Raw genomic sequence first — 115,343 nt, forward strand, 5'->3', positions numbered from 1 at the left:
TTTCGGCTCGTCAAGCTCTTTTCCGGTTATTTTGGCGATTACACCTGATTTCCTTCCTTTTTACTTGACTTTTTTTTCGTTGTTTGTGATATTGAGTATCAGCTACTGCTTTTACTCTCTATCTCTTATTTTTGTGACGAGGTTAATAGTGATTTAAGCTTTCAAACTATTCTTTTTTCTAGGTTCGGTGTTTACCTTCCGGTCGTGGTTCGGTGAACCGCTTTCCTTTTGGCGCTTTTCAAGAATAGCCTAATAACCAGGGTGATGCGAGTAGAGGGAACCGAATCTTTTTGTAGTAATTTTTCTACTTTCTTATTTATCGTAAGTATGGTATAATCCACAGATTTTGTTTGTATAGCCGTCAATACTCCTCCCATAAAGAAATCCCCAGAAGGGTGATAATCTGTTCCCATCCCAAGACAGAAGCTCTAATTTCTATATTTGTTATGGCAATGACCCGTGTTAGGACACAAAGGGTAAGACATCCTCGATCGCCAGAACGTAAGGAATCGAACTGATCGAGCTGTTTACGAATTCGACTACGCGAGCGGATAAGCGGATAAACAGAGAGTGTCCAAAAACTGACAAGAACTGCAAAAGCTTGTGGCGCGGGTATCCCACCCGATCGCCCAATTAAATTTAAATATCTAACACATCAATATAATGGTGGCGATTATCATTGTATTTAATTGAGCGAGTCCGATCGCCCAAACGAGGAGAACTCGCACCACAAATCTGTATCGGTGGGTGGGAAGAACAGTGTTTCAACTTAGATTGACTCACCAGGAGACTTCTGAGGCGATCGGGATGACGCGGATTACGGTGAGGTGGCTGATGTGTGGCTGGGAGGAAGAGCGAATTATCGATCGCACTCACCCTCAATATTGTATATAACATTAGATTTGTCTGGAAAAGGGATGACAGTGAAGTGTTTCTGAGTCATCAGCTAACTGAGCAATAATTCTAGGGCTTGCGCTTAAAGCCATTTAACTAACTAAGGCAAAACTCTAATTCCACCCCGACAAACTATTTCCCCGGTATTCAAAATTAACTCCTCAATTTCAACTTCTGGTCCGAAATCAATTTTAAAACTATCTACAATATGCTTAGTGGATGATTGTGAAAATTCGATTTCTGGATTCTCTAACATCAATTCGTGACTGCTCAACATCCGCAAACCAGTCCGCAATACAAAGGGGATTTGCCTACCTTCAGGGTGCAAAATAACAGCAGAAAGCGTTAACAAACCTGCATCAATTGCTATTTGCGAATTTTGTAGTAATGTTAGAGGCTGTTCCCGATCGCCTAGCGGCAGTATTGGTATCAAAAAATCGCTCAAAGCATTAGCAAGTAAAGGTGCTTTCAGCGACGCATTTAAATCGGATTGAATTAGCCGTAAAACGCCGAATACGGGAAAGGATTCTAAAAGGCGCAGTGGTTGACCTTTGATAACTTGACCGAGGTTAACGCGGATGCCAGCACCCTCTAGGGCGATGGAGGTTAGATGCAGTCCCTGATAGACAGCACCGCGAGCTGTTACGGTTACTTTGGGGATCGCACCACTGAAGATTTGTCGATCGCTCCCCTCAATTTTCACGCTCAACTCTGACACCTGCTGAACTTGCGATCGCAGCCACAACTGCACCGCCGGAGACAGCACTGCACTGGCGATTCGGCTGCCTTGACTCCTTGATGGTATCCCCGAACCCTGCGGCTGACCGACATTAGCACCTCCCAGTTCGCCACTAGGGCCAGATCCATTGTCAAATTCCCAAGAATTGCGATCGACTGTCATAAAAGATTTCAGAATTGGAACTTTAATATTCAAACACAAAAATTACACCATCTGGGCTGCTTGAGCTGCGGGGATTCTCGCTGATTCCCCATCGCCGAAAGTAGGGAAAATTGTCCCCGCTAGCTCCCTGGTTGCCAGCGTTGTCATGTATGGAAGCTCAGACTACCGCAAATTTAACTATAAACCTAGTATTTGTTTTAGTGTTAGTTTATAATTGTCTCGTCTAACCCCGCACCTTTGTAACCAGCAGTCGAGCGAAGGTGCAGGAATTGCGATCGAGAGTGAAAACCCAGAGTTTTCATACAATCTCCAGGGTTATTGCATCGGGACAATCTGCTGATGTGCCAACCTTTGTACGGTTTCGCCAACAGTATAATTTGTTCAAAATCAGGAAATAAAGTTTACAAAATTTCCGATTTGCGATGTCAGATTTACAACGTCAGATAGCGCCTAACACATACCACAGACACCTATTGCTTAATTGGTCGGGGCTAAATGTATCGAAAGCATCCAAAATAAAACTATTCCTGTAACGTAACATTTATACATAGTTTGTCTAAATCGTGTCAAGATTTAGCTGGACTGCAATCCAAGCAACAACTTTACGAAGCTGTCGGCCCAGGAGTCCATAAACCCCCAAGAAATTTAGGGGTATTGGAAGAAAAAGATTCACCAACTTTTAAATCCAAAGTCACACCAGTGTTGATGAGACACCGTTAATCAATTCAACCTGTCGTATTTCCCCCCCCCCAACTCTTGAGTTGGGCGTTTCCAAACTCCCGTCATGTCAGATGAAAGGCTACAAAAAATCCTCGCCCAGTGGGGCATCGCCTCTCGCCGTCAAGCTGAACAAATGATGATCGCTGGACGAGTGCGAGTCAATGGTCAGGTCGTGAATTTAGGACAAAAAGCTAATCCAGATATCGATCTGATCGAAGTCGATGGAGTGCCGGTCAAGGCGACAGAACGACCAGCGTCAGTCTATCTGTTACTTCACAAACCCCCTGGGGTAGTTTCGACTTGCAGCGACCCCAGGGCGCGATCGAAAGTTCTGGACTTGCTGCCTCCCAAACTACGTTCAGGTCAAGGCATCCACCCGGTAGGACGCTTAGATGCAGATTCTACGGGCGCACTGCTACTCACTAATGATGGTAAGCTGACATTTTGTTTGACTCATCCGCGTCATTCGATATCCAAAACTTATCAGGTTTGGGTGCAGGGGCATCCTCCCGAACCGATACTGGAAGCGTGGCGTCAGGGGATCGTCTTGGCCGGCAGAAAGACTATGCCAGCTCAAGTTGAAGTCTTAGAGCGCACTCGCAACGAAACCATGTTGTCCGTTATTTTATCAGAAGGGAGAAATCGACAAATTCGGCGAACCGCCGAGCAGTTAGGATATCCTGTGCTGGGCCTGCACCGCACAGCCATTGGCTCGATTCAATTGCAGCCACCTTCGGAGCCAATATTGCCAGTAGGCTGCTTCCGACCTCTTACAAATTCTGAAATTATTTTTTTATGGAGTCTAGTCAACCTAACCTCAACCAATGTGCCAGTCAACATCAGGAAGCACAGCCTATGACAAAGAATTTATTTTTTTTACTTTTCAAAACCCCTAAAAAAAAGCTGCCTTCCCAAGAGGCAGAACGCGCCCAAAAGCTAGCAGAAATTGGCGCAAAACTCCGCCAGTTCCGGGAAAAAGAGTCGATTTGCTTGGACAAAGTAGCTGTGGTGACGATGATTCGGCGGGATCTGCTACAGGCGATCGAGGATGGTCAACTAGATCGACTGCCCGAACCAGTCTATACTCAAGGTTTGATCAAGCGGTACGCGGAGGTCATGGGTTTGGACGGGGCTGAGTTTGCGGACTGTTTCCCGATCGAACCAGCACCTCGATCGGTACCCAAGTTATCCTGGCAAGAATGGCCTCAGTTGCGGCCGATGCACTTGTACCTGTTTTACACATTTCTAATTATATTTTCGGTCAATAGCTTGTCTCAATTGATGGGGGGTTCCTTCACAGGAAGAAACGAGCTGGTCAAAGAAAAACTCGCACTCCAAGAACAACAAGCCCGTTTAGCAGCCGAGTCCGATCGCGTCGCCAAAAAGCAGAAAGTGGATACTTACACAACTCTACAAGCTGGCACAAAAAAGGGAAATTTAAATAAATCTGGCGATAAACCAGTAATGGTTAGCGTCACTTTCAAGGAAGAATCGTGGTTGCAAATTGAAATCGATGGCAAAACCGAGTTTGAGGGAACTTTGCCTTCTGGGACTCAGCGAACTTGGCAAGCTAAAGACAAATTAGTGGTGGTGGCTGGCAATGCCGGCGGGGTACTAATTGCCTTTAATAACGGACAAGCCGAGCAACTCGGAGACCCTGGAGTTGTCAAAGAAGTTGTTTTCAAAGCTGACGAACTCAAGCCTTCAGAAAAAGCCAAAAATGAAGGCTAGTTGGTAATTGGTAATGGGTAATAGTTAGTTGTTACTTGTTAGTAGTTAATATTTTTTCTCATAACAAATAACAAATAACAAATTACCCATTTTTAATTTCTCTTAGGGGAACGCCCGCAGATGTAAGTCATGGTTTTGAGTCGATCGCGCACTTCCCAATTCAAAGCTTCTGCCCGATATCGCCACCCCCAATTTCCCTCTGCTTTCCCTGGAAAATTCATCCTGGCATCTGTACCCAAACCCAACAAGTCTTGAAACGGAACAACTGCCAAATTAGCAATCGATCCCCAAGCCATGCGGATTAAAGACCAATGAATCCCTTGGGGATCGAGGCAGCCCAAATAACGATAAACATCTTCTCTTTCGTAGTGTTGAAGTTGATTGAACCATCCGACAGTCGTATCGTTGTCGTGAGTGCCGGTGTAGACTACACAGTTGCGTTCGTAGTTAAAAGGCAAAAAAGGTTCATCGGGACCTGAGTTAAAAGCGAACTGCAAAATCTTCATTCCCGGAAACTCAAATCGATCGCGCAAAGCTTCCACTTCAGGAGTAATTAACCCTAAATCCTCAGCGATAATTGGCAGGTTGCCAAACTTCTCGTTAATTACCTCAAACAAAGCGGTTCCCGGCGCTTGAATCCACTCTCCCTCGATCGCATTTTTTTTGCCACGCTTAACAGCCCAGTATGCCTCAAATCCTCTAAAGTGGTCTATTCGAGTCACGTCTACATAATCAAAAATCGCTTCAAAACGCTGCACCCACCACTGGAAATTATTTGCTTGCAACTCCTCCCAATTGTAGACAGGGTTGCCCCACAATTGACCTGTACTGCTGAAGTAATCAGGGGGAACTCCCGCCATTAAAGCTGGTTCTCCCGTGGGTTCATCCAAGCAGAATGTTTCGGGATGAGACCACACATCTGCGCTATCGTGAGCTACATAAATTGGAATGTCACCAATAATTTTAATGTCCCGCAGGTTAGCATAACGTTTCAACTCCGTCCACTGGCGAAAAAACTCAAACTGGACGTATTTGTAGTAATAAATTTCAGCATTTAGCTGCTGCCGCCACTTGTCTAGCGCATCGGGTTTTCGATGAGCAATATCTGGTTCCCAATTGTTCCAGCTAACACCACCAAAGGATTCTTTGAGAGCCATAAACAAGGCATAATCTTCCAGCCATATCGCTTTGCTTTCACAAAAAGCCGAAAATTCTCTTTGCTGAACCGGCGATGCTTTCGTCTTAAAATTTTCGGAGGCTTTTTTGAGCAATGGCAATTTCAGAGCCACTGCGCGCTCGAACTCTACATAGTCGAGGGGAAATTCCGGCCAATTAGCCAAGTCTTCATCTGTTACCAATTGCTCGTCTCGCAATATTTCCGGGCTGATCAGCATCGGATTTCCTGCCATTGCTGAATAGCACGAATAAGGAGAATTGCCGTATCCTGTGGGGCCCAGTGGCAATATTTGCCAGTATTGCTGGTCGCTTTCTACTAAAAAGTCAATAAAGCGATAGGCTTCTATTCCCATGTCGCCTACGCCGAATCGACTGGGAAAGGATGTGGGGTGGACTAGAATACCGCTAGATCTGGGAAAAAGCATAATCTATCTCAAGATATAGGAGTTCAACGTTGACAATTTTACCGATCTTCCCTACAGGTTAAACTTCGGAGTTTTTCGGGTTTTTTTCAGTGCAATTACTTTTGTGATTGTCTCATATTTTGGTTGGAGTGTGTTTGACCAATAGTTTGATTTTCCTTAAGCGATCGCAGCCGATAGATTCATTTTCCGAGTTCATCAATGCTCTCTGGGTTTTTGAGAAATGATTCTAACTTTTCCCAAGAATTTTACAGTAAATAAACATGAATTAGCCGACTGTTTTTGTATCTTAAGAAACAGTCGGCTCGGAAAGTAGCTGTAAATAAGCTAAGTTTAAGTTTGCTTGTTCAACAATTTCTGAACTTGTGTCAGAGCAATAGCGCCGATGTTGTATACGGCCCAGCCGCCCGCCAACAAAACGGGCATCAATACTATTAGTATCCGCAGGTCAAAATCCATTGTTTCTCCTCCTAAAGTTTTTTCACAAATTCTGTTGACTCTCCCCAGTTAAGCTCACGCCGGGATGCTTAAGACTGGGCGGCCTTAATATCCCTATTGCTGGGGTTTCCGGGCGCAATCCTGTTGCCAAACATGGCGGTCTGCTATCCTAGTGTGGCCACTAGCTCCTCGGTCGTAACTTTCCCCCTGTCGGGGGGTAGGTTTTAATGTCTTGTACTGACAAGTCCTTGGAGACCTCTGCGTAAAAGCAAGTCTTGAACAGGCCGGATACCTATTCCACAATCATGATGACAGAGGTGTATTTGACTAGGCAAAAACACTGGGTTAACATGATTCGGCACGATCGGTAAATCAAGGCAGGATTTATCCTGCAACTACCTTCGATCCCTCGACTCAAGTCAAGCAGGTTTTCCGGCTATTCTTTATAATCTATTTTTATCTTATTGTGTCACCATTCTTCAGACTAAACAAGCTAATCTTTGCCACTGAAAGTTCGATCGCCCCCGCCATCTGGCCATCTCGCCCGGTGGGCGTGAGTCGAAATGGTCGATCGCCTCGCACAGCAGGACATCCCAGGATCAGGCCATAATTTGTCTAGCAATCCCTTCCACCACCGCAGTTAGGGGATCGTTGGGGTAATGCAAAGCAAAAACTCCCTTACTCGCCAGCAGCATCATTTTGTCGCTGTGGGGCAGAACTCCTACCACTGGGATCTTGTATATCGTCTCTACTTGCTGCTTCAAATCATCAAAGTCCAGGGATTCCGGGGCTTTATTGATAGTCATCAAGATCTTTGGCACTTCTAATTGCCTCGCTACATCTACCGTCACAGCCGTTCCTTGAAAGTCTTGCTGATCGGGACGCAGGATCAGCAGCAGAATATCGGAAATTGTAATACTGAGCAGAGTTTCTTCGTTGAGGCCAGGGTGAGTGTCGATAAATAGGTAATCTAAATCCAGAACCTCGATCAGCTCTTCAAAACCGTCCGTCAGCAATCCTACGTCGTAGCCTTCGCGCAAAACTCGTGCGATTTCTCCTGCTTTAATGCTCGAAGGGATCAGGTAGAGTTCGCCCTTATTTGCTAATTGGGGCAATAGGGAAGTTACTTTGCAGGCTGTATCGGCGATCGGACATCGGCCCCATAGGTAATCATTCAGACAGCGATCCATATTGTTTTCAGTGAAACCGAACAATACATGAATCCCAGGGGATTGAATATCGGTGTCTACAATAGCCACCCGATTTCCTTTGCTAGCGATGATAGATGCCAGGTTTGCTGTCGTGTTCGATTTGCCAGTTCCACCCCGGTAGGAGTGGACAGAGATGGTTTTGGACATGGTTTAGTTTGGAGTGTGAGATGAGGAAGCAAATTACTACTTTCACATCCTCCGCTACCATTCGACCCTTTGACAAGCTATTAACAGTCGATCGTCAGTTTATTGAGATACTGTTCTGGAGATGTCTAGTCCTGATTGGTGGGATTTTTGAGCCTGTTTTTTGCGGATTTGCGCTGTCGCATTTGTCTGGCTTTGGCTTGCAAATCGCTCAACTCCCCATCAGCTTGAGTTTCCATCGCCCCGTCAAGCAGTTTTTCCTCAACAGTCACAGGGGTTTGGGATGCCTGAGCTGACAAATTGCTCAAGTCCCCATCGGTTGGAGTTTCCATCGCCCGGTCAAGCAGTTTTTCCTCAACAGGCACAGGGGTTTGGGATGCCTGTTCAGCTTCACTCAGTACCCCGCGCTGCTTGTGTTTTTGAGCTTTTTGCTTTAACTGAGCTAAGTAATCCTTGGGCTGATTTTCAGCGTTTTGAGGTGTTGCCGAAACAGGAATTATTTTGGGTATTTCTGCAGGTCCAGAAGGAGCTTGAGCAGAGAGTTCTTTTTTGCTCCCTCTAAGTCGATCTTTTTTTTGCTGCAATTCTTTAAAGAACTGCGATTGCGTAATTTCTGCTACTTGCTCATCTTTTTGGGCTTGGTCTATTTCAATTTTGAAAACTTGTTTGACGCGATCGGTAATTGCTTTCCCGTAACCTGATTTATTAAATCTGTCGGCTAATACAATACTGCCACCAGTGACAACTAAAGCTAAGGCAGGTGTTGCCATCGGCACCCACCCTCCTAACCAAAAAATCCCCAAGCTGGTGATGCAACATACTCCCAGCATTGCCACAAAGGTGAGTATCAAGCGCGTAGGGTGAGTTATTCGCCAAGCCAAGGTTCCTCCCAAAATCGACCATCCTGAAATCCACAGGATTTCTACCCATTCGGGCCAAAACCAAAATAAAGGTCGATCGTCTAAAACCGCACTCAAAATTTGGCTAACGACTTGTGCGTGAGTAACTATCCCCGGCATGAATTGGTTTTTATCTTTTCCCGCACTGTAAGGAGTATAAAAAAAGTCTTTAACAGTTTCCGTGGTGTAACCGATGAGAACTATTTTATCTTTAACCAAGTTCGGGTTGACTTTACCTTCCAAGACATCTGTTAATTTGACTTGGTTTGCTACTTTACTTCTCGACCTATAGTTAATTAATATTTGATATCCTCTGAGATCTACATTTTTATATTCTCCGTCATTGGGTTCCAATTTTTTAAACTGCTTTTGACCAAGCCATAAAGATTGGTCTTTCGCGAGTTTGGGGTAAATTTTTTGCGCTTGCAGGTAGCGCAATACTAGCTGGAGATTAAAGGAAAATAAAACTTGGGAATTGTCGTTACAAAGGTGTTTTTCGGTAGGATAGTTAGTTTCTATAGCCGGGGGTTTCATAAATAATAAAGCCCTGCGGACTATGCCACCGGGATCTACTCCAAAATCTGCAAATCCAATCCGCTCTTTTGGCATTCCGGGGGGAGGCGGAGTACCGGGACTATCGACAGTACCATCGGTGACTAAACAAACTCCGATCGTGCGATCGCTTCTGCGCAAAAATTTAGCTAACTCGTCCCGCCCCTCTCCTTGGGGTACATCTCGCAGGACATCTAAACCGATGACTCGTGGCTGTAGTTTGTCTAGTTTTTGTAAGATTTCAGTTATTTTGCGATCGGATATGGGCCACTGTTTCAGCCTCTGAATGTCTGATTCGGTAATTCCGACAATTAACAAGCGCGAGTCTGGACTTTCGTCAGGACGCCACCTCACCATTTGGTCATAAGCCGCTAACTCTACTGATTCGAGTATTCCAAGCTGTCTAGCCCCAATTAAGGACAAGGTTACGGCTGCGCTAGCTATTAGTACAGACCTCGCAAATGTTACCGAAGGTTTATAAAACTTACTCAATGGGGTTGTTACCGATCGAATTTGGTTAAATATATTACTCATGGTCCCTGGATAAAGGTTTGAGTCGTTTGTGGAGCAGCAGTTTGTAGGCGCTGGCCTTAACCCTCGACTGTTTCTATCTTAGAACAGTCCGAAGATTCCGCAACTTGGTCAAAAATTTTTTACCGTTTTTAGCTTTCAGTCTCCGTAATAATCCTTACGACTTGGACAACTCGATGTTTGGGCTGTTGAGAATACACTTGCCGATCGCATTAATTAATGCTATGGATATGTCAAGGTTAAAAATGTGTATCTACAGCGAGTCTAGTTGCTCGAAAAAATTTCTCGGAAACAGACAATTTCTGTGTTTGCAATATTATACTCAAAGGTACAAAAAATGAAACGTTTTTTACATCTTGCTACGGTTTCGGTGGCTTTATCTGCGATCGCAGCCACTATCCCCACAATACCTACACCAGTGCGAGCCCAATCTCAACCAATTCTTCTGAGCCAGAGTCTTAACTTCCAGCCTCCCGACGTCACAGCCCCAGCCAACCGACAAGGGGGGACACATCGTGGTAATGGTGAATGTCCGGCTGGCTTATCCATTACTCCTTTAGTACCCATTAGCAATATTGGTTTAACACTCACAGATTCGCCTACATTTTTTGTGTATGTCCCTCAAACTGATGCCCAAATAGAATTCACATTGCTCACAGAAAAGGAAGACGAATTAGTCTACGAAAAAAGCTTCAAAGTTGACAAGCCAGGGATTGTCGGGGTCAATGTTCCACCCGGAGCCAAAGACAAATCTGTGCAAGTAGGTAAGCGTTATGTCTGGTCATTTTCCATGATTTGTGATAATCAAGATCGATCGGCGGATTTAGTAGTAAAAGGCTGGGTAGAACGAGTAGAAAAAGAAGCCAATGTCCAGAACAGTTTAAAAAAAACAGACCCGATGACAAGAGTGAACTTTTACGCCCAAAATGGGATTTGGTATGAGACTGTCACAACTCTAGCCGAACTGCGCCGTCAGAAACCAGGAGATTCTGTTTTGATCGCAGAGTGGAATAAATTGTTGCACTCCCAAGGACTTGATTCCGTAGCCACTCAACCCTTGGTTGAATCTCTTTAATTTTTTCTGGATTGTGTCAATATTGAGATGGTTGTAGTGTTAATCAGAAGTTTCAACTCCTGGTTAACCCTACAAAAATGTCATACCACATTTCAACAATTGAGTCAAAGCAATGAAAGGTTTTCTGCATCTTACTACTGTTTATACTAAGTATCTGGCTCTAGGGACGATCTCAGCTATTATTTCTAGTCTACCAGCACCATTGCTAGCTGAGTCTACCCCTATGCAACTGAGCCAGAATATTAATTTCCAGCCCCCAGATGTGGAAGCTCCCAACAATCGCCAAGGTGGAACCCATCGAGGGGATGCGTGTCAAAAAGAATTATCGATTATTCCCTTAGTCCCAGACAGCAATTTTGGTTTAACCCTAGCAGCCTCGCCAACATTTTTAGCTTACGTTTCTGGGGGTGGTACTGAAGTGGAGTTTACTTTGCAAACAGAAGATGAAAAAGCAACGGAAATTTACAAAACTACCTTCAAAGTTGACAAGCCAGGGATTGTTCAGGTGACTATTCCGACTACTGATAATCCTCAGAAAACTCTTCAGGTAGGTCAGCGATATCAGTGGTTCTTTGCGGTGATTTGCAACTCACAAGATAGAGCGGGAGATTATTTTGTCAACGGTTCTGTGCAGCGGATTGAACCTCAGCCAAGACTGAAAACCGATTTAGCAACTCCCGACCCGATCGCTAGAGTGAGCATTTACGCTAATAATGGGATTTGGTACGAAACAGTAGCTAATCTCGCCCAATTGCGGCGTCAGGCTCCTGATGATGCCAAGCTGACAGCAGAGTGGACTAAATTATTGCAGTCTCAAAAACTAGATGCAGTGATGAATCAACCCCTAGTTCAATCTTTCTAATAATCACTCCTGAAAAAATACAACTGACAGCTTACTAATGAATAATCAGTTTCCCACAATTCTAGCTCTGGATTTTGACGGCGTGATTTGCGACGGATTAATCGAATATTTTCAAACAGCTTGGCGCACCTACTGTCAAATCTGGAAGCCCGCTCAAACAGCCCCAGATCCCGATTTAGCTTCCAGTTTTTATAGAGTGCGTCCAGCCATTGAAACTGGGTGGGAAATGCCCCTGCTGATTCGCGCGCTGCTGACTGGAATTACGGAACAGCAAATATTGCTAGATTGGCCAAACATTGTACCACACTTGATGTCAGAAAATAATTTAAAAGCTGCATCAGTTGGGGCTATTTTAGATGGATTGCGGGATAATTGGATTGCCGAAGATTTGCCGGGATGGCTTTCTTTGCACCGTTTTTATCCAGGAGTAGCCGAAAGTTTATGCAGATGGCAGGAGACTGCGGTAAAAGTGGCAATAGTTACGACAAAGGAAGGTCGCTTTGTGAGAGAACTTTTGCAGTTAGCCGGTGTACAACTACCGTCGGAATTAATTTATGGCAAGGAATATAACAAGCCAAAACATCAAATTTTGCGGGAATTTTTGGCAGCATCTGGCGAAAATACTACTATTTGGTTTGTGGAAGACAGGTTGAAAACTTTGCTCTCGGTGAAACAGCAGCCTGATTTATCAGATGTCAAGTTATTTTTAGCTGATTGGGGTTACAATACTTTGGCTGAACGGGAATCAGTAGCTGAAAATCCACCAGTTCAATTGTTGTCTCTATCCCAGTTTGCGGCAGATTTCTCCCATTGGCTCCCGGAGGAAACATGATGTTATGTAGTAATGAGTAAAAAAACACAAGTAACAAACAACCAACCACAACAAACAAGAAACAAGAAATAACCAAAAACCAACAACAAATAACAAATAACAAATAACCAATAACCAATAACCAATAACCAATAACCAATAACAAATGTTAGATTTAACAAAAGCAGCAAAAGCAATGCAGGGAATGAGCCAACATTTAACCGTGGAGGCTCTGGCGGCTCGCCAGCGTTTAGAAGTTGCTCAGAATTTGTTACAAAAAGCCGCAGCGAGACAGGAAGAATTGGTACAATTACAAGAGAGTTGGCGCGATCGCACTTTATTTAATTCTGCCACACCGATCGAGTCCTTGTCCGATCGCACTTATATCCCAACTCCTCCCACAGCCCATACAGTCTTTGCCACAGACGGCTCACAAATTTCACCAAACCATCACGAAATAGCCTACTGCTACCTGCTCAACATCGGCACTGTGATGTTGCACTACGGGCAAAGTCGCCACCCAGTTTTAGACAGTGTACCAGAAGTTTTTTACAAACCAGAAGACTTGTATATTTCCCGACAGTGGGGAATTAGAACAGAAGAATGGATGGGATATCGGCGGGCAGTTTCCGAAGCAATCTTCTTAGCAGAAATGGGGGAAAATTGGGCAAAAGTTAATAACCATAAATTACCAGCACCAACTTTAGCAATGGTAGACGGTTCCCTGATTTATTGGTTTTTAGAACCCTTACCCACCGATGCCCGCGATTTAATTTTGCAGCCCATCTTAGCAGCATGGGACAAGTTACGTTTAGCAGGAATTCCCCTATTAGGATATCTGAGTGCTTCTCGCAGCAGCGATAGCTTATCTTTTTTACGATTTCAAGCTTGCACCCACGAAGTACCCGACTGCATAACTAATTGCCCTAATGTCGGATTTGCGGCCACACTTTCCTACGCCGAAAAAGCACCTTGTCAAGTATTTGAACCCTTGCGAGATGTCATTTTATGGGCCACAATCTTGTCACCGGGAGAAAGAAGTCCTTTCTGGAAATCCCAAGCGAGAATTTTAGATTTGTACGGCTTGAATTCGGTCTATTTTTGTTACGTTCATGTAGGGACAGAAATTGCTAGAATAGAAGTGCCGGAATGGGTAGTAGAAGATTCAGCCCAGCTAGATTTAGCCTTGGGAATGATGCTAGCTCAGGTACGCAAAGGCGGTGGCTATCCAGTCACCTTAGCCGAAGCCCACAATCAAGCTGTGGTGAAAGGAGGAGATAGAGGTCGATTTTTCGCTTTATTGGAGCAAGAAATGATTAAAGCAGGTTTACAAAATGTGGGAATTTCTTACAAAGAAACACGGAAACGTGGCAGCATTGCTTGAAATATACAAATTGTTTTATAGCCTTAGCCATCACAACTATAATTAAATAAGAGTTAAAAATGTTATATGCCCCTAGAATTAATTATCTTAATTGCCTCATTACTTGTATCTTGGTTAGTATTTAATTGGGCAGTGAAAGTATTGAAGGCTAGCATCGGGACGGCGATTGCTTTGGCCGTAATTGTGCTGACGATGCAGTTAATGTTTGGCATCGGGCCAAATCAATTATTTCAGTACATAATTCACCTGCCAGAAACGCTTTGGAAAACCATTTCTGGCAAGTAAATTGAACTGTCTAAGTTGAAAAATAGGCGGTTTCAACCGCGACTATAAAAACTAAGTCCGCCTGGGCAGACTAAGAAATAATATCAAATCCGGTAACATCGGAATTATTCATCTCTCTTCTCTCCCTCTGTGTTCTCTGCGTTCTAGGTCCGGTTAAATCATTCCGATGCAGCCGGAAACGATATAAGGGAAGATTTTTGCTGTTTCCTTCCAATATTAACTTCCTAGCATTTGCAACTTATACAAACTAGCATACAACCCTTCTTGTTGCAACAATTCCTCATGGCTACCAGACTCTATTAATTGGCCGCGTTTAAGCACTAAAATGCGATCGACATTTCGGATAGTCGAGAGTCGGTGAGCAATAATTATCGCCGTTCTTTCCGCCATCAAACGCTCTAGAGCTTCTTGAATCAAAGATTCTGTACCCACATCCAAACTAGCAGTTGCTTCATCTAGAACTAAAATACTGGGATTGCGAATAGCCGCACGAGCAAAGGCTAATAACTGCTTTTGTCCCCCAGAAAGATTTGTACCTCGCTCCCGCAATTGCGTATCATAACCTTGGGGCAATTGTTCAATTAAACCAGCAACATTTGTCTTTTCTGCTGCTGCTTGAATTTCCTCGATCGAGTAATTTTCACCCAGACTAATATTGCTTTTCACATCCCCAGCAAATAAAAATCCATCTTGGATGATCACCCCTATGTGTCGCCGCAATTCTGCTTGAGCCAAATCCCGAATATCGACATGATTAATTAAAATACGTCCTTTAGTAGGCTCGTAAAGGCGACACAGCAGACGGATAATCGAACTTTTCCCCGCACCTGTGGGCCCAACTAATGCTACTTTTTCCCCTGATTTGATTGTGAAATTCAGGTTTTCCAGCACATATTCGTCTTCTTTGTAAGCAAACCACACATTGTCAAATTGGATTTCTCCCGATTCACCATCCGGCGATTGAAGATTTTTTCCCTCTTTTGCTAAGGCTAAATTGGGCGGGGTGATTTGGGAATTTTTAGACAATAGACGATATTCCGAAGTGGGCGGATTTTGAGGATTATCCTCGCTCAATTCTGGCTGGAATGGAGACAAATTATAACCAATTGCGTCTGGATGTCCAGTTATCACCAACGGTGAATAATATTCTGCTTTTCCTTGTTTGCTATTCCCTCTTCCTACTTCTGGCTTCTGTTTGCTAGTTGGATCTTTAATTTCGATGGGTTCGTTGAGAATATCGCTAATCCGTTCAACCGCCGTAAATCCTGCTTGAATAGCGGTAAATTTTTCTGCAAATTGCCGCAGGGGATCGAAAAGACGCTGAGCAAACAAAATGAATGCAGAGAGAGTTCCAAAATTAATTGTACCTCCCAGAAGACTTTTACCGCCCATCCACAAAACTGCTGCTATCGCGACTAAAGCAATCCATTCTAATGTCGCAGATACGGCGGAGTCGTAAAATATTGTTTCATCAATTGCCTTAATGTAACGTTTATTGGTGACGCGAAATAATTGTGAGTTGAATTTTTCACGACGAAATAGCTGTACTACACCAATACCAGTCAAGTTTTCTTGCAGTTGTGCGTTGAGATCGGAAAGTTCTTCTCTAGTCTTGTAATTTGCAATCCGATATTTATACTGAAAATAAACTATGAGGGCGGTAATTGGAATCATCATTAACACCAACATTAAAGCTAATTGCCACTGCATGGTAAACATGAATACGGCAATTACTAATATTGAAAATAAATCGCTGATAATCCCGATCGCCCCGGAAGAAAAAACTTCGCCCAAAGCCTCGACATCACTGGTGAGACGAGTCATTAGTTTCCCTACAGGAGTGCGATCGAAAAATCGGACGGCTAGGGAAGTGACGTGGGCGAACAAATCATTTCTAATATCAGTAGTAATTATTTGCCCTACCTTCGTGACTAAATAGCCTTGAACAGATTGCAGTGCCAGCCGAAATGTGATAGTTAGCATCAGCATAACTGCCAGAATATTCAATCCGGCAGACAAAGACATTCCCCGCAGAAATTCGTAGGTAGGTTCAGCTCGAATTAGCGAAATTGCCTGCCCGATCAAGACTGGTTGAACTGCGCCGGATACTGCTAGGGGTACTAATAGGACGATGGAAATAATTAACAAGCGTTTGCTGCGCCCTGCGTAAGTGGCCAACCTCATGAATAACCGCCAATCTGTTTCGCGGCGGGGTTGGTTTTTGGTATCTGCTACTGGAGAAGAAATAGTCATTCGATTTGAGATTTTATAGGAAAAATTTGAGATGGCAGAAGCGGTGCTACTACTATATGTTATCATAGTAGCAAATAGAATCATTTAAATTATCAATTTCTCTATTCATAAGAGTTATTCATCTCTGTTCACAGTCTCTCTGCGTACTCTGCGTACTCTGTGGTTAAATAATTCCGAATTAGGAAACCGATGTAGTATATTATTCTAGAGGGCGATCGCAATATCTTCAGGAGTAAAAGTCGATGCGTAAACTTTTGTTGCAAATAGTGGTATTAAGTCCAGTAATTTTAACTTGTTACTCCATCGCTCCCCAAAGTACGATCGCCCAAGAAATCGATCGCCAAACTGGCGCACCAACTCCCACCAATGTTTCTCAAGCAGCGGAAATTACAGCGAATAGCTGGGCTTTCCAAGCACTACTATCCTTAGCAAAACGCTACAGTTGCCCAATTGTCCCCTCACTTGGTACAACTTTAGGCGATCGACCTTTAAAACGCTCGGATTTTGCGGTAAGTTTAAATAGTTGTTTGGAAAAAGTCGATCGGGCGATCGCCACAGGTACACCCACAGTCAGCCCCGAAGATTTAGCCACAGTGCAACGTTTGCGATCGGAATTTGCCTCAGACTTAGCATCAATCAGTCCTTTACCAAAAGCAACACTTGATCCTAGGCCCCAAAATCCCCCACTTTCAGAGCCAGCTAGTGGAATAGCACCGCCACCTACTCCAGAAACAATTCCCCAGCGACAAGCAGCAATTCAAAATTCTACTCCTTTATCTAACAATCGTTCTCCTGGCAATTTTACAGGCACTGATATATTAAGAAGTAGAAATTTTGAGGGCATGAATCCGCCAGCACCTACAATATCATCTCCGGCAAATCTGCCTGCACCAGAATTCGATCGCGAAGGATACAACCGCATTTACGAAAACTCTTATCAGCGAGCTAGCAACAACCCACTGTCAACCTTTGGCATCGATGTCGATACAGCATCCTACAGCAATGTGCGACGCTTTATCAATAGCGGTGTGATGCCGCCAAAAGATGCAGTGCGCTTGGAAGAACTAATTAATTACTTCACCTACGACTATCCACAGCCAAAAGGCGATCGACCTTTTTCAATAAATACAGAAGTAGCCAATGCACCCTGGAATCCCCAACACAAATTAGTCCACATTGGCTTACAAGGAAAAAGCATTTCTACCAAAGATTTACCACCGAACAATCTCGTATTTCTGATCGATGTTTCCGGTTCCATGAATTCCCCAGACAAATTGCCGCTACTCAAAGCATCTTTAAAATATCTCGTCAGCGAATTGAGAGCCAAAGATAGCGTTACAATCGTAGTCTACGCCGGAGCCGCCGGATTAGTTTTGCCCCCAACACCAGGAAACCAAAAAGAAAAGATCTTAGATTCCCTCGATAAGTTACAAGCAGGCGGCTCTACCGCAGGCGGGGCGGGCATTCAACTTGCCTATAAAGTTGCCAAAGAAAACTCGATCAAACAAGGAAACAACCGCGTTATTCTGGCAACAGACGGCGATTTTAATGTCGGCACTTCCAGCGATGGGGAACTGGTGCGCCTGATAGAAGAAAAGCGAGAGCAAGGAGTATTTCTAAGTGTTTTGGGATTTGGCACAGGTAATTTGCAAGATGCCAAAATGGAACAGCTAGCCGATAAAGGTAACGGCAATTACGCTTATATCGATAGTTTATTAGAAGCCAAAAAAGTGTTAGTCACTCAAATGGGAGGCACGCTATTTACCATCGCCAAAGATGTTAAAATTCAAGTAGAATTCAATCCAGCTAAAGTTCAAGCTTACCGTCTAGTTGGCTATGAAAATCGAGTTTTGCAAAATCAAGATTTTAATGACGACAAAAAAGATGCGGGTGAATTAGGTGCAGGACATTCGGTAACGGCAATTTACGAAATTATTCCGGTTGGTGTCGCCAGCGATGTCAAATTACCCGAAGTCGATCCATTAAAATATCAACCAAACCCAGGCACTCAGTCTGCATCTCAAACTGATGAATTGATGCAAGTCAAATTCCGTTATAAAAAACCTAACGAGACAGTCAGCCAGTTAATTACCCAGTCAGTAATTGACAAACCCGTTAAATTGGAAAATACCTCTGCTAACTTCAGGTTTGCTGCTGCTGTAGCTGCTTTTGGGATGATTTTGAGAGATTCTGAGTACAAGGGAACAGCCAATTTTGATGAAGTATTGAGGCTGGCAAGTCAGGCAAAAGGTGAAGACAAAGAAGGCTACCGTGCAGATTTTCTCCGTTTAGTTGAAAGCTGCAAGACGCTAGCGGCAAAAAACTGATGGTACTTCCTGAAATTACTTAGTGGCTACCACAGCCAAATTCCAAGCCAACCGTTTCATCAAAGGCAACTTCTTTAACAAACCATCCAACCCTTCTAACCGAGAATATTCTGGTTTTAATCTCTCTTGTTCAATAATAATCTTCTTCCAATAACGTTCCTCATTGGGATGCACTTTTTCGATTAAATAAAAACGTAAAAAAATCCAAAGCGATGTCAACCAAAATGTATCGTAAGCTGTCTCGGAAAACAAAGAGTTGACAAATTTCACAATATTAATATCCAAAGGAGTTTCATCCTCAGTGCGCACTTCAGTCGCCATCCTGCGGTAAACATTAATGACTGGATTGTGCTTCATCGGGTCCCAAAAACAAGCTTTGCCGCCCGGTTTCAACACGCGGTGCATTTCCCGAATCGCCTTTTCGGGTTCTGGTATATGGTGCAGTAAATTAGAAGCGTAAACAATATCAAAACTATTATCTGGGAAATCTAGCGCCATGGCATTTACCGTGCAACCTTCGATTTTGACGCCGTTTGTCTCTGCTAATTTCAGAGCAACTTCTACCATGCCCTGAGAATAGTCAGCCGCCGTACACAGCGCGCCTTTTTTTGCAAAATAAACGCTATTTTCTCCTGCACCACAGCCTAAATCTAGGAGGCGTTTGCCCGTGATGTCGCCCATTTGTTGGACGATGAATCTATTTTCGGGGGCGGTACAAGCTTCAAAGTAATCGTTGACGCGGATGCCGTCTACGTCGATTGTGGATGCCCAAGCATCGTGGAATTGTCGCTCTTTTTGTAAGGTTTCTTCTTGCATATTATGGAATCTTAATTAGTTGCATGGGAATGATTTAACCGCAGAGAACACAGAGGGCACAGAGGAAGAGAATAGAGAGGTGAATAATTCAGATGCTACCGGATTTTATCTAACTCGCTGCCAACAACATTTTCGCTGATTTTTTGGTAATTTTACAGCAGTAGGGCGAGCAATGCCCGCCCTACAAATTAACTGAAAATTGGTAAATAATTGCCAATTTATGACTGAGCGACTGTTACAACTTTGGATGTCTTACCAGCAGTAGATTCCTGCTGCAATACTCCGTAAAGGCGATTTAAAGCGCTGATGTAAGCTTCGGCGGAGGCTACAAGAATGTCTGTATTGGCTGAGTGGCCGGAAAATACTTGGCCTTGGTGACGCAAGCGAATTGTGACTTCGCCGATCGCATCAATTCCCGCTGTCACCGATTGTACCGAAAACTCAATCAACTCATTGGGGAGATTTACTACCCGGTTAATTGCTCTGTAAATTGCATCTACTGGGCCAGTGCCGATCGCCGCATCTGTCAATTCTTCTCCCGTCGGAGTCCGCACGGTGACTGTAGCTGTGGGACGAGATTTGTCGCCACAGGAAACCTGCACTAATTCTAACCGGAAAAGTTCCGGTGCTTGATGGACTTCGTTGTTGGCGATCGCCTCCAAGTCCCAATCAGTAATCTCTTTTTTCTTGTCAGCTAAATCCTTAAATTTGACAAAAGCCTTATTTAGTTCATCATCAGCCATTTCAAAACCCAACTCTTTCAAGCGAGTCTGAAAAGCGTGACGGCCGGACAATTTGCCCAACACAATTTGATTTTCGGTTAAGCCGATGGATTCAGCGTCCATAATCTCGTAGGTCCGCTTATTTTTCAGCACCCCGTCTTGGTGAATTCCCGACTCGTGAGCGAAGGCATTTGCCCCTACAATCGCCTTATTTGGCTGCACCAACATCCCGGTCAAATTGGAAACTAAGCGCGATGTTTTGTAAATTTGGCGCGAGTCAATATTGGTCAGTGGCTCTTCTGATTCTGCTGGTCTACCCAAAAATGGATTAAAATATTGACGTCGCACGTACAGGGCCATCACTAACTCTTCCAGAGCGGCATTTCCGGCTCGTTCGCCAATGCCATTAATCGTGCATTCCAACTGTCTTGCACCATTTTTAACTGCTTCCAAAAAGTTAGCTACTGCTAGTCCTAAATCATTGTGACCGTGGACTGAAATAATTGCGCGATCGATATTGGGGACATTTTCTTTAATTCCCCTAATCAAAGCACCATACTCGCTGGGAGTTGTGTAGCCGACTGTATCGGGAATATTCACAGTGGTGGCCCCGGCTGCGATCGCCTGTTCCAGAACTTGATATAAAAACTCTGGTTCAGAACGGCAAGCATCTTCGGGGGAAAATTCCACATCTTCGACAAAAGACTTAGCATAAGCTACCATTTCTGGCACTATTTCCAGCACTTGGGCCCGCGTCTTTTTCAGTTTATATTCCAAGTGAATATCAGACGTAGCCAGAAACGTATGAATTCGCGCATTGGCGGCTGGCTTCAGAGCTTCGGCTGCTGTTTTGATGTCTGGCTTTCTTGCCCTGGCTAAGCCACAAATTGTCGGCCCATTTTCTGTGCCCACTGCTCTGGCTATTTTTTGAACTGCCTCAAAATCGCCGGGGCTGGTGAAAGGGAAACCTGCTTCGATGATGTCTACACCCAATCTGGCTAACTGACGGGCGATCGTCAGTTTTTCCTCCACATTCAGAGATGCGCCTGGAGATTGTTCTCCGTCGCGCAAAGTCGTATCAAAAATCAGAATCCGGTCTTGCTTTTGTTGAGTGTTCATATTTTTCAAAAATTATCCCTTGAATTTTAGGTGTACACCGTTTTTGGCAATTAGTCCTTCGTCACTATTCTATTTTTTATACCTCCCCACCCTAACTAATAACTATTAACTAATAACTACTAACTAATAACTACTAACTACTAACTAATAACTACTAACTAATAACTACTAACTAATAACTAATAATCCATTTTTTCGATATGTTCCCTAATTTCATTTAAGTCTATATACCTATCTGTGGCATTTCGGAGTTCTCTGGCAATCATGCCTTCGGTTGATACCACAGTAATATGAGTATTTTTCGAGCGCAGTAGCTCGATCGCTCTTTCAAAATCCCCATCCCCGCTAAACAGCACCACTTGGTCATATTGATCCACCGTATTAAACATATCAACCACAATTTCTATGTCTAAATTAGCCTTTTGAGAATATCGACCAGAAGCATCATCGTAATATTCCTTAAGAATCTTTGTGCGGACTGTGTAACCCAGACTGATTAAAGCATCTCGAAACCCCCTTTGATCTTGCGGGTCTTTCAGACCTGTATACCAGAAAGCATTAATCAAGATTACATTGGGCTGCGAAGTTTTGAAATATTCAAGCACCCTACGGGGATCAAAAAACCAACCGTTCTTTTGTTGAGCGTAGAACATATTGTTCCCGTCCACAAAAATAGAAAGGCGGTTCATTAAGTTTGTCATAGAACTTAGACCTAATAATTGTAGAAAGAAATTAATCTAAATATCACATTTTAGCAATATGGAGCTAACTGAGGCAATAGATTAAACTTCAGAAAACTCTATCTCCCCAGTATTTCATATTTTAGGCTCTACCGCCAGAGGGCTTTTTTAAAAGCTCCCATAATTGAGCCATCCTGCCAAAAAACCAGACATCTATCAACTAAGCGGGGCGGCTTCGGTGTCAAGGTTAATGGGGGTTCTAACGACTGACTACAGCCCGACCGCCTGCGTGGCATAGCGCAGCGCCTTGGCAACACCTTTTCCGTTACAAATGTTAGAAAAAGTCTTGCTGTTAATCAACCCCCTCATTTTATAGCAGCCCACCCAGCTTAAGCTTTTTTGCTTTCTAATGCCCAGCGAGCTAACTCTGTCCGGTTGTGGAGACCGGTTTTGCCTAGCATATTGCTGACGTGGCTTTCTATAGTTCGCTGGCTGACATTCATTACCTCTGCGATTTGGCGGTTTGCCATACCTTGGGCTAGCAACTGTACCACCTTTAACTCAGTGGGAGTCAATTCGACATTGCGTCGCGCTTTAATTTTGAGCCCGCTGTCAATACCTTCATTGCGGTGCCGAATCAAGCGGGATGCGGCTTTCAAAGAAGATTCTACTTGAGCTACCAGTTCTTCGGGCTCAAAAGGTTTAACTATATAAACATCAGCCCCCGTGCTCAAGCCTTTTACTCGGTCTGAGCTTTGACCTTTAGCAGATAAGAATAGAACAGGAATCCAGTTAGTGCGAGGGTCTTCTCTGATGTGCTTGACTAGAGTGTACCCATCCATTTCCGGCATCATCACATCGCAGATGATCAAGTCGGGAACTTCTTGTTCTAGTTTTTCCAGAGCGTGTCTGCCGTTTTCTGCTGTAATGACGTTATAACCCCGAAACTCTAAGTAATCCTTGACTAGCAAGATCAAGTTGGGGTCGTCGTCAACCAGCATCAGCCTTTTTTGCTCTCCTGAATTATTTTCCTTTGTCATGTTAATTCCCGCTAAAGTATTCCGCTGGCTTGCTTGTTTTCACTCCGGTGTTTTCGGGCCGTCCCCCCTTATCCCCTGCGGGGGTTTGGAGGACGGTGATGGGGTGAAGGGATTGCGGTGAGGGGAAAGCGGGGCGGGTATTACCGCTTCCGAACCTGTGGTTGATGCCCGTTTGTGAATGTCTTGCGACTAGGAACGGAGCCAAAACCTGTGATGGGCGATCGATCCTGTAACGATCGACCTTAATTGATTGGAGACTGTCTGGGAGAGCCTTAGTTATATTTAATCTCGATCGGTTTAATTGCAGGTTGATGCCCCGGTTTTAAATGATACTTCTGATATAGAGAGATTTAAGCAGAATCCCTACTTACGTGTTTAACTTTTTCTAGTGTAGTTTGGCAAATTGCTTACTGCCTAGCACTGAGAAACTTTTTGGGCAAACTCACGCTACTTTGAGCTGTCACAGGTGCGATCGACTCGACACTGAACGGTCATCAGATTCTCACCCTTAAATTTAACATTTAAACGCTACAATTAAAGGTTTTGCTCCCTCTGAGTTGTTACTGGTAAAGGTTGAGTCAAGAAAGCGTATTCTTGAACCACCTGGGAGTTGAGGAGATGTTCCTGAATAATTCTCTCGATGACGGCGGGTGTAACGTCGCGATACCAAACTCCGTCTGGATAGACTACCATGATTGGCCCTTGAGTACAAACTCGTAGGCAATTGGCTTTGGTACGAAAGATGCAGGTAGGCCGTGAGACACTGGGCCGATCCAATCCCAGTTCTTGCAAGCGTTTTTTGAGGTAATTCCATGCTTCGAGACTGGCGGCGCGATCGCAGCACTTGGGTACGGTTTGGTCGGCACAGATAAAAATATGTCGCTCTATGTGAGCCAGTCCCAGGTTTTCCACACACACCCTCAAGTCTTGAGAGCAAGATTCATCCTGATTTTCTGACATCTGAATTCCTTGGTAAATAGATTTTAAATTTTACCTCACTCCCCCACTCTCCCCCTCTGGGACTCCCCCAGTCTCCGCCACTTTCCGACTCTCCCACTCCTTCTGGGTTCGGGAACCCGTACAGACACGCAAGTTGCGATCGCCCTTAACTAAAGCTAAATTAGCACTCAGGAGTCGAGAGTGCTAATATGTCAGTTGTAAGTAGTCGGCTGTTGCTTGGACAGTGACTCCTGACCACTGACTGACGACAATCTGTAATCTGGAGATTTATTTATGGCAGCAGTATCACTGAGTGTTTCTACCGTTAAACCACTAGGCGAGCGCGTGTTCGTGAAAGTAAGCGCTAGCGAAGAAAAAACCGCCGGCGGCATCCTTCTGCCTGACACAGCCAAAGAAAAGCCCCAAGTAGGGGAAGTCGCGGCAGTGGGCCCCGGCAAACGCAATGACGACGGTCAGCGCGTGGAAATGGAAGTCAAAGTCGGTGACAAAGTTCTCTACTCGAAGTATGCCGGCACCGACATCAAACTTGGCACCGACGAATACGTCTTGTTGGCAGAAAAAGATATTCTGGCGATCGTTAACTAATTAATCCTTAGTCATTAGTCATTAGTCATCAGTCATTAGTTCGATCGCCCATAACGCAAAAAAACTAATGACACAGGACAAATGACTGATATCAATCACCGCCTACAAAATCGCAAATCTTAAACCCAAAACCCCCAAAAAACTATGGCTAAGCGTATAATCTACAACGAAAATGCACGTCGCGCCCTCGAACGCGGTATGGACATTCTCGCCGAAGCAGTAGCAGTCACCCTCGGTCCCAAAGGCCGTAACGTAGTTCTCGAAAAGAAATTCGGAGCTCCTCAAATCGTCAATGACGGCGTTACCATCGCCAAAGAAATCGAACTAGAAGACCATGTAGAAAACACAGGCGTTGCTCTAATTCGTCAAGCCGCTTCCAAAACCAACGACGCAGCAGGCGACGGCACCACAACTGCTACCGTTCTCGCCCACGCAATGGTCAAAGAAGGCCTGCGGAACGTAGCTGCTGGTGCAAATGCGATCGCCCTCAAACGCGGTGTTGACAAAGCAACCACCTTTTTGGTAGAAAAGATTGCCGAACACGCCAAACAAGTAGAAGATTCTAAAGCCATCGCTCAAGTCGGCTCCATCTCCGCCGGCAACGACGACGAAGTTGGCCAAATGATTGCCAACGCCATGGACAAAGTGGGCAAAGAAGGCGTGATTTCCCTTGAAGAAGGCAAATCCATGACCACCGAACTCGAAATCACCGAAGGGATGCGCTTCGACAAAGGCTACATTTCGCCTTACTTCGTCACCGACACCGAACGGATGGAAGCAGTGCTTGACAATCCCTTCATCTTGCTGACAGACAAAAAAATCGGCATGGTACAAGACTTAGTACCAGTGCTCGAACAAGTAGCACGTTCTGGAAGCCCGCTGCTGATCATTGCAGAAGACATTGAGAAAGAAGCTTTAGCTACCCTCGTTGTCAACAAACTGCGCGGTGTGCTGAATGTAACTGCTGTCAAAGCACCTGGTTTTGGCGATCGACGCAAAGCCATGTTAGAAGATATCGCCGTATTGACCGGCGGTCAACTAATCACCGAAGACGCCGGTTTGAAACTGGAAAACACCAAACTGGACATGATCGGCAAAGCTCGCCGCATCACCATCACCAAAGACAGCACCACAATTGTTGCCGAAGGTAACGAAGTCGCTGTCAAATCTCGCTGCGAACAAATTCGTCGTCAAATGGACGAAACCGAATCTTCCTACGACAAAGAAAAACTGCAAGAACGCTTGGCCAAATTGGCTGGTGGCGTTGCAGTCATCAAAGTTGGCGCTGCGACTGAAACCGAAATGAAGGATCGCAAACTGCGTTTAGAAGATGCGATCAACGCCACCAAAGCTGCTGTGGAAGAAGGCATCGTTCCTGGTGGTGGTACAACTTTAGCTCACCTGACTCCTCAATTAGAAGAGTGGGCTAATGGCAACCTCAAGGGCGAAGAATTGACCGGCGCATTAATTGTTGCCCGTGCTTTGGCTGCTCCTCTGAAGCGGATTGCTGAAAATGCTGGTTTGAATGGCGCTGTCATCGCTGAGCGCGTCAAAGAAAAGCCATTTAACGTTGGTTTCAACGCAGCGACAAATGAGTTTGTCGATATGTTTGAAGCTGGTATCGTTGACCCTGCGAAGGTGACTCGCTCTGCTCTGCAAAATGCAGCATCTATTGCTGGCATGGTGCTGACAACCGAGTGCATCGTTGTTGACAAGCCTGAACCGAAGGAAGGCGCTGCTGCTGGCGGTGGCGGCGGCATGGGTGGCGGCGACTTCGATTATTAATCGATAGTCGATCGTTTGATGGGGCGGGCTTTAGGGCCTGCCCTGTTAAATTGATAACGGTTTTTAGCATAGGCATAACTTTAACTCTGAAGCGAAATTAACTAAACGCACAATCCATAAGGGCCCCGTGCCTCTGTAATCAAAACGCGAGCGAGGTTATATACCCAAAAGCCTAACCCTGCGTGACCGTTGCTAAACAGAGGAGTTAAAATGCCCCAAAAAACCGTTTCCCTATCTAAAAAATGTATTCTGGATACCGATCACGTTTCACTCATTCTCCAGAATAGTCCTCAAGTTATCACCAACGCAGCAAAACATGAGATTTCCGTCACTATTGTCACGGTTCAAGAACTCTTCAATGGCTGGGTTGGCAGGATTAACCATCCGTCCCAGGTGGATAACTTACCTGGACTCTATTATAAACTTTGGACAACTGTAAAATTTCTCCAAACTATTGAGGTACTGAACTTTACACCGGAAGCTGATACTTGTCTCAAGAAACTGTTAAAGGATCACCCGCCCCTGCGGAAAAAGCCCCTGCAAAAAGATATGCGGATTGCAGCCATTGCCTTATCCGTCGGTGCTACGGTGATCACTGGCAACAAACGAGACTTTGGGCAAGTTCCCGGACTCTCGATCGAAGATTGGACGCTGTAGTGCGTTGGGGAACCCCGCCGAAGGCATTGCTGCTTTTCCGTATGGTGCGTTGGGGGATAAAACCCAACATTCATCCATCGGGATTTAGTGTGACTTTGGGTTCATAGCGATCGCCCCTTGCCGGAAATGGTGAGGGATTTTTTTCTGCGATACAATCAAGACAGCACTTAAAAATCGTGATTGAAACATGGTAACAAGCTTAAATGTATTGCAATCCCAACCATCTAGCCAATGGAAAGTGACACTCCTGTTAGAAACTCTCTCATCAGGACAGGTTTCTGCTTCTGTTTTCGAGTTTCCGCACTGTCGAGTTGAAGCAGCAAATCGGGAAGAAGCCATTACCCAACTTCAAACCACATTGTTAGAAAGACTTAAGCATATTGAAGCTATTTCCTGGGAAGTACCGATTCAGGCTTCAGAACCCACCTGGATGCAATTTGCGGGTGTGTTTAAAGACGATCCAGATTTTCAGGAAATTATGGACGAGATTCGTGCCGAACGTACCTCTGACGATGACTCTGAAATCGATCCCTCATACTACCTGTAGAGGTGATTTATAGGATAGTAAGCTAACATGAATCTATCATTTAAAGATTTCAGGTTTATTATAGAAGCGATTGAACACCAAATCAATGCCTATCAAGAACGTTTGCAAGTAATTGAAGATATAGAAAAAAATGAGGATGAGGCTGCGGATCTAGGGAATGATCTTAAATTCTTAGAGCTTCTCCACGCAGATATCGCTAGTTTGATGGGGCGGGCAATAATGCCCGCCTTTTTGATAAAAAAATAGCTGTCACCTGGTGACAGCTATTTTTTTTTGTTGACTGATATACTCAGAAGGAGCTTAGGTACTCTTACTTTAGGGAACCGCTGTATAAAAAAATTTGAGGTAATGTGTCTATGTCTAATGAAAATAAAGACAATTCTCAGAAACCGAAGCCCAAACTAACTTTGCAAAATCAACGCTTGAGAGAGTTGCAGCAACAATTAGACAAATTGAGTGAGAGTCATGGCAGCCTGCTTGAGCAAAACCAGAGAATAGAGCAAAAACTAGACGATTTAAAGTCTCTGTTAGAAAATCGACCTGATATCATCACAAGTCAGGTCGATGAACCCAGTGATAAGCAATATGAAGATCGGCTAGTGTTTAACCGTCCTCATAGTCGAAAAGTGCTTAGTGATGCGCTGGAAAATGTTCAAGAGCGATTGATTCTGGTATGTCCTTGGCTGACTTCTTGGGCTAGTGCTGTAGTGATTGAGAAGTGCGAAGAACTCATAAAGCGAGGTGTTCGGATTGATATTGGTTGGGGTAAATTGGAGGATCTGGCTAGAGATCAAATAGATACATTTTGGTATGGAGCATTGCCCAAATTGCGTCAACTCGAAAATGAATATCCTAAGTTCCTCTCTTTGAAGGAATTGGGTACCCATGAAAAGTTTTTGGTGTGTGATAACAACTTTGCCATGCTGGGAAGTCATAACTTTCTCACCTCTAAGGAAAGTAGCCCAGAGTTTGAAGTGGGAATTTTGATCAAAGACACCAACACCATCCAAGATTTAATCAAGCGTTTTGATGAATCTACTTTCAATAAGAGTGCGGCTCTTGATTACTTAAGTCGTGAAGGTGACACCTATGACCTTGAATATGACCTTGAAGAGCAACCAATAGAAATTGAGGTTTTGAAAAAAATTATTGAGAAGGCTGAGAAAAGGGTGGCTGAGAACAAGCAGAAAACTGTGGTTAAGCTTCCTCCTCCACAAACACCACCGGTCACTACTCTGAGAAACGAAGAGTCTATTGTGTTGCGAACTAAGTCTGAAAAAAGCGCTGATTTTACCACTAATAATTCAACTCCGCCTCCTCTTAAATTAAATTCAAATCGGAGAACTAGAAAGAGAACTATACAGTCAGAAGTAGGCAATGATTTGGGGGTAACATCTACAGCAAGTAGTGATAAAAAGCCAGATTTTCCTGTTTCTAATAAACCAAAGGAAGAGGCTGTAAAACCCCCGATAATTACGCCAAGTGGCAGACTGGGTGAAATTATAGTTCAACTGAATTGGAGTCAAGGAACTGGTAGCAAAACTGCCATTGATCTTGATCTGGGTTGCTTGTATGAGCTAAAAGATGGACAAAAGTCCCTTCTACAAGCCCTGGGCAAATCGTTTGGTAATTTCTCTACAACTCCGTATATTCATCTGGGTGAAGATGACCGTAAGGGTGATAAAGGTGAGACTTTATGGATAAATGGCAACAAGGTTGCTGAAGTTAACCGGATTCTAGTTTACGCTTATATCTATAAGGGCATAGCTAAATGGTCTGAGGCTAATGGTGTTGTCAAAATCAAATTGCCAGAGGTAATTGAGCAGGCAGATATCGAAGTGAAATTGGATGATCATAGAGATGGTATAAATGTACGTGCCATTGCCTTGTTTGAGAATGTTGATGACAAGACTTTTAAAGTTACCAAGATTGAGAAATATTTTAGAGGCCAGTCAGAGATGGATAAAGATTTTAAGTGGGGCTTAGACTGGGTTGACGGCTCTAAGGAAGGTGAGAAGTGGAGATGTTAGATTTTAGATTTTAGATTATACTCGTTACCAGGCTCTGCCTGGTAACGCAGATCCGGAGGCTCTGCCTCCATTGTCGCAGGCGAGGCAGAGCCTCTGGACATCGGTTCCCAGGCAGAACCTGGGAACCAGTTAAAATTTTACCGTTATGAAACTTTACCATACTCCCATTTCCCCCAACTCCCGCCGCGTGTGGGTAGCCCTCATCGAAAAAAACCTCGACTTTGAATTGGTAGAAATCCACTTGGACGGCGATCACTTAGAGCCTGAATTTGTGGCAATGAATCCTTTTCACCGCATCCCAGTTTTGGTCGATGGTGACTTCACTGTCGTCGAATCTCTGGCAATTCTTGATTATCTAGAAGCCAAGTATCCCGAACCGGCAATGCTGCCCAAAGATGCGAAAGAGTTGGCAATTGTGAAAATGGTAGAATTAGTCACGGTGAATGAACTTGGGTCGGCACTTTACCCCCTCAGCAGTGAAAAAATGGGCTGGGGAATTCCTGAAGCGCAGGAAATTGCCAAGGCTAAGGAAAAAGTCGATACTGTGTTGACATTCTTTGAAGGTTTGTTGGACGATCGCCCTTTTTTCGCTAGTAACACTTTGACATATGCCGATTGCGTTGCCGGTACCGTCGTGCCTTTGCTATCTTGGGTTGATGTATCTATAGACGGCTATCCGAAAATTCAAGCTTGGTGCGATCGCCTAATCTCCCGTCCCTCCTTCCAGCAAACCCAATTCACCAAAGCAGACTTGGCTGCTTTCGCATCAAGGAGACAAAAATTTCTCGCACAATCTCCAGCATAATGAATAAATTAATTCTCAAGGAATCGCTCTTTTTCCTCGCTGTTTTCACCTGCATCCAACTTCCGATCGCAGCAATGGCGCAGCCGGCAACTCGCTCTAACTACGAATCAATTAACGTCAAACAGTTCCTGGGTACTCGCCAAATTACCGTCTCTAACCCTAAAGATATCGCAGCTAAACTCTTTAGTAGCGATCGAGAATCTGAAGGCAGAAAAAGCGATGCAATTTCGGTGGAATATCCCCTGCGAGAAACAGCAGTAATTGTACATACAGTCATTGGTTTAGCTGACGATTCTGTTGCTGGAATGCGCCACCGTATCGAACTTGCATTCAAGCAAAATAAGTGGGAAATTGTCTGGATAGGCAGACAATCAAAGTGTCAGCCAAATCGCGGGCATCAAAATTGGGCGGCGGGTCGTTGTAAGTAGGAAAAATGATAGATTTTAGATCGCTAATCCCCCGATCGTCACCGTGGGAGCAGTCTAAAATCTAACATCTAACATCGCACAACGATCGCACAAAATTCTGGTTAAGCAAATCTCCGTCGCAACAGAGGTTGAATGCTCAACAATGCTACTGCATCAAAGGCTAGCAAGACTAACAACGCTCCTCCAAAGGTGACATTACCCCAGGGAGCTTGCATGACGACACTTGCTAGGGACCAATCGCTGTGCAAGTACAAATAGCGGATGGGTTCGATCGCATAACTGAGAGGATTGAGAGTAACCACAACTTGCAACCACTCTGGCATAAAGGACAGCGGCGCGAGGGCTGTGCTGGCAAATAATAGTGGTAAGTTAGTAACAAAAATTACCGCAATTAATTCTACGTGACCGGGAAGAGCGAAGGCTAAACCGAGACTCAAACCCGTGACTCCCAAAACTAACAACAGGACTATGAGGGCGATCGCCCCTAGTCCGGCAATTCCAGGGAATCCCGCGCCCAAGAATGCGCCCGCGGTGACAATTGCGCCGGTTTGAATGAAGCTGAGGGTGACGATGAAAATAGCCGAAGCTAGGACAATCGAGAATCGGGAAGCTAGGGGCGCGACTAATAGGCGGTTGAGAAATCCGAATTCGCGATCGAACATAATCGGCAAACCGGCATTCAGCGCCCCTGCAAAGGCAGTAAAAACGATGACACCAGCGCCGAGAAATTGTCCGTAATTTTGGCTTTCTCCGAACAAGCCGGCGGGTGCATTTTCAAACAGCGCGCCGAATAAAACCAACCACATCAGCGGTTGAATAATTCCTGCAACTAGCGTCGAGGGGCGGCGCTGTAATTGAATAAACAGGCGTTTGGTTAATGCGAGTGTTTCTTGGATGAAGTCGCCCAGCAGGGAACTCGAAGTGTCAGCGGATGCTGTGGAGAGTGGCCGCTGCTGGTTGAGGTTGTTGGGGGATGTAACAGTACCGCTCATAATTGCTGATTTTGATTAAATCGAACTCTCTTTAGGGTAGCAAGTCTGGAGGAATTGGTGTTAGGCGGGCGATCGCCCTTACAATTGTTGGGGGTCAATGCCTTTTTCTCGCAGCAATTCTATTAAAGCTTCATAGCGCTGCTGTTCCTGTTGTCGCAGAGTGCGTTCTGCTTCTAGCTGTTGTTGAGCGAGTTCTTTTTCTTGTTGTTCGCGATCGGCCCGTTGGCTTTCCTGCTCTCGCAGTCGATCTAATTCTACTGAAGTGAGGAATTTGCGATCGTCTGGGCGATAAATTTCGAGGGTTTCTGGTGTCAGTTGAAACCGTATTCCCAAGCGGGGGCTAACCCAACCGTTGATTTCTGGGATTTCTTCTAGGCGATCGCCTACTCGTTGAGAACCTGTAAATTCTAATGTATCTGGGTCATAGATATAATATTCTTCTACTCCGTAGTTCTGATAGAAGAATAGTTTTCTGAGCATTTCTGTGCTGGTATTTCCAGGGGATAATATTTCAAATACCACTTGAGGCGGAATATTATCTTCTTGCCATTGTTTGTAAGAACCCCTGTCTCCTTTTGGTCTACCAAAGACTGCTAATATATCAGGTGCTTTGCGAATTTTGTTATCGCCTTCGACGGGATACCAGAGTAGGTCGCCGGCGATAAATACGTCAGCGAAAGTCGCGAATAAGATTTCTAGGTTTTCCTTGATTGTGACAATCCAGCGGAATTGTTTGGTGTTGTCTGCCATTGGTTGACCGTCGCTGTCTGGATAGATGATTTCTGGTGTTGTTTGTGGGGCGAGTTGTTGTACCATGCCGTTCACCTTTGGGCTGCAATAGTTTTAATTCTATCATGTAGAGGAATGGAAAGGGCGATCGTGACTGAAAAACGCTACTGGATATGCTATATTGAGTAGGAAGAATTTGGCAAAAAAATGTCTTGTACTTTCACGCCAATTGTTTATTGGGAAGAGGATGTTTATGTAGCCGAGTGTCCTGAAGTGGGAACGGCTAGCCAAGGAGAAACGATAGAAGAGGCGATCGCAAATCTCAAAGAAGCAACGGAACTTTATTTAGAAGAATTCCCTCTGCCTAAAACTTCCCCCCTTCTGCTAACTACATTTGATACCAATTTCATAAAGTAGCGCTACATATCTACCCCCCCAACCCCCCCGATGCCTTGGGGGGGCTTTGAACTACATCTGTAGTAGGAGTTTATGAAAATGGTATGAGGTATTGAGTGCCTAAATTACTGCTCTTGCTCTGACAGTGCTATTTTAGATAAAAGAACGATCGGGAATGGGTGACGAAAAAATATTGTCAACTATCACTGATATAGGAACTTTAATTAGCCGTATAAACAATGGAGGATAAAGCTATGTCATCAAGGGCGATCGCCACTTTGGTCAAGATCATGGAATCTCTGCCGGAAACTCTGCAAGATAGAGTTGTTGAACACCTGCAAGAGTACATTCTGAAATCAAATATTACTGTTCCTGTCAACCCCGACGGTAAGTTAGCAATTCCCGCTGAGATTGAAGCTCAACTAAAGCCTGGGGATAGATATACAGTGACTGTCACCGCAGATAATATTGTCTTTCAGAAGGTAGCAGGTTTCGACTGGGAGGAATGGGAACGGCGAGTAGAAGCAGCGAGTCCCGATCCTGATGAGTTAACAATGGAAGAAATTTGCGAACTTGTGCGGGAAGTGCGTCGCGAGAAAGGTTCTGAAATAGAGTCGCACAAATGAAAATTGTAGTGGATACTAATATCTTTGTGTCCGGCTGGCTGTGGGGAGGTATCCCAGCTCGTTTATTCAGATTAGCGAGAACTCATCAACTCATAATTTGTGCTTCAGAAGCAATACTAGCAGAATTAGAGAATACCTTGAACAAACAAAAACTCCAGGCAAAATTACAATCTTTGGGTTTTACCGTTAATGGTTTAATGAGCGGAACACGAGAGTTAGTGCAAGTTTACCCGATTTCCACGATCGACGTGCCTGAGTTACGAGATGCTAATGACAATATGATTTTAGGAACTGCGATCGCTGCTGATGCTGATGTAATTGTTACGGGCGATCTGGATTTGTTAGTGTTGCAGGAATATGAGGGGATTCCTATTGTTACGGCTAGGGAATTTTTGGAGCGTTATTTTCCAGAAAATTAGGGGGCGATCGCACTTGCTCTGACAGTGTTATGCTAGATAAGAGAGCGATCGGAAATTGGCGAGGAAAAAATCTTGTCAACTATCGGAGTGTTTGATTTATGCTAATTGAGAAGATCCTTCAAGAACTACAAGACATTTCCGAAGACAAAGCCTGCAAAACACACGCCACAACTCCAGCAACTCTTGAGCCGAGTTAACCTTGTTCCTTTCGATCGCGATTCTGCTGTTGCTGCTGCCACAATCCGCGCTCAATTGGAGCAACAAGGCGCTCCTATCGGGCCGATCGACATTAGAATAGAATAACTTCCTACCTCAATCCCCTCATGCCAGCCAAAGACATTTACCATGATTCCGTAAAACAGGCGCTCATCAATGATGGCTGGACAATTCTCAAGGAAAACTACGAACTGGAGTACGGCGGAGATAACTTATATCCAGATTTTGCTGCCGAGAAATCTATTGCTGCAACGCGAGACAAAGAAAGAATACTTGTGGAAGTCAAAAGCTTCATCGGACGATCTTTCATTACTGACCTACAAGCTACCATCGGTCAGTACATCATGTACAAAGAAGTTGTTGAAGCTCAAACCCTTAATTTCAAGCTATACTTGGCAATTCCAGCTAACTTGTACGATAATAAATTTCAAACCCCACTCGCTCAATTAATGATTCAAAAAAACCAAGTTAACCTATTGCTTTTCAATCCAATCCAGGAGGTCATCGAACGATGGATAAACTCGAAAGCTACCGAAATTTAATTCAAAAAATTCTTGAAGAATACCAGCAGCTAGGAGCGAGCAATTCTGATGTTGAATCGGTCTTGCTGCTCGACCCGATTCGCGAGCATTATCTGCTATTAAAAATGGGTTGGCATCAAGATAACCGCATCAACCGCAACGTCATTCACCTTCGCCTGAAAGATGGAAAAATTTGGATTGAAGAAGACCGGACTGAGGACGGTATTGCAACTGATTTACTGCAAGCGGGGGTGTCCCGTGAAGATATTGTCCTCGCCTTTCATCCACCCCGTTTGCGTCAGTTTACGGAATTTGCAACCGCGTAAACCGATCGCTCTTAGAGAAAGCATCGCACATCGCGCATCAAGAGCGATCGCACGCTTACTCAAGGAAGAGCGATCAAAGATAGTGTTGGGTTTTGCTTTCACTCAACCCAAGCGCCTGCTTATTTTAACAGAAAACCTTTCCCTTTACACCGTTGGCACGCTGCTTCTCGGACTGCATCTTTAGGTTTTATTTTTCCCTTTCCTTGGCATGAAGGGCATATTACTCTCTGTTCTTTTTTTTCAAAAGCGTTTGGATCTCTTTTATCGGGTGGCTTTTCTTTGGACATAATTCATTCTCCTTGTAGACTTGTGGAAATAGATCTTGGCTCAAGGAAGGGTGATCGCACTGCTATTGTTATGAAGGACTAGCTGGCAAAAATATTATCTTGCTCAGTCTCATCAATCAAAGGTTCATGTTGTTCCCCACAAACAGGGCATGATAAATTACGCTCCCAATTGGCTCCGTACCAACGCAGAATAGACGGCGAGTTAAAATTATACTCCATCTTTGGCCAAGTGGCATAAGTATTCTCTCGACGATTACCCCAAATGTAAAAGTCTGCTACCAAATCTTCCTCTAATGAACTAATGCCACTTGCTTTACCTCGTGAAAGCTCTACCAAAGCCAATTTAACAATCATGTTAGAAATAGGCAGAATATCAGAAGCAAGACCAACCTGAATTGTAGCTTTTACTTCCTCATCTGGAACATAAGCAGGACTTTCAGAGCGAGATTGTCTAAACTGAGATATTTCCTCTTGGCGACTCTCCAAAAAATCCTTAGTGAAAACACAGCCCAAGCAAGGGCCTTGATGAGGGCGTACTCTCAAAACGTCACCACCGCAAGCACGAGTTAATGCTCTGCCAAAAATAGTAGTAATTTTGTACTCAAGAGCTATACTATTGAGGTTAAAGCGGCTTCTATCATTATCAGTACCAGCAATAATCAAATCACAATCTTTCAGGAGAAGTTTAGTTCGCTCAAGATTTTGATTGATGTCCAATTCAGCCGTTTGTACGTGGATATATGGGTTTTTTCCATACAACAAATCTCTGACAGCTTTAGTCTTGTAGCGACCTAGATCTCCTGTTCCACAAATATGCCTAGCAACATTTTCTAGCTCTAGGCGATCGAAATCTATCAAGACAAAATTTCCCACGCCTGCTTTAGCAAGTTCTAGTGCTACAGTAGAGCCACCGCTACCTAACCCAACAACTCCTATTTTACAATTTTCAAGCACTGAAGTCTCTAACAAACCTTTACTGCGAGAGTAAAGTTCTGAGCGTTCAGGAATAAATTTAACGATTCCTTCGTGAAATTCCCCTTCTGAGTTGCCAATAAAAACTCGATGGCGTAATACATTATTCTGAATGGCAAACAAGACAATGACAGAAGTATTAACTGGGCGACTGACTCGGTTGCCAAACATGGTATTATAAACTTGACTGGCAACAGCAAAGCCAGTTTCACCCTCTGGCATCGTCGTTAAAAAATGAATTACTGAGGTACACGGATAACCGGATAACTGCGTTTTAGGTCGAGATGTATAAACATGAAATACATCACCATCATCAAAACCGAATGCAACAGCTTCAAACCTATCTACTTGAGATTGTAGAAAGTTACGAAAAAGAGTCTGCACTTGGTCTTCGTGCATATAAACTAAGGGAAAAGTCATAATAATTAACCTCTGAAGAAACCATCTTGGGTAATCTGATCGGCAACTACAGCATCAGGACTAGGACTTCTATCAGACGGTTTCTTCACTACCAACTGACCAGTTGTTGGGTCAAACATAAGCTGTTGATCTGAAGGCGCTTGCCCTTCTTCAACACCTCTTTGTAGGTGGCGGGTTACATCTTGAGAATTTGTCATGAGTTTTATATCTCTTTATGGTTTGACGAGTTTATTGCATATGAGGAAGAAAACTATCTAAAGCTTGCCCTGTTCTTCTGTGTCCTTCCAGTGCTTCGAGCCAGATTCTACCTTTCAGCACAACTAAGTACACAGTTAAATTAGGCAACCACTCTCTGTAATGACAAATCTTGACATAGCCATCTCTGGGATCTAAAGTGTGCATACTTGCGCTTGTTCCATATTCCTTTAAGTCTTGTCCGCGATATCCCTTAAGAGGATAGGGTGATGTCACGACCATATCAGGTCGAGAATTAGGAAAATCGGAAGGTACATAAACTCGGAGAGTATATACGTTACCAGCATTAGTGCAAACATTGCCTTCAACTCGTGTATTGTTAGAATCTCCTGGATTAATCCAACTAAAGCTGGGAAAATACTTTTTAAGTATTTGCCGTTCTACTTGTAAGCGTTGTTGTTGCAATTGAGTCCATGTCATAGTAATCCTTACCTTCTATTATAGTAACGATTAATACAATCTTCAACTTGCTCAAAATGAGGGGGATTATTATCCCAATCTAGCACAGTAAAAGCTTTTTCATTATTAACCTTAAGGTTAGGTGAAGATTGCGGAAAATCCTCTGGAAAATCTGCACGCCAGCGATCTACAGACCCATCTTGATATTGGTAATCAAAGGTTAAATAAATTCGCTGTTCATTTGTTCGAGACATTTCGCATTGTTGAAATTTTCTCTGAATTTGGTCGAAGATATTTTTCAGTATGGTTTGACCTTGTTGACTGCTGTACCATAGTTTATCCGATACCTCTATCGGCTCTGTTGTTACCAAAGGTTCATGTTCAAGAGTTGTTTCGTCAACAGTCCAATTTTTTGAAGGACGAGAATTTATCCGGTTTAATTCATTTCTCCATTTCAAATTGGAGCGAATAGGACTTTCCCCAGGCAAAACCACCCATGCACCAGCTTGATAATTAGCTTGGTGGCTGGAGTACAAAAAACAGCCAACATTGACATTCCATTTTTTCATCATTCCTGACTTAGGACGGATGTTCGCAATGCAAAGCAGGAACCTGGGAAAATTGTATCTTTGTAATGCCCGAATCACGGTATTACTATCGCCTCCACTTGGTTCCGCTAATCCCATTTGGTGGTGAGAATGCCACTCACCAATATGTTGTAATCCATGCTTGTTCCTGAGAATCTCTCCAGCTTTAATCAAATGCTCTCTATCTTGATAAAAGCTCATCTCATTGTGTCGGCTACCTGGCCCTGGCCCAAGGACATACTGAACTACTGGTGCTCCTGAATGAGTCCAAAATCCAAACAAGTCTCCACCTGTTTCTAAGTTAGGATACTCTTCAACCCATCCAGCAATCCGGTCTAGTTCTTCCTCGTAGATGAGGGTTTTAAATTGAGAATATGTTTTTGTTCCGTGCATTGTGCTTTTCGGCTAGTTGGTTATATTTATAGACGAAATATGCGTTGAGTCTGCGATTACCCAAAAAAAATTCACAGATTGGCTTTATAGGTATCTATCATAAGCACTATTTTTTTGATTGTCTAGTCATAAATTATCATAAAATGTCCTGAATATTTGCGATTGTTTTTATCATAAAATATCATTTTTTATCACAAATATCATAAAACATCATCAAAGTCTGATATGATACCGAGATCATACGCACCTAATTGACTATGGACATTAAGGAAGTCTTGAGATTGGCTGACGACCTGGTTTTAGCCAAAACGGGCAAACACTTAGACAACCTGCAACAGGCAGTATTGCTCGCTACTTGGCAAGGTAAAAGATACTCCCAGATTGCTAAAGAATATCACTGTACTGAACATCATGTTGCTAATGTCGCTTCAAAATTATGGCAACTCATTAAAAAAAAGTTAGGTGAAAAGGTTAGTAAAACTACTTTACGCTCTGCAATGGAAAGATATGAAATCTCTAAAATTTCAAATTCTGGTTATTTTAACCTTGTCCACAAAGGGAATATAAACGTCTGCACAGAAACCTCGCACCCTCCAAAAGCTCCACAAAACTCACCCCCTACACAAACCTCAAATGAAGACAACACCCAACCAAAACCGCGACTCGATTTAAGAGATGCACCGACTCTCAGAACATTCTACGATCGCCCCTCATCCCCCCTCACCACTCTCGAAACCTGGATTCTAGAGCAAAACTGCCGCCTCCTCACCACCACAGGCATGGCAGGCACCGGCAAAAGCTCGATCGCCCGTCACCTCATCCCCCAAATTCAAACTCAGTTCGATCGCATCATCTGGCGCAGTCTCCGCACCTCCCCACCCCTAGAAACAACTATTAAAAATATTATTCAATTTCTCTCAAATCAACCAGAAATTAACCTCCCCGCCAACACCGATGCTCAATTGTCAATCCTCATAGAAACATTGCGCGAAAATCGCTGTCTGATCGTCCTCGATGACGTGCAACAAATTCTCAGCAGCGGACAACTTGCAGGATATTATAAACCCGGATATGAAAACTACGGAACCCTATTTAAACTCATCGGCGAAATTCCCCACAACAGTTGCTTAATCCTCAATAGTTGGGAACCTCCCTCAGACATCCTCACATTCACCGACGATAATTCAGCAGTATGTTTATTACAATTAACTGGTTTAGGTGAAGCAGCAACAGAAATTCTTAGAGAAAAAGGTTTATTGGATGAAGAATACTGGCCAGAATTGATTGAACTTTATCAAGGCAATCCCCTCTGGTTAAAATTAGTCGCTCAAACCATTAACAACTTATTTAGCGGTAGAGGATCTCAATATTTAAGTTATCAACCAGTATTTTTAGCTGACGAATTGACACCGATATTGCAGCAGCACTATCAGCGGTTGTCGGAAATAGAAAAACAGGCGATCGCCCTAATCAGCAATGAAAGTGATCCTGTTTCCTTTACCCTATTGATGTCAAAATGTCAAGGTTCGCAGGTCGAATTATTTAAAGCAATTCAATCTTTAGACAGACGGGGCATCATTGCAAAATTGAGCTGTGAATCTGAAACGATTTTCACGATTCCACCTGTGTTAAAACAATATATTCAGATGATTCTTTGATATTACTCCATTTCTTCCTTTTCTTCCATTTCCTCGACTTCAATGGACTGCAATTGACTTGGAGTTGCGGGAATAGCTGCAATGATTGCATCAATTACTTTGGCGACTGGCAGAATCTGCATCCCCAAATCTGGCACTGGTTGATTCTTGGGAATAATTGCTCTTTTAAAACCCAGTTTCGCGGCTTCTCTCAGCCTTAATTCTAATTGAGAAACAGGGCGAACTTGTCCCCCTAAACCGACTTCTCCTAGTAACACTGTCCTGGCATCAACTATGCGATCGCGAAAACTGGCTACAACGGCGATCGCCACTGCCAAATCCGCAGCCGGTTCTTCTACCTTCAACCCTCCCACGGATGCTACAATTGTATCTAATTTCGACAGGGGAATCCCAACTCTTTTTTCCAAAACTGCTAAAATTTGTTGCAATCTACTATTATCCACTCCCGTGGTAGAACGGCGGGGCGAACCAAAACTCGCAGGGCTGACTAAGGCTTGAATTTCTACTAAAATTGGTCTCGTTCCTTCGCAAGTCACTGTCGTTGAGGTACCGGGGGAAAACTCGTCCCGATTTCCTAAAAATAGCTCCGATGGATTGTCTACTTCTCGCAATCCCTCGGCTACCATTTCAAAGACTCCGATTTCATGAGTTGCACCGAAACGGTTTTTCATCGATCGCAACAGTCGATGGGAAGCAAAGCGATCGCCCTCAAAATATAGTACAGTATCTACTAAATGTTCCAATACCCTCGGCCCGGCTAAACCTCCATCTTTGGTAACGTGACCTACAATAAATAACGTAATATTTTCTCTTTTTGCCACCTGCATCAAAGCCGAGGTACATTCCCGCACCTGAGCCACCGATCCTGGTGCTGATGTTAAACTAGCAAAATAAATAGTCTGGATACTGTCAATAACTGCTACATTCGGTTTTAGGGCTTCCAACTCCCGCAACACAACTTCTAAATCCGTCTCTGGAAGTAAGTAGAAATTATCCGCTGAACAATCCTCAGAATCAGTTTGAGCAGCCCCGTTATTAGCGTGTCCGTTACTGTCAGATAAATCAGAGTTCTTACTTGACAAATCAACCGGATTAGCCACTCCCAAACGTTGCGATCGCAATTTCACCTGCTGGCCAGACTCCTCGGCACTTACATACAGTATGCGATCCTTGCGCGCCAACTGATTTGCCACCTGCAACAACAGCGTCGATTTCCCAATCCCCGGTTCCCCCCCAATCAATACCAGGGAACCGGGAACAATACCACCTCCCAACACGCGATCGAACTCAGCATAGCCCGAAGGCCAGCGAGATTGAGTTTGGTCAGCAATCTGCGATAATCTAAAAGATACCCTGGGTTGACCCTTGGATTTATCAACAGGTGCACCGCCTGCTGCCTTAGTCGTTACCCCAGTCAAACCAGCCCGTGGTACGGCAATGGTAGATGGTTCTACCTGCTCGTCGAAAGAATCCCACTTCTGACAGCTAGGACATCTGCCAAAATATTGTGGCGACTCATACCCACATTCCCGACAAATATATTGTATTCGAGGTTTTGGCATTGTTTACTATGATAAATAATTGCCGAACACATTCTTTCCAAGTCTGAACTAAAGCAATCATAAAGCTTTCAGAGCGATCGCCCCAGGCGGATCAGTTTGTGTCTTAATAATAGAGTACAAAAATAAACATTATCTCGAATTTAACTTAAGGAGTGTTGAGTAACTTGGAAAACCATAAAGAAAAAATTCTGGTAGTCGATGACGAAGCCAGCATCCGGCGGATTCTGGAAACTCGCCTTTCCATGATTGGCTATGATGTTGTCACCGCAGCCGACGGTGAAGAAGCTCTCGATATATTTCGCAACACGGAACCAGATTTAGTGGTTTTGGACGTGATGATGCCAAAGCTGGATGGCTATGGGGTTTGTCAGGAGTTGCGGAAGGAATCTGATGTGCCTATCATCATGCTAACTGCTTTGGGAGATGTAGCCGATCGCATCACTGGTTTAGAATTAGGCGCCGACGATTACGTCGTCAAACCTTTTTCTCCCAAGGAACTAGAAGCTCGCATCCGTTCGGTACTGCGCAGAGTTGACAAAAACGGCGCTTCGGGAATTCCCAGTTCGGGAGTCATCCAGGTAACGAATATTCGGATTGACACCAACAAACGCCAAGTTTATAAAGGTGACGAACGGATTCGGCTCACGGGCATGGAATTCAGCTTGCTAGAGCTGTTGGTTAGCCGTTCTGGAGAACCTTTTTCGCGATCGGAAATTTTGCAGGAAGTTTGGGGATATACGCCTGAGCGCCACGTAGACACCCGTGTAGTGGACGTTCACATCTCGCGCTTGAGAGCCAAGTTAGAGGATGACCCCAGCAATCCTGAATTAATTCTCACCGCCCGTGGCACCGGCTATCTGTTCCAGCGCATTGTCGAACCTGGGGAAGTTGGCTAAAGTCAGTGGGTTGACGGTTGATGGTTGTCAGTGGCAATTGTTGACCGCCCACAGCCAACCGTCAAAAGTTTGTATTGACCTTTTTCGTTGTTCCTTCTATAAATGACTAAATCCGATCCAAATCGAGTTTTGCGGCAGTTACCCTTAGTGGCTGGAGGATTAGCCGGTACTCTGCTGATGGTCAATCGCTTGCTGACTGAGCAACTCACCGATTCTCAAGCTCGCTCCGATGCTCTGGGGGTGATTATCAGTGCTGTACTGATTTTAACAGGTTTGCTATGGCAGCAGGTGCAGGCGCGATCGCCCGATTCAGTCCAACTCATTGGCGAAGAAGGTTTTGAATTTGCGCCGGATTTGCCGGATGTGGTGAAAATAGAATTGGCTTGGGCCTCCCGTTTGCTATTGACAAATACGGCCACAAGGGCGATCGTGATTTTATATCAAGGAAAAGTTATATTGCGACGTGGCATTTTAGCAGTCAATCCCGAAGTTAAACCAGGCCCAATCTTGCAGCGAGTATTCGAGAAAAACAAACCAGTTTATTTAGTAAATTTGAATATTTATCCCGGCAAAATTGAATTTGACTATTTACCTGAAAATACCCAAGGAGTGATTTGTCAGCCCCTTGGCAATCAAGGCGTTTTAATTTTAGGTGCTAACGCGCCTCGCAGCTATACAAAACAAGATGAAAATTGGGTTGAAGGCATTGCCGAGAAATTAGAAAATACCCTGAATCAACATTTAATAGCAAACAAGTAAGGCGCGTCGCTACAGAATCCTGGCCTATAGCCAGAATAGTCGATCGCGATGCACCTTACTTTTACCAAGGCATTCACGGGTTATCCTATCTTTGACCGTTGAAGCGGAATGATTTAACCTTACTAGAACACTCTTGACACAGAGTCCGAGAATAGAACTCTGAATAGTTCGGATGAAGAGAGGATTTAATATCATAGCCGGATTGGGCATCACGATATCAATTCACTCAACACTACTATCGAGCCCAATCAGTACCGCGCCACAGCATAAAAAACAAAACGCTAGAAATCAGCGCCCCCAATAGCCACTTAATCGCATTTTTGAATAGCCCCAAGCGCTGATTTGACTGCACCACTGCGCTTTGAGCCTGCAAACGTTCCTTCGCCGGAGTAATTCTCGAAAGAATTTGAGTTTTCAATTCCTGCGGGTTTTGCGTATCCGCTGGTACTCCCAGGCGATTTAGTTCAGTGCCCAAATTCTTTAAGTCTTCGGGAGTACCCTTATTCAGCCTTTCTTCCACTTGCTGCAACTGAGCTAATTGTTGGTTTGCTTGATTGGTAATCTGTTTATTGTTTTGATTGTTGACATAAATAGTGCCAAAAAGCCCCAAGGGTAGCATTAACAGAAATACCAGGGCCAGTAACAGACAAATCCAAGACAAAAACTTCAAAAAAATGTCTTCCAAGCTTCTGCGATCGTAACCTTCTCCAAAAAATATGAGGGTCATGGCCAACAGAGGAACTGGTACTCGTTCTACCACAGCCCCAATCGTCTGCAATTCCCACACACGATTGCCAAAATTTGCTGGTATCAGAACAGCGATCGTATCTAATAATGACAAAATTAATAGACCGTAGCCAATCCAACGCAGCCTGTATATAGAAAAACCTTGCTCGCCTTGTATGTCATTCATAAAAAAAGTCCGGTAAGTGGGAAACTCAGCGTTTTTAGACCTGAGTTAGTGACAAAATAATGCGCCTGTTGTTAAGAACAATCTCTCTTGACTTGACTTAAGGTTCGGGAAATCTGGGCTGCCACCACCCATACCAAGAAACCCAAGCATTCTCTAGAATTTTCTTGGCATCTTCACGATTTGTTTGGTCCAAAGGTATAGACATTTGGGTCCACAAACAGCGCTGATCTTGAATATTTCCCTTACCCAATAGCCAAAACAAAATGCGGTTGAAATTCCAGTCACGAGTATTTCGGTTGTATCTAAACTGTTCGGCTGTCACTGTAGCACGGCCGCGGGGATTTATGCAGGAACTCAGGTATAGTCGATTTTGCTGGGGCAAAATTCCGTAAAAACCCACACCTTGAGTTTCTGCCAATGCTAGTTTACCAGGAGACGACTTGAGAATAGTATGTCCTTTCATCATATTTTCAACATCTCCGGTGGTTCCAACCACATAACGCATCTCTATTTCTAGAGTAGTGTTATTTTTTTGATATTCATACTTTCGCCCAACTTTTATTTGAGAATTATCGCTAATTTTCAGAGGTGTACTCTCCTGCATTTGCCAATCAGTTAGAGGTACGGACTCTGGAAAATCAAAGGGGGTCAGGGAAAAATTACCTGTCGATGGAGAGAGTGTCAATCTTCCTATAACTAATAAAACCCCTGTAAAAGTAACCGCTAAAATAGAAATTCTCGCGGTTTTCCAATAGGTAATAGCCATTAGTGATTAGTTGTTTTTTGATGGGGCGTGTCTTGCAAGATTGCCAACCAACAGAATAACCCGAACAGGAAGACTGCAATCATTGAAAAAATTACCGATCCATTGCCTTCATGCCAGTATTTAAAAGCTTCCGGTTGAGATAGTGATACCAGTACAGCCATGAGAGCAACTCTGGCTGCATTGACTACAAATCCAATAAGGACTGCAATGATGGGGACTACAATTTTTTGTGTGTTGGTTGTAGGAAACATTAGTAAAAACACGATTGCTAGTCCTAATAATTGTAGGATTGCATTCACTCCAGAACAGCCATGATACACCTCCACGCTACCTTTTTCTAGAATAAGAAATACTCCTTGACGAACAACTTCAAATCCTAAATAGTGGAGGAGGAAAGCTGAAAATTTAGCGGTTAATAGGGCAACATCAATAAATACTCCTATGAGTCCTGGAGGAATACCTGTATAGGCGAGAATCAGAAGTTCTTGCCAATATTGTTTCAGTCCTTTGGTTCCAGAAGCTAGCAAAGCCAGACTGATGCCAGATAAGAAAGGTGTTATCCTGATAAAAAAGTCGTAGCCATATATGGATGAACTTTTGAGCAATATTAAAGCAATTAATGATGCTGCAAAGCAACTGCTAAAAATTCCGCTTTCTAAAGTTAATGTTTCGTGTCTTTCCCAGATGAGAAATGCTACGACTCCCCAGAAGAGTAACATTGTGCCGAATAGGTCTGTACTGTCTGTTCTAGCAGTGAGAGTCAGGTGTATGACTATCAAACCGGAGGCTATGCCTAACAGCCAGTATTTAGGTTCCAGGAGGCGATCGATCCATTTCATTTCGGTCATTGTTGCTTTCTCTTTGTAGTGGAAGCTTTCATTATTTGTTATTGGTTATTTGCGGTGCCCTGCCCTTCGACTCCGCTCAGGAACCGCGTAGTCGAAGGGTTATTGGTTATGGGTTATTAGTTATTTGCGGTGCCCTGCCCTTCGACTCCGCTCAGGAACCGCGTAGTCGAAGGGCACCGCAAATAACTACTGACTACTGACTACTGACTAATGACTAATGACTACTGACTAATTAGTGTAGACTTTGCGGTAGTAACTCTGATATTCTTCCGACAGCAGTGGCTCCCACCAATCGCGATTGGCTAAATACCATTCTACAGTACGCCGCAAACCTTCCTCTACTGTGACTGAAGGAGTCCAATTTAGGTCATTTTTAATTTTGGTTGCATCAATAGCATAACGTCGATCGTGTCCGGCTCTGTCTTTGACAAAGGTGATTAATTGTTCGCAGGGACGGGCGGGTAAATCTTCTGCCAACTCGTCCATTAGTTGGCATAGCATCTTGACTAAATCGAGATTTTTTACTTCGTTGTTGCCGCCTACATTATAAGTTTCTCCGGGCTTACCGTCGTGGATTACGGCATCTAAAGCTCGGCAGTGGTCGAGTACATATAGCCAATCTCGGACGTTTTGACCGTCGCCATAAACTGGCAATGGTTTGCCCAAAAGCATATTGATGCACATTAATGGAATTAGCTTTTCGGGGAAGTGATAGGGACCGTAATTGTTAGAGCAATTGGTGATAATTGTGGGGACACCGTAGGTATGGAAATAGGCACGGGCGAGGTGGTCGCTACCGGCTTTTGAGGCTGAGTAGGGACTATTGGGCTCGTAGGCGGTTGTTTCAGTAAATGCTGGGTCGTCGGGGCCAAGACTGCCATAAACTTCGTCCGTGGAAACATGGAGAAAGCGCATTTGTGCTTTGAGGGACAAGTCGTCTATTGCTTCAAAATGCTTGCGGAAGGCTTCGAGAAGGGTGAAGGTTCCGACAACGTTTGTTTGGACAAAGGCGGCAGGCCCGATAATCGATCGATCGACGTGGGATTCTGCCGCAAAATGGGCGACTGTGTTGATGTTTTCGGTTTGAAGTAAGGTATCGATCAGGGCCCGATCGCAAATATCCCCTTGTACAAACCGAAAATTTTCTCCCCCTTCCAAACTGGCTAGGGTTTTTCTGTTTCCTGCATAGGTGAGAGCATCGAGTACCACTACTCGATCGCCTGGATAGCTACTGCACCAGTGATGTACAAAATTGGAGCCGATAAATCCAGCCCCACCTGTTACCAACAATCGGCGAGGCGATCTTACTATGCCTTGATCCATGCTGTCTGTCATAAAAAAAGTCCGGTAAGTGGGAAACTCAGCGTCTTTAGACCTGAGTTACTGACATTGCTTGCAATAACTAAGTCTTTTCAAAAATAACCTTAAAAGTAGTTTGTCACCAAGTATTTGTCACTGTGTAATTAAATTTTCTACTCTTTGATATCAGATTTTTGAATTGATGCGCGATCGCACTCTGGGCGACACCGCACAAAAGCCATCCCTCTGTGTTCGCTCAAATGCTTGTCCTACAAGGCTTTTGGTTGTTTATTGCCCCACGCAATTGGCAGTGGTGATTGCTGTTGATTCTGGATATGTGCGATCGAATCGCGATTTTGGTGCCTCTGAGAGTTGATAGATTTGTGAAGAGCTGCTACCATTATTTTTTTAATTATCCTTTACAAAATCCAGAGCACCATGAAAAAGTTTCAAGTGTTAGCTGGCATTGCTTCGAGCGTTGCGATCGCGAGCAGTATTGCACTAGGCGACGCAGCATTGGCTTTTCCTTGTTCCTACAGCAAATCCAATGCTACTCAATCGGGTTCTGCAACAACCCTAGTTGGTTCCGGTGGCGAGGCTCAAATGAATCCCTACAAATCTTACAAAAGATTAGCTTTGGGTTTTCTCGGCTTAGCTGGGGTTTTGGGCGGTGGCGCTGCTTACATGAGTTACCGTGTAGGCAAACGGGCTCAGGCTGCTTGCGCTGCCATGAGTGATAATTTTGAAGTTTTTCAAGAGTCGATCGCCGATGAATCGATGGAAGCATACCTGGAAGTTCCCACGGATGCTGAATACGAGTCCCCGATGGCTGCAACTGAAAGTGCATCACCCCTGCTAGTGGTTCGGGAACACCCGGAAGCACCTGGTGGCGAACTGGATTTGGGATCGTCTCGCCCGATCGCATCTGCCCCAAGTGCGATCGTCCAATAGTAATCTTGCGGTAGCACCAATTTGGAGTAAATCGGAACTCCGATTTACTTCAGCTACTCACCTCTTACTAAAAATCCGTCACAAGATAGACAAAAAATTTTTATTTGAAAGTGTAAAATATATAACTATAGATTAAAACCATGGGTTATGAATACTATTGGCGATCGATTCAATCAATTCACAGGTAAAACGCGATTTGCAGTTTGTCGCGTATTCATTCACCTCAGTGGTGAAGAAGTTGCACCATTGTTGGGAGTTCTCAACAGCACTGCCAGAGATGCCATAGACGCCGATGGGGATTTAACAGTCCTCGGAGAAGGCTTGGTACAAGTTTGCAATCACCTATTGCAGTACGATAACTACTGGCAATCAGCGGCCAACGAAGGTGATGTTTTTTGGGATGAAGGGGAAGCAGGCGATTATGTAGATGAACTGTTTACAGATTCAGCAGAACGCTATCTGAGCGAACCTCAATACAGCAACTCTGTGGACGATCGCAATTCTCCCTTATCTTTGCCCGTGACTAGAAATGTCGTGGTGATGCTGACAGTAGCCTATGAAGGCGAAGTTCCCCAACTGGAAACAGACCTAGCAGATATCAGCGCCCTAAAACAGGGTTTAAAAGCACTGATTAATTTACACTATCAGCAAAGGCTCAGAGCTATCCAAATTCACTTTTCGCCCGCACAGTTGGGAGACGAACTTACTAACGACCAATTGTTGGTAAATTTTTCCGAACTCATTCCTCTCTAGGGAAGTAAGTAGTTAGTAGTCATTAGTCATTAGTCATTAGTTAGTAGTCATTAGTTAGGAGTCATTAGTTATTAGTTAGACTTTGCATAAAATCACAAATAACAACTAACAAATAACCAATAACAAATAACAAACAACAAATAACAAATAACCAATTCAAATTAGTATTTATGCTGCGAAAATTGATAGTTTATTTCATGGCTTTAACATTGTGCGTCACCACTATAGGCTGTGGTTCTCCCACTCCCACGCCGGAGGCAAATCAGAATGTTAATACTGTCCGTTCTGCCCCCCCTAGCAATAATAATTTAAGTCCCGGCCAATATCCCTTACAGCAAGCTACCTACGACGATAGTGAGGGGGAATATAGTTTGATGTTACTCAATACTCCCCCCGGTACTTCCTCTGTTTATCGATCGAGAGATTTGCAAATGGCTAGGTTAACGGATGAGGAAATATCCCAAGGTAAAAAAAGTTATCTGAATTTAGACAAAGATCGAGCCAGTTTACATTTGACTGAAGATTTTAAAATAGAGTACGTTCATAACGTGACCGAAACAGTCAGTAATCCTCAAACAGGTCAGCCACAAACAGTGGTAGTAAGACAGCAATCTGGTTTCTGGGCTCCGTTTGCTGGGGCCTTGGCCGGTCAGGCGATCGGCAGTTTGTTATTCACACCCCGATATTATGTGCCACCAGTCTATCAGCCGGGAGTAATTCTCACAGGATATGGCGGGTACGGTAACACTTACCGCGAGGCTGTTAACCAATATCAAACTCGCTATCAAGCCCCCCCACCTGCTGTCAGAAACCGTCAAGCTTTAAGGACTACTGGCCGCTTGCGATCGCCCACATCCAACACCCCAGCAACTCGTCGCCCAGTACCGCCCAATGCCAATCGATCGACCGGTTCGGGTTATGGTGGCAGCACTTTGAGACGATCGACAAAACCAACTTCCCCGCAACAAAGGCGCACTCCCAGTTTTGGTAGCGGTGGAAACTCTCGTACACCCAGTCGGAGTCCTGCTTTCGGAAGCCGTAGAAGGCGTTAGGTTCGAGATGAGCGGGCGATCGCCAATGGATACCCGATTTTTTTCAAAAAGTCGGGTATTGTACATATCATCGTCAATTTACTGACAGCGTTGCCAATACATTCTAGCCACTGTATCCCCAGGATTGGCTTGCAAACATTGCTCTAACAGTCGAAGGGCAACCTCTTTATCAGAGGCATGATAAGAAACGATCGCCAGTTCAAAATTGCTTTGCATGGCTAACTTCCCTTCTCGCAATTCGGGGGGATCGGCATTAAAAACTTCATACACGCCTACCTGTTCCGATTTCCCCTTGACTCGAACGCGATCGATCAAACGAATGTCATAATTTTCAGGATTTTTTAAAGCTCGAAATGTGCGATCGCTAATCAGCAAAGGCACCCCGTACTGTTTAGTTAATCCCTCCAAACGAGATGCTAAATTCACCGCATCGCCGATCACAGTTCCATCCATCCGAGATGCACCACCCACAGTTCCCAGTATCAATATCCCCGTATTAATGCCAATGCCAATTTTAATCGGCGGACGTTCCGGTCTCGTGCGCGTCGTATTATAGTCCGCTAGCCTTTGTAGCATAGCAATTCCACCTGTAACCGCCCGATCCGCATCTCCATTAAATAAAGCCATGATCGCATCACCAATATATTTATCAATAAACCCATGATTTTCGATAATCGCGGGTTCCATCCGCGAGAGATAACCATTAATAAATTTAAAATTATCATCCGGTGTCATCCTTTCTGATAAACTTGTAAAATCTCGAATATCTGAAAATAACACCGAAATTTCTTGCTGAATTTGTTCGCCTAATTGAATATCAAGAAAGCTAGTTTTTTTTAATAACTGAAGAAACTGACGAGGAACAAAACGTAAAAAAGATTCATTAAGTGCTTGTAAATAACTTTCTTTTTCTTGAAGTTCTGCAATTAATTTAGCTTGCCTGCGAGTCAGGATTTCTAACTCTTGATTCATTTCTATAAGTTGATAATTTTTTTGTGCCAGTTGTTTATCTTGACTATAACTGTGGATTGCTTCTGTTACCGTTAGTCTTAAATCTTCATCCTGCCAAGGTTTACCGATGTACCGATAAAGTTTAGCGTATTTGACCGCATTAGCAACCGCTTCAATAGTAGCTTGCCCAGTCAGCATTACTTTCAGGGTTTTTGGGGAAATTTCGTGAACGCGGCGCAATAGTTCGTCTCCCTTCATATCCGGCATAATATAATCGGAAATAATCAAGGGAATTTCATCACCCTCTTCAATTAATTCTGCCAGTAACTCTAAAGCATCCTCACCCCCTTCAGCAATTTCGATTCTATACTCCTCTCCGAAAGCTTTTCTCAGTTCCGATTTCAAACTCGTTAAAATAGTAACTTCATCATCTACACAAACAATCACAGGTTTTTTAGAAACTTTTGTCATAATTTTTCTAATCCAGACTTGACCGTCTCGATCAACTCTTTTTCCGACCAGGGCTTAAACAAACATTTATGTAAATTAGCTGCTGCATAAGCTCGATCGATCGCTTTTTGATCTGCTTGCCCTGTTAATAAAATTTTGACAATATTAGGAAATTTTTGATGCACGCGAATCATAAATTCATCGCCTTTCATTCCTGGCATCAGCCAATCGGAGACAATCAATAAAATGCTCACATCATCTTCATTTAATTCATCAATAATATCTAATGCTTCTTCAGCATCTTGGGCTACTTCATAAACATAGGAACTGCCTAATGCTTTTCTCAATTGAGCCTTCAAGCTTTCTAAAATCACGGCTTCATCATCAACACACAAAATTACAGGTTTAGACATGGTAATTAATTGGTAAGGGTAATTGGTAATTGGTAATCGGTAATCGGTAATCAGTAATTGCCGCTAGGAGGAACTATCGGGTTGGAGATTCATACTTAAATAAACCGTAAATGTTGTTTTTCCAGGGACAGAAGTTACTTCGATTTCACCTAGATGTTTTTTCACAATTTTGCGGACAATATCTAATCCCAATCCACTTCCTTCACCCGGAGGTTTAGTGGTAAAGAAAGGTTCAAAAATTCGGTCTTTAATTTCTTCGGGAATTCCTTTTCCACTATCGGTAATACTGATTTTGGCAAAGCCTCTTTCTTGCGTAACATCAATGGTTAGCATTCCTTTGTTATCCATTGCTTGAATAGCATTATGAATCAGATTTGTCCATACTTGATTGAGTTCATCGGGATAGCAGTAAATCAGTGGAATTTCTGCGTAGTTTTGCACCACTTCAACTCCGTGTTTTATAGAATTTTGATACAGGGTCAAAATAGTATCAATTCCTACTATCAAATTAGTTTTAAATAACTCATTTTTTTGATCGGAATGAGCATAGCTTTTCAAGGCAAATACAACCTTACTAGCACGTTCTACTGCGGTTTCTATCGTATTTGTACCTCGCTGCAATCCTGAAAGATTGTAAGCAAATTCCAGCATTCTCGTGCTATCTGGATGAGTCAGAATCGGTAAAAATGACTCGATGTCTTCAGATATTTTCATATCGGATAGTGTATCAGCTATGGTATCTGCATCAGGGACTCCCATTTCTTCTAGTTCGCGAGTTACAGCTCGCTTGATTTTGCGACTGTCTTTAGCAGAAAATAGCTGCTTATTGTTAATAGAACATAATGCTATCTTAAGAATCAATTGAATTTCTTTAGCAGAAAGTGTATCTACAAAGCGAGGCAAATCTTCAAATATTTCTTCCAAATATTTAGAGATATTACTGACGGAAGATCGAATAGCACCTAAAGGGGTATTGACTTCGTGAGCAATCCCTGCTATTAATTGCCCGAGTGCTGCCATTTTCTCGGATTGAATGAGTTCTTCTTGGGTTGCTTGTAGTCGATTTAAGGTATTAGCTAACTCCTGATTGGTTTGAGCCAGTTCTGTGTTTTTTAATTGCAAGTTATTTTGGAGTCGTTGCAATGCTAAATGGGTTTCGACGCGAGCTAAAACCTCTTCTACCTGAAAGGGTTTGGTTACATAGTCTACACCGCCGACACCAAAGGCTTTAACTTTATCAAGCACATCATTAAGCGCACTGATAAAAATGACTGGAATATGTCGCGTTTTGGGATCGGATTTGAGCTTGGTACAGACTTCATAGCCATCCATTTCTGGCATATTAATGTCTAGCAAAATCAAATCTACAGGAATAATTTGAGTTGCAGATAGAGCTTGAACTCCATCTTTTGCTGGTCTAACCTTATAGCCATGTTTTGTTAAAATACCCACGAGTAGTTGTAAATTTGCTAGAGTATCATCTACCACTAAAATATTAGCAATATCGGAAGTAAAAGCCACGTCATTCATATTAATTGTACAAGAGAAATTCAAAATTTAATTAGTTGACTGCTTCGATATAGGATGCAATTTTGCCATATTCAAATTCATTAGCTAATACTAAAAACGCATTTCCTATCGACGCATTTATAGCTTTGACTTCCTGAATGAGATGGTCTACTTCACCAATATCCAAACTTTTTGCCGCACTAGCTAAATTGGCCCGTAAATCGGGTGGCAAGGTAGCTAGGGCTTCCGGTTCAAGCACGTCTTTGATGTCAGTTTTCGATAGAGTTTGAGCTGCTTTATCGATCGACTCTTCATAAATATAGCGCACGCCGATATGTTTGTTCATTACTGCAAAAATTTCTTGCTCCCGAAAAGGCTTTCGCATAAAATCATCGCAGCCAGCCGATACAACGACAGCTCTTTCTTCTTCCAGAACGCTAGCTGTTAGAGCAATAATAGCAGTAGCCTGTCCCTTCGTCGTAGATTTAATTTTTTGTGTAGCCGCGTAACCATCCATCACGGGCATTCGCATATCCATCCAGATGAGATGTGGGTCCCACTCATGCCAAATATCCACGGCTTCTTGACCATTAGTAGCTTCTTTCAATTCAAACCCTAATGGATTGAGTAATTGAACTAATAACTGACGGTTGAGAGGTTTATCATCGACGATGAGAATGCGGTAGCGAGGTTGGTTCGGTTCGAGTGCAATGACGCGACGTTTGTTTTGTTCTGCTTCATCCTCAGCGGCATCAACAACCTGAGTTGTAATATCGAACTTGAAAATTGTGCCAACTCCTACTTGGCTGCTGACAGTGATATCACCACCCATAAGTTGCACAAACTGGCGGCTAATTGCTAAACCTAACCCAGTCCCTTCTTGAGCATTTTTTCCCGATGCAGTTTGCATAAATGCTTGAAAAAGTTTATCTAATTCTTCCGGTGCAATTCCCATACCTGTGTCTTCTACTTCAAAATAAATTTGTTGGTTATTTCCCACTCTTTCTAGACTAATTTTATTTGGTTTGCCTGAATTTAGCAATCCACTATCCGTAAAAATTCTCACACAAACTCCACCTTCTTTTGTAAATTTAATGGCATTATTGAGCAAATTAATCAAAATTTGACGGAGTTTAACTTGGTCGGTGCGAAGGTAACGGGGAACATCAGCACCGCGCTCGAATAGCAACTGCAATCCAGCATCATCAGCTTTGAGGCGAAACATATCTTCTACATCGTCGATTAATCGATAGATATCGAATTGTTTTTCATTGATTGTTGTGCGACCAGCTTCAATTTTAGACAGGTCTAATACTTGGTTAATTAATGTTAGTAAATGTTCGCCACTGCGAGTAATAATCCCCACACTCTCGAAATGTTCGGATGGGAGCGATCGACTTCTGAGCATGATTTGAGCAAAGCCTAAAATTGCGTTGAGGGGAGAGCGCAATTCGTGGCTCATATTGGCCAGAAATGTGCTTTTTGCTTGATTCGCCACTTCTGCTTTTTCTTTCGCAAGTTCTAACTGTTGGTTGGAGGCGGCTAATTCTGCGGTGCGCTCTTCCACTTTTTGCTCTAAAGTTTCAAAGGATTCTTGCAACTGATGTGCCATGCTATTAAAGGATTTAGCAAGTTGTCCAACTTCGTCTCTCCGGTTAATTACTCCCGATTGATTCCAGTTACCTTTGGCAATATCCTTGGCGGTTTCGTTCAATTGCAAAATGGGTTTTGTCACCCACTGAGCGGTCAAAACACCAATTAGTATAGATAGAATCAATGCTGCTATACATAGCAAAATTGTAGTGCGGTTATTGGCAGAAATTTCTGCCATAAAATCGGATTCTGGAATTACCACGACTATGGACCAATCTAAGCCTTTATCGTCTCTGAAAGGTAAGACTTGTAGAAAATGTCGCTGGTTTTCGAGGTTGAATTCTAGTTGCTGCGCGGTCTGTTTTTGGGCGATCGCATTCTTGGTCAAAAATAGGGCAGTGGCTTTGGTGAGGGGATTGCTACTGTCAATTGCTTTGATTCTTTCTGCTCCAAAATCTTTATTAGCCACCGTGCGAATGGGTTTTTCTCCGGTGGAAGTTGCAACCAGCATCCCATCATGTTCGATAATAAAGCTTTGTCCAGTTTTACCAATTTTCAAGCTTTGTAAAAATTTGCCAATTTGGGACAGATTAATATTTGTTAGTAGGACTCCTTGCAGTTGACCAGATTCATTTTTATAAGGCATGGCTGCCCCTAAATAAGACGTAATACCTTTGGTATGGGGATAGATTTGACTCCAGGTTGGTTTTTCGGCCGCCACTGCTGCTTTGTACCAAGGACGAGTGCGAGGATCGAAGTTAGGTTTGTTACTTAGTTTTTTGGTCCGATCGCCTTTTTGATTCATAGCGTAGGTACGAAAATCAAAGTTACTATCAATAGTCGAAACTCTGACAGTTAGGGAACCATCATCGGCTCGCTCTGCCCCTAAATTTTCCTGATTTTCCAATCCAATCCCAGCAAAGGTTAAACTGTCAAAAATTTGAATTTGTCGCCAAAAATGACGTTCTAAACCGACTAAATCTTGTAACTTTAGTTGTCCTAAATCTAAAGCAACTGCATTACTTTGATTTACTTGATGGGGAATTGTGAGATAAGATTTCAGGTTTAAATCAATGCGGTTGGTAATTTCTCCTCTGAGTTGATTTGCCACATTGTTCACAGCTTGTTGTCCATTCTTAAAGGAAAGATATCCGACAATTCCCACGGCAAAAAATGTTTGGAAGACAAAAGGAACAATCAGAACAGTGCGTAACGGTAACTTGCCAGAGAGTTCGCCGAAGCTAGAGGATATAGTTTTAGTCAACATAAATCGCCTCCGTATTATTCTAGGTTTTAGTTTTTAGGAAATTGGAACATTCTGTATGAACAACCCCGATTTTATAGACTCACATTTACCGCATTTTTAACTTGCCAATTGGTAAGGATATCACAAATTCAGTTCCCTCTCCTGGTAGAGAAATACACCGCAAATTACCCCGATGATTTTCCGTCACAATTTGATAGCTAGTTGCTAAGCCCATCCCCGTACCTTTTCCGACAGGTTTCGTCGTAAAAAATGGATTAAATATTTTTTCTTGAACTTGGGGAGTCATCCCACAACCATTATCTTGAATAGAGATGAGTGCCATATTTTCAGAAGAGATCGAAGTCGCGATCGCAATTTGACCCGCATAATCTAACTGTGCCGCAGGTTCCAGGCTATCTTGCCGTTGTTCGATCGCATCAATAGCATTTACCAACAAATTCATAAATACCTGATTTAATAAACTACCATAACATTCAATCTTTGGTAATTTACCGTAATTCTTGGTGAGATGAATCTTCGGTTTTCCCGCCCTACCGTTCAATCGATTTTGTAAAATTACTAAGGTACTTTCGATATTTTCGCGAAGATCGATGGGTTTTAGATCTGCTTGATCCAAGCGCGAAAAAGTCCGCAAAGACTTCACAATATCGCTGATGCGCGCGGCTCCAGTTTTCATGGATTCCAGCAGCTTAGAAAAATCGCTGATGAGATACTCAAGCTCGATCTCTTCGATCCAATCAGAAATGACCTGGGGCGGACTGGGATAATGCTCTTGGTAAAGGCGAACTAGGTCAATTAAGTCGCTAGCATAATCAGTGGCGGGTTGAATATTGCCATAGATAAAGTTCACCGGGTTATTAATTTCATGAGCAATACCGGCTACTAATTGACCCAAACTTGACATTTTTTCGGCTTGAATTAACTGGGTTTGGGTATTTTGTAACTTTTTGAGGGTTTTTTCTAATTCCTCGGATTGCACCCGCAGTTGAATTTCTGACCGGCGCACTGCTTCCACTTGTATCCGATCCATTTCTGCGCCCGCACGAGTGGCAAAGATTTTCAAGATAGCAGACTGCATTTCGAGATTGTTGAGCATCGGCTTAGTGTCAAAAACCGCCAGCACTCCCAAAAAATTGCCAGCGGAATCTGTAATGGGCAAACCAGCATAACTTTCGGCTTGGAGAGTGACTAAATTATCATCTTTAGGGAACAAGGATTGCACGGCATTTGGGTAGCGACACACCTCTGCTATACTGTCAATTATTTTACAGGGTGTTCCGTGGAGATTGTAAGTAAAATTCTCGCCAAAGTCGTCTCCTGCCCAAAATGCGAGAGTTGTGGCGATGGATTTTTCGGAATCAATAAATTCAGCAATTAAAGCATAACGGACTTCTAAGACTTGCGCGAGATATTGAACGCAAGTTTTGAAGAATTCTTGGCCTGTTTTCGCCGCCGTACCTTCGACTATTAAGCGGAGAGCTTGTTCTTGACGTTTGCGATCGCTAATATCAGTGACAGTACCAACATATCCTTCGATTTCACCGGCGTTGTCAATCACAGGTAAAGCTTGACCGATGACCCAAGCGACACTACCATCGGGCCGCAGAAAGCGGTACTCTGATTGAAATTGTTGTTTAATTAAGGCGCTGTCATACCATTCCTGCAAAACGCGCTCTCGGTCTTGAGGATGGAGAGTCCGAGCCCAATCTGGGCCTAGAGCTTCTTGGTGAGTTAATCCCGTAGTTTGCGACCAAGTTTGATTCACATAAAGGCAGTCACCTTTGGCATCAGTTAAGAACACGCCGATTGGTGATGCTTCTGCTAGGGTTTCATAGCGTTTTTGGCTTTGTTGGAGTTGAATTTCGGCTTTTTTTGCTCCGCTAATATCAAAGTTAACCCCGATCATCTTCTGCGGATTGCCTTTGTGATTGTACCGAACTAAACCAAAGGCTTTAATGAAATGGATACTACCATCGGGATGAACCACACGAAATTCTGTATTGTATTCAGCTTGTCCTAAAACAGTTTGATTGATTAATGTTTCGATCGCCTCTCGGTCATCAGGATGTAGCCCCGTGGCCCAAATCTCGTAAGCTAATCGGGAATCGGAGTTCTTAGTGACGCCATAGAGCTCGTACATCCGATCGTCCCAAACGAGGGTATTGTCGATGATGTCCCATTCCCAACAGCCAATGCGCCCAGACTGGAGTGAAAATGACAAACGCTCAGAGATTTCCTTCAGTTGAGTTTCGGCAAGTTTGCGATCGGTAATATCCATTGCCGTGCCAAATAAACCCACAATGTTGCCATTTTGGCGATCGATTTCAATGCGACCATTAATATAGCGGATAGCACCATCTAATCGAGAGATTCGCAGGTCAAAATTTTGGGGAATTCCTTCCTCGCTGGCAGCCTTAACATAACTTACAAATAATTCTCCATCTTCCCCATAATATTGTTTGATATGGTCTTCCAACTTGGGTTCTCCCTGTTCGGGATTCATACCAAAAATCCTAAATAATTCTGCTGACCAAGTAATTTTTTGTGTAGTTAAGTCAAAGGACCAATTCCCAATCTGGGCAACTCGTTGTGCTTCTTCCAGTTGTCGCGTAAGTTCCTGTCGGGAGATATCTGCTTGTTTTCGATGATGGATATAACGCGCTATGCCCAAACAAGAAACCACTTGCCCTTGGTTATTTGTCAGGGCTGATAAATTGGAAGAATACCAGTAATAATTCCCATCTCCATGCAAAAATCGGTATTCGATTCCCCGCAGTTTCTCACCTTGCAAACAGCGATGCAGGGCATTTACACAAATTGGTAAATCTGCTGGATAAACCCACTGACCAAAAGGCTGAGCTAACAATTCTGTGATGTCATATCCCATAACTTCTTGAAAGTTGGGACTCAGATAGCTGAAAGTGCTGTCGGGATTGATGACATAAACCAAATCGTTGAGATTTTCAATGATGCTGCGAAATTTTTCTTCACTGGTTCGGAGTGCTAGTTCTGTGGCTTTAGTCTCTGTGATATCCCGCATAATTGCGGAAAAGTGTTCTACTGTTCCCTCTTTCGATTTATGAGCTAGGACGACCAAAGAAACCGGGATTTCACCTCCTGTCGGATCTAGTAAAGCCGTCTCGCCCCGCCAGGCGCCACAACGGGCGGCTTCTGGTAAGGCTTGATTGAATACGATCTCCTTAGCCCACTCTGGATGAGCATTAGAGATTTCGACGGAGGCTATAACCTCCTCATCATGATTCAAAAATTTTCGCCAAGCTTGATTGAGGTAAATGGCTTTACCTGTGACATCAGCAGTGGCGATCAAATCTGAGGTGGTTTCTAAAATGGCAAGCAGACGTTGAGTATCAGCTTGGGCACTTTTGATGTCCGTGATATCTCGAATATAGCCATACCAAATAATACTGCCATCGGCTTCGGGCTGGGGTGTAGAATTACCCACCAGCCACAGCACTCGCCCATCGGGTAAGCAAGTTCGATATTCGCAATACCAAGGTGTGAGATGGGCGGCGGAATCGAGAATGGATTGATGGACGCGATCGATGTCATCCGCGTGGAGCGCGGTAAATACTAAAGAGCCATCCTCCCGCACTTGTTGTGGGGAAACTCCGTGAATCTCTCGCAACTTTTCGCTAGCGTAGGGGAAATGGAAACTACCATCAGGGCGCAGCCGAAACTGATAAATAACGCCGGGGATGTGGCGGGCTATTTGCTCTAGGTGATGATAGTCTGCGGGGATAGCTGTATCTGGTTCCATACCAGCTAAGCGGAGTTGGGCTTGGGCGAGTTGGCGGGTAAGTGCTTCGACTTGTGCTTCTGCTCGTTTGCAAGCTGTGATGTCTCGCATTACCAACAGATGTCTCTGGGGCAGAAAGTTTGCCGTCACCGCATATTCTACGGTGCGGATTTGTCCATCAGCGCGCACTAGGCACAATTCCCCTCGTGCTGTTTCTGGTTGTGGAAATTGTTGCCATAGCTGTGTAAAATCAGATCCCGGCTCAGTAAAATCACGAAGAGAGTGTCCTAGGAGTTCATCTCTATCTAGGGCAAATAATTTACAGGTGGCGGGGTTGACATCGAGATATCTACCTTCGTCGTCGGCGATCGCGATCGCATCTAAGGCACTTTCCCACACAGCCCGCAATGGTCTGTCTCTGGTCGATAGCAAAGGGCGATCGTTTGGGGCCATGTCATCGTTTAAAGATGGGCACATAAATTGTAACAACTTTGAAATATTCCCCAGCCGTCGATGGGAGGGGATGCTATATTAATGGGGCTTTAAACTCTATTAATATAGCTAAAATCTAGTTGTCTGCTAGGAAATTGACAGGACGCGGCTTAGTCCTGGATTTACCGGGTTAAATGTATCTGCGATTTACCTTTTTGATAAAATAAGCGGAACTTTGTACAGTTCCTGAAAATTTTAACATATCTCGCAGACCTGGAAATGTCCGCTTTTCCACACGTAAATTTATGTGGGATTTAACTCACAAATCGGTAACTCGATCGCCAACTCAGTCCCCTCTCCTGGTGTAGAAATACACCGCAAATTACCACGATGATTTTCCGTGACAATTTGATAGCTAGTTGCTAACCCCATCCCCGTACCTTTTCCGATCGGTTTAGTTGTGAAAAATGGATTAAATATTTTTTCTTGAACTTCGGGATTTATCCCGCAGCCATTATCCTGAACAGAGATGCGAACCCAATTTTCCGAAGCCATGGAAGTGGCAATGGTAATGCAACCAAGGTAATCTAATTTGGCGCTAGCTTCGAGATTTTCTTGCCGTTGTTCGATGGCATCAATAGCATTGCTCAACAAATTCATAAACACCTGATTTAATAAACCGCCATAACATTCAATTAAAGGTAATGCGCCATAATTTTTGGTAATATGAATTTCCGGTTTTCCCGCCCTACCATTCAAGCGATTTTGCAAAATCATTAAGGTAGTATCCATATTTTCATGGATATCTATTTCTTTTAAATCTGCTTCGTCCAAGCGCGAAAAAGTCCGCAGAGACTTGACAATATCTCTAATTCTTGTGGCTCCTGTTTTCATAGATTCCAAGAGCTTATAAAAATCTGTTGCCAGATACTCAAAGTCGATATCTTCGAGAAGATCCGAAATTGCCTGGGGTGGACTCGGATACTGCTCTTGGTAAAGGCGAACTAGCTCAATTAAGTCGCTGGCATAATCAGCGGCAGGTTGCAGATTACCATAAATGAAACTGACGGGATTATTAATTTCATGAGCAATTCCGGCGACTAATTGCCCCAAACTTGACATTTTTTCGGCTTGAATTAACTGAGTTTGGGTTTGTTGCAACTTGTGGAGGGTGGTGGCTAATTCTTCTGATTGCAGCCGCAGTTGCATGGACGAGCGACGCAAGGCTGCTTCCGCCTGCATCCGTTCCATTTCCGCACCGGCACGGGTGGCAAAAATCTTCAAGATAGCTGACTGCATTTCGAGATCTTGTACCATCGGTTTAGTGTCTAAAACTGCCAATATCCCCAAACAATTGCCAGCGGCATCTACAATCGGCAAACCAGCATAACTTTCGGCTTGGAGAGTGACTAAATCATCATCTTTGGGGAACAAGCACTGGACCAGATTTGGGTATCGACACACCTCAGCGATGCGATGGACATTGTGACAGGGTGTCCCACATAGATTGTAAGTAAAATTCTGGCCAAAGTCGTCTCCTGCCCAAAATGCGAGAGTTGTGGCGATGGACTTTTCGGAGTTAACAAATTCGGAAATACAAGCATAACGGACTTCTAAGGCTTGGGCGAGATATTGAACGCAACTTTTGAAGAATTCTTCCCCTATTTTCGCCGCCGTACCTTCGACTATTAAGCGGAGAGCTTGTTCTTGACGTTTGCGATCGGTGATATCTCTGGCTACCCAAACTACTCGTTCTTGAGACATGGGAGAAATCCTGGCATCAAACCAGAATAAACGATCGCCTAGGGGTAAGGAGTATTCCAAGTGGGTGACGGATTGAGTAATGATGGATTGGTGAATACCATTGAGGAAAGTATCTGCGATGTTTTGGGGTAAGACTTCGTGAAGAGTTTTGCCTAACAGTTCCTGGGAAGGTCGGTATAACAGACTTGATGAACTACCACCTATTTTGAGATAGCGTCCTTCTACATTCAGGACAATAATCACATCCTGCATGGCATTAAATAATGCGCTTAACTCTGCTTCAGATGTGGCTAACTTGATTTCAGCTTGTTTGCGATCGCTAATATCAGTGACAGTACCCACATATCCTTCGATTTCACCCCTACTATCAATCAAAGGTAAAGCTTGACCTAGCACCCAAGCGACACTACCATCGGGACGCAGAAAGCGGTACTCTGATTGAAATTTTTGTTTAACTAAGGCGCTGTCATACCATTCTTTAAAAACGCGCTCTCGGTCTTGAGGATGGAGAGTCCGATCCCAATCTGGACCGAGGGCTTTTTCCTGAGTTAATCCCGTAGTTTGGGACCAAGTTTGATTCACATAGAGACAGTCTCCTTTGGCATCAGTTAAGAACACGCCGATTGGTGATGCTTCTGCTAGGGTTTCATAGCGTTTTTGGCTTTTTTGAATTAGCATTTCGGCTTGTTTGCGATCGCTGATATCAATAATTACTGACCAGATATATTGACTCCCATCCTTACCTGTCACCAATACTCCGAGCAATTCCACGGGCAACAAAGATCCATCCTTGCGGATATACTCTTTTTGGTAAGGGCCGTAACGACCGATGGTGTTGAGCAATTCTAATTGATGGATTTCAGCAGTGGCATACTTTTGGGGGGTTAAATCCAAATAGCTTAATTGGTTCAATTCCTCAAGAGTATAGCCATAGATGGTTTCGGCGGCGCTATTGACTTCGATGAAACGACCTTGCATATCGTTGAGTGCAATTCCCAGAGGACACAAGTCGAAGAGCGATCGCAGTTTTTCTTCACTCGCTCGTAGAGCATCTTCTGCTTGTTGGCGATCGGTGATATCTTCAGAAATCCCTAATAAGTATTTCGGATTGCCAAGTTCATCGAGAATCGGAATTTTCTTTGTATGCACAATTCGAGTGCCTTGATGACTCGTTTGAATCCGTTCTTCAAGAATATCTAAAACCTGACCGCTGGCCAAGGCTGCTCGATCTTGGGAGCAGATCGAATCGGCTGCGGCTGCTGTAAACAAGTCGTAGTCATTTTTTCCTAGTAATGCTGTTCTCGGATAACCGATTAGTTCTTCGCCAGCTTTGTTTAAGCTCACATATTTAAGATCGACGGCATCTTTGACAAATACCATGTTGGGGATATTTTCAATGACTGAGCTGAGGAACTTCTGAACCCGCCAATTTTCTAACTCTGCTTGTTTGCGCTCTGTGATATCCCGTGCGGCGGCATAAATCAAATTTCCACAGGGAACAGAACGCCATTCAATATATCGATAACTACCATCTTTGGCGCGATAGCGATTAATGAACTGGGGAATTGGTTTCTGTTCGCTCAAATCAGATACTGCATCTAGAGTTGAGGCGAGATCGTCGGGATGAACCAAATCGAGAAAGAGTTGACCTTCTAGTTCTTGAGTGCTGTAGCCGAGAACTGTTTCCCAAGCGCGATTCAGGCGATGAAAATGGCCGCTGACATCGGCAATGCAGAGCAAATCGATAGCAAGGCTAAAAAACTGTTCCAGTTCTAATTCAGCGGTTTTGCGATCGCTAATATCACAATGAGTGCCAATAAACCGCAAAGGTTTACCTTCAGTATCCCACTCAACCACCTGGCCGCGGTCTAAAATCCACTTGTAAGAACCGTCTTTGCAGCGCAGGCGATGTTCGTTGCGATAGGTAGAAGTTTCGCGGTCAAAGTGTTTGGCAAAATCTGCATAGCATCGAGCTTTATCTTCTGGATGCACCAGCCGATCCCACTCTGCTAAAACATTCGTAATTTCATGTTCTGCATAGCCCAGCATCGCTTTCCACTGCCGAGAAAAGATAACTTCATTCGTTTTGAGGTTCCAATCCCAAGTGCCGTCTCCTGCTCCTTCTATGGCTAATTCCCAGCGGCTGTTGCTTGCTTCTAAAGCGATTTGTACTTGCTTTTCGGCGTGGATATTACGCGCTATTCCCAAACAGGAAACCACTGGCATATCGTGATTTGGCAAGGCGGATAAATTGGCAGAATGCCAGTAATAATTGCCATCTTTATGCAAAACTCGGTATTCGATTCCCCGCAGTTTCTCACCTTGCAAACAGCGATGCAGGGCATTTACACAAATTGGTAAATCTGCTGGATAAACCAAAGGACCAAAAGGCCGATCTAACAATTCAGTTATTTCGTATCCCGTAATATCTTTTAATTGGGGACTGAGATAGCTGAAGGTGCGATCGGGATTGATGACATAAACCAGATCGTTGAGATTTTCAATGATGCTGCGAAATTTTTCTTCACTGGCTCGGAGTGCTAGTTCTGTGGCTTTAGTCTCTGTGATATCCCGCATAATTACCGAAAAGTTTTCTACTGTTCCCTCTTTGGATTTATGAGCTAGGACGACGATAGATACAGGGATTTCACCTCCTGCCGGATCTAGTAAAAATGTCTCGCCCCGCCAAGTGCCATAACGGGCTGTTTCCGGTAAAACTTGATTGAAAATACGATCTAAAACCCACTGGGGATGAGCATTGCAGATTTCGACGGAGGCTATAGCCTCCTCATCGTGATTCAAAAATTTTCGCCAAGCTTGATTGAGGTAAATGGCTTTACCTGTGACATCAGCAGTGGCGATCAAATCTGAGGTGGTTTCTAAAATGGCAAGCAGACGTTGAGTATCAGCTTGGGCAGTTTTGATGTCCGTGATATCTCGAATATAGCCATACCAAATAATACTGCCATCGGCTTCTCGTTGGGGTGTAGAACTACCGCGCAACCACAGCACTCGCCCATCGGGTAAGCAAGTTCGATATTCGCAATACCAAGGTGTCAGATGGGTGGCGGAATCGAGAATGGATTGATGGACGCGATCGATGTCATCCGGGTGGATGGCTTTAAATACCGCAGAGGCATCTTTGCACACTTCTTTGGGGGAAACTGCATGAATCTCTCGCAATTTTTCGCTGGCGTAGGGGAAATGGAAACTACCATCAGGGCGCATCCGAAATTGATACAGCACTCCCCGGATGTGACGGGCAATTTCATCTAGGCGATGATACTCTGGGGGAAAATTTGGGCTGGCGAGATCCATGCTAGCCGATCGCACTTGGGCTCTTTTTTGGGCGAGTTGGCGGGTAAGTTCTTCGACTTGTGCTTCTGCTAGTTTGGCATCTGTGATGTCTCGCATTACTAACAGATGGCTCTGGGGCAAAAAGTTTGCCCTGAAGGCATATTCTACTGTGCGGATTTGTCCATCAGCGCGCACTAGGCTAAATTCCCCTCGTGCTGTTTCTGGTTGTGGAAATTGTTGCCATAGTTGGGTAAAATCAGCTCCCGGCTCAGTAAAATCACGAATGCAGCGTCCCAGGAGTTCATCTTTATCTAGGGCAAATAATTTACAGGCGGCGGGGTTGACATCGAGATATTTACCTTCGTCGTCGGCGATCGCGATCGCATCTAGGACGGTTTCAAACACAGCCTGCAATTGTCTGTCTCTGGTGGATCGCAAAGGGCGATCGTCTTCAGTGGTTAAGGGATTAATTTGGTGATTCTGTTCTAAGGATGGGGACATAAATTGTAAACTGGGATGTTAAAAACGTTCGCTGTTTTTGGCAAATTTTACTAATTTAACTCTCATATTCCTGCAAAAAACACTGCTCTTATCAAGTTATTGAGTAATCCTAGTTTTTGCTCTCGGATGCACCCTCGCAGTGGCTTAAATTAGGAAATTTTAGTCCATAAATTACAAAAAAGGTTAGAAGTTACCCAGCGAGTGCATCCCAGTTTGGCAAATATATTGGTAGGGGTTCTCGCATGAGCGTAGTAAATCTCTGGTTATAACTAATAAATTGTCTGCGATCGTGCCTCGCCATTACAAAATTGAAATGCACCCTACCCAGCTAAGGAGAAATATACAAGTTAAGGGGTAAATCCTATCGTTGCATTTGGATTATAACTGGTTGGGAATGATAAATGGGCTGCCAGCGTGTTCAATTGACTTTGGCATTTCCAGCTTGTTAACAGTATATGTTATCACACTTAAATGAAAAATTTTACTTAAAATATTTGATGTAGTGGTTACATTACTAATTCAGTGTAATTGCGTAATTTACCAGGCTCTGACAAGCATAATCTGTGACGATCGACCGGCATATCCAGGGAGCGATCGCGCCATCACGCAGATAGATATAGTTGATATTATATAGCAACTGCCAAGGCTGTGAAGGTGACTGCTAGATCTGCTTGAATTTCTGCTAGGGATTGACAGGAATGGTGATGGTAAACTCTGTACCCTTGTTAAGGGCGGAATGAACTGTAATTTGCCCGCGGTGTTTTTCCACGACAATTTGACGGGCGATCGCCAATCCCAATCCGGTACCTTTACCCACCGGTTTCGTAGTAAATAAATGGTCAAATATGTGGGATTGTACCTCTTCATTCATCCCCAAACCGTTATCTTTAATCCGAACTATGGCTTGTTGGCGATCGCTCGATAACTCAGTGACAATAGTAATCTGATTGGCAATTTCTGCATAATTTTTGCCTTGATTGGATTCATCAAAAGCATCGATCGCATTGGCCAACAAATTCATAAACACCTGGTTTAATTGTCCGGCATAGCACTCTACCAGTGGCAAATTACTGTAATCCTTGATGACAACAATCTCTGGGCGAGTTTCGTTAGCCTTGAGGCGGTGTTTCAGAATCATCAAGGTGCTATCAATACCATCCTGGAGATTGCAAGCTACAGGGCGATCGGTGTCAGCACGGGAAAAAGTCCGCAGACTGTTACTGATATCCCGAATCCGGTTCACCCCTTCCCGCATCGAACCAACTAATTTCGGTAAATCTTTTCGGATATAATCCAGTTCGATGTTTTCAATTTCTTCTTGAATTTCTGGATCTAATTGGGGATATTTTGCTTGCACTAAATCGATTAATCCCAACAAATCATTGATATAATCTAGGGCGGGTTGAATATTACCCCCAAGGAAGCCAATGGGGTTATTAATTTCGTGGGCAATGCCAGCAACCAAATTTCCCAAGACAGACATTTTTTCGCTTTGAACTATTTGAAGTTGGGCTTGTTTGAGGTCGGTCAATGCTTGTTTGGCGGCTTGATAAAGGCGGGCATTTTCTAAAGAAATTGCAGCTTGAGCGCAAATTAGATTCAGGACTTCAATGCGATCGCCCGTAAAGGCTCCCACCGTCAGATTATTTTCGAGATATAAAACCCCGATGGAGTACCCTTGATTCAGAATTGGGCTGCAAATGATGCTTTTGGGCTGGTATTTTTCAATATAACTATCGACAGCAAACTGAGTATCTATCCTGGCATCAACCAATACTACAGGTTGCAAGGTGTGCTTGACAGTATTCACCACACTAACTGCCAAATCTTGGCTGGCTTCAAGGGGAATTGACGGCAAAAGTTGGGGCGATTTGCCTTCTTCTACCATAGCCACTAATATTAACGAACTATCTTGTTTCAGCAGCAATACACACTTACTAGCCCCAGCATTGGCGATCGCTATTTTTAGCAGAGTAGTCAGGAGTTTGTTGAGTTCAATTTCTCCAGAAATGGCTTGAGAGGCTTTGAGTAATGTTGCCAAATCAAGGAATTCAGAAGCGCTGCTAGAGGTTTTGGAAGAAGTGATGGTTTCCCGTGCGATCGTTTCCTTGAAAGAGTTAACAGCGCGAGGTAATTGCAGAATAGGCGCGAGCAGTTGGGGATAACCTTTTTCTAAATCAGTGACTTTAGCTTTAGCTCCCCATCGAGCGTAGCAATAGTAGGCTTCTTGCATATAGCCAGCCGCCACTTTTTCCTTCCCCCACCCCAGGTAAAATTTAGCTGCTAATTCGTTTGCTAGAGCTTCTTCTTGGATATATTCGTTGTCTTTTGCTCCTTGAATTGCGAGATCGTAGCATTCTATTGCTGCCATTTTATTAGCGAGGACGCGATTGGTTTCTGCTTCCACTAAATAATATTTGTGCAGGTGATTCATGGGAGCATGAGTCGCCCAGTTTTGCAAATTTTTCTGACTTTCCGCGACTTGTTCCCAGAGTTTTTCCTGTTTATATTGTGGATAACTAGGCAACACACTCAACCGAGTGAGAGAAGCATAAAAATGGAAAGCAGGAATATTACACATTCCTTTTCCCCCACCCAAATAATCTTCTGCCCGTTGAATATACTCCACCGCTTGTTCAATTCTTTGAAACAAATAACACAGAACTAATTTATTAAAACAAAAATGCCACAATCCTGTTTTGTCATTATTTTGTTGATATTGTGCTAACAAATTTTGTTCTTTTTTCGCTTCCCCAAGCAACAAAAATGGGCAGGCAGTTTGACCCAGCAAATTTAAAACTGACTGGCGGTACAGTTCATTGTATTTAAGCTGTGTTTGCTGATTTATCTGTGCCAATACCAGGCTATAAGCTGTCATTTCTTGTTGGAGCTGAGACAACTCATAACCCATTAAATAGGCGTGGGTTCCGTAAATATATGCTGCGTAGCCCAAGTCCATTAAACTGCCACTTTCCCAACCGCTTGAATAAGCATTTTGCAGCAGTTTCAAGGTTTCTTTGATATGAACTTTCCAATGAAAAATAAAAGTGGTAGTGACAAATAGGACTCTGGCTTCAAGTTTCTTTTCTTTGAGCTTAGATAATAAATTTAATGCCAATTGACCGAATTCATAGCCCCGGTCGATATCGCCCGCAATAGCACACAGAAATAAACCATAGCTAGAATAGCCCAAGGCAGAAACAGGTGCATTTCCATAAATCATTGATAAATTCATCTGTGTCATAATTATCAATGAATTAAGATTGGGTTTAGTCAAATAAGCCGGGACAGATATTTCATTGATAATTTCCATTGCTGCTAAAATTTGAGGGTTAGTCATCTCTGGCAGATGTAGCAACTCCCCTGGTTGTTTGCTACCTAGAAAACCCTGTGTTTCTTGACTCACCCGTGCGACATCTTCTACATCGGGGGATTCCGGTAGATAGATATCAAATTGCTTTAATATTGTTAATCCCGTGTGGATGGCTTCGATGAATTTGCCCTGGGATGTGTAGGCCTTAATTTTTAACCCGTATACTTTGACTGTATCCAATGCTGTTTTTGCTTGTTGCAGTACCTCTGTTACAAGGCGTTCCATCTCATCTATATCAGTATTCAGATAGGCTGCTTCCGTTGCTTCTACATATAGCGCTAGGGTCAAGTCATACTGATTTTTCCAGCAGTTTGTTTGTAGTAGCTTAATCCCGGTTTCGAGATAAGTTTTGGCCGCAGCATAAGCCGTAGAATGTCTAGCTTTTTTTCCAGCTTGTAAGTTGAATTTGGCTAAGGCTTCGCGATCGCTCGGTTGCACAATCAACTCTTGTCCTAAATTCAAATGTCCGACAATTTCAAACAGTTTTTCTTCTCTGGCTGTCTCTGAGGAATTTTGCTGAAGCAATGTGCCAATCTGGAGATGAGTGGCTTGTTTTTGGTGGTCAGGAATTAGGGAATAGGCGGCTTGCTGAACGCGATCGTGCAGAAAGCGATAACTAGAATTAGAGGCAGAATTGAAAACTTCTTCAGTATCGGATTCAGTAAAAAACTTATAGATTTTAGTTGTGGGAATCACCAACCCCGACTGCAAGGCTTTCCATAAAGCCCTAGCCGTCATTCCGGGAGTTTTTTCACTGACGATTACTAAAGTATTCAAATCAAACTCGGCACTAATACAAGCGGCTAATTTGAGAATATCCTGAGTTTCAGCGGGCAACTTCTGTAATTGCAGCGCCATAAACTCCACTACATCATCGGTGAGTGCCAAGGCTTGGACTTTAGCAATATCGCACTGCCACCCCCCTGGGGTTCCCCCGTTGCTGAAGGGAGACTGAGGTGGGGCAAAATTAATCAGCTTATCGTCATATAACGCCTTGAGAAATTGAGTGGCAAAAAAAGGATTTCCTTGGGTTTTTCGATACACTAATTTGGTCAAGGCTTGAGCAAGCTGTGAGTCGCAATTCAAGGTATCCGCCACCAAATGATTCAGATCTTCTAGCTGCAACGGACCCAGGGTAATTGTATTAATTTTGGCTCCAGCTTTAACAAGTCGATCTAGTTTTAACATCAACGGATGCCCTGGGGAAACTTCATTATCTCGATAAGCCCCTAAGACTAATAAATATCCGCTATCTTCCATCAATAATTCTAGCAAATTCAGGGAGGCTGAATCGGCCCATTGCAAGTCATCTAAAAACATCACTAGGGGATGTTTTTTTACGGTGAAAACTTGGAGGAATTTTTTAAAGATGAGATTAAAGCGATTTTGGGCTGCATTTCCTGATAATTCTGTAACCTGTGGCTGTTTACCGATGATTTTTTGTAAGTCAGGAATTACGTCTATTAAGACTTGTCCGTTCTCTCCTACGGCGGCTAATATCTGGGTTTTCCATATTTGTAGTTGGGCATCGGATTCCGATAGCAATTGACTGATTAAATCGCGGAATGCTTGCACAAATGCACTAAAGGGAATGTTCCGCTGAAATTGGTCGTATTTGCCTTTGATAAAATAACCGCGCTGACGGACAATGGGTTTATGTACTTCATTGACTACTCCGGTTTTCCCGATTCCTGAAAATCCGGCTACAAGCATCATTTCTGTGCTACCGGCGCTGATTCTTTCAAAGGCTGTTAATAGTTCGCTAACTTCTTGTTCGCGACCGTATAGTTTTTCGGGAATGATAAATCTGTCTGTAATATCTAGCTTGGCGAGTTGAAAATCTCCGATTTTTCCTGTGGTTTGCCATTGATTTAAACATTTTTCTAAATCATACTTGATTCCCAAGGCGCTTTGATATCGATTTTCGGCATTTTTGGCGAGCAATTTATTGACAATGTTTGATAAAGTTACGGGAATTTCGGGGTTTATTTTATGAATAGATATAGGCTGTTTTGCTAGATGACAATGCACTAATTCCATCGCATCTGCTGAGGCAAATGGTAACTGTCCGGTCAATAATTGATAAAATGTCACGCCCAGGGAATAAAAATCGCTGCGATAATCTGTCCCTCGATTCATTCTGCCTGTTTGTTCAGGAGAGAGATAGGCTAATGTGCCTTCTAAGACATTGGGATTTTGGATTTCTTGGGTTTCTCTAGGTAGCAGGGAGGAAATACTAAAGTCAATGAGTTTGACTTGTTTGGTTTCGGGATTAATTAAGATATTGGCGGGTTTAATGTCTTTGTGAATGACTCGATTTTGGTAAAGATAGTCGAGGGTGTCTGTGAGTTGGATGGCTAGGTTGAAAAATTCAGTTAAATGTAAAGATTTATAAATTTCGCTGGCATCTGTTGACAGTTTGAAATAATCAGATAGGGAGACTCCGCCAAAGTCTTCTAGGACTAGGGCATAGCTGTTGCGGTATACTTCTAGGGCGAGGGGTTTGACGATGCTGGGACAGTCGAGGTTTTTGGCAATAATGTATTGGTTGCGAAATTGTAGGAGTTCGTTGAAGTTGGGGTATTCGTGGCGCAGGATTTTGATGACGGCGGGCTGTCGATCGCGATTACGGATGCTTCGATAGACTAGGGTGCGCGTACCTGCATACAGTTGCTCGATGATTTGATAACCTAAGATTGTGGCGATCGCATCCATAACTCGTGGTTCCTCTATGAGTTGAGAGTTAAATTAGAACCTTGGCTTCTATTTTATTCTATTTTATTTTATGATTTGATAGGAATGGCGATCGCAAACTCTGTACCGTGGTCAGGCACTGAATTAACAGTAAGTTTACCACCATGTTTTTCAACGATAATTTGACGGGCGATCGCTAATCCCAACCCCGTACCTTTCCCCACCCCCTTCGTAGTAAATAAATGTTCAAATATTCTTTGTTTCACTTCTTCAGTCATTCCTTTACCCCCATCCTTAATCCGAATCACTGCTTCTCGATCGCCCGATAACTCCGTAGTGATCACAATTTGCCTAGGCCGAGCTTCAATCTCCTCGTAAGTTCGCTCTTGATTGCTCTCATCGATCGCATCGATGGCATTAGCCAACAGATTCATAAACACCTGATTCAACTGCCCCGCATAGCACTCCACCAACGGCAAATCCCCATAGTTAGTGACTACAGGAATTTCGGGACGCAACTCATTAGCCTTGAGACGATGTTGAAGAATCATCAGCGTACTGTCGATGCCATCATGAATGTTATAGGGCAAAGGGCGATCGGTATCTGCACGAGAAAAAGTACGCAGACTCTGGCTGATGGCCTTAATGCGATCGCCACCCTCCTTCATCGCCTTCACCAGCTTCGGCAAATCTTGGCGCACATAGTCCAAATCAACCCTCTCTAACGCCATCAACATCTCAGGATCGGGATGGGGCAACCTCTGGCCATAGAGCTCAATGATGCCAAACAAAACCGCAAAATAATCATTTACCGCACCTACATTACCCACAATGCAGCCAATCGGATTATTGATTTCATGAGCCACCCCAGCCACCAAATTGCCTAGGGCCGACATTTTTTCGCTTTGAATAACTTGCAGATGAGAACGCTGGAGTTCATCCAGAGCCAGACTCAGTTGGCTCGTGCGCTCCTGCACCTGCTGCTCCAGAGTTTGAGTCAGATGACGCAGTTGGAGGTGGACGCGCACGCGGGCAATAGTTTCCTGCTGCTCAAAAGGCTTAGTGATGTAATCCACCGCCCCCAGAGATAACCCCTTCACCTTGCTAGTAGTATCAGAAAGGGCCGTCATAAAAATAATTGGAATATCAGCAGTCTTCGGATTAGCCTTGAGTCGCAGACAAACCTCAAAGCCATCGATTCCAGGCATCTGTACATCCAGCAAGATCAGCTCCGGCGGATTTTGTGCTACTTTGCTGAGGGCATCTTCGCCATCTATGGCAATGCGGACTTGCCAGCCCACACTGCGGAGTGCTTGGGAAATTACTGCCAGATTGGTAGGATTGTCATCCACAACCAAAATAAATCCACCACTCATGATGCCGCCTCCAGATACTCTTGAATGAATGCCATTAATTTTTTAGCTTGGAAACTTTCTGCCAGTTTAATTACAGCTTCAGCAAAAAGAGCACACTCAGGCTGAGACTGAGCCAAACTATGACACTCTTCCTCGACTTTGAAAAGGTCTCCTTCTTCTATCAATTGAGCTAAATGTTTTAGGATTTCGATCGCCGGTGGAACTATTACTGGGGGACTTTCAGAGACTGTTTGATTCCAATTAGGGTTGGCAGATTCATAAATCCATTCGAGTTTGAGCAGTGCTTGCAATTTGTCTAGCAGGATTTCCGCCTGGACTGGCTTGGCCAAAAAGCTGTTACCTCCGGCGGCGATGCTTTTGTCCTGGTCTAGCTCAAACACGCTGGCGGAAGATACAATCACAGGCAAGGTTTCGTAAGCTGGATTTTGGCGCAGATGTTTGAGCATCTCAAAGCCATTAAGAATCGGCATCGCAATATCAGTGATGACTAAATCTGGGCTGTGGACAAGTTGCGCCAAGCCTTCTTTCCCGTCACAGGCTTCGATCATTGTAAAGCCGATCGGCTCCAGCAAATTCACAATCACAGCCCGATTTTCCCATCGGTCATCCACAATTAATATCTTGCGCCTTTCCCCCTGATAGGCGATGATATTTCCGTGGATATTTTTGCGAGCAGCGATCGCCCACTCTGCCGCCTCAGTTAGCTCAACTTCAAACCAAAAGGTACTGCCAGCACCAAGCTCGCTTTTTACTTGAAGATGACTGCCCATTAATTCGACAATTTTTTGGCTAATTGATAGTCCTAATCCCGTCCCTTCTGACTGTTTTTTACTACTACCAACTTGCTCAAAAGGCAGAAAAATTTGCTGTAAATGGTCTGTCGCCATGCCCACACCCGTATCTTGAATTACGAACCGAGCCAGAAAGCAACCCGGTGTCTGAGCCGACTCAATATTCACCGTGAAAGTGACACAACCTCGATCGGTAAACTTAATAGCATTACCCAACAGATTAATCAAAACTTGACGCAACCGCTGCTCATCTGCTCGCACCCCCAGGGGCAATTCACCAGGCTTGTAAATAAAATCAATACCCTTTTGTTCTGCCCGAATCCGACAAATTTCCGCAATCCCCTCCAGAAAAGAAGGCAAATGAAAATCGCCAGGGCGAATATCCATTTTGCGAGCCTCAATTTTAGAAAGATCCAGAACATCATTAATTAGAGTCAGGAGATGAGAACCGCATTGATAAATAATCCCAACCCCCTTACTCCCTCGCTCAGTCAGAGGTTCGCTGCGGTGGAGGATTTGGGCATAGCCCAGGATGCCGTTGAGGGGAGTTCGCAATTCATGACTCATATTGGCTAGAAAATCACTCTTAGCCTGACTAGCGCTATCAGCCGCGTTTTTAGCTTGAGACAAAACAATAGCCTGCTGACGAGCTTGTTCGAGTAAATCTAAATTTTGCTTAAAAATCCGATTAAAAGTAGCAGCCAGGAAACCAATTTCATTACTAGACATAGACGGCGGGAGGGCAAAGTTCCCCGTTTCCTCACTGAGGATTACGGCTTGACGCAAGCGATCGATCGGTTGCAAAACCAAGAGGCGAATCAAAACTCCCGTGAGGGCTAGTATCGCCCCAATACCAGCCATAAAAACCAACATTGATGCCAGAAGAGTTTGCCAAATACCTCGCTCCATCTGCTCAGCATCCAGCATCACAATTGCCAATCCTCGTCTGCCACTAGCTTTAAATAACGTGCTGCTAAAAGGCAAAAAACCCACCAGCACAGCCTTGTCTTGCACTTGGAGGCGATCGCTAGTTTCCACCCCAGTGCTAGCAGCCTTCTCCATCACAACTGCCAACTCTGGATGAATTGCCCCATAGGGACGACTGGGGATAAACCCAGAACTATGAGCCATCACCGTGCCATTGGGACGGACGATCGCAATTTCCACCACCGCGGGCAAAGTAGCATAATTTTGAACCACCCGCTGCAAAGCACTCGTATTGTCAAGCTCAATTAACCCCTCAGTAGCAAACTGCAAACCTTGATTAATCGACGAAGCTCGCTGTTCCACTTGTTTTTCTAAATTAGTCCGAGTCAGTTGATAGTTGACTCCCAGTGTAGTTATCCCGACGGCGACAAGAGACACACCAAGACTACCAAGCAACTGCCTCTGGAGACTGCGCCGCTTGAGCAAGATTGTAGACTTCAAGGTTTCCATAGCTCAATGGCAGCCTTAAGCGGCCGATCGTTAATATCAATATCTTCCCGGATGATTTGACGATGGCGAGAATCGGCTTTAAGCAACTGAATAATTTGCTGTTTTGCCGAGTCCAAACGACCCTCAAACATCCGTTTATTCATGGCAATATCTCCTTTTTTGAGTCCTGAATAATCTTGCATAAAGGACTCTTTGGTTTGTCCTAATTGCCGAGCTACACTCTCAAAGACTTCGTTGGGTTTGGTTTCTACTGCATGAATTGTATCGAACCATGCTAGGATGAATTGGGTTAATTCTGCTTCATGTTGGGCTACAAAGCTGCTGCGAGTGGCTAAACCATCAATGACGAGACTATCTACATCTTTAGTAGTAAAAATAATTTTTCCTTTAATGGCTGTGGCTGTTTGACTTAATACTGGTTCCCAAACGACTGCTGCATCGATTTGACCTTCCTTGAGCTGTTGGACTGCTGCGTCATTGGAAATGTCTTTGATTTTGATGTCGCTTGGTTGCAGATTCTGGGATTTCAAAGCTTCTAACAAAATCAAATGAGTGACTGTTCCCAGCTTAGCTCCTACAGTTTTCCCCCGCAAATCCGCGATCGATTTCACCTTTGGTCCAGCGACAATGCCATCGGAACCGAAGGAAATATCTACCGCCATCAAATAAGCTGGGCGATCGTTCCCCGGATCTACCTGCATGGCCTCCCACAGCGGTACAAAGCTGGCATCTAGGGACCCGCGAAGGCTGGCGCGAATGTTATCTTGCTGGTTGTTGAATCGAACTAATTCTACGTTGAGTCCCCGCTTTTTAAAGATGCCTGCTTCTTTGGCATAGAGGGCGATCGCGTATCCAGGCCAATTATTCATCCCGACTCGCAAGGATTTAAGGGATAGGTTCTGTTTCCCGACACATCCATGTAGCAACATGGTAGATGCCAGGGTTAGGATAAATAGGCTCATGACGATTGACTGGAATTTGAGCGGGACTAATTTCATGTTTTTTTAGACCTACAACAAGTGATGAAAATCAGGAACTAAGGCGATTGCTCAAGTCTTTATTTAGTGAATTTTTAAAAAAGCTACAGCACCCAGGGCTTGTCATTCACAGAAAATATTCACTTTTAAGCAATTTTTGAAAAAACTTGTGGCAGTTAAGTTACCATCGGGATTGATTTGAGATTTTTATTTTGCTCTTCCACCGTCTTATGATATCATGAGCAGAGCTATCAATACTCTTAGCAATCGCATTATACAAAGTGCGATCGCTAAGAGGATCGATGGCTAAGAACTATTTTATCCGATATTTTTTGCTAACAGGACTAAGGGAAAGTATTCTATAAATTCTGGTAACTATCTGATTTGATGGTTGATTGTTGACAATGCGCTTGGATCGGCGAAGTGCTGCCCCCCTCCCTTGTCCTGACCAGGAGCAATGACCACAGCGCCTTAACTGCCGGTTATTATAAGTGATATCGTTTCCGGCTAGATCGTCAGGTGATTTAACCGCAGAGAACACAGAGAACACAGAGAGAACCCAGAGAAATGAATACAGGACGATGAAGAGAGAAATTGATATGACGAGGCTCAGCTTCGTCCAAGGGTAGAAGGGTCCCAGGGCTAGGCATCACTACTGACTATTGACTATTGACAAAGCTGTTAGGATGTGACAGGAATAGCGATCGTAAACTCTGTACCCTCCATAGGATCTGAATTAACGGTAATTTTTCCACCATGCTTTTCCCCCACAATTTGACGGGCGATCGCTAATCCCAATCCTGTACCTTTACCCACCGCTTTCGTAGTAAATAAATGGTCAAATATTTTTTGTTTTACCTCTTCAGTCATCCCTTTACCATTGTCTTGAATGCGAATTAATGCTTGTCGATCTGCTGATAATTCGGTGGTGATTCTGATTTGGTTAGGTCGAGATCGAATCTCCTCATAAGCCCGCCCTTGATTGCTCTCATCGAGCGCATCGATCGCATTAGCCAACAAATTCATAAACACCTGATTTAACTGACCGACATAGCATTCTACTTGGGGCAAAATACCGTAATTTTTAATCACTTGAATTTCAGGGCGAGTTTCCGAAGCTTTGAGACGATGCTTGAGAATCATGATAGTGCTGTCGATGCCATCATGAATATTGCACGCCACAGGGCGATCGGTGTCTGCACGGGAGAAAGTTCGCAAGCTGGTGCTAATATCCCGAATTCGCTTCACACCTTCGTGCATGGAACCGAGCAGCTTGGGTAAGTCCTGTCGAATGTAGTCAAGGTCTAGGTTGTCAATTTCTGCTTCCATATCCAGATCCCGTTCGGGATACTTTTGTTGGTAAAGATCTATGATGCTAAACAAGTCACGGACGTAATCGAGGGCTGGTTGAATGTTGCCGCCGAGGAAGCCAATTGGATTGTTGATTTCGTGGGCGACACCGGCTACCAAATTGCCCAAGGCAGACATTTTTTCGCTTTGGATAACTTGGAGCTGAGAGTGTTCCAGCTCTTGGGCATAGGCTTGAGACTGGTGATAGAGTCGCGCATTTTCTAAGGAAATAGCCGCTTGGGTGCAGAGGAACTCGATCACCATCAGGCGCGATCTGGTGAATACGCCCTTGGTTTTTTGATTTTTCAGGTAAAGGATTCCGACTAGGTTTCCTTGGTTGAGAATTGGCAAGCAGAGGATGCTTTTGGGCTGGTATTGGATCAGGTAGTTGTCAATGACGGGTAGATCGGTTTCTAGGTTATTGATAACCACGACTGATTGTGTCCGCCGGACATATTGAATCAGTTGGATGGGAACGTCAGGGCTGTTTTCCAAAGCTTCTGAGCAGAGTTCTGTAGCTTCAATGGTTGATATGGCCCTCACTACCCAGATTTTGTCTAGGGGTAGGATTAATACGCATTTGTCAGCGCCGGCGTTTTGCAGAATGATTTGAGTTAGTTGTTTGAGCAGTTCGTTGAGTTGGATTTCGCTGGAGAGGGTTTGGGCGGCTTGGATCACCGATGCAAAGTCTAGTGTATCGGAAATGCTGCTGCTGGAGGCTTGGGTTGATGAGTGATTAATACTGGTGAGGGTTGCTAGGAGATTCAAGCTGGTTTGGGTTGATTGCAATAATATCTGCTGGAGCAGTTCGGGATAGCAGGTTTCTAAGTTTTCTACTTTGGCTTTGGCTCCCCAGCGGGCGTAGCAGTAGTAAGCTTCTGTCATGTAAGTTTGGGCGACTTTTTCCTTGCCCCATTCAAGGTAAAATTTAGCGCAGAGTTCGTTGGCTAGGGCTTCTTCGTTGAGAAATTGGTGTTCTTTTGCCAGGGCGATCGCGCGATCGTAATATTCGATCGCCTCTAACTTTTGTCCCAGAATGCGATACCGCTCTGCTTCCACCAAATCAAACTTGTGCAGATGATTTACCGGAGCATGATCCGCCCACTTTTTCATCTTTTCTTGGTTATGGGTGACTCGTTGCAGAATTTGTAGTTGTTCGAGTTCCGAGACGTGGGAATATATAGCTAAGTGGGCGAGAGAGTCATAGGTGTGAAAGATGGGAACTACGAACAGTCCTGTGGCACCACTGAGATGGTTTTCCGCTGCGATCGCCACTGTTACTGCCAGCTCGAACTTGCCAAACAGATAACACAGAAGCAGTTTGCTAATATGGAAATAGCAAAGAGCAGTTTGGTCGCCGGCTTTGTAAATTTCTGGCAATGTTTGCTCTTGATTGAAGGCATTTCCTCTCAGTTGCCATGGTTCAGAGCAATCGCCCATTAAATTCACAATTGCTTGCTGAAAAATGGTTAAATGACTCAAAAGACCTGCTTGATTAAGTTGAGTGAGTTGAACGCTGAAAGCAGCACTTTCCCGACCAAGATCGCCCAGCTCTGCACCCGCCAACCAAGAGTGCATGACGTAACCAAATGCACAAATTGTAGCTGATTCTAAGTCTCCCGTTTCCAGCCCGCTTTGATAGCCTTCCCGAAAATACGGTAAAGTATTCCGCAGTGGTTCTTTCCAATGTAATACACTACAATTAACTCCGACATAGGTGGCAGCTTTCTGCTCTTTAGCATTAAGCTGTTCCAGCAACGCTATTGCCAGTTGTCCAAACTGATAGCCAGTATCAATATCTCCCGCCACACCACAAAGCATCAGTCCGTAGTAGGCATAGCCTTTAGTAGAAAATGAGGTATTGCCGTATTGAAGCGACAAATTCACTTGCTCCAAGATAATAAATGGCAAAAGTGCTGGAGCAGCCACAAAGGCAGAAGCGGAAACACCTGAGAGAATGCGCATAGCAGCTAGTTTATGCGGTTCGGTCATCTCAGGCAAGACCATCAAGTCTGGTGGTTGCCTTCCATCCAGTAGGGAATTAGTGATGTCGAATGCTTGTGCAATGTCTGATTGGCTGGGTTGCTGTGGAAAACTGGTTCCCAGAGGCTCTAAAATCTTGATGGCAATCTGTACAGCTTCTAGAAAATTATGTTGAGCTTGAGCTGCTTGAATTTGAATTTCATAAACTTTGACTGTATCAAAAATGGTTCTAGCGTGTTCTAAGATAACTGGTATGAATGCTGCTACCTGTTCTGTGTTACCACTGAGATAGGCAGTTTCAGTCGCAGCTTCGTAAAGTAGTCGGGTGAGTTGGTATTGAGCTGTCCACCGATCCACAGCTAGCAAGCTGATGCCTGTGGTGGCATACTGAAATCCGGCGGTGTATGCTGTCGCCGATCGCGCTTTTTGTGTAGCTTGGAGATTGAGTTGGGCGAGTTGGGTTTGCTCAGATGGCTCAGCGATCAGGCTTTTGCCGATATTCAGTTGATTGACAATTTCAAACAGTTTTGCTTCCTGTTCTTCCCCGGATGCATGATTCAGCAACAGTTGCCCAATTTTGAGGTGAGTTATTTGTTTTTGTGCTTCAGGAATCAGAGAGTAAGCGGCTTGTTGGACGCGATCGTGTAAGAATTTGTAGATGAGTGTAGAAGGTTCCGCGTTCCGCACAAAGTGACTGTCATCCAGATAGAATTTGTACATTTCGCTGGTGGGGAGAATTAGCCCTTCTTCCAGTGCTTTCCAAAGTGCGATCGCGGTGGCAGTTTCAGATTGTTCGGAAACGATCGCCAGTGTATTCAAATCGAACTGATTGCCAATACAAGCAGCTAGCTTTAAAACGGCTTGGGTTTCTGGGGACAACTTTTGTAACTGTTGTGCCATGAACTCCACTACGTCCTCTGTCAATGCTTGCTCCCGGACTTTGATGATGTCGCACTCCCAATATCCAGCTTTTGAGTTAAAAGTAATCAATCCATCCTGATATAATGCCTTAAAAAATTGGGTAGTAAAAAACGGATTTCCTTTGGTTTTTTGGGCGAGTAGTTCTGTGAGTGGTTGGGCTGCATGAGGATTACAATTCAGCGTATCTGCCACGAGTTGATTCAAGCTACGGTGACTGAGGGGTGCTAAGGTAATGGTATTAATGGTTGCCCCTGTTTTACTGATTTCATTTATGGTCAACATCAAAGGATGAGCTAGGGAAACTTCATTGTCTCGATAAGCTCCTATAAGTAATAGAGACCCACTCTTAGACTCACTCATCAGGAGTTTCATCAAATCTAGTGAAGCGGAATCTACCCACTGTAAGTCATCCAAAAAGATTACTAATGGATGGTCTTTAGTGCTGAATAAAGACAAAAAATTATGAAATAAAACATGAAAGCGGTTTTGGGAGGCTACTCCTGATAATTCTGGGACTGATGGCTGTTTGCCAATTATACTTTCCAGTTCGGGAATAACATCAATAATGACTTGTGCACTGTCACCTAATGCTGACTGGATCTTGGTTTTCCAGACAGGAATTTGAGCATCTGATTCAGATAGCAGTTGCCCCATTAAGTTACGAAAAGCTTGCACAAAAGCACTAAAGGGTATGTTGCGATTGAATTGGTCGAATTTTCCTTTGATGAAATAGCCCCGTTGCCGAACTATGGGTTTATGAACTTCGTTGATGACGGCTGTTTTGCCAATTCCAGAAAAACCAGCCACTAACATAAGTTCCACTCCCCTTCCTTCTTTTTTGGTAGTGGGGTTAGCGACTCTTTCAAAGGCTTCTAAGAGTTGTTGAACTTCGGTTTCCCGCCCGTAGAGTTTTTCGGGAATAATGAAGCGATCGCAGATATCTCGTTGTCCCAGTTCAAATTGCTCTATTTTCCCGGTTTCTTGCCATTGTTTGAGACACTTTTGTAAGTCATACTTTAATCCCAAAGCACTTTGATAACGATCTTCGGCATTTTTTGCCATCAATTTCATCACCAGATCGGACAACACAGCAGGAATCTGCTCGCTAGCACCTAATGGTGGAGGATTTTTGGCAATATGACAATGTACCAATTCCATGAAATCGTCGGAAATAAACGGTAAGTGTCCAGCGAGTAGTTCAAAGAATGTTACTCCCAAAGAATACAGATCGCTACGGTAGTCTATGCCTCGATTCATTCTGCCAGTTTGTTCGGGAGAAATATAAGCAATTGTTCCTTCCAAAACTAGGGAATTTTTAATTTCAGAAATTTCTTTGGATAGTAGGGATGCAATGCTAAAATCAATCAGTTTGACTTGTTTAGTTTCTGGATTAATCAGGATGTTGGCTGGTTTGATATCTTTGTGGATGACATGGTTTTGATAAAGATAATGGAGGATGTCCGCAAGTTCCACAGCTACGGTCAAAAACTCTGCCAACTCCAAGGGATAAAATTTGACATATTCTCGCAGAGAAATGCCCCCAAAATCTTCCATAACTAAGGCATAACTGTGCTGATAGTTTTCTAAACACAAGGGACGAACAATGCCGACTATTGCGAGATTTTGGCCGATGGTATATTGGTTGCGGAAGTGCAATAAGTCGCTGAAGGTGGGGTATTCTTGTCGTAATATTTTAATCACAACTGGTTGTCTATCTGCCCGTCTCAAACCTCGATAAACTTCGCTTTTATAACCCTTGTAAACTCTTTCTATTAATTCATATTTAGGGAGGAGAGAACGGAAATTAGAATCATTTTTCATAGCGGTCGCCCTCAATTTTAAGCAGGTTTGTTAAAATTTAATTCTTTGACTGTTACAGTTGCGGAAAGTGACTATGTTGCAGAATCCCTCAATTTTTTTTAAAAACGCTAATCTGACCCACCCTACCCTGGGATATTAGTGATAGCTGTTGCATCCAAGACCAAGTTAGCTAGAACAAATGTCTACTTTTTTAAGACGACTGGCTAATTATAGCTGTCTCTAGGGTGCTGCAAGATGGGAATTTGGATCGCAAATTCTGTGCCGGTTTCCGGGTGGGAAAAGCACTGTAGGGTGCCTTTGTGTTTTTCAATAATGATTTGGTAACTAATTGACATCCCCATTCCCGTGCCTTGGCCAACTGGTTTGGTTGTGAAAAATGGATCGAAAATCTTTTCTTTGATAGGTGATGGAATGCCGATGCCGTTATCGATAATTTGGATATAAACATGGTTAGGTAATTTCATCCTTGTTATGATACAGATGGTACTGGGGTCTTGTTGTTGCTCAGCGAGCGATCGCCCCTCGTCTCGTTCTTCCAAGGCATCGATCGCATTGGTAAGAATATTCATGAATACCTGATTCAATTGTCCAGCAAAGCACTCGACTTCAGGTAAATTGCCATAATTTTTGACAATTTGAATTTCAGTACGCCCCGGTTTAGCCTTGAGGCGGTTTTGCAAAATCATTAACGTACTCTCAAGGCCATCGTGAATATCAACGGGCTTGAATTCCGATTCATCCAGGCGAGAAAACAAACGGAGGGACTTGACAATTTGGCGGATGCGTTCCGTTCCCACCTTCATGGAACTAAACAACTTGCGTAAATCTAGGCAGAGAAAATTCAAGTCCATGGTTTCTAGTTTCGCCGCGATCGCATCGCTCGGTTGAGGGTATTCTGCTTGGTACAAAGCCAGCAAATCCAGCAAATCTTGGGTATAGTCTCTTGCATGGACTACATTACCGTGAATAAAGTTCACTGGATTGTTAATTTCATGAGCAATTCCCGCAACCAACTGGCCTAAACTAGACATCTTCTCAGCTTGCACCATTTGAGATTGAGTGCGTTGCAGTTCCTTCAGAGCTTGTTGCAGATCCTGACTTTTAGCGCGACTTTCCGCATACAACTCCGCTTGATCGATCGCGATCGCCAATTGATCGCTGACAGCCTTCAACAGTTCCACTTCACTATCCGTCCAAGGACGAACCTGACAGTGATGCAAGCAGATAATCACCCCCATCCGCTGCGAATGAGTGCGGACTGGTAGCAGAATTTCTGACTGACAATTAAGAGTATTCAGAAACCCCCGGTGCACCTCTTCTTCATACAGTGCCACATCGTCAATACGGATAATTTCCATGTCGAGCAGCAATTGGTCAACAGGCCCAACAAAAGTAGGAGAATAAGACCCTATACCGCTAGCAATATCTGGGAGTCGAGCTTCTTCAATCACTTCCCAGATAGGAGATTCAGGGTCTGAATTGTACCAAGCAAAAGCACACTTATCAATGTCCATAAAATCTCGAATCGACTGAATAGTCGTAGCAATTACCGCATCCAAATCCAGGGAATTGTGAATCTGACTAACCAACTGATTTAGCAAAGTTTGGCGGTTAGCATAGTCCCTCAGAGCCGCTTCAGTAACCTTGCGATGACTGATATCAAAAGTAGTCCCAATCAACCGATAAATCTTACCATTACTATCTTTAACCGGATTGTGAGTAGTCACCCACCAAGACTTTTGCCCCTCAAACACGAGACATTCTTCATAACTGCCCGACCTTTCTGAAGCCAAACATTTTTCCAAGCGTTGACGCTCTAAAGCACCAGCTTCCACACCATAAATTTCTTCGGGAGTTTTGCCGCTAATATCCTGACTGCGCATACCCGATGCTGCTTCGGCCGCAGCATTCCAACCCACATAGCGAAACTGATTATCCGGCAAAACATCGATCGCAAATATCGGCTGATTTGCACCTTCATAAACAGTTCTCAGAAACTGCTCTTGCTCCTGAAGTTTGAGCTCCACAGCATGACGCTCCATTTCCGCCCCCACCCGCGCTGCAAAAAGCTGCAAAATAGACTTAGCAACACTCAGATTGCCCGTCAGCGGCTTAGTATCGAGAATTCCCAGATTACCCATTGCCCTACCGTGGGAATCCACGATCGCAACACCCAGATAACTTTCAGAACCCAAAGTAGCCAGCCTATCGGCATCAGGAAACCGCGCCATAAGTCGATCGGGAAAAACGCCCCAGGTTTCCCGAAACACCACGCCACAGGGCGTTCCTGCCAAGTCAAATTCATAAGGTTCCGCAAACCCCTCCCCCGTCCAGAGTGCTAACATTCTCAACTTACTAAAAGTCCGATCTACCAGTTCCGTAATGAAGGCATACTTGACTTGGCAAATTTCAGCCAGATGCTCTACGCAAGCGCGGAAAAACTCACCACCTGTCTGAGAAACAGTCCCTTCAACAATGAAGCGTAGGGCATTTTCTTGTTGTTTGCGATCGCTAATATCCCGTGCAATCGTTGAGAAATACTCAAGTTCTCCCGCTGGCGAGCGATGGGCCAAAATCAGTTGGGAAACAGGAACTTCCCGCCCATCTTTCCCTAAGATAGCTGTCTCGCCCAGCCAGCTACCCGATCGCATTGTTTCCGGTAAAGCTTCACCGAACATGAGCTGATTCACCCATGCTGGATGGTTGTCACTCAAGCTTCTGTGCGCGATGGCTTCCTCTGGCGGCAGCCCCACCATCTCTCTGGCGGCCCGATTCATATAAAGCACCTGGCCCTTGGAGTCAGCAGTACCCACAAAATCCGAAGTAGCTTCCAAAATTGATAATAAGCGAGCCTGCTCTTTTTGATCCCGTTTGCGATCGCTAACATCTCTCACCACACCTATCATAGAAATAGGCAGCCCCCCTGAATCTCGCAACACATCCCCCTGAGCCTCAATCCAGTGAATCGTGCCATCTGGGAAAATAGTTCGGTACTCAATTTGATAAACCTCTTCCCCATCTAGAGCTCGTTGGAGAGCCCGATTCACAGGTTCTAACTCATCGGGATGCAGCCTCTCCAAAAAAGCCGACAGCGAACCCCCAAAAGTACCCGCTTCTAACCCAAAAACCCTCTCCGCTTCCGCAGTCCAAGTAATCAAATTCGTTGCCACCTCCCAATACCAAACCCCCATTTTCGCAACACGGAGAGCAAGCTGTAACTGCTGCTGGCTTTCGCGCAAAGCTGTTTGGGTCGTTGTGCGATCGCCCAAATCACCATCGACACAGTAGAATTCGCTAATATCGATCGCCGTCACCACCAGCCTATCGATCTGCTGACAAGGGTTTCGCAGCGGGCTAACTGTCAGCCGCCACCAAACTTCCTCTTCACTGTGGCAAAAGCGTTCCTCAAAGCAAATGGATTTCCCCGATCGCACGCACTGACTATAGCGGTGGTGGTAAACTTTCGCCATCGCTTCCGGGAGGGCTTCGGTGACAGTCTGGCCCAGCAATTGCTCGACAGGGATCGGGCTAGTGCGGGCGATCGCCGGATTAAAGGCTGCGTACCGAAACTCTTGGCCTTGATCCAAAACATCCAGGACCCAAATCCCATAACTCACTTCTTCCCAAAGGTGCTGCCACAATTGAAGCTGATTTGGCGATACAGAAGGTGGTGGGCTTTGCCAATTTAGGTTGGTGATTTCTAGGGAGTTATCCATGATGAGCGCTTGGTCCGAGGGTGATGGTTTGGTGTTGAACGTGCTATTTTTTCCTGGTGTTTGAGCTGCGGGGCGATCCCACACAGAAAGTAGACTTTATTGTTATATATGGTACTTGAGAGATGAAGAGCGATCGCGAGCAGTTTTATTGGTGATTGTCCCCACAATTGATATTGTTTCCGGTTGCATCGTCAGGTGATTTAACCGGACCTAGAACGCTCCAGAACACAGAGGGAGATAAGAGAGATGAATACAGGACGATGCTACCGGATTTGATATGACGAACGTTCTCTGACTTAACGAGGGCAAAAATCGACGCGAAATTTGGCTGATGCACTCCTTCGCAACGGGCATGGGTAAATCTACAATTTCTCTCCCAGATATCCCAGGGACTTACTCGGACGATTAACACTTACTTGCTAGGGATGGATAGGAATTTTAATCATAAATTTCGTTCCCGTTCCTAGCGTAGACTGGGTTTCAATGATGCCACCATGTTTTTCGACAATAATTTGGCGGGCGATCGCCAATCCTAAACCCGTGCCTTTTCCGACTCCCTTTGTCGTAAATAAGTGGTCGAATATTTTCTGTTGCACTTCCTCGCTCATCCCCCGGCCATTATCAGCGATGGTAATCTGCACCTGGTTATCTCTCACAGAGGTTGTAATAGTGATGCGGTTGGGATTGGCTTCTATTTCTTCAAATTGCCGCCCGGTATTTGATTCATCTAAGGCATCGATCGCATTCGCCAGAATATTCATAAACACCTGATTGAGCTGTCCTGGAAAACACTGGATTTGAGGTAAATCCCCGTAGTTTTTAACCACGGCGATCGCCGGACGTTTTTCGTTGGCTTTGAGTCGGTGTTTGAGAATCAGAATAGTGCTGTCAATTCCTTCATGAATATTGAAAGGAACTTTATAATCTTTGTCGGCGCGGGAAAAAGTTCGCAAACTAACGCTGATGCCTTTGATGCGCTCGCATCCTATTTTCATCGAATTGAGCATATTTGGCAAATCTTTTAACATATATTCCAAGTCAATTTCTGAAGCTTTTTCTGTGACTTCTTCGCTGGAATATGGACATTTTTCTTGATATAAATGTATGTACTCTGTCAGGTCAACTACAGCCGCCAGCGCCTCCTTAATATTGCCAGCAATAAAGCCAAGGGGGTTGTTGATTTCGTGGGCAACCCCAGCTACCAGATTGCCTAATGCTGACATTTTTTCGCTCTGGACAATTTGTAATTGTGCTTGTTGTAAATCCACCAGCGCTTGTTGGGATTGTTGGTAGAGTCTGGCATTTTCAATGGAGATGGCTGCTTGGGAGGCAAGGACATTGATAACCTGTAGGCGATCGCTCGTAAATACCCCGCTCGTCAGTTTATTTTCTAGGTAAAGAATCCCCGCTAGATGACCTTGATTGATAATGGGAGTACATAATACACTCTGGGGTTGATGTCTTAACATATATTCCCCAATTAGTCCAGGAATTTCTGTTTGTAGGCGATCGATGATGACGGTTGTGTGAGTATTCTTGACATATTGAATGATTTTCCTAGGAACATCTGGACAAGTGTCTAGGGATTGGGAATCGAGAACAGTTTGGATTTCAGCTTCACCCTTGGCATGATGACTGACATAAGCAACTGCTCTCACTTGCCAAATCTCATCTTGAAGCAGAATCAGAGCTGTCTTTTTCGCCCCGGAGTTTTCTAAGAGAATGCGGGTGAGACTCGCCATCAATTCATCGAGTTGAATGCTACTAGAAATGGCTTGAGCTGCTTTGAGGACAGAAGCGAAATCTAGGGCATCGGAAATGCTGCTACTACTAGAAGCATGAGTAGAAGTAGAACTTATGGCAATAGAGGCAATGGTTTCTCTGGGATTGAGGCTGAGTCGCCGCTGTTGCAAAATCGGTTGCAGCAGTTGGGGATAGCGTTTTTCCAAATCCTCTACTTTGGCTTTTGCACCCCAGCGGGCGTAGCAGTAGTAGGCTTCCTGCATATAGGTTTGGGCAACTTTTGTTTTGCCCCAGTCTAGGTAGAATTTGGCGGCGAGTTCGTTGGCTAGTGCTTCTTCATGGAGAAACTGATTTTCTTGGGCGAGGGCGAGGGCGCGATCGAACTGTTCGATCGCCTCTGTTGTCTTGCCCAAAACTCGACTCTTTTCTGCTTCCACTAAATGCCACTTATGCAAATAATTCATCGGAGCATTTCTCGCCCACTGATGCAGGGTAGTTTGATGGGCTTCTACCCGAATCAAAACTTCGGCTTGCTCGGCTTTTGACTGTGCAGGAAACAGCGCTAGCTCTGTCAAGGGCGCATAGAAATGGAAAATGGGAACAAAAAACATCCCCGATACTGCCATAAAACAAGGCTGGACTTGGGCAACATAGTCTAGGGCTGCCCCATAATTACCGTAGGAATAGGCAAGTAGCAGCTTGAAGATGTAAACTTCTGCGATCGCCGTGGCTTCATGAGCCTGATGGTGCTTGGGAATCATCACCCTTTCATCGTAAGCAATTCCGATTAAGCACTCCGGTTGCATCGAGGCTTCCCTAAAATTCTGTCCCGTCTGCTCCGTCATATCCAAATAAGCCTGAGCCGAATACTGTTTTGCCTGGGCCAAAGCAGCGCTATAATCTGCTACTTCATGAGTCCAAGCGTCCAGGTTTACTCCTGTAAAAAAACAGTTATGGAAATAATTAAGTATGTTGTAGCCAGCGTATAAAAACTGACCAGTTTCCATCCCAGCCCTATAGCCATCTTTCACCATCAATCTCGTTGCCGAGAGAGCTGCTTGCTGATGATGAAGAAAGCTCCCAAAAATAGATAAAACTGCTGACTTGAATTCTTGGAGGTTAAACTGCTCTAGCAAGCTCAGCGCCAACAGCCCAAAGCGATAGCCCGTTTCCGCCTGCCCCAAAAAGGCAGATAGTACCATGCCATAACCCGCATATCCCATTGTCGATACCGGTGCGTTGCCAAATTGGAGAGACAAACTCACCATCGTGGAGCAAAGCAGAGGCAGTAACCCCGGCATCCCCATCAGAATAGGTGCAAACAACATTCCCATCAGTTGCATAGCCGCGATCGTGTGGGCATCGCTCATCACTGGCAGGTTAGCTAGTTCCTCAATCTGTTTGTCACTGAGTTGACTGCCAACGGTTTGTAGCGCTTGGCCCGTCTTGGCTTCGTCAGGGGCGTTGGGTAATTCCACTCCCAATTGCGCCAAGGCATTTCTACCAACGGCGATCGCTTCTAAAATTTGGCTCTGGGCGGTAAGGGCAGCGATTTGAATTTCGTAAATTTTAAATTTGTCTAAAATTGTTTGAGCTTGTTGCAATACCAGGGCTGCCCTCTGTTCCATGTCCTCAAATTCGCCATTCAAATAAGCGGCTGCGGTAGCAGCGACATAGAGATTCAACGTCAATTCATACTGATTTTGCCAGCAGTGGATCTGTAGTAGCTCTATCCCGGTTTGCAAATAGATTACTGCGGCAGAGTATGCCGTAGAATTTTTGGCTTTCTGTCCAGCTTTTAGGTTGAGTTGAGCTAAGGCTTCCCGATCGAGCAGTGAACCAATCAAATTTTGTCCTAAATTCAAATGTCCGACAATCTCAAACAGTTTTTCTTCTCTTTCTGTCTCTGAATAATTTTGTTGCAGCAATTGCCCAATCTGGAGATGAGTGGCTGGTTTTTGGTCTGCGGGAATCAAGGAGTAAGCAGCTTGTTGGACGCGATCGTGCAGAAACTTATAGGTAGCATTAGCACCCGGTTGGGCGATCGCACTACCCTCGGAGTCAGCAAAAAACTTATAGACTTCAGTAATCGGAATAATCAACCCAGACTGCAACGCTTTCCATAACAAAGCAGCAGTAACATCCGGCAACTGCTGACTGACTATCGCCAAAGCATTAAGTTCAAACTTTCCCCCCATGCAAGCCGCCAGTTTCAAAACCTCTTGAGTCTGGGGCGGCAACTTCTGCAATTGCAGTGCCATAAACTCCACCACATCATCAGTAAGAGCCAAAGCTTTAACTTGAGCAATGTCACACTGCCACCCCCCTTGGCTTCCCCCCTTACTCAGGAGGGATTGAGGGGGGTGAAAAGTAATCAGCTTATCTTCATGTAACGCCTTGAGAAACTGAGTGGCAAAGAAAGGATTACCTTGGGTTTTTTGATACAATAATTCTGTCAAAGGTAGAGCCAACTCGGCATCACATTTCAATGTATCAGCCACCAATTGATTGGTATCTGCCCAACTCAAAGGTAGCAGGGTAATTGTATTCACTGTTGCGCCATTTTTGACAAGTTCATCCACTGTCAATAGGAAAGGGTGGGCGGGGAATACTTCATTATCTCGATAGGCTCCCAACACTAATAAATACCCGGTCTCCTGCATCAATAATTGCAATAAATTCAGCGATGCCAAATCGGCCCACTGTAAGTCATCCAAAAATATCACTAAAGGATGTTCAATGCTAGTAAATATTTGCACAAAGTTCTGCATCAGCAGATGGAAGCGATTTTGGGCTGCACTGCCGGAGAGTTCTGGTGCTGCGGGTTGAGTACCGATGATATTTTCTAATTCTGGAATTACCTCAATCAAGACTTGTCCGTTTTCTCCAACTACTTCTATAATCTTGGCTTTCCACCGTTGCAGTTGAGCATCCGATTCTGATAGTAATTGTCCCATCAAATCTCGGAAGGCTTGGACAAAAGCACTGAAGGGAATATTGCGATTAAACTGGTCAAACTTGCCTTTGATGAAGTAGCCGCGTTGCCGCACAATTGGCTTATGGACTTCGTTGACTACCGCTGTTTTGCCGAGGCCGGAAAAACCTGCAACTAGCATCATTTCACTCCCTCTTGGCTCCCCCTTGCCCTGGGGGGGTTGGGAGGGGTTAGCCACCCTGTCAAAAGCTTCTAGAAGTTCCCTAACTTCAGATTCCCGCCCGTAGAGTTTTTCGGGGATCGTGAAGCGATCGCAAATATCCCGTTTGCCAATTTCAAAACCCTCTATTTTCCTGGTTTCTAGCCATTGGTGGAGACAGTGTTCTAGATCGTGTTTTAATCCCAGAGCACTCTGATACCGATCTTCGGCATTTTTTGCCATCAGTTTCATCACGATTTCAGCCAAAACTTGAGGAATTTCCTCACCGATGTTTGATAACCCATTGCCCCTGGCCAGCGGTGGCTGTTTAGCAATATGACAATGCACTAACTCCATCGGATCTTCGGAAATAAATGGTAAGTTTCCCGTCAGTAATTCAAACAAAGTTATTCCCAAAGAATACAGATCGCTGCGGTAGTCTATACCTCGGTTCATCCGTCCTGTTTGTTCGGGAGAAATATAAGCCAAGGTGCCTTCTAATCCGCTGGGATTTTTGATTTCTGGGGTTTCTTTGGGTAGCAGGGAAGAAATACTGAAGTCAATGAGTTTAACTTGTTTAGTTTCTGGATGAATCAGAATGTTGGCTGGTTTAATATCTTTGTGGATGACACGGTTTTGATACAAATAGTGGAGGATGTCGCTAAGTTGCAGGGCTATTTCCAAAAACTCTGTTAATTCTAAGGTATGGGTTTTGGTATATTCTCGGAGAGAAATTCCCCCAAAATCTTCCATGACTAAGGCATAACTGTGGCGATAGGTTTCTAAACATAAGGGACTGACGATGCCTGGATTCTGGAGGTTTTTGGCGATGATATATTGGTTGCGAAAATTCAACATTTCCCCAAAACTGGGATATTCTTGTCGTAATATTTTAATGACTACTGCTTGTTTATCTGCTAATTTCCGAGCGCGACAGACTTCGGTCTTAGTACCTTGATAAAGGGTTTCTGTTACTTGGTAGCCCTTCAAAGATAGCTGGGTATTAAAATCGTTTTTCATGACCTTTTCCTAGTTTTTATTAATTTAAAAGTGAAAATTTTATCAAAATTTGAATCAGTTACTGGCGCTTCTTAACTATTGGCAATCTATGGGTATTTTGATGATAAATTCAGTTCCTTTTTCGAGCCGAGATTGGGTTTCAATGCTGCCACCATGTTTTTCGACAATAATTTGGCGGGCGATCGCCAATCCTAAACCCGTGCCTTTTCCGACTCCCTTCGTCGTAAATAAGTGGTCGAATATTTTCTGTTGCACTTCCTCGCTCATCCCCCGGCCATTATCAGCAATTGTAACTTGTACCTGGTCCTCTACCACACAAGTTTTAACGGTAATTTGGTTAGGTTTTGCTTGAATTTCGGCAAAACTCCGTCCCGTATTTGATTCATCTAAGGCATCGATCGCATTTGCCAGAATATTCATAAATACCTGATTGAGTTGTCCGGGATAACACTTAACTTCCGGTGTTTTTCCGTACTCAGTGACTACGGCGATCGCCGGACGTTTTTCGCTGGCTTTGAGTCGGTGTTTGAGAATCAGAATAGTGCTGTCAATTCCTTCATGAATATTAAATAATACTTTGTAATCTCGATCGGCGCGGGAGAAAGTTCGTAAACTGGTACTGATATTTTTCAGGCGATCGCAAGCCATAGCCATTGAATTAATGACTTTAGGCAAATCTTCTAAACTATATTCCAAGTCGATTTCATCGGCATGATCGAGAAGGGATGCACCGGGATTGGGGATAGTTTCTTGATACAATCTTACGTGTTCGATCAACTCGGCAACGGTGGGTTTGGCTTGTTGGAGGCTGGCGGAAATAAAACCCAGAGGGTTATTCATTTCATGAGCGACTCCGGCGACTAAGTTACCGAGGGCTGACATTTTTTCGCTCTGTACAATTTGTAATTGTGCTTGTTGTAAATCCACCAGCGCTTGTTGGGATTCTTGGTAGAGTCTGGCATTTTCAATGGAGATGGCTGCTTGGGAGGCAAGGACATTGATAATCTGTAGGCGATCGCTCGTAAATACCCCGCTCGTCAGTTGATTTTCTAGGTAAAGAATTCCCGCTAGATGACCTTGATTGATAATGGGAGTACATAATACACTCTGGGGTTGATGTCTTAACATATATTCCCCAATTAGTCCAGGAATTTCTGTTTGTAGGCGATCCATCAAAACAGTTTCTTGGGTATTTTTGACGTAATTGATAATGGTTAGGGGGAGATTTTCACAAGTATCTAGAGGTTGGGAATCAAGCCGAGTTTCGATTTGTTCTGGAGCATTTGTGTGACGAGTAATGGAGGTAATTGCTCGGACTTGCCATGTCCGATCTTGGGGGAGTATCAGTGCTGATTTTTTCGCCCCTGAGTTTTCCAGCAGAATGCGGGTGAGATTTCCCATCAATTCTTCTATTTCGATGGAACTAGAGATGGCTCGCGCTGCTTTGAGCACGGAGGTAAAGTCTAGTGCATCGGATATGGTACTGCTGCTGTGAGTGGTGGAAATTAAAGTCCGGCTAACGGTGGCGATCGTTTCTAGGGGATGGAAGTTGAGTTGTCGTTGGTGCAGGATTGGTTGTAGCAGTTGGGGATAGCGTTTTTCCAAGTCGTCGGTTTTGGTTTGGGCTCCCCAACGGGCGTAGCAGTAGTAGGCTTCCTGCATATATCCGGCGGCGAGTTTTTCTTTGCCCCAATTTAGGTAAAATTTGGCTGCGAGTTCGTTGGCTAGGGCTTCTTCATTGAGATATTGGTTTTCTTTGGCGAGGCAAATAGCGCGATCGTACAATTCGATCGCCTCGGCTTTATTACCCAAGACTCGATGTTGTTCCGCTGCAACTAAATCAAACTTGTGGAGAAAATTTGCTGGAGAATATTGAGCCCATGCCTGCATTTTTTGCTGATTTTCTGCCACCTGTGTCAAATTGGGCGATCGCCCAACATCCCCCCTAGCAGATTGCGGTTCCATCGGGGTCGAAAAATCCTGCCCCAGCAGAGAAAGTGAATAATAAAAATTATGGGCCGCCAGCATGGGTAAACCCAAGGCTGCTTCTTGGCTAGCAACGGCTTTCGAGGCACTCTCACAGGCGCAGTTATAATCTTCTAATATGTAGGACCAAATCAGCTTTGCCACATGAAAAGAAAATAATGACTGATGGCTTTGATTCGCTTCTAAATAAGATAAAATTTGTTGTTCATTAAAATAATCTGCGCTCGACTCTAACTGATTTGCCACGGATTTTTGCAAATTTCTACTGAGTTGCAACCAGATTTTACAATCGTAAATCGAATGTTCTTGCTTCAGTTTTAATGCCAAATTAAAATAGCTGTTTTGATGGTTAACTAACACTTCCAAATGTTCCCCACTCAAAAATAGGTAGTTTAAGTAGGCCAGAATACAGTAACTACTATGTTCAATATCACCGACTTCGATTCCGGCCATAATTCCCGCTTTTAATGCCAATAATGACACTCTGATATGCTCGTGACACGGAGCGACAAACACTCCAAATACCAAATTAACTTTGGAGACAATTTCTCTAGCATTATATTGTTCTAAGATACTTAAACCTAATTTACCAGCCGCATTAGCTGCTACTACATCTTGTTTTACAGACCACAAATACAAGCCATAGAGCTCACAAGCATAGGCAGCTAATTCTGAATAACCAAAGCGATCGCAAAGATTCATCATAGCTTGCACAATTCCCGGAAATAATTCAGGTTGCGTGCGGTGAACAGGAGGTGTAATTGCAATCAAAATCCTGAAAGCTGCCAGTTGGTAGGGATCGGTCATTTGGGGAACTTGAGCCAATTCTGTGACAGCAGGGAGTTGAAAGTTCATGCTTTGGGCCTCTGTTTGGCTCAATAAAATCACTCCTAACTTCGACAGCAACTCCACTCCTTTTTCAATGGCTGTCAGCAGTTTACCTTCAGCAATATAAATCTGCACCACAAGTTCCGAAGATTTGAGCTGTTCTAATAAACTGGCTGTATTTTGCAAAATTATTTGGGCAAAATTTCTTGCCTCATCAAAGTTAGTATTGAGATATTCCACTTCTGCGCTTTCCTCGTGCAGCGCTAGGGTCAATTCGTGCTCAGTGTGCCAACTATCAACAGCCAGCAGTGTTAAACCAGCCCTCAAATAAGCGATCGCCGCTGCATAAGCCGTTGCTATCTTAGCTTTGCGTCCAGCCATCAGATTCAATTGAGCCAGTCGATCTCGCTCCACCTCCGCAGTTATCAACTCGGCTCCCATATTCAATTGATTGACAATTTCAAAAATCCTCTGTTCTTGTTGTTGATCCGAAGTATTTGCGAACAACAGTTGCCCAATTTTTAAGTGGGTTTCCTGTTTTTGGCGATCGGGAATTAAGGAATAAGCAGCTTGTTGTACCCGGTCATGTAAAAATTTATAAGTAATAGTCAATTCGGCGGAATTATTATAATTTTCCGAGGTGGCTGATTTAGCTTGATAAAATTTATAAATTTCGCTGTTAGGAATTACTAAGCCTTCCTGTAAAGCTGGCCACAAATCGCTAGCAGCATCCGTTGGGGATTTTTCAGCGACGATGGCCAAGGTTCCTAGATCGAATTGATTGCCAATCGCCGCTGCTAGTTTCAGGATTGACTGGGTTTCTGGTGGCAATTTTTGCAATTGCCCTGCCATGAACTCGACTATATCATCGGTTAATGCTAACTCTTTGATCTGGGCAATTTTACATTGCCATCCCCCCCTCTGTCCCCCGTTAGTGTTGGTTAAAGGGGTAAAGGTAATCAAACCATCCCCATGCAATACCTTGACAAACTGGGTGGTGAAAAAGGGATTACCCAGGGTTTTTTGATACACCAAATCGGTGAGGGGTTGTGCGATCGCTACCGAACAGTGGAGGGTATCGGCAATCAGGTGATTGATATCCGAGTGATTTAGGGGTGCTAGGGTGATAGTGTTGACTGTTGCCTTGGCTTTGCGAATTTCCTCTAAGGTCAACATTAAGGGATGTGCGGGAAAAATTTCGCGATCGCGATAAGCTCCAATCAGCAGTAGATGCCTAGTATCAGCTTCAGTCATCAGCAATTTGAGTAAATTCATAGATGCTGAATCCGTCCACTGCAAGTCATCTAAAAAAATCACCAATGGATGCTCTTTGGTACTCAGAAGTTTAATGAATTTTTGAAACAGTAAATTGAAGCGATTTTGAGCTGCGGTGCCAATAAGTTCGACCACCGGTGGTTGTTTACCAATAATTTTTTCTAATTCTGGAATCACTTCAATAATCAGTTGGGCATTATCACCCAAGGCTGCTAAAATTTTGTGTTTCCACGCTTGTAATTGAACGTCTGTTTCACTGAGGATTTGCCCCATTAAATCTCGAAAGGCTTGCACAAAGGCAGAAAGTGGAATATTGCGCTGGAATTGATCGTATTTGCCTTTAATGAAATAGCCTCGCTGTCTGACAATCGGCTTATGAACTTCATTAACCACCGCCGTTTTACCGATGCCAGAGCAGCCCGCTACCAGTATCAGTTCACTCTCCGATAAATGGGAACCCTCGTCGCCCCCATTAATAACCTGAGCTTGAGAAGACTCCCTTATTAACGGTAGTTTCGCGGGTTTTCCTGATGCAATCCGTTCAAATGCTGCCAGTAGAGTTTGGACTTCTAATTCCCGTCCGTAAAGTTTCTCTGGAATTATAAATCTGTCTGTAATATCCTGTTTTCCTATGGGAAAACACTCTATTTTGCCAGTTTTTTGTAATTGCACTCGACACTTTTCTAGGTCGTGCTTCAGTCCTAATGCACTCTGATAACGGTCTTCGGCATTTTTTGCCATCAGTTTACTGACAATTTCTGATAAAACTAGCGGGATTTCTGGATTTACTTCATGGATCGGCATCGACTGTTTAGCTAGATGACAATGCACCAATTCCATCGGGTCGTCTGATACAAAAGGTAAAGTTCCTGTCAATAATTCATAGAAGGTAACACCTAGGGAATAAAAGTCGCTACGGTAATCAATGCCGCGATTCATTCTCCCGGTTTGTTCTGGAGAAATATAGGCTAATGTTCCTTCGAGAATCTTGGGATTCAAAATTTCTTGGGTTTCTCTCGGCAATAGTGAAGCGATACTAAAATCAATGAGTTTGACTTTTGTGGTGTGGGGATTAATTAAAATATTTGCGGGTTTGATGTCTTTATGAATTACTCGTTTTTGGTAGAGATAGTGAAGAATATCAGCTAGTTGCAGAGCTAGGTTAAGAAATTCTGTTAAAGATAAATATTTATGAGGTTGATTTCGATCTGTTGCTGCTTTAAGATAAGTAGAGAGGGAGACTCCCCCAAAGTCTTCCATGACTAGGGTATAGCTATTGTTGTATGGTTCTAGGCTCAGGGGTTTAATGATGCTAGGGAGATTGAGATTTTTGGCGATGGTGTACTGGTTGCGAAAACCCAGGATCTCGTTGAAGTTGGGGTATTCGTTCCGCAGTATTTTGATGACGACTGGATGGCGATCGCTAGTACGGATTGCTCGATAGACTAGGGTTCGCGTACCTGTATAAAGTTGCTCTGTAATCTGATAACCCAATACATTTGTTACATCCATAGCTCCTTCCTCTTCTATTACACAACAGTAGAATTAGAACCTGCGGTTCCATTCCATTCTATTTTATTATTTAATAGGGATAGTGATCTAAAACACTGTTGCGTAAGTTGTGATGGTATCAGAAAAGAATAATTTATAATTTTTAACCGCAGATACACGCAGGTATACGCAGATATAGAGTGGGAATTATCTACGTATACCTGCGTGTATTTACGGTTTTATTCTCCGTAGTGTCCGCCAGCAACCTTACCCCGAAACACCACATAATTGTAGATGTTGTAGAAAATCATAATCGGGATCAGAAAGCCAATAAACACAATCATAAATACCAGGGCGCTGGGCGCAGCCGCCGCTTGATAAATCGTGAGTTGCGTGGGAATTATGTACGGAAAAACAATCAATCCCAAGCCGATAAAACTCAGCAAAAAAATCAAAATTGTCCAGACAAACGGCGTGCGTTCTTCTTTCCTTTCTAGACTTCTTAGCAAGAGTCCAACTAGCAACAATCCCAGCACAGGAATTGTCGCAAAGACATAAACTAGCGGTTTCTCGAACAATCTTGCTCTGGTACTTTCATAAAAAATGGGAGTGGCGATGGTAATCAAAATGGCTCCGATTAATGTCGTCACGGCCGCAATTTTAGCGGTGCGATAGTGAGTGGTTTGCAGTTCCCCATCTGTTTTCATGATCAGATAGGTAGAACCAATCAAAACGTAACCTTGAACTAACGTTAAAGCCACTAAGATCGATCGCCAATCCAGCCAATCCCAAGTAGTACCCACAAAGTGACCTGCTTCATCCACCGCAATGCCTTCGAGCACCGCACCGAGGGCAAATCCTTGAGCTAAAGCAGCCAGAAAACTACCGGCCCCGAAGGCATAATTCCAGAATAACTTCCGATTAGAATGCTCGCGAAATTCAAAGGCTACAGCCCGAAATATCAACCCAAAAAGCATCATACAAATGGGTATGTACAAGGCAGTTAAAATCGTGCCATAAGCTAGCGGAAAAGCCCCAAATAAAGCGCCTCCCATCAAAACTAACCAAGTTTCGTTAGCATCCCAAACATTGCCCAAACTTGTCATTAAAATGCCCCTGCGTTCATCGTCATCAGCAGTCAGAGACAAGATTCCTACTCCTAAATCAAAACCGTCTAGCATGACGTAGAGTAATAGAAATAGACCCAAAATTACGAACCAGACTTGCGGGAGAAAATGCTCCAAAGCTTGCATAAAATCTCCTATTGTTGTGCTTCTGCGGGACGTTGATCGGGAATGTGTTCTGCGGGTTCAGTTTCGATGGCTGGTTGATTGTCTAAACCTGGCACTGGCAGATTTAAATTAGGCCCTTTGCGGATAATGCGGCTGCCAAAATACATGGCACAAACAAACAAAAAGCTGTAAATAGCTGCAAAGAAACTGAGGGAAGTTAAAACATTGCTAGCGGGGATGTTTGACACCGCATCAGCCGTGCGAATTTGCCCGTATAAAGCCCAAGGTTGTCTACCGACACAGCGGACAATCCAACCTGATTCTACAGCTATATAACCTAGGGGCGCTGCTAATACCCAAGCGCGCATTAGCCAAGGTTGACTCCTGATATTTTCTGGGGAAAGTTTGCCTCGACTCCACTGAATTGTACTGAATAGCATCAATCCTACAAACAAGAAGCCAATGCCGGACATAATACGGAAACAATAGTAGATTAAACCTACCATTTTGGGTCTATTTTCTGGCAGCCATTCTTTTAATCCTAGGACTGGTTCGGAGAGTTTTTCTTTGAATTCTAGAACGTATCCCAAGCCATTGGGAACTTTGATTTCCCAGTCATTTTTTTGGGCTTTTTCATTAGGAAGAGCCATTAAAGTCCAATCGGCGGAACTTCCGGCTGGGGAGGTTTCCCACTTAGCTTCGATGGCTGCTAATTTTGTGGGCTGATAGTGATAGACTTGTTCGGCGCTCAAATGTCCGATGAATATCTGTAAAGGTGCAACGGCAATGGCGGTAGCTATGGCAATCTTTAAAGATTTGGAAAAAAAGGCTTCGTTGCGCTTATTCAGAATGTACCAAGCGCTAATTCCTCCAATGACAAACAGCGAAGTTTCTAGCGTCGCAAAAAACATATGGAGAACGCTGTTTAAGGCAAAGGGGTTGAGAATTGCTTGGAAATAATCGCTGACAACAAACTTGCCGTTAACCATTTCTCCGCCGGCGGGGGTTTGCAGCCAAGAGTTAGCGATGAGAATCCAGACTGTTGATAGGTTTGCGCCGAAGGCTACCATGATTGTAGCAATGTAGTGGACGATCGGGTGAACGCGCCCCCAACCAAACAGCATAATTCCTAAAAAGCCGGCTTCTAGCATAAATGCCATGGAAGCTTCAAAGCCTAAAATACTGCCAAAAAAGTCACCCACTGCTTCGGAAAATGGTGCCCAATTTGTGCCGAATTGAAACTCCATGGGAATGCCGGAAGCTACTCCAATACCGAAGTTTAAGACATAGAGTTGAGACCAAAAACGAGCATGATGGTAATAGTCAGGATTGCGAGTTTTTAGCCACATTCCCTCAACAATTACCAGATAAATTCCCATTCCCGTAGTGAGAACTGGCCACAGCATATGAAATATAGCGGTTAGCGCAAATTGCATTCGCGATAGGGCTACGGTGTTAGATAAGATATCCATGTTTTTTTTGTATCCTTTGGTCAGTTCAATAGGGATTCGTTTGCACAATTCCAGGAATTGACATTAACTACAGTGTAATGTAAGAATTTAGGATATATTTTGGGGTCAGCAACTTTTAAGGTTTTCTACATATTTGGGTTGTCTTTTATTGGGTTTTAAAATATAGAGGTAGATGAGGATTTGCCGTTGGGTGGGGGCGGGTTTAGGAGATTGGGGATTTTAGGCAATTATGGTTGGTAAAACCCGCCCCTACAAGATTTATGTTGATTGATGCGGAGACTATCTTACCGAACGGTGACTTTATAAGTCAGTTTAAAGGGTTTAAAATTAGCTGCTGTTTTCGCCGCTCCGCTCAGTTGTAATTCGTAAATCCCTGCCTTGGGAAATACAATATCAGCTCCGGGAATGCCTTTGTAACGCTCGGCAGATACTGCTTTTAAGGGTGGTTCCATCAGCGGCTTATCCCCCTCTTTACGATTTTTTGGATAAACGGCTAAGTTGCAATTACACTGCTCTAACGGGATAATTTGCCCCCCCCTGCGAGTCAGTGCAAACCAGACTTTCGCGGTCTCTCCAGCGCGGGGATTGTGGTTTGGTTCTAGGTGAAAGGTAGCGGCGACATCTCCTGATACTTCGACTTCGTGGGCTAACGCTGAAGTTAATTTTAAGGGGGGCATGGGACCTATTCCTGCTTCAATTAGCAATCCCAAGAAAACTAACAATCCTAAACTTTTACTTTTGTTTGACAGGGGAAACATAGAAATTATCCAGTGATAAGAGGGACCAAAATAGGCGCGATCGCACAAACAGAACTAACACCGTAACCACCGCTAACACGGCTGTCAGCAGTTGGTTGTGCAATTTCCATTCAAAACCGCCCAGATAGCGAGAACCGATGAGGGCTGCGTGAATAGCGCACAGCAAAAAAGCCGGGATGCTTAACAGGTGAATTTGTCGCCATAGTTTGCCTAGATAGTCTTGAAGGCGATCGCAACTTGTAACCGCCGCCGGTATCATTAACAGTAGCGCCAGTATCCCAGCTATCATCCCTAACTGATGCTGTGGCAACATAAAAGATAGGGCGTCAAAATTCCATTGCAGGGTATGATCTAGCATATGAAATGTGTGGGCAAAGGCGATCGCAAACCCTCCAACACCCAAAGCTCTACGATAGCGCAAAAGTGGGGCGAAAAACTGACTAACCGGACGCGCAATCAGTGCTAGCATCAAGCATAGTAGGGATGCGTGGCCCGTAACATCAACCATTTCATCGGTTCGCAACAGAGTAATTATGCCGATCGCCATTGTCACCCAACCACCAGCGCGAAAGAGTTGACTGCGTTTGTGGGCGCTGAATCTACTAGCAAAAAACCCGACTCCCAGCATTGTTGGTAGCGTACCCATTCCAAATGCCAACATCGTTGTCGCACCCAAAATTGGGTTTCCGGTTTCTGCGGCTTTTATTTGTGCTGCATACAGGAAACCGCAGGGAATGAAACCCCAAAGCAAACCCAAAGCCCATGGTATCCACCAACTTTTTTGAGTAGAAATCTTAGTCATTGCATGACTGATGCGATGGTGGGAAATTGGGTGCAATAATGGCAAATGTGGCAGTAAATCTGGTTTAATTTGTACTAATCCAAACCAAATTAGCATAGTACCGGTAAGAAGTGCGATCGCCCGTCGCCCTCCGCTACCAATCCCAGCCATTTGTCCCCCAGCAATTAATACCGAACCTACTCCACCAATGGCTGCCCCAACTAAGGCATAGGCAAAAATTCTGCCCAAATTTAAGAGTAAATTAAAGCGGAAAGAAGCTAATTTATCTTTGGGGTTAATGGACAAGGAAAATGCCACTGTCAGCGGGCCACACATTCCAGCGCAGTGTCCAAAACTGCCGATAAATCCTAAGATACTGATTAGTAGGAGTTCTAGCATGGTGAGGGAGTAGTTAGTAGTAATTATTCATCTCTTCCTTGGGCAATAAAATTTCTTCATGATTCCTTGATTAAGGTTTAGATTTTGTTTGAGAAGCAGCGTAATTATCTGCGATTAACTTGCTAACTTCAGGATTATAAATTCGCAGATAATTCCAGTAATTTTCAAACACAGATTTCACATATCCTTTGGTTTCAGGAAACGGAATTTTGTCTGCAAAAGCATCCGGGTCACTAAAACTAAACCTCTTCAACCAATCTGCTACTGCATTGGGTCCAGCATTGTAGCTAGCCACAGCTAACATTGAGTTATTCTTGTATTCGTCGTGGGTGTTACCTAAATACCATGTACCGAGTTTAATATTGTCGTCTACATTTTCCAATGAATACTTTTTGAGGTTAATTTTTTCGGCAATCCAGGTTGCTGTTTCCGGCATGACTTGCATTAAACCAGTGGCTCCGACTACGGATTTAATTTTGGGCATAAATCTGGATTCTTGCCGAATTAATGATGTGACCAAAAGCGGGTTAATTTTGCGTTCTTGAGACCATTTTACTATGTTTTCTAAGTAAGGAAAGGGATATAATGCTTGCCAGTAAGTGGGCTGCTGTCTCAGGGCTAAATATTCCTTTCTTTCTTCTGGTTGTTCCCGGTTGCGCAAACTCCCAACCATCCACAAACCCTCTAGGTTATCTCCGACACCAATTCGCATTAAACCGTCGGTAAATTGCTCGGAAATAGTGGGTTCTACTCTGTTGGTAAATTCTACTTGCCACAGTTTCCAAGCATCTCTGTCTTGACCTAATTGATAGAGTTCTTTCAAAACTGGAGAACCTGCGGTTGGTTCCATGCGCTGAGGGGGGCGGACTACATTGGGAGATAGGTCTCGGACTGTGGTAAAGTCGCCTACAGGCCAGCCGAGAAATACAGCCGATCGCCATGCAAAGTAGGATTCGGGATAGCGTAAAATAGTGTATTCAAAAGCTGTTTTTGCGTCCTGTTGGCGACCGATTTGTTTTGCCCATTTGCCTACCCAAAATGCTGCTTCTGGTGCTAGTTCGCTGTCGGGATTGTGGGTGGTGAGTTCTCTGGCCCATTGCCAAGCGGAGTTCAGATCTCCGGCTTTGGCAAATTGCTGGGCGACAGTCCATCGCAGTGTGGCTGCTGGATCGGAATTGTTGTATTTTTTTAAGAGTAGTTTGCGGGTGTCGGAGGCAGAGGTAGCACTGCCTAATTTGTCGAGGAGTTGGGATTTATCGAATAAAGCTTCGGCGGCATGATTGGGGAAGTTGCTAACGACTCGATCGAGCAAAACGATCGCATCTTTGGGTTCATTCAAGCGCGACAGCCGGATTAAGCCTAAACCAGTATCTTCGGCATCGGGAAATTGGTTGACTAATTCTTGATAGGCAATTTTCGATTCGGGTATTTTCCCATCTAGCCACAAACCGCGAGCTTTGCGGTAAAGATTTTTGGCGGTGCGGGGAGCTTTGCCGTAGGCGATCGCTCCTTTGCCGTAATCTTGTTTTTCCCAATAGCCAAAAGCTATTTCTTCCCAATCTTCCGGTTTCAAAGCGCTGCTGTTTTGCTGCACCAATTGTTCTAAAATTGTACCATAATTATTGACATAATGACCGTGTTTTGCTACTATCAGCATCAACTGTGGCTGATTGGGATTTTGTTTTAACTTAGCCAGGGCAATTTCTACGCTGCGGGGATGGGCGGGAAATTGAGTGATGGCCTGCTGCCAATATTCGGGTTTGGATTTGCCTAAAACATATAAGGCTTCCACAGCTACTGGGTCATTGGGATAATTTTTGAGCAGTGACTGCCAAGCTGTTTCGGCTTTGTCCCGATCGCCACTTAATTGGTAAGCTTCTGCTCGTTTCAGGGCAATGTGAGATGCTAAAAGTGGATATTCTTGCTCTAATTTGTCCAATAAATTTAATGCTTTGGCGGGATTTCCTTGCTGGATTAAATCCGTGGCCAGGAGGTAGCGGGCGCGGCTTTGAGAGGAGACTTGCTGTTGGGGATTTGTCGGTGCAGACTTACTGGTGGCGATCGCATCTAATTTCGTCGCCCTCTCCACCGCAGACAGGGATACCAGGCTTGTAACTTCCGATTCGGCATTGGCTATGTCCTTGGCTGGTTCAGCTTTGTGGAACGGGCCGACACCCATCAATTTGGCGAAGGTCAGCAAAGAGCCGAGCGCCATAACGCAAATTGAAACACCCATTAAAACAGAAAGTTGAGTTTTGCGTCGCTTTAGCATGGGATAATTTAAGAAAGTAAGGAGGTTCTAGCCTCCCCTGAAACAGATGATTGACGGCGGTGCCTGACATCAGCAAAGGGAGACTTCGCCGTATAGTATCAGAATTTATTTTGACGCGGACTGGGGAATTTGTCCGATCGCTATATATTTTTCGGGAAAATAAAAAACGACAAACCAGGCCGGACAAAGTACAATCAAAATCTAAAATCTTAACAGCAAATCAAAACATGGAATTTCGAGTCACCGATACACCCCGCTCTGTGTGGACAGGAGATGCCCTGGCAATTGGTCTATTTGAAGACGCGGTAGAGCTCACCGGCGACTTGGCACAATTAGATGAACAGCTTACAGGCACTTTGAAAGAGCTGCTACTGGAAACAGATTTTCAGGGCAAAGCTGGTACGATTGCCATTACCCGTGTTGGGGGCAAAAGTCTGCTGCGTAAAATTGCGATCGTCGGTTTAGGTTCTGCTGAAAACTTAAAATTAGATACTCTGCGACAAGCAGCAGGTATGTGTGCCAAGCTAGCGAAAAAGGAAAAATGTAAAACCCTCGGCCTGAGCTTTCCGGTGTGGCAAAATGCGCCGGATGCTACAGCTAGTGCGATCGTCGAAGGTGTAGAACTTGCCGTCCATCAAGATCACCGTTTCAAGTCGGAATCCGAAGACAAAAGCGGTGCGATCGAGCAAGTAGACTTGCTGGGTTTTGTCGGTAGCGAAAGCGCGATCGTCCGCGCCAGACAAATCACTGCCGGAGTCATTTTAGCACGGGAATTAGTCGCAGCGCCAGCTAATTTCGTGACCCCAATTACTATGGCAGAAACTGCCCAGAGTCTTGCTGCTGAATGCGGTTTAGAATTAACAATATTGGAGCAAGCAGACTGCGAAAAACTAGGTATGGGAGCATTTCTGGGCGTTGCCAAAGCATCGGACTTGCCACCAAAATTCATTCACCTGATTTATAAACCAGAAGGCAAACCGCGGCGCAAAATCGCCATTGTGGGCAAAGGATTGACTTTCGATTCCGGCGGTTTGAACATCAAACCAACGGGCAGTGGCATTGAAATCATGAAAGTCGATATGGGCGGTGCGGCGGCTACTTTGGGTGCTGCCAAGGCGATCGGTCACATCAAACCCGATGTGGAAGTTCACTTTATCAGTGCCGTGACTGAAAACATGATCGGCGGCAACGCTATGCGCCCTGGAGACATCCTCACAGCTTCTAATGGCAAAACTATCGAAGTTAACAATACCGATGCAGAAGGGCGTTTAACTCTGGCTGATGCTTTGGTATTTGCTGATAAATTGGGAGTGGATGCGATCGTAGATTTAGCAACTCTCACCGGTGCCTGTGTAATTGCTTTGGGTGATGATATCGCTGGTTTGTGGAGTCCTCAAGATAGTGTGGCATCGGAAATTGTCGCTGCTTCAGAAATGGCTGGGGAAAAGTTTTGGCGAATGCCGATGGAAGAGAAGTATTTTGAGGGATTGAAAGCTTTGCACGCTGACATGAAAAACACTGGCCCTCGTGCTGGTGGCTCCATTACGGCGGCTCTATTTTTAAAGCAGTTTGTGAAGGATACTCCTTGGGCGCATTTAGATATTGCTGGCCCGGTTTGGATTGAAAAAGAAAATGGCTACAACGGGCCTGGGGCTACGGGTTTTGGAGTTCGGACTCTGGTGCATTGGGCCTTGAATTAAACGCCATGAGACAGGGCAGTGCGATCGCCCATCACCATTAACCACAGGGAAATTGCAGACACTTGATGATTCAAAAAACAGGTAGATTTTCAAGAATTAGTGGTGTATTGACGATCGCACTGTCTGGCGGCTGCGGATTATTTGTGTTCAAAAAACCCGTACAATCTATCCCATCGGAATAGTAATATCAAATCCGTTAGCATCGGAATTATTAAACTCTCTCTTCTCTTCCTTCGCGTCCTTCGCGCCTTCGCGGTTAAATCATTCCGATACAACCGGAATTGGTATAAATTCGAGTTCACTGTTCACTGTTCACTGTCAACCGTCAACCGTCAACTGTCAACATCACCTGACGGTGTAACCGGAAATGATATCAGGGGCTTCCCGCTCGTCTTTTGGTCAAAACTTGGGATGGCGATCTCCGGATCTAGCCCTGGTGGCTCGATCGGGCGATACCCGTTTCGCCAGCCCCCTCCCTTTGTCTGAGGGCGGAGGATGAAGCCGATCGCTAAAAAGTTGAATTTTGTAAACTTTCTTAAAAAATAGGGCCTCTCGCCCGGTAAAATCAGAGACGGATTTTCTAATTCAACAATCTAGACTAACTAACTACAGTCAGGAGGACACATGGACTTTATAACCGATCTGTTCAGCGGTGCTGGCAGTGTCAACATCCAACTAATTGTTCAGGTCGCTTTGCTCGCAGCAGTCGTGCTTTCTGGCCCGATCGTGATTTTTCTATTGGCTGCTAGAGGCGGCGATCTCTAAGATTAGTATGATACCGGGCGATCGAGAGTTGGGAGCTTTGAGTTGTTAACCATTCAGATTTCTCAAAATTCGATCGCCAATTGCCCATTTTCAAATCCCCAGGGCATTTTTAGCAGCTTGAATCAAGCTGTAAAAGAAAGGTTTAGACAGATCGATTTCCCTAGCATTTTCCCGGCTATTACCCAACAAACCAGTCGTTTTTCCCGGCGAAACCGCTAACACCTGCCCGACGGAGTTGCGAATTCTCAACTCAGTCCGATCGCCCGATCGAGATAAACTACAAGCATAAGTGCGATCGGCAAAATCAAACTCAGCCTTCCCCGAAACCAACGGCCGAAAATCAGCCTCACCAGTAGCCAGTCGAACTCCCAACAACTCTAACTGCACCGATACCTTGCCATTAAAAGAATTTTCCCGCAAGCGGTAAGCAATATCAACCAACCCAGGCAAAGGAAAATATTCACCCCAACGCCAAGCAATCCCCTGTAAACTTGCTGATACTTTTCCAGTTTGACTGGCAGTTAGTTTCAGATGATTTCCTTTCCCAACAATTTTCTGTTCAGTTATACAAACATTCGGTGTCCAAAACACAGGAGCCTTATTTTCAATCCCGCAAGGTTCCAGAGCATCAATTTGTCGATAAAGCTCCAGATTAATCTCAGATAAATCCGCTTGCACATCAACAGAAACCAGTGGCTTGAGATGTTCTGGCTGCAAACATTGATTAGCAAAAACTGCAAGTTGACTGCGGAATTTAGCCAGATTCTCCGCAGGCATAGAAAAACCGCCCGCTGCTTTGTGTCCACCAAATTTAGTTAATAAATCCGCGCAAAAATTCAGCCCGTCAAATACATTAAACTCAGGAATTCCCCTCGCCGAACCCCGCACAATTTGAGAGGGCGCATCCGTAGGGGCGGTGCCCCCGTGCCCGCCCTCAGCGGTGCCCCCGTGCCCGCCCTCAAAAGTACCAATAAACACCGGCACACCATAACGCTCCACCAACCGAGAAGCCACAATCCCAATCACCCCGTGATGCCAACCAGGCCTTACCACAACCAAAACCCGTTCCTGCTGCAAATTCAGCGAACTTTCCTCGCACCAAGCGATAGCTTCCTCTTCAATTTCCTGACACAACTCCTGGCGGCGCTGATTGATTTGTTCGCACTCCATCGCCCTTTTGAGAGCCAAATCGCGATCGTCCGTAGTCAACAACTCTATCACAATTTGAGGGTCTGCCAGCCTACCCACAGCATTAATCCTCGGTCCAAGTCTAAAACCAATATCTTCAGGTTTTAAGGAATTTTGAGTTGTAGGGGCGGTGCCCCCGTGCCCGCCCTTGAGTTTAAAATTAGGAATCAAAGGAGTTTCGGCACTTCCAGGCTGCACCCCTGCCACCTGAATCAAAGCCTGAATCCCCGCCAATTGCGAGTGAGGCAACAGCCGCAAACCCCGCTTCACCCAGCGACGATTCACCCCAGTCAAAGGTGCTAAATCCGCAATAGTTCCCAAAGTAAATAACTCCAGCAGCGGATTCACCAACCCGCCAACTTTCTGCAAACTCTGAGCCAAACTAATTGCCAAAACATAAGCCACACCAACCCCAGCTAAACCGCGATAAGGCGAAGATTCAGCAATTAATTTCGGATTCAGAATCGCATCCGCCGGCGGTAGTTGTGGTGGCAAATCGTGATGGTCTGTAATAATTACTTGTACGCCAAGTTCTCGCGCTCTTTTCACTGGCCCCAAAGCGGCAATGCCGTTATCTACAGTCAGAATTAGAGCCACACCTTCGGAGTGAAATTCTTCTACAATGCGATCGTTAATCCCATAACCTTCCCGCATCCGACTCGGAATCGCATAATCCACCTTCGCCCCCAGAGCCCTCAGAGCTCGCAGCAACAAAGCCGTGCTCGTCATCCCATCAGCATCATAATCCCCACAAATCGCAATCTTGTTTCCTTTGGCAATTGCTTCTCGCAACAATTTCACACTCACCGCCAAATCAGGAAACTCATCCATTGGCTGTGGCAAAACCAGAGATTCCGGCTCTACAAATCCTTGCACTTCTGTCAGTGTATCGATGCCCCGATTAATCAGTACCTGGGCCAACAGTGGTGACAAGCCGATTTTTCTGGCAAACTGTTCCGCTTGCTGTGGTTGAGGCGCATAGATTTGCCACCGTTGGTTCGGCAACCGATGCAGATGCGAGGAATTAGAAGTGGGTAAATCTGCCACGGAAAATTGCGTTTAAATATACATAGCTAATATTAGCTAATTTAAGTACCGAAATTAATCAATTTTAAATTTTAAATTAGAAAATTGTCCTAAAGATGAGTCTTTTGGTAAAATTCAAAGACTGTTTGCCTAGATGCTATATTCTCCCACTCCCCTGGGAGGCAAAAATGAGGTCTAGCAAGCATTTACACAGCCCGTACAGTGCTTGATTCTTGATTTGAGCTAAAGAGGATATTTAGATGACTGCTGAAAAACGACCGTGGTTTAAAACTGCATTAAAGTTGCGGGGGTCTGTCATTCCCTCAATTTTACCCCGTGTTTTACTCTGCGGAATATTTGGGGTGTTTATTTCAATCCTACATTTTTTGAATTTGCCAGTATCCTTGCCAATGTTGTCTAGCATTGTACCGAGTATTGTCCTCGGATTGCTGTTAGTATTTAGAACAAATACAGCTTACGAAAGATTTTGGGAAGGTCGCAAATTATGGGGTAATTTAGTTAACAATGTCCGCAATTTAGCACGTCAAATATGGGTATCAATAGACGAGAAAGACCAGCAAGATTTCCTAGACAAAAAAGCAGCTTTGCGCCTGTTAATTGCCTTTGCTGTGGCGCTGAAATTGCATCTACGACAAGAATCTGTCAATTCAGAATTGGAGCATCTAATGTCCCCATCGAAATATCAAAAGCTCAAGTCTATGAACAATCCTCCCATAGAAGTTGCCTTTTGGATTGGGGATTATTTGAATCGACAGTACGATCGCAATTGCCTCGATGTCTACCAGTTAACTGCTCTGAATCAGCTACTTAACTCTATGATCGATACATTAGGAGCCTGCGAGCGAATTTTGAAAACCCCTATCCCTCTGGCCTACGCGATTCATTTGAAACAGTTATTGTTGCTTTATTGCTTGGCGCTGCCCTTTCAAATGGTCAAAGATTTAAGTTGGGGTACAGGTTTTGTGGTGGCTTTAATTAGTTTTACTTTGTTCGGAATTGAAGAAATTGGAATTGAAATCGAGAATCCTTTTGGTCACGATACTAATGATTTACCCTTGGATAATATTTGTGCCACGATGCACCGCAATATGGAAGATTTAATTACTTTGTCTCCCAGCGTTCATAATCATGTAGAAAAGTAGTATAACGCTCTCGTTTGCGGTTGCATTTGTGTTGGGTTGGATAGGTTCTACTTAATTCTGATAACAAACCTCGCCAATCCAGCCAAAACTAACAATACAGGCATCAACCAATCGCCCCAGCGTACATACAAAGTCTGAGTTTGCCTCCGATAAATAGTAGCATCTTGGACTTCATAAGTATTAATTCCCGACATCCACACCGTCTCGCCACGAGGATTTACAAAAGCAGAATAACCCGTATTCGTAGCAATAGCCGCCCATCTATCAGTTTCAATAGCCCGCATCACATCGAGGGCATGATGTTGCGCCAACATCGGCGGTTTGTAGTGGGCATTGTTGGATGCTGTCAGCATAAATTCGCCCCCCTTCGCCGCCTGATATCGGAAAATTTCCGCAAAGGCTGAATCGTAACAAATACCGACAATGGCGCGGCCAAAAGGCGTCTCAAACAGTTGCTGAGAATTTCCCGGTATTAAATGAGCATCTAAGGGAGAAAGCCGATTAATAATCCCGCCTAAAATTTCATAAAAGGGGATATATTCGCCTAAAGGCACGAGTTTATTTTTATCGTAGCGGCTGAGGATTTCTCCGGTTTTGTCGATCGCCAATAAGCTATTAGTCATACCATCCCCCTCCTGTCCAAAGCCTCCCACCAAAGCCAGAACACCGCGATCGAGAATTGCTTGATAAAAAGACAGAGTAGAACGCTGATACTCATTTGTCCAGAAAAAAGGTAAAGCCGTCTCAGGAGTTAGCACAACATCCACGCCTCTATCTGCTAACTGTTTGTATCCCGCCGTGTAACCTTCCAAGGCTCGACGCCAGCCCTGGGAGTCAAACTTAATCTCGTTCGGAATATTACCTTGAATAATGCCTATTTTTAATGCCGTTCCCGCCTCTTGAATTAAGGGGCGATTATATAAACTCCACCCTACAATATGCAAAGTTAAACACAAAATTCCAGGTAAAAAATAAGCAATCCAATTCTTCTCTCTTTTTTCTCCCCTTGGGGGGGGCAGGGGGGAGTTATTCTTGCTTCCCCCGAAGGCGGTTTCTTCTTCTTTCCCCCCTAGGGGGGGGTAGGGGGGGGTTCTTCTTCCTTCCATCCAAGCTTCAGCAATTAACCCATTTACTGCTACAATTGCCGCCGTTACGGCACTCGGTCCAGAGAGTTGACCGAGGTGCAAAATTGCTAAATTGTGGGGGCTTTGGGTATAGGATAGTGATGTCCACCACAGCGAACCTTGACTCCAAAAACTTTCTAAAGCACACCATAATGCCGTGCCAATTAAAACACGAATTAAGGATGAGAATTTGGAGTTACCCCCCCCAGCCCCCCCTTGTAAAGGGGGGGAGTGAAGAATAGAATTTTTTCCGGGTAGAGACAGAGAGTTGAAAGTTACAAATAGCCATGTCCAAACAGCAACTAAGGCGGCTCCCCAAAGAGTGATGAATGCCCAACAAAAAAGTGCGATCGCTAAACTAGGCCACCACGGAACCCCCAACCAAGTCATAGGATGAATTCCCATAATCCAAGACAAAGCTAAGCCGTGATAACCAATTCCCCAGAGTAAAGGAAGAAGGAAAAAGGAAGAGGGAATAAAAAGGAATTTTGGTTTGTTTATTTCTGCTTTTGGCTGTTGGTAATCTACAACCAAAACCCAGAGGGGAACTAAGGCGAACCAAGCCAACAGCCAAGCATTTACTGGCGCGGTTGTCAATCCCATCACAATACCGCCCAAAAGTGCGATCGCCCATCCTAAATTCTTAGGAATCCGAACCGCGATATTTTCAAATATCTGTTTATTAAATATCGCCACTTTGCTTATTTCCCAAACTGATAGTTACAATCAATATATAGCAATCCTAAATCATTTGTGAATTTCTTACTCCCTCCCCTTGCTAAGGGGAGGGTTGGGGTGGGGTAAAAAAATTACGACTCCTGCAAGGATTGCTATAGAAGAAGTCATGAGTTAGTTTTAAGTCCTAATAACCAACAACTAATAACCAATAACAATTTACCAATAACCAATAACCAATAACCTTTACCAAGGACTGCCAATCATTGTGAAAGCCGCCCAATAATAGGGATGAGCCAGATTGCGATCGCCCATATTTGCCAATTCCGCAGGCAGCGACGTACCAGCCCTCGTTCCCTGAGCCAAGGATACAGCAGACAATCCCCGCAATACCCCCTGCTCAATACGGACATCACCCCTCAGCATTGCAATCTGTGCTTGTCTGAGGGCTTCTGCTTTAATTGGAGCGGTTTTCAATTGCTGATAAAACTCACTCATCAAAGCCAAAGTACCTTCATCTGAAACATACCACAAACTTGCCAAAGCTGACTTAACTCCCGCTTGAAATGCCAAACCCGCAAAACCCAATTCCGTTTGTTCATCTCCCAAGGCGGTGCGACAAGCAGAAAGCACCAATAACTCGACTGGCGGATTATTCCATCCTAACTGCCGCAGTTGATTTAATTGCAACTTCGAGTCCCAAAGTTGAATAAAAGAATCGCTGGCTGCACCGGGTTGAAATTCCCCGTGAGTCGCTAAATGAATAATTTGATAAGGCTTTTGACTGCGTTGGGATTGCAAATTTGTTAGGGTAAATTGCTCGTTTAAAAAAGATTTACCAGGCCACAAATCTGCAATATTCGCTAATTCCACAGGGACTGCTGGCAGGGGAGATAGCTTAGTAAATTGGGCGGCTCCCATGGCCAAAACCGAGGCATTTTTCAGCGATTGATAGCGAGTATCCGTGAGGGAAATTGTGGGAATCTGACTGAGGGAATATTTTTCGACTAAGAACTTTTTCCCGTCGTAAAGAGCAGCCAAAGGAAGACTTCGCAAACCTGTATCCAGCGAAAACAGCAGCGTATTGATGCCTTGAGTTTGCAAATCAGCTTCTAAAGGTGCAATTAGCCAATCGTAAATTTTCCGAGCCGACTTTTTGTAGCTGGTGGTATTCCGCTTCTGAGGATTGGATATTTCTTGTCTGAATTCTTTGGCTAATGCTAGCATGGTTTGGCGATCGGCTTCAGGGACTGTTTTTCGCAGTGCCGAACCATCGGGCATGAATAGTAATAATTCTAAGCGATCGGCAAATAAATTAATATAAATAATTGCCGATCGCTTTCCGGTTTGAGAGGCAATTTTCCCTAAACTTTCCCGCAGATTTTCGGCCCCCATCGATTGATGAGTCAGACTATCGCCAAAATAAGCCACATATCGATCGGCACGATTTTGCTCGATAGACAATAAGTAATTGATGTTAGAAATAGCAGCAAGATTCCCCGGAGGATTTGCCCCCCTGATGGGAATTTCCATTTTGCCCCCTGGAATATTAGCCTTCGAGCCTGGAGGTGGCATAGTGGTATTGCCTGGTTTTGGTAGCGACGGATTACCACCAATTCCGGGAGTTGAAAATAACTGTATATTATTAGGTGGTGGCGGTGGTGGACTGTTAAGATTAATCGGTCTATTAATATTATAGTCGCGGTTAATATTATTAAACAAACCAACTTGGGGAGGTGCTCCCGGTGGTGGCAAGTTGTCCACTTTCAGGATGGTACTAGCACCACCCAAATTTGGAGATAGGGAATTTCCAGAAACATTAATATTGGGATTGACCAAAATGCGATCGCCCCCCACAGGCATTATACTCACCTTACTATCATTGGCAACCCCATTGAAATTCCCAATATTCGGCAATATTATAGGTATTTTAAGTGCCTCTAGGTTATTTTGTGGCAAACCAATTGCCGGAATGTTTCTGATATTAGCATCCGTCAACTCTACAGTGCCGTCGCTATTGACATTAACCCCTGTAGCATTAGTTTTTTGACCTCTACCTGTCAGCAATTCAGGCAGACTTACCACCGACTTTACGTTGTTATCATCTTTTCCCCGATTAGGATCGGGATTCAACCCATCTATACTTACTTCTAAACTCAGTAAATGTCCCGTTTGAGCGATCCGCACCACACTCTCATTCGGCACTGAAACAATGTTAATTTTACCTCCTGGTGCCGACAATTCACCTATATTAATGACATTGCCACCGAGCAAAGTTAAACTTTCCCCCGGATTCACAGCCAAATTTCCACGATTAACAATATTTGCAGGTTCGATTGCTGAAAAAATAAAATTGCTGGGAGTTCCTACCAAATTAGCATAATTATTAGAGCCGATCGCCCTAAACGCATTTTCCCCAAAACCAATGCTGTTAGCTGTAGTAGCAGTAAAGGATGCAGGCACGTTGAGCTGAGCATTAGCACCAAAAACAATCCCCGCAGGATTCATCAAAAATAAATTGGAATTTCCCCCCGTTACTTGAATCAAACCATTAATGACTGAAGCATCTCCCCCCACTATTCGCGCTAAAATATTGTGAATAGCTGGATTAGATAAAAAATTAGCAGTTTGAGTTTCCCTTAATCCGAATTGCTGAAAACTGTGGAAAAGATTAGCCCCATCTCCAGACAATTTACCACCGCCGATATCGATGCGATTTCCTTGGGTGTTGACGGTAGTACCCGTGCCGTCATTGGCGGGAGTAATAGATTGTCCAAAAGCGCTATTTTCCGCGGATAAAAAACAAATTGATAAAATTAAAAACAGCTTTTTTACTTGAAATTTTGCGGTTTGGTGCAGTAAATTCATTATCCAGAACCTTCTACGACTAAACAAACATTTCCCGGCATCCACTCGCTGACTAATTTAGAGATAGTCTCAGCAAGCTCGAAGTCTTGTCGTGTCAACCCCCCTGCATCGTGAGTTGTCAGACTAATTGTAACCCGGTTATAGCTAATTAAAATATCTGGATGGTGGGCGGCTTTTTCTGAGGGTGAAATCAGGCAATTCACAAAACTAACAGCGTGGACAAAATTTTTAAATTCGTGGGTATATTTAATAGTTTGACCCTCTCTCTTCCAGTTGGGCAAAGCT

77 protein-coding genes (1 of these 77 running past the window's edge) are annotated in these 115,343 nt (G+C 44.2%); 31 read left to right on the top strand and 46 right to left on the bottom strand.

Features of this window, described 5'->3' with window-relative positions:
- Positions 1 to 639: 639 nt before the first annotated feature.
- Both AAFP14_RS15455 and AAFP14_RS15460 read right to left on the bottom strand, forming a co-directional pair.
- Positions 640 to 897 carry a hypothetical protein gene (locus AAFP14_RS15455; RefSeq protein ID WP_341733138.1) on the bottom strand — a complete coding sequence of 86 codons (258 nt, stop codon included), beginning with the start codon at positions 895 to 897 and terminating at the stop codon, positions 640 to 642.
- A gap of 97 nt (positions 898 to 994) precedes the next feature.
- Positions 995 to 1,828, bottom strand: a complete 834-nt coding sequence (locus tag AAFP14_RS15460; protein WP_341733139.1) for an LmeA family phospholipid-binding protein — start codon at positions 1,826 to 1,828, stop codon at positions 995 to 997.
- A gap of 751 nt (positions 1,829 to 2,579) precedes the next feature.
- Here AAFP14_RS15460 and AAFP14_RS15465 point away from each other — a divergent pair.
- The gene (locus AAFP14_RS15465; protein ID WP_341733140.1) at positions 2,580 to 3,374 is read left to right on the top strand and encodes a pseudouridine synthase; all 795 of its coding nucleotides are present in this window, start codon (positions 2,580 to 2,582) and stop codon (positions 3,372 to 3,374) included.
- Positions 3,371 to 4,246: a helix-turn-helix domain-containing protein gene (locus tag AAFP14_RS15470; protein WP_341733141.1), complete on the top strand. Its 876-nt coding sequence runs from the start codon at positions 3,371 to 3,373 to the stop codon at positions 4,244 to 4,246. The genes AAFP14_RS15465 and AAFP14_RS15470 overlap by 4 nt, the downstream gene beginning before the upstream one ends.
- A gap of 92 nt (positions 4,247 to 4,338) precedes the next feature.
- Here the strand turns inward: AAFP14_RS15470 and malQ are convergent, their stop codons facing one another.
- From malQ to AAFP14_RS15490, 4 genes are all read right to left on the bottom strand, one after another.
- Positions 4,339 to 5,847, bottom strand: a complete 1,509-nt coding sequence (gene malQ / locus AAFP14_RS15475) for a 4-alpha-glucanotransferase (protein WP_341733142.1) — start codon at positions 5,845 to 5,847, stop codon at positions 4,339 to 4,341.
- A gap of 330 nt (positions 5,848 to 6,177) precedes the next feature.
- Complete coding sequence (locus tag AAFP14_RS15480; protein WP_341733143.1) at positions 6,178 to 6,303, bottom strand: photosystem II protein Y; 126 nt, start codon at positions 6,301 to 6,303, stop codon at positions 6,178 to 6,180.
- 578 nt (positions 6,304 to 6,881) lie between these two features.
- Positions 6,882 to 7,640 (bottom strand): MinD/ParA family ATP-binding protein, encoded by a 759-nt coding sequence (locus AAFP14_RS15485; protein WP_341733144.1) that lies wholly within the window; start codon positions 7,638 to 7,640, stop codon positions 6,882 to 6,884.
- A 125-nt stretch (positions 7,641 to 7,765) separates the two neighbouring features.
- Positions 7,766 to 9,622, bottom strand: a complete 1,857-nt coding sequence (locus AAFP14_RS15490; protein ID WP_341733145.1) for a CHASE2 domain-containing protein — start codon at positions 9,620 to 9,622, stop codon at positions 7,766 to 7,768.
- Between the two features lie 334 nt (positions 9,623 to 9,956).
- On the opposite strand from AAFP14_RS15490, the gene AAFP14_RS15495 reads away from it, so the two are divergent.
- The 5 genes from AAFP14_RS15495 (at position 9,957) to AAFP14_RS15515 (ending at position 14,036) form a co-directional block, all read left to right on the top strand.
- Positions 9,957 to 10,694 (top strand): DUF928 domain-containing protein, encoded by a 738-nt coding sequence (locus AAFP14_RS15495; protein ID WP_341733146.1) that lies wholly within the window; start codon positions 9,957 to 9,959, stop codon positions 10,692 to 10,694.
- A gap of 112 nt (positions 10,695 to 10,806) precedes the next feature.
- A complete protein-coding gene (locus tag AAFP14_RS15500; RefSeq protein ID WP_341733147.1) occupies positions 10,807 to 11,556 on the top strand; it encodes a DUF928 domain-containing protein in 750 nt (249 codons plus the stop codon).
- 37 nt (positions 11,557 to 11,593) lie between these two features.
- Complete coding sequence (locus AAFP14_RS15505; RefSeq protein ID WP_341733148.1) at positions 11,594 to 12,388, top strand: HAD family hydrolase; 795 nt, start codon at positions 11,594 to 11,596, stop codon at positions 12,386 to 12,388.
- A 145-nt stretch (positions 12,389 to 12,533) separates the two neighbouring features.
- Positions 12,534 to 13,751, top strand: coding sequence for a DNA double-strand break repair nuclease NurA (locus tag AAFP14_RS15510; protein ID WP_341733149.1), 1,218 nt, complete (start codon positions 12,534 to 12,536; stop codon positions 13,749 to 13,751).
- 66 nt (positions 13,752 to 13,817) lie between these two features.
- On the top strand, positions 13,818 to 14,036 hold the full coding sequence (locus AAFP14_RS15515) for a hypothetical protein (protein ID WP_341733150.1): 219 nt from the start codon (positions 13,818 to 13,820) through the stop codon (positions 14,034 to 14,036).
- Between the two features lie 216 nt (positions 14,037 to 14,252).
- On the opposite strand, the gene AAFP14_RS15520 is transcribed toward AAFP14_RS15515, so the two are convergent.
- Positions 14,253 to 16,289 (bottom strand): ABC transporter ATP-binding protein, encoded by a 2,037-nt coding sequence (locus AAFP14_RS15520; protein WP_341733151.1) that lies wholly within the window; start codon positions 16,287 to 16,289, stop codon positions 14,253 to 14,255.
- Between the two features lie 242 nt (positions 16,290 to 16,531).
- On the opposite strand from AAFP14_RS15520, the gene AAFP14_RS15525 reads away from it, so the two are divergent.
- On the top strand, positions 16,532 to 18,616 hold the full coding sequence (locus AAFP14_RS15525; RefSeq protein ID WP_341733152.1) for a vWA domain-containing protein: 2,085 nt from the start codon (positions 16,532 to 16,534) through the stop codon (positions 18,614 to 18,616).
- A 15-nt stretch (positions 18,617 to 18,631) separates the two neighbouring features.
- Here AAFP14_RS15525 and AAFP14_RS15530 read toward each other — a convergent pair whose 3' ends face one another.
- The 5 genes from AAFP14_RS15530 to AAFP14_RS15550 all read right to left on the bottom strand — a co-directional run bounded on the left by AAFP14_RS15530 (position 18,632) and on the right by AAFP14_RS15550 (position 23,953).
- Positions 18,632 to 19,432 (bottom strand): class I SAM-dependent methyltransferase, encoded by an 801-nt coding sequence (locus tag AAFP14_RS15530; RefSeq protein ID WP_341733153.1) that lies wholly within the window; start codon positions 19,430 to 19,432, stop codon positions 18,632 to 18,634.
- 218 nt (positions 19,433 to 19,650) lie between these two features.
- Positions 19,651 to 21,273, bottom strand: a complete 1,623-nt coding sequence (locus AAFP14_RS15535; protein ID WP_341733154.1) for a 2-isopropylmalate synthase — start codon at positions 21,271 to 21,273, stop codon at positions 19,651 to 19,653.
- Positions 21,274 to 21,452: 179 nt separating this feature from the next.
- A complete protein-coding gene (locus AAFP14_RS15540; protein WP_006633075.1) occupies positions 21,453 to 21,974 on the bottom strand; it encodes a LabA-like NYN domain-containing protein in 522 nt (173 codons plus the stop codon).
- A gap of 368 nt (positions 21,975 to 22,342) precedes the next feature.
- On the bottom strand, positions 22,343 to 22,993 hold the full coding sequence (locus AAFP14_RS15545; protein ID WP_341733155.1) for a response regulator transcription factor: 651 nt from the start codon (positions 22,991 to 22,993) through the stop codon (positions 22,343 to 22,345).
- A gap of 534 nt (positions 22,994 to 23,527) precedes the next feature.
- Positions 23,528 to 23,953 carry a (2Fe-2S) ferredoxin domain-containing protein gene (locus AAFP14_RS15550; RefSeq protein WP_341733156.1) on the bottom strand — a complete coding sequence of 142 codons (426 nt, stop codon included), beginning with the start codon at positions 23,951 to 23,953 and terminating at the stop codon, positions 23,528 to 23,530.
- 273 nt (positions 23,954 to 24,226) lie between these two features.
- Between AAFP14_RS15550 and groES the strand changes: the two genes are divergently transcribed.
- From groES to AAFP14_RS15590, 8 genes are all read left to right on the top strand, one after another.
- Positions 24,227 to 24,538: a co-chaperone GroES gene (groES, locus tag AAFP14_RS15555; protein ID WP_096828723.1), complete on the top strand. Its 312-nt coding sequence runs from the start codon at positions 24,227 to 24,229 to the stop codon at positions 24,536 to 24,538.
- 144 nt (positions 24,539 to 24,682) lie between these two features.
- Positions 24,683 to 26,323: a chaperonin GroEL gene (gene groL, locus AAFP14_RS15560; protein WP_341733157.1), complete on the top strand. Its 1,641-nt coding sequence runs from the start codon at positions 24,683 to 24,685 to the stop codon at positions 26,321 to 26,323.
- Positions 26,324 to 26,533: 210 nt separating this feature from the next.
- Complete coding sequence (locus tag AAFP14_RS15565; RefSeq protein WP_341733158.1) at positions 26,534 to 26,980, top strand: type II toxin-antitoxin system VapC family toxin; 447 nt, start codon at positions 26,534 to 26,536, stop codon at positions 26,978 to 26,980.
- A gap of 187 nt (positions 26,981 to 27,167) precedes the next feature.
- Positions 27,168 to 27,527 carry a hypothetical protein gene (locus tag AAFP14_RS15570; RefSeq protein ID WP_341733159.1) on the top strand — a complete coding sequence of 120 codons (360 nt, stop codon included), beginning with the start codon at positions 27,168 to 27,170 and terminating at the stop codon, positions 27,525 to 27,527.
- A gap of 27 nt (positions 27,528 to 27,554) precedes the next feature.
- Positions 27,555 to 27,773 (top strand): hypothetical protein, encoded by a 219-nt coding sequence (locus AAFP14_RS15575; protein ID WP_341733160.1) that lies wholly within the window; start codon positions 27,555 to 27,557, stop codon positions 27,771 to 27,773.
- Between the two features lie 110 nt (positions 27,774 to 27,883).
- A complete protein-coding gene (locus AAFP14_RS15580) occupies positions 27,884 to 29,557 on the top strand; it encodes a phospholipase D-like domain-containing protein (protein WP_341733161.1) in 1,674 nt (557 codons plus the stop codon).
- 145 nt (positions 29,558 to 29,702) lie between these two features.
- Positions 29,703 to 30,362 (top strand): glutathione S-transferase family protein, encoded by a 660-nt coding sequence (locus AAFP14_RS15585; RefSeq protein WP_341733162.1) that lies wholly within the window; start codon positions 29,703 to 29,705, stop codon positions 30,360 to 30,362.
- Positions 30,362 to 30,790: a hypothetical protein gene (locus tag AAFP14_RS15590; RefSeq protein WP_341733163.1), complete on the top strand. Its 429-nt coding sequence runs from the start codon at positions 30,362 to 30,364 to the stop codon at positions 30,788 to 30,790. Before AAFP14_RS15585 ends, AAFP14_RS15590 begins: the two co-directional genes overlap by 1 nt.
- Positions 30,791 to 30,891: 101 nt before the next feature.
- Here AAFP14_RS15590 and AAFP14_RS15595 read toward each other — a convergent pair whose 3' ends face one another.
- Together AAFP14_RS15595 and AAFP14_RS15600 are read right to left on the bottom strand one after the other, a co-directional pair.
- The gene (locus AAFP14_RS15595) at positions 30,892 to 31,782 is read right to left on the bottom strand and encodes an ABC transporter permease (RefSeq protein WP_341733164.1); all 891 of its coding nucleotides are present in this window, start codon (positions 31,780 to 31,782) and stop codon (positions 30,892 to 30,894) included.
- Between the two features lie 78 nt (positions 31,783 to 31,860).
- A complete protein-coding gene (locus AAFP14_RS15600; RefSeq protein WP_341733165.1) occupies positions 31,861 to 32,598 on the bottom strand; it encodes a Uma2 family endonuclease in 738 nt (245 codons plus the stop codon).
- A 120-nt stretch (positions 32,599 to 32,718) separates the two neighbouring features.
- Here AAFP14_RS15600 and AAFP14_RS15605 point away from each other — a divergent pair, with 120 nt between their 5' ends.
- The 5 genes from AAFP14_RS15605 (at position 32,719) to AAFP14_RS15625 (ending at position 35,015) form a co-directional block, all read left to right on the top strand.
- Positions 32,719 to 32,928, top strand: coding sequence for a type II toxin-antitoxin system HicB family antitoxin (locus tag AAFP14_RS15605; protein ID WP_341733166.1), 210 nt, complete (start codon positions 32,719 to 32,721; stop codon positions 32,926 to 32,928).
- 218 nt (positions 32,929 to 33,146) lie between these two features.
- Entirely contained in the window at positions 33,147 to 33,533 is a 387-nt protein-coding gene (locus AAFP14_RS15610) for a hypothetical protein (protein ID WP_341733167.1), read from the top strand.
- Positions 33,530 to 33,952 carry a putative toxin-antitoxin system toxin component, PIN family gene (locus AAFP14_RS15615; RefSeq protein WP_341733168.1) on the top strand — a complete coding sequence of 141 codons (423 nt, stop codon included), beginning with the start codon at positions 33,530 to 33,532 and terminating at the stop codon, positions 33,950 to 33,952. The genes AAFP14_RS15610 and AAFP14_RS15615 overlap by 4 nt, the downstream gene beginning before the upstream one ends.
- Before the next feature lie 323 nt (positions 33,953 to 34,275).
- Complete coding sequence (locus AAFP14_RS15620; protein ID WP_341733169.1) at positions 34,276 to 34,710, top strand: XisH family protein; 435 nt, start codon at positions 34,276 to 34,278, stop codon at positions 34,708 to 34,710.
- The gene (locus tag AAFP14_RS15625; RefSeq protein WP_341733170.1) at positions 34,680 to 35,015 is read left to right on the top strand and encodes a XisI protein; all 336 of its coding nucleotides are present in this window, start codon (positions 34,680 to 34,682) and stop codon (positions 35,013 to 35,015) included. Before AAFP14_RS15620 ends, AAFP14_RS15625 begins: the two co-directional genes overlap by 31 nt.
- Before the next feature lie 365 nt (positions 35,016 to 35,380).
- On the opposite strand, the gene AAFP14_RS15630 is transcribed toward AAFP14_RS15625, so the two are convergent.
- Genes AAFP14_RS15630 through AAFP14_RS15645 form a run of 4 tightly spaced genes read right to left on the bottom strand, consistent with a single transcriptional unit; the run spans position 35,381 to position 38,328 of the window.
- The gene (locus AAFP14_RS15630) at positions 35,381 to 36,694 is read right to left on the bottom strand and encodes a HesA/MoeB/ThiF family protein (protein WP_341733171.1); all 1,314 of its coding nucleotides are present in this window, start codon (positions 36,692 to 36,694) and stop codon (positions 35,381 to 35,383) included.
- Positions 36,695 to 36,699: 5 nt separating this feature from the next.
- Positions 36,700 to 36,891, bottom strand: a complete 192-nt coding sequence (locus AAFP14_RS15635; RefSeq protein ID WP_341733172.1) for a hypothetical protein — start codon at positions 36,889 to 36,891, stop codon at positions 36,700 to 36,702.
- 31 nt (positions 36,892 to 36,922) lie between these two features.
- Positions 36,923 to 37,369, bottom strand: a complete 447-nt coding sequence (locus AAFP14_RS15640) for a ubiquitin-conjugating enzyme family protein (RefSeq protein WP_341733173.1) — start codon at positions 37,367 to 37,369, stop codon at positions 36,923 to 36,925.
- A gap of 8 nt (positions 37,370 to 37,377) precedes the next feature.
- Positions 37,378 to 38,328 (bottom strand): hypothetical protein, encoded by a 951-nt coding sequence (locus AAFP14_RS15645; protein ID WP_341733174.1) that lies wholly within the window; start codon positions 38,326 to 38,328, stop codon positions 37,378 to 37,380.
- A 257-nt stretch (positions 38,329 to 38,585) separates the two neighbouring features.
- On the opposite strand from AAFP14_RS15645, the gene AAFP14_RS15650 reads away from it, so the two are divergent.
- Positions 38,586 to 39,986 carry a helix-turn-helix domain-containing protein gene (locus AAFP14_RS15650; RefSeq protein ID WP_341733175.1) on the top strand — a complete coding sequence of 467 codons (1,401 nt, stop codon included), beginning with the start codon at positions 38,586 to 38,588 and terminating at the stop codon, positions 39,984 to 39,986.
- Between the two features lie 2 nt (positions 39,987 to 39,988).
- Here AAFP14_RS15650 and radA read toward each other — a convergent pair whose 3' ends face one another.
- On the bottom strand, positions 39,989 to 41,548 hold the full coding sequence (gene radA, locus AAFP14_RS15655; RefSeq protein ID WP_341733176.1) for a DNA repair protein RadA: 1,560 nt from the start codon (positions 41,546 to 41,548) through the stop codon (positions 39,989 to 39,991).
- A 164-nt stretch (positions 41,549 to 41,712) separates the two neighbouring features.
- Between radA and rpaB the strand changes: the two genes are divergently transcribed.
- Both rpaB and AAFP14_RS15665 read left to right on the top strand, forming a co-directional pair.
- The gene (rpaB, locus tag AAFP14_RS15660) at positions 41,713 to 42,444 is read left to right on the top strand and encodes a response regulator transcription factor RpaB (protein WP_340525754.1); all 732 of its coding nucleotides are present in this window, start codon (positions 41,713 to 41,715) and stop codon (positions 42,442 to 42,444) included.
- A gap of 102 nt (positions 42,445 to 42,546) precedes the next feature.
- On the top strand, positions 42,547 to 43,203 hold the full coding sequence (locus AAFP14_RS15665) for a cofactor assembly of complex C subunit B (protein ID WP_341733177.1): 657 nt from the start codon (positions 42,547 to 42,549) through the stop codon (positions 43,201 to 43,203).
- Between the two features lie 235 nt (positions 43,204 to 43,438).
- Here the strand turns inward: AAFP14_RS15665 and hpsJ-A are convergent, their stop codons facing one another.
- The 4 genes from hpsJ-A to rfbB all read right to left on the bottom strand — a co-directional run bounded on the left by hpsJ-A (position 43,439) and on the right by rfbB (position 47,065).
- Positions 43,439 to 44,116 (bottom strand): HpsJ-like protein, cyanoexosortase A-associated, encoded by a 678-nt coding sequence (gene hpsJ-A / locus AAFP14_RS15670; protein WP_341733178.1) that lies wholly within the window; start codon positions 44,114 to 44,116, stop codon positions 43,439 to 43,441.
- 97 nt (positions 44,117 to 44,213) lie between these two features.
- A complete protein-coding gene (locus tag AAFP14_RS15675; protein ID WP_341733179.1) occupies positions 44,214 to 44,882 on the bottom strand; it encodes a cyanoexosortase A system-associated protein in 669 nt (222 codons plus the stop codon).
- A complete protein-coding gene (gene crtA, locus AAFP14_RS15680) occupies positions 44,882 to 45,730 on the bottom strand; it encodes a cyanoexosortase A (RefSeq protein WP_341733180.1) in 849 nt (282 codons plus the stop codon). The genes AAFP14_RS15675 and crtA overlap by 1 nt, the downstream gene beginning before the upstream one ends.
- Before the next feature lie 228 nt (positions 45,731 to 45,958).
- Complete coding sequence (rfbB, locus tag AAFP14_RS15685) at positions 45,959 to 47,065, bottom strand: dTDP-glucose 4,6-dehydratase (RefSeq protein WP_341733181.1); 1,107 nt, start codon at positions 47,063 to 47,065, stop codon at positions 45,959 to 45,961.
- Between the two features lie 163 nt (positions 47,066 to 47,228).
- On the opposite strand from rfbB, the gene AAFP14_RS15690 reads away from it, so the two are divergent.
- From AAFP14_RS15690 to AAFP14_RS15705, 4 genes are all read left to right on the top strand, one after another.
- Positions 47,229 to 47,405 (top strand): hypothetical protein, encoded by a 177-nt coding sequence (locus AAFP14_RS15690; protein ID WP_341733182.1) that lies wholly within the window; start codon positions 47,229 to 47,231, stop codon positions 47,403 to 47,405.
- Between the two features lie 62 nt (positions 47,406 to 47,467).
- Entirely contained in the window at positions 47,468 to 47,980 is a 513-nt protein-coding gene (locus AAFP14_RS15695; RefSeq protein ID WP_341733183.1) for a hypothetical protein, read from the top strand.
- A 147-nt stretch (positions 47,981 to 48,127) separates the two neighbouring features.
- Positions 48,128 to 48,733 carry a DUF1517 domain-containing protein gene (locus AAFP14_RS15700; RefSeq protein ID WP_341733184.1) on the top strand — a complete coding sequence of 202 codons (606 nt, stop codon included), beginning with the start codon at positions 48,128 to 48,130 and terminating at the stop codon, positions 48,731 to 48,733.
- Positions 48,734 to 48,903: 170 nt separating this feature from the next.
- A complete protein-coding gene (locus AAFP14_RS15705) occupies positions 48,904 to 49,785 on the top strand; it encodes a hypothetical protein (RefSeq protein ID WP_341733185.1) in 882 nt (293 codons plus the stop codon).
- A 78-nt stretch (positions 49,786 to 49,863) separates the two neighbouring features.
- On the opposite strand, the gene AAFP14_RS15710 is transcribed toward AAFP14_RS15705, so the two are convergent.
- The 19 genes from AAFP14_RS15710 to AAFP14_RS15800 all read right to left on the bottom strand — a co-directional run bounded on the left by AAFP14_RS15710 (position 49,864) and on the right by AAFP14_RS15800 (position 104,549).
- Positions 49,864 to 51,207: an adenylate/guanylate cyclase domain-containing protein gene (locus tag AAFP14_RS15710; RefSeq protein ID WP_341733186.1), complete on the bottom strand. Its 1,344-nt coding sequence runs from the start codon at positions 51,205 to 51,207 to the stop codon at positions 49,864 to 49,866.
- Entirely contained in the window at positions 51,204 to 51,599 is a 396-nt protein-coding gene (locus AAFP14_RS15715; RefSeq protein WP_341733187.1) for a response regulator, read from the bottom strand. Before AAFP14_RS15715 ends, AAFP14_RS15710 begins: the two co-directional genes overlap by 4 nt.
- 63 nt (positions 51,600 to 51,662) lie before the next feature.
- Positions 51,663 to 53,129 (bottom strand): sensor histidine kinase, encoded by a 1,467-nt coding sequence (locus AAFP14_RS15720; RefSeq protein WP_341733188.1) that lies wholly within the window; start codon positions 53,127 to 53,129, stop codon positions 51,663 to 51,665.
- Positions 53,130 to 53,160: 31 nt separating this feature from the next.
- A complete protein-coding gene (locus tag AAFP14_RS15725) occupies positions 53,161 to 55,968 on the bottom strand; it encodes an ATP-binding protein (RefSeq protein WP_341733189.1) in 2,808 nt (935 codons plus the stop codon).
- Between the two features lie 85 nt (positions 55,969 to 56,053).
- Positions 56,054 to 60,202, bottom strand: coding sequence for a PAS domain S-box protein (locus AAFP14_RS15730; RefSeq protein ID WP_341733190.1), 4,149 nt, complete (start codon positions 60,200 to 60,202; stop codon positions 56,054 to 56,056).
- A gap of 258 nt (positions 60,203 to 60,460) precedes the next feature.
- Positions 60,461 to 65,719, bottom strand: a complete 5,259-nt coding sequence (locus AAFP14_RS15735; protein ID WP_341733191.1) for a PAS domain-containing sensor histidine kinase — start codon at positions 65,717 to 65,719, stop codon at positions 60,461 to 60,463.
- 682 nt (positions 65,720 to 66,401) lie between these two features.
- Positions 66,402 to 71,807, bottom strand: coding sequence for a trifunctional serine/threonine-protein kinase/ATP-binding protein/sensor histidine kinase (locus tag AAFP14_RS15740; RefSeq protein WP_341733192.1), 5,406 nt, complete (start codon positions 71,805 to 71,807; stop codon positions 66,402 to 66,404).
- 68 nt (positions 71,808 to 71,875) lie between these two features.
- Positions 71,876 to 73,162 carry a sensor histidine kinase gene (locus AAFP14_RS15745; RefSeq protein WP_341733193.1) on the bottom strand — a complete coding sequence of 429 codons (1,287 nt, stop codon included), beginning with the start codon at positions 73,160 to 73,162 and terminating at the stop codon, positions 71,876 to 71,878.
- Positions 73,159 to 75,390: a hybrid sensor histidine kinase/response regulator gene (locus AAFP14_RS15750; protein WP_341733194.1), complete on the bottom strand. Its 2,232-nt coding sequence runs from the start codon at positions 75,388 to 75,390 to the stop codon at positions 73,159 to 73,161. The genes AAFP14_RS15745 and AAFP14_RS15750 overlap by 4 nt, the downstream gene beginning before the upstream one ends.
- Positions 75,378 to 76,388, bottom strand: coding sequence for an ABC transporter substrate-binding protein (locus tag AAFP14_RS15755; protein WP_341733195.1), 1,011 nt, complete (start codon positions 76,386 to 76,388; stop codon positions 75,378 to 75,380). The genes AAFP14_RS15750 and AAFP14_RS15755 overlap by 13 nt, the downstream gene beginning before the upstream one ends.
- A gap of 660 nt (positions 76,389 to 77,048) precedes the next feature.
- A complete protein-coding gene (locus tag AAFP14_RS15760; protein ID WP_341733196.1) occupies positions 77,049 to 82,442 on the bottom strand; it encodes a trifunctional serine/threonine-protein kinase/ATP-binding protein/sensor histidine kinase in 5,394 nt (1,797 codons plus the stop codon).
- 203 nt (positions 82,443 to 82,645) lie between these two features.
- Entirely contained in the window at positions 82,646 to 86,158 is a 3,513-nt protein-coding gene (locus AAFP14_RS15765) for a PAS domain S-box protein (protein ID WP_341733197.1), read from the bottom strand.
- Positions 86,159 to 86,577: 419 nt separating this feature from the next.
- Positions 86,578 to 92,055: a trifunctional serine/threonine-protein kinase/ATP-binding protein/sensor histidine kinase gene (locus tag AAFP14_RS15770; RefSeq protein WP_341733198.1), complete on the bottom strand. Its 5,478-nt coding sequence runs from the start codon at positions 92,053 to 92,055 to the stop codon at positions 86,578 to 86,580.
- 75 nt (positions 92,056 to 92,130) lie between these two features.
- Positions 92,131 to 97,656 (bottom strand): trifunctional serine/threonine-protein kinase/ATP-binding protein/sensor histidine kinase, encoded by a 5,526-nt coding sequence (locus AAFP14_RS15775; protein WP_341733199.1) that lies wholly within the window; start codon positions 97,654 to 97,656, stop codon positions 92,131 to 92,133.
- 218 nt (positions 97,657 to 97,874) lie between these two features.
- Positions 97,875 to 98,888, bottom strand: coding sequence for a cytochrome d ubiquinol oxidase subunit II (gene cydB, locus AAFP14_RS15780; RefSeq protein ID WP_341733200.1), 1,014 nt, complete (start codon positions 98,886 to 98,888; stop codon positions 97,875 to 97,877).
- 8 nt (positions 98,889 to 98,896) lie between these two features.
- Positions 98,897 to 100,339, bottom strand: a complete 1,443-nt coding sequence (locus AAFP14_RS15785) for a cytochrome ubiquinol oxidase subunit I (RefSeq protein ID WP_341733201.1) — start codon at positions 100,337 to 100,339, stop codon at positions 98,897 to 98,899.
- A 284-nt stretch (positions 100,340 to 100,623) separates the two neighbouring features.
- Positions 100,624 to 101,016 (bottom strand): hypothetical protein, encoded by a 393-nt coding sequence (locus AAFP14_RS15790; RefSeq protein WP_341733202.1) that lies wholly within the window; start codon positions 101,014 to 101,016, stop codon positions 100,624 to 100,626.
- A gap of 55 nt (positions 101,017 to 101,071) precedes the next feature.
- On the bottom strand, positions 101,072 to 102,277 hold the full coding sequence (locus tag AAFP14_RS15795) for an urease accessory protein UreH domain-containing protein (RefSeq protein WP_341733203.1): 1,206 nt from the start codon (positions 102,275 to 102,277) through the stop codon (positions 101,072 to 101,074).
- A gap of 70 nt (positions 102,278 to 102,347) precedes the next feature.
- Positions 102,348 to 104,549, bottom strand: coding sequence for a lytic transglycosylase domain-containing protein (locus AAFP14_RS15800; RefSeq protein ID WP_341733204.1), 2,202 nt, complete (start codon positions 104,547 to 104,549; stop codon positions 102,348 to 102,350).
- 227 nt (positions 104,550 to 104,776) lie between these two features.
- On the opposite strand from AAFP14_RS15800, the gene AAFP14_RS15805 reads away from it, so the two are divergent.
- Both AAFP14_RS15805 and psb30 read left to right on the top strand, forming a co-directional pair.
- Complete coding sequence (locus AAFP14_RS15805) at positions 104,777 to 106,249, top strand: leucyl aminopeptidase (protein WP_341733205.1); 1,473 nt, start codon at positions 104,777 to 104,779, stop codon at positions 106,247 to 106,249.
- Positions 106,250 to 106,873: 624 nt separating this feature from the next.
- A complete protein-coding gene (gene psb30 / locus AAFP14_RS15810) occupies positions 106,874 to 107,014 on the top strand; it encodes a photosystem II reaction center protein Ycf12/Psb30 (protein ID WP_340525940.1) in 141 nt (46 codons plus the stop codon).
- 90 nt (positions 107,015 to 107,104) lie between these two features.
- Here psb30 and AAFP14_RS15815 read toward each other — a convergent pair whose 3' ends face one another.
- On the bottom strand, positions 107,105 to 109,249 hold the full coding sequence (locus AAFP14_RS15815) for a single-stranded-DNA-specific exonuclease RecJ (RefSeq protein ID WP_341733206.1): 2,145 nt from the start codon (positions 109,247 to 109,249) through the stop codon (positions 107,105 to 107,107).
- Between the two features lie 239 nt (positions 109,250 to 109,488).
- Here AAFP14_RS15815 and AAFP14_RS15820 point away from each other — a divergent pair, with 239 nt between their 5' ends.
- Complete coding sequence (locus AAFP14_RS15820; RefSeq protein ID WP_341733207.1) at positions 109,489 to 110,391, top strand: bestrophin family protein; 903 nt, start codon at positions 109,489 to 109,491, stop codon at positions 110,389 to 110,391.
- A gap of 47 nt (positions 110,392 to 110,438) precedes the next feature.
- Here AAFP14_RS15820 and lnt read toward each other — a convergent pair whose 3' ends face one another.
- The 3 genes from lnt to AAFP14_RS15835 form a co-directional block, all read right to left on the bottom strand.
- Positions 110,439 to 112,211: an apolipoprotein N-acyltransferase gene (gene lnt, locus AAFP14_RS15825; protein WP_341733208.1), complete on the bottom strand. Its 1,773-nt coding sequence runs from the start codon at positions 112,209 to 112,211 to the stop codon at positions 110,439 to 110,441.
- Between the two features lie 225 nt (positions 112,212 to 112,436).
- Complete coding sequence (locus tag AAFP14_RS15830) at positions 112,437 to 115,058, bottom strand: CHAT domain-containing protein (RefSeq protein WP_341733209.1); 2,622 nt, start codon at positions 115,056 to 115,058, stop codon at positions 112,437 to 112,439.
- On the bottom strand, positions 115,058 to 115,343 hold the 3' portion of the coding sequence (locus tag AAFP14_RS15835) for a 4a-hydroxytetrahydrobiopterin dehydratase (RefSeq protein WP_472851058.1). Its footprint extends 182 nt past the window's final position; 286 of the gene's 468 nt are visible here — the last part of the coding sequence; its start codon lies beyond the right edge, outside the window; its stop codon occupies positions 115,058 to 115,060. Before AAFP14_RS15835 ends, AAFP14_RS15830 begins: the two co-directional genes overlap by 1 nt.

The sequence above is a fragment of the Microcoleus sp. EPA2 genome (assembly GCA_020882975.1).
Classification (GTDB): Bacteria; Cyanobacteriota; Cyanobacteriia; order Cyanobacteriales; family Microcoleaceae; genus Microcoleus.

Excerpts from the sequence above, each read along its gene's own strand:
- AAFP14_RS15455 (WP_341733138.1), bottom strand. The coding sequence starts at position 897 with ATGTTATATACAATATTGAGGGTGAGTGCGATCGATAATTCGCTCTTC.
- AAFP14_RS15465 (WP_341733140.1), top strand. The coding sequence starts at position 2,580 with ATGTCAGATGAAAGGCTACAAAAAATCCTCGCCCAGTGGGGCATCGCC.
- AAFP14_RS15470 (WP_341733141.1), top strand. The coding sequence starts at position 3,371 with ATGACAAAGAATTTATTTTTTTTACTTTTCAAAACCCCTAAAAAAAAG.
- malQ (WP_341733142.1), bottom strand. The coding sequence starts at position 5,847 with ATGCTTTTTCCCAGATCTAGCGGTATTCTAGTCCACCCCACATCCTTT.
- AAFP14_RS15480 (WP_341733143.1), bottom strand. The coding sequence starts at position 6,303 with ATGGATTTTGACCTGCGGATACTAATAGTATTGATGCCCGTTTTGTTG.
- AAFP14_RS15485 (WP_341733144.1), bottom strand. The coding sequence starts at position 7,640 with ATGTCCAAAACCATCTCTGTCCACTCCTACCGGGGTGGAACTGGCAAA.
- AAFP14_RS15490 (WP_341733145.1), bottom strand. The coding sequence starts at position 9,622 with ATGAGTAATATATTTAACCAAATTCGATCGGTAACAACCCCATTGAGT.
- AAFP14_RS15495 (WP_341733146.1), top strand. The coding sequence starts at position 9,957 with ATGAAACGTTTTTTACATCTTGCTACGGTTTCGGTGGCTTTATCTGCG.
- AAFP14_RS15500 (WP_341733147.1), top strand. The coding sequence starts at position 10,807 with ATGAAAGGTTTTCTGCATCTTACTACTGTTTATACTAAGTATCTGGCT.
- AAFP14_RS15505 (WP_341733148.1), top strand. The coding sequence starts at position 11,594 with ATGAATAATCAGTTTCCCACAATTCTAGCTCTGGATTTTGACGGCGTG.
- AAFP14_RS15510 (WP_341733149.1), top strand. The coding sequence starts at position 12,534 with ATGTTAGATTTAACAAAAGCAGCAAAAGCAATGCAGGGAATGAGCCAA.
- AAFP14_RS15515 (WP_341733150.1), top strand. The coding sequence starts at position 13,818 with ATGCCCCTAGAATTAATTATCTTAATTGCCTCATTACTTGTATCTTGG.
- AAFP14_RS15520 (WP_341733151.1), bottom strand. The coding sequence starts at position 16,289 with ATGACTATTTCTTCTCCAGTAGCAGATACCAAAAACCAACCCCGCCGC.
- AAFP14_RS15525 (WP_341733152.1), top strand. The coding sequence starts at position 16,532 with ATGCGTAAACTTTTGTTGCAAATAGTGGTATTAAGTCCAGTAATTTTA.
- AAFP14_RS15530 (WP_341733153.1), bottom strand. The coding sequence starts at position 19,432 with ATGCAAGAAGAAACCTTACAAAAAGAGCGACAATTCCACGATGCTTGG.
- AAFP14_RS15535 (WP_341733154.1), bottom strand. The coding sequence starts at position 21,273 with ATGAACACTCAACAAAAGCAAGACCGGATTCTGATTTTTGATACGACT.
- AAFP14_RS15540 (WP_006633075.1), bottom strand. The coding sequence starts at position 21,974 with ATGACAAACTTAATGAACCGCCTTTCTATTTTTGTGGACGGGAACAAT.
- AAFP14_RS15545 (WP_341733155.1), bottom strand. The coding sequence starts at position 22,993 with ATGACAAAGGAAAATAATTCAGGAGAGCAAAAAAGGCTGATGCTGGTT.
- AAFP14_RS15550 (WP_341733156.1), bottom strand. The coding sequence starts at position 23,953 with ATGTCAGAAAATCAGGATGAATCTTGCTCTCAAGACTTGAGGGTGTGT.
- groES (WP_096828723.1), top strand. The coding sequence starts at position 24,227 with ATGGCAGCAGTATCACTGAGTGTTTCTACCGTTAAACCACTAGGCGAG.
- groL (WP_341733157.1), top strand. The coding sequence starts at position 24,683 with ATGGCTAAGCGTATAATCTACAACGAAAATGCACGTCGCGCCCTCGAA.
- AAFP14_RS15565 (WP_341733158.1), top strand. The coding sequence starts at position 26,534 with ATGCCCCAAAAAACCGTTTCCCTATCTAAAAAATGTATTCTGGATACC.
- AAFP14_RS15570 (WP_341733159.1), top strand. The coding sequence starts at position 27,168 with ATGGTAACAAGCTTAAATGTATTGCAATCCCAACCATCTAGCCAATGG.
- AAFP14_RS15575 (WP_341733160.1), top strand. The coding sequence starts at position 27,555 with ATGAATCTATCATTTAAAGATTTCAGGTTTATTATAGAAGCGATTGAA.
- AAFP14_RS15580 (WP_341733161.1), top strand. The coding sequence starts at position 27,884 with ATGTCTAATGAAAATAAAGACAATTCTCAGAAACCGAAGCCCAAACTA.
- AAFP14_RS15585 (WP_341733162.1), top strand. The coding sequence starts at position 29,703 with ATGAAACTTTACCATACTCCCATTTCCCCCAACTCCCGCCGCGTGTGG.
- AAFP14_RS15590 (WP_341733163.1), top strand. The coding sequence starts at position 30,362 with ATGAATAAATTAATTCTCAAGGAATCGCTCTTTTTCCTCGCTGTTTTC.
- AAFP14_RS15595 (WP_341733164.1), bottom strand. The coding sequence starts at position 31,782 with ATGAGCGGTACTGTTACATCCCCCAACAACCTCAACCAGCAGCGGCCA.
- AAFP14_RS15600 (WP_341733165.1), bottom strand. The coding sequence starts at position 32,598 with ATGGTACAACAACTCGCCCCACAAACAACACCAGAAATCATCTATCCA.
- AAFP14_RS15605 (WP_341733166.1), top strand. The coding sequence starts at position 32,719 with ATGTCTTGTACTTTCACGCCAATTGTTTATTGGGAAGAGGATGTTTAT.
- AAFP14_RS15610 (WP_341733167.1), top strand. The coding sequence starts at position 33,147 with ATGGAGGATAAAGCTATGTCATCAAGGGCGATCGCCACTTTGGTCAAG.
- AAFP14_RS15615 (WP_341733168.1), top strand. The coding sequence starts at position 33,530 with ATGAAAATTGTAGTGGATACTAATATCTTTGTGTCCGGCTGGCTGTGG.
- AAFP14_RS15620 (WP_341733169.1), top strand. The coding sequence starts at position 34,276 with ATGCCAGCCAAAGACATTTACCATGATTCCGTAAAACAGGCGCTCATC.
- AAFP14_RS15625 (WP_341733170.1), top strand. The coding sequence starts at position 34,680 with ATGGATAAACTCGAAAGCTACCGAAATTTAATTCAAAAAATTCTTGAA.
- AAFP14_RS15630 (WP_341733171.1), bottom strand. The coding sequence starts at position 36,694 with ATGACTTTTCCCTTAGTTTATATGCACGAAGACCAAGTGCAGACTCTT.
- AAFP14_RS15635 (WP_341733172.1), bottom strand. The coding sequence starts at position 36,891 with ATGACAAATTCTCAAGATGTAACCCGCCACCTACAAAGAGGTGTTGAA.
- AAFP14_RS15640 (WP_341733173.1), bottom strand. The coding sequence starts at position 37,369 with ATGACATGGACTCAATTGCAACAACAACGCTTACAAGTAGAACGGCAA.
- AAFP14_RS15645 (WP_341733174.1), bottom strand. The coding sequence starts at position 38,328 with ATGCACGGAACAAAAACATATTCTCAATTTAAAACCCTCATCTACGAG.
- AAFP14_RS15650 (WP_341733175.1), top strand. The coding sequence starts at position 38,586 with ATGGACATTAAGGAAGTCTTGAGATTGGCTGACGACCTGGTTTTAGCC.
- radA (WP_341733176.1), bottom strand. The coding sequence starts at position 41,548 with ATGCCAAAACCTCGAATACAATATATTTGTCGGGAATGTGGGTATGAG.
- AAFP14_RS15665 (WP_341733177.1), top strand. The coding sequence starts at position 42,547 with ATGACTAAATCCGATCCAAATCGAGTTTTGCGGCAGTTACCCTTAGTG.
- hpsJ-A (WP_341733178.1), bottom strand. The coding sequence starts at position 44,116 with ATGAATGACATACAAGGCGAGCAAGGTTTTTCTATATACAGGCTGCGT.
- AAFP14_RS15675 (WP_341733179.1), bottom strand. The coding sequence starts at position 44,882 with ATGGCTATTACCTATTGGAAAACCGCGAGAATTTCTATTTTAGCGGTT.
- crtA (WP_341733180.1), bottom strand. The coding sequence starts at position 45,730 with ATGACCGAAATGAAATGGATCGATCGCCTCCTGGAACCTAAATACTGG.
- rfbB (WP_341733181.1), bottom strand. The coding sequence starts at position 47,065 with ATGACAGACAGCATGGATCAAGGCATAGTAAGATCGCCTCGCCGATTG.
- AAFP14_RS15695 (WP_341733183.1), top strand. The coding sequence starts at position 47,468 with ATGAAAAAGTTTCAAGTGTTAGCTGGCATTGCTTCGAGCGTTGCGATC.
- AAFP14_RS15700 (WP_341733184.1), top strand. The coding sequence starts at position 48,128 with ATGAATACTATTGGCGATCGATTCAATCAATTCACAGGTAAAACGCGA.
- AAFP14_RS15705 (WP_341733185.1), top strand. The coding sequence starts at position 48,904 with ATGCTGCGAAAATTGATAGTTTATTTCATGGCTTTAACATTGTGCGTC.
- AAFP14_RS15710 (WP_341733186.1), bottom strand. The coding sequence starts at position 51,207 with ATGACAAAAGTTTCTAAAAAACCTGTGATTGTTTGTGTAGATGATGAA.
- AAFP14_RS15715 (WP_341733187.1), bottom strand. The coding sequence starts at position 51,599 with ATGTCTAAACCTGTAATTTTGTGTGTTGATGATGAAGCCGTGATTTTA.
- AAFP14_RS15720 (WP_341733188.1), bottom strand. The coding sequence starts at position 53,129 with ATGAATGACGTGGCTTTTACTTCCGATATTGCTAATATTTTAGTGGTA.
- AAFP14_RS15725 (WP_341733189.1), bottom strand. The coding sequence starts at position 55,968 with ATGTTGACTAAAACTATATCCTCTAGCTTCGGCGAACTCTCTGGCAAG.
- AAFP14_RS15730 (WP_341733190.1), bottom strand. The coding sequence starts at position 60,202 with ATGTGCCCATCTTTAAACGATGACATGGCCCCAAACGATCGCCCTTTG.
- AAFP14_RS15735 (WP_341733191.1), bottom strand. The coding sequence starts at position 65,719 with ATGTCCCCATCCTTAGAACAGAATCACCAAATTAATCCCTTAACCACT.
- AAFP14_RS15740 (WP_341733192.1), bottom strand. The coding sequence starts at position 71,807 with ATGGATGCGATCGCCACAATCTTAGGTTATCAAATCATCGAGCAACTG.
- AAFP14_RS15745 (WP_341733193.1), bottom strand. The coding sequence starts at position 73,162 with ATGAGTGGTGGATTTATTTTGGTTGTGGATGACAATCCTACCAATCTG.
- AAFP14_RS15750 (WP_341733194.1), bottom strand. The coding sequence starts at position 75,390 with ATGGAAACCTTGAAGTCTACAATCTTGCTCAAGCGGCGCAGTCTCCAG.
- AAFP14_RS15755 (WP_341733195.1), bottom strand. The coding sequence starts at position 76,388 with ATGAAATTAGTCCCGCTCAAATTCCAGTCAATCGTCATGAGCCTATTT.
- AAFP14_RS15760 (WP_341733196.1), bottom strand. The coding sequence starts at position 82,442 with ATGAAAAATGATTCTAATTTCCGTTCTCTCCTCCCTAAATATGAATTA.
- AAFP14_RS15765 (WP_341733197.1), bottom strand. The coding sequence starts at position 86,158 with ATGGATAACTCCCTAGAAATCACCAACCTAAATTGGCAAAGCCCACCA.
- AAFP14_RS15770 (WP_341733198.1), bottom strand. The coding sequence starts at position 92,055 with ATGAAAAACGATTTTAATACCCAGCTATCTTTGAAGGGCTACCAAGTA.
- AAFP14_RS15775 (WP_341733199.1), bottom strand. The coding sequence starts at position 97,656 with ATGGATGTAACAAATGTATTGGGTTATCAGATTACAGAGCAACTTTAT.
- cydB (WP_341733200.1), bottom strand. The coding sequence starts at position 98,888 with ATGCAAGCTTTGGAGCATTTTCTCCCGCAAGTCTGGTTCGTAATTTTG.
- AAFP14_RS15785 (WP_341733201.1), bottom strand. The coding sequence starts at position 100,339 with ATGGATATCTTATCTAACACCGTAGCCCTATCGCGAATGCAATTTGCG.
- AAFP14_RS15790 (WP_341733202.1), bottom strand. The coding sequence starts at position 101,016 with ATGCCCCCCTTAAAATTAACTTCAGCGTTAGCCCACGAAGTCGAAGTA.
- AAFP14_RS15795 (WP_341733203.1), bottom strand. The coding sequence starts at position 102,277 with ATGCTAGAACTCCTACTAATCAGTATCTTAGGATTTATCGGCAGTTTT.
- AAFP14_RS15800 (WP_341733204.1), bottom strand. The coding sequence starts at position 104,549 with ATGCTAAAGCGACGCAAAACTCAACTTTCTGTTTTAATGGGTGTTTCA.
- AAFP14_RS15805 (WP_341733205.1), top strand. The coding sequence starts at position 104,777 with ATGGAATTTCGAGTCACCGATACACCCCGCTCTGTGTGGACAGGAGAT.
- psb30 (WP_340525940.1), top strand. The coding sequence starts at position 106,874 with ATGGACTTTATAACCGATCTGTTCAGCGGTGCTGGCAGTGTCAACATC.
- AAFP14_RS15820 (WP_341733207.1), top strand. The coding sequence starts at position 109,489 with ATGACTGCTGAAAAACGACCGTGGTTTAAAACTGCATTAAAGTTGCGG.
- AAFP14_RS15830 (WP_341733209.1), bottom strand. The coding sequence starts at position 115,058 with ATGAATTTACTGCACCAAACCGCAAAATTTCAAGTAAAAAAGCTGTTT.